Source organism: Paraburkholderia polaris, from assembly GCF_012927345.1.
Taxonomy (GTDB): domain Bacteria; phylum Pseudomonadota; class Gammaproteobacteria; order Burkholderiales; family Burkholderiaceae; genus Paraburkholderia; species Paraburkholderia polaris.
Genome location: NZ_JABBGJ010000007.1, coordinates 115343 through 230371 on the forward strand (window position 1 = coordinate 115343; position 115029 = coordinate 230371).

The 115029-nt window shown below is 62.4% G+C and carries 105 protein-coding genes and 4 pseudogenes (2 of these 109 only partly in view); 79 read left to right on the forward strand and 30 right to left on the reverse strand.

What is annotated here, in order from left to right; genetic code table 11:
* The 6 genes in view from HHL24_RS08275 to HHL24_RS08300 are tightly spaced (at most 53 nt apart) and all read left to right on the forward strand, a layout consistent with a single transcriptional unit that may run on beyond the window.
* On the forward strand, positions 1–51 hold the 3' portion of the coding sequence (locus HHL24_RS08275) for an AAA family ATPase (RefSeq protein ID WP_169485012.1). 909 nt of this gene lie to the left of the window's left edge; 51 of the gene's 960 nt are visible here — the last part of the coding sequence; the start codon falls outside the window, past its left edge; the stop codon is at positions 49–51.
* 53 nt (positions 52–104) lie between these two features.
* Positions 105–1076, forward strand: a complete 972-nt coding sequence (locus HHL24_RS08280) for a DUF58 domain-containing protein (protein WP_169485013.1) — start codon at positions 105–107, stop codon at positions 1074–1076.
* The gene (locus HHL24_RS08285; protein WP_169485014.1) at positions 1073–1603 is read left to right on the forward strand and encodes a DUF4381 domain-containing protein; all 531 of its coding nucleotides are present in this window, start codon (positions 1073–1075) and stop codon (positions 1601–1603) included. The genes HHL24_RS08280 and HHL24_RS08285 overlap by 4 nt, the downstream gene beginning before the upstream one ends.
* Entirely contained in the window at positions 1590–2627 is a 1038-nt protein-coding gene (locus HHL24_RS08290) for a vWA domain-containing protein (protein ID WP_169485015.1), read from the forward strand. Before HHL24_RS08285 ends, HHL24_RS08290 begins: the two co-directional genes overlap by 14 nt.
* Positions 2617–4209 (forward strand): vWA domain-containing protein, encoded by a 1593-nt coding sequence (locus HHL24_RS08295; RefSeq protein WP_169485016.1) that lies wholly within the window; start codon positions 2617–2619, stop codon positions 4207–4209. Before HHL24_RS08290 ends, HHL24_RS08295 begins: the two co-directional genes overlap by 11 nt.
* A complete protein-coding gene (locus tag HHL24_RS08300; protein WP_169485017.1) occupies positions 4206–5555 on the forward strand; it encodes a BatD family protein in 1350 nt (449 codons plus the stop codon). Before HHL24_RS08295 ends, HHL24_RS08300 begins: the two co-directional genes overlap by 4 nt.
* Before the next feature lie 26 nt (positions 5556–5581).
* Here HHL24_RS08300 and HHL24_RS08305 read toward each other — a convergent pair whose 3' ends face one another.
* A complete protein-coding gene (locus HHL24_RS08305; RefSeq protein ID WP_169485018.1) occupies positions 5582–6547 on the reverse strand; it encodes a LysR family transcriptional regulator in 966 nt (321 codons plus the stop codon).
* Positions 6548–6657: 110 nt separating this feature from the next.
* Here HHL24_RS08305 and HHL24_RS08310 point away from each other — a divergent pair, with 110 nt between their 5' ends.
* Positions 6658–7392, forward strand: a complete 735-nt coding sequence (locus HHL24_RS08310; protein ID WP_169485019.1) for an SDR family oxidoreductase — start codon at positions 6658–6660, stop codon at positions 7390–7392.
* Positions 7393–7527: 135 nt separating this feature from the next.
* Here the strand turns inward: HHL24_RS08310 and HHL24_RS08315 are convergent, their stop codons facing one another.
* Positions 7528–7725, reverse strand: coding sequence for a hypothetical protein (locus HHL24_RS08315; protein ID WP_169485020.1), 198 nt, complete (start codon positions 7723–7725; stop codon positions 7528–7530).
* A 237-nt stretch (positions 7726–7962) separates the two neighbouring features.
* Between HHL24_RS08315 and HHL24_RS08320 the strand changes: the two genes are divergently transcribed.
* Positions 7963–9759: an ABC transporter transmembrane domain-containing protein gene (locus HHL24_RS08320; protein WP_169485021.1), complete on the forward strand. Its 1797-nt coding sequence runs from the start codon at positions 7963–7965 to the stop codon at positions 9757–9759.
* Between the two features lie 4 nt (positions 9760–9763).
* Here HHL24_RS08320 and HHL24_RS08325 read toward each other — a convergent pair whose 3' ends face one another.
* The gene (locus HHL24_RS08325) at positions 9764–10816 is read right to left on the reverse strand and encodes a TraB/GumN family protein (RefSeq protein WP_169485022.1); all 1053 of its coding nucleotides are present in this window, start codon (positions 10814–10816) and stop codon (positions 9764–9766) included.
* 846 nt (positions 10817–11662) lie between these two features.
* On the opposite strand from HHL24_RS08325, the gene HHL24_RS08330 reads away from it, so the two are divergent.
* Positions 11663–14428 (forward strand): MGH1-like glycoside hydrolase domain-containing protein, encoded by a 2766-nt coding sequence (locus tag HHL24_RS08330; protein ID WP_329606603.1) that lies wholly within the window; start codon positions 11663–11665, stop codon positions 14426–14428.
* Between the two features lie 230 nt (positions 14429–14658).
* Here HHL24_RS08330 and HHL24_RS08335 read toward each other — a convergent pair whose 3' ends face one another.
* From HHL24_RS08335 to HHL24_RS08365, 7 genes are all read right to left on the reverse strand, one after another.
* Positions 14659–14955: a hypothetical protein gene (locus tag HHL24_RS08335; RefSeq protein WP_169485024.1), complete on the reverse strand. Its 297-nt coding sequence runs from the start codon at positions 14953–14955 to the stop codon at positions 14659–14661.
* A 279-nt stretch (positions 14956–15234) separates the two neighbouring features.
* Positions 15235–16371 (reverse strand): porin, encoded by a 1137-nt coding sequence (locus HHL24_RS08340; protein ID WP_169485025.1) that lies wholly within the window; start codon positions 16369–16371, stop codon positions 15235–15237.
* A gap of 478 nt (positions 16372–16849) precedes the next feature.
* A complete protein-coding gene (clcA, locus tag HHL24_RS08345; protein ID WP_169485026.1) occupies positions 16850–18160 on the reverse strand; it encodes a H(+)/Cl(-) exchange transporter ClcA in 1311 nt (436 codons plus the stop codon).
* A 17-nt stretch (positions 18161–18177) separates the two neighbouring features.
* Positions 18178–18576 carry a hypothetical protein gene (locus HHL24_RS08350; protein ID WP_169485027.1) on the reverse strand — a complete coding sequence of 133 codons (399 nt, stop codon included), beginning with the start codon at positions 18574–18576 and terminating at the stop codon, positions 18178–18180.
* Positions 18577–18650: 74 nt separating this feature from the next.
* On the reverse strand, positions 18651–19130 hold the full coding sequence (locus HHL24_RS08355) for a glycine zipper domain-containing protein (protein ID WP_169485028.1): 480 nt from the start codon (positions 19128–19130) through the stop codon (positions 18651–18653).
* A gap of 208 nt (positions 19131–19338) precedes the next feature.
* Positions 19339–19665: an HdeA/HdeB family chaperone gene (locus tag HHL24_RS08360; RefSeq protein ID WP_169485029.1), complete on the reverse strand. Its 327-nt coding sequence runs from the start codon at positions 19663–19665 to the stop codon at positions 19339–19341.
* A 263-nt stretch (positions 19666–19928) separates the two neighbouring features.
* On the reverse strand, positions 19929–20438 hold the full coding sequence (locus HHL24_RS08365; RefSeq protein ID WP_230417381.1) for a lipid-binding SYLF domain-containing protein: 510 nt from the start codon (positions 20436–20438) through the stop codon (positions 19929–19931).
* Between the two features lie 449 nt (positions 20439–20887).
* Between HHL24_RS08365 and HHL24_RS08370 the strand changes: the two genes are divergently transcribed.
* The 5 genes from HHL24_RS08370 to HHL24_RS08390 all read left to right on the forward strand — a co-directional run bounded on the left by HHL24_RS08370 (position 20888) and on the right by HHL24_RS08390 (position 26438).
* Positions 20888–21907 (forward strand): ABC transporter substrate-binding protein, encoded by a 1020-nt coding sequence (locus tag HHL24_RS08370; RefSeq protein WP_169485031.1) that lies wholly within the window; start codon positions 20888–20890, stop codon positions 21905–21907.
* A 76-nt stretch (positions 21908–21983) separates the two neighbouring features.
* Positions 21984–22973: a quinone oxidoreductase family protein gene (locus HHL24_RS08375; RefSeq protein WP_169485032.1), complete on the forward strand. Its 990-nt coding sequence runs from the start codon at positions 21984–21986 to the stop codon at positions 22971–22973.
* Positions 22974–23060: 87 nt separating this feature from the next.
* The gene (gene tcuC, locus HHL24_RS08380) at positions 23061–24386 is read left to right on the forward strand and encodes an MFS transporter (RefSeq protein ID WP_169485033.1); all 1326 of its coding nucleotides are present in this window, start codon (positions 23061–23063) and stop codon (positions 24384–24386) included.
* Positions 24387–24406: 20 nt separating this feature from the next.
* Positions 24407–25084 carry a response regulator transcription factor gene (locus HHL24_RS08385; RefSeq protein ID WP_169485034.1) on the forward strand — a complete coding sequence of 226 codons (678 nt, stop codon included), beginning with the start codon at positions 24407–24409 and terminating at the stop codon, positions 25082–25084.
* Positions 25074–26438, forward strand: coding sequence for a sensor histidine kinase (locus HHL24_RS08390; protein WP_169485035.1), 1365 nt, complete (start codon positions 25074–25076; stop codon positions 26436–26438). Before HHL24_RS08385 ends, HHL24_RS08390 begins: the two co-directional genes overlap by 11 nt.
* 35 nt (positions 26439–26473) lie before the next feature.
* Here HHL24_RS08390 and HHL24_RS08395 read toward each other — a convergent pair whose 3' ends face one another.
* The 5 genes and pseudogenes from HHL24_RS08395 to HHL24_RS08415 all read right to left on the reverse strand — a co-directional run bounded on the left by HHL24_RS08395 (position 26474) and on the right by HHL24_RS08415 (position 31205).
* Positions 26474–27550: a LacI family DNA-binding transcriptional regulator gene (locus tag HHL24_RS08395; protein WP_206002767.1), complete on the reverse strand. Its 1077-nt coding sequence runs from the start codon at positions 27548–27550 to the stop codon at positions 26474–26476.
* A gap of 137 nt (positions 27551–27687) precedes the next feature.
* Positions 27688–28647: a dihydrodipicolinate synthase family protein gene (locus HHL24_RS08400; protein WP_169485036.1), complete on the reverse strand. Its 960-nt coding sequence runs from the start codon at positions 28645–28647 to the stop codon at positions 27688–27690.
* A gap of 61 nt (positions 28648–28708) precedes the next feature.
* Positions 28709–30026: pseudogene (locus HHL24_RS08405) on the reverse strand (MFS transporter).
* Between the two features lie 478 nt (positions 30027–30504).
* A complete protein-coding gene (gene copM / locus HHL24_RS08410; RefSeq protein WP_169485037.1) occupies positions 30505–30903 on the reverse strand; it encodes a CopM family metallochaperone in 399 nt (132 codons plus the stop codon).
* A 104-nt stretch (positions 30904–31007) separates the two neighbouring features.
* Positions 31008–31205, reverse strand: coding sequence for a heavy-metal-associated domain-containing protein (locus tag HHL24_RS08415; protein WP_169485038.1), 198 nt, complete (start codon positions 31203–31205; stop codon positions 31008–31010).
* Positions 31206–31512: 307 nt separating this feature from the next.
* Here HHL24_RS08415 and HHL24_RS08420 point away from each other — a divergent pair, with 307 nt between their 5' ends.
* The 9 genes from HHL24_RS08420 to HHL24_RS08455 all read left to right on the forward strand — a co-directional run bounded on the left by HHL24_RS08420 (position 31513) and on the right by HHL24_RS08455 (position 39335).
* Positions 31513–32481 (forward strand): O-fucosyltransferase family protein, encoded by a 969-nt coding sequence (locus tag HHL24_RS08420; protein WP_169485039.1) that lies wholly within the window; start codon positions 31513–31515, stop codon positions 32479–32481.
* 184 nt (positions 32482–32665) lie between these two features.
* Positions 32666–32785, forward strand: a complete 120-nt coding sequence (locus HHL24_RS43595) for a potassium ABC transporter ATPase (protein WP_201073569.1) — start codon at positions 32666–32668, stop codon at positions 32783–32785.
* Positions 32782–32877: a K(+)-transporting ATPase subunit F gene (gene kdpF / locus HHL24_RS08425; RefSeq protein WP_169485040.1), complete on the forward strand. Its 96-nt coding sequence runs from the start codon at positions 32782–32784 to the stop codon at positions 32875–32877. The genes HHL24_RS43595 and kdpF overlap by 4 nt, the downstream gene beginning before the upstream one ends.
* A complete protein-coding gene (kdpA, locus tag HHL24_RS08430; RefSeq protein WP_169485041.1) occupies positions 32874–34682 on the forward strand; it encodes a potassium-transporting ATPase subunit KdpA in 1809 nt (602 codons plus the stop codon). Before kdpF ends, kdpA begins: the two co-directional genes overlap by 4 nt.
* An 85-nt stretch (positions 34683–34767) precedes the next feature.
* Complete coding sequence (gene kdpB / locus HHL24_RS08435) at positions 34768–36831, forward strand: potassium-transporting ATPase subunit KdpB (RefSeq protein WP_169485127.1); 2064 nt, start codon at positions 34768–34770, stop codon at positions 36829–36831.
* 18 nt (positions 36832–36849) lie between these two features.
* On the forward strand, positions 36850–37431 hold the full coding sequence (gene kdpC, locus HHL24_RS08440) for a potassium-transporting ATPase subunit KdpC (RefSeq protein WP_169485042.1): 582 nt from the start codon (positions 36850–36852) through the stop codon (positions 37429–37431).
* A gap of 123 nt (positions 37432–37554) precedes the next feature.
* A complete protein-coding gene (locus tag HHL24_RS08445; RefSeq protein ID WP_169485043.1) occupies positions 37555–38253 on the forward strand; it encodes a response regulator in 699 nt (232 codons plus the stop codon).
* 192 nt (positions 38254–38445) lie between these two features.
* Complete coding sequence (locus tag HHL24_RS08450) at positions 38446–38793, forward strand: hypothetical protein (RefSeq protein WP_169485044.1); 348 nt, start codon at positions 38446–38448, stop codon at positions 38791–38793.
* Between the two features lie 125 nt (positions 38794–38918).
* On the forward strand, positions 38919–39335 hold the full coding sequence (locus tag HHL24_RS08455; RefSeq protein WP_169485045.1) for a universal stress protein: 417 nt from the start codon (positions 38919–38921) through the stop codon (positions 39333–39335).
* Position 39336: 1 nt separating this feature from the next.
* On the opposite strand, the gene HHL24_RS08460 is transcribed toward HHL24_RS08455, so the two are convergent.
* Positions 39337–41310: an APC family permease gene (locus HHL24_RS08460; protein ID WP_169485046.1), complete on the reverse strand. Its 1974-nt coding sequence runs from the start codon at positions 41308–41310 to the stop codon at positions 39337–39339.
* A gap of 347 nt (positions 41311–41657) precedes the next feature.
* Positions 41658–43259: a hypothetical protein gene (locus HHL24_RS08465; protein ID WP_169485128.1), complete on the reverse strand. Its 1602-nt coding sequence runs from the start codon at positions 43257–43259 to the stop codon at positions 41658–41660.
* Positions 43260–43438: 179 nt separating this feature from the next.
* Here HHL24_RS08465 and HHL24_RS44545 point away from each other — a divergent pair, with 179 nt between their 5' ends.
* The 5 genes from HHL24_RS44545 (at position 43439) to HHL24_RS08485 (ending at position 49424) form a co-directional block, all read left to right on the forward strand.
* Positions 43439–43573 (forward strand): hypothetical protein, encoded by a 135-nt coding sequence (locus HHL24_RS44545; protein WP_268966696.1) that lies wholly within the window; start codon positions 43439–43441, stop codon positions 43571–43573.
* Between the two features lie 730 nt (positions 43574–44303).
* Positions 44304–44849: a fimbrial protein gene (locus tag HHL24_RS08470; protein ID WP_169485047.1), complete on the forward strand. Its 546-nt coding sequence runs from the start codon at positions 44304–44306 to the stop codon at positions 44847–44849.
* Positions 44850–44956: 107 nt separating this feature from the next.
* Positions 44957–45715 (forward strand): fimbrial biogenesis chaperone, encoded by a 759-nt coding sequence (locus HHL24_RS08475; RefSeq protein ID WP_230417382.1) that lies wholly within the window; start codon positions 44957–44959, stop codon positions 45713–45715.
* 2 nt (positions 45716–45717) lie between these two features.
* Positions 45718–48387, forward strand: coding sequence for a fimbria/pilus outer membrane usher protein (locus HHL24_RS08480; RefSeq protein WP_169485049.1), 2670 nt, complete (start codon positions 45718–45720; stop codon positions 48385–48387).
* Entirely contained in the window at positions 48384–49424 is a 1041-nt protein-coding gene (locus HHL24_RS08485; RefSeq protein WP_169485050.1) for a fimbrial protein, read from the forward strand. The genes HHL24_RS08480 and HHL24_RS08485 overlap by 4 nt, the downstream gene beginning before the upstream one ends.
* A 45-nt stretch (positions 49425–49469) precedes the next feature.
* On the opposite strand, the gene HHL24_RS08490 is transcribed toward HHL24_RS08485, so the two are convergent.
* Positions 49470–50093: an ATP-binding cassette domain-containing protein gene (locus HHL24_RS08490; RefSeq protein ID WP_169485051.1), complete on the reverse strand. Its 624-nt coding sequence runs from the start codon at positions 50091–50093 to the stop codon at positions 49470–49472.
* A 291-nt stretch (positions 50094–50384) separates the two neighbouring features.
* Between HHL24_RS08490 and HHL24_RS08495 the strand changes: the two genes are divergently transcribed.
* Positions 50385–51695 carry an MFS transporter gene (locus HHL24_RS08495; RefSeq protein ID WP_169485052.1) on the forward strand — a complete coding sequence of 437 codons (1311 nt, stop codon included), beginning with the start codon at positions 50385–50387 and terminating at the stop codon, positions 51693–51695.
* On the opposite strand, the gene HHL24_RS08500 is transcribed toward HHL24_RS08495, so the two are convergent.
* Positions 51613–52734, reverse strand: a complete 1122-nt coding sequence (locus HHL24_RS08500) for a helix-turn-helix transcriptional regulator (protein WP_169485053.1) — start codon at positions 52732–52734, stop codon at positions 51613–51615. The genes HHL24_RS08495 and HHL24_RS08500 overlap by 83 nt on opposite strands.
* Positions 52735–53027: 293 nt before the next feature.
* Between HHL24_RS08500 and HHL24_RS08505 the strand changes: the two genes are divergently transcribed.
* Together HHL24_RS08505 and HHL24_RS08510 are read left to right on the forward strand one after the other, a co-directional pair.
* Positions 53028–53312: a hypothetical protein gene (locus HHL24_RS08505; RefSeq protein ID WP_169485054.1), complete on the forward strand. Its 285-nt coding sequence runs from the start codon at positions 53028–53030 to the stop codon at positions 53310–53312.
* A gap of 736 nt (positions 53313–54048) precedes the next feature.
* Positions 54049–55953 (forward strand): AAA family ATPase, encoded by a 1905-nt coding sequence (locus tag HHL24_RS08510; protein ID WP_169485055.1) that lies wholly within the window; start codon positions 54049–54051, stop codon positions 55951–55953.
* A gap of 96 nt (positions 55954–56049) precedes the next feature.
* Here HHL24_RS08510 and HHL24_RS08515 read toward each other — a convergent pair whose 3' ends face one another.
* From HHL24_RS08515 to HHL24_RS08525, 3 genes are all read right to left on the reverse strand, one after another.
* A complete protein-coding gene (locus tag HHL24_RS08515; RefSeq protein WP_329606604.1) occupies positions 56050–56298 on the reverse strand; it encodes a hypothetical protein in 249 nt (82 codons plus the stop codon).
* Positions 56299–56386: 88 nt separating this feature from the next.
* Positions 56387–57181, reverse strand: a complete 795-nt coding sequence (locus tag HHL24_RS08520) for a sulfite exporter TauE/SafE family protein (RefSeq protein WP_169485056.1) — start codon at positions 57179–57181, stop codon at positions 56387–56389.
* 191 nt (positions 57182–57372) lie between these two features.
* Positions 57373–58557, reverse strand: a complete 1185-nt coding sequence (locus HHL24_RS08525) for an acyltransferase family protein (protein WP_169485057.1) — start codon at positions 58555–58557, stop codon at positions 57373–57375.
* Between the two features lie 390 nt (positions 58558–58947).
* Between HHL24_RS08525 and HHL24_RS08530 the strand changes: the two genes are divergently transcribed.
* The gene (locus HHL24_RS08530; RefSeq protein WP_169485058.1) at positions 58948–60054 is read left to right on the forward strand and encodes an OpgC domain-containing protein; all 1107 of its coding nucleotides are present in this window, start codon (positions 58948–58950) and stop codon (positions 60052–60054) included.
* A 50-nt stretch (positions 60055–60104) separates the two neighbouring features.
* A complete protein-coding gene (locus tag HHL24_RS08535) occupies positions 60105–61721 on the forward strand; it encodes a tannase/feruloyl esterase family alpha/beta hydrolase (RefSeq protein ID WP_230417393.1) in 1617 nt (538 codons plus the stop codon).
* A 167-nt stretch (positions 61722–61888) separates the two neighbouring features.
* Here HHL24_RS08535 and HHL24_RS08540 read toward each other — a convergent pair whose 3' ends face one another.
* Positions 61889–62317, reverse strand: coding sequence for a hypothetical protein (locus HHL24_RS08540; RefSeq protein ID WP_169485060.1), 429 nt, complete (start codon positions 62315–62317; stop codon positions 61889–61891).
* 19 nt (positions 62318–62336) lie between these two features.
* Positions 62337–62510, reverse strand: coding sequence for a hypothetical protein (locus HHL24_RS08545; RefSeq protein ID WP_169485061.1), 174 nt, complete (start codon positions 62508–62510; stop codon positions 62337–62339).
* 433 nt (positions 62511–62943) lie between these two features.
* Here HHL24_RS08545 and HHL24_RS08550 point away from each other — a divergent pair, with 433 nt between their 5' ends.
* From HHL24_RS08550 to HHL24_RS45020, 12 genes and pseudogenes are all read left to right on the forward strand, one after another.
* A complete protein-coding gene (locus tag HHL24_RS08550) occupies positions 62944–63870 on the forward strand; it encodes an STAS domain-containing protein (protein ID WP_169485062.1) in 927 nt (308 codons plus the stop codon).
* Between the two features lie 34 nt (positions 63871–63904).
* Positions 63905–64264, forward strand: a complete 360-nt coding sequence (locus HHL24_RS08555) for an STAS domain-containing protein (RefSeq protein ID WP_169485063.1) — start codon at positions 63905–63907, stop codon at positions 64262–64264.
* A gap of 44 nt (positions 64265–64308) precedes the next feature.
* Positions 64309–64767: an anti-sigma regulatory factor gene (locus HHL24_RS08560; protein ID WP_169485130.1), complete on the forward strand. Its 459-nt coding sequence runs from the start codon at positions 64309–64311 to the stop codon at positions 64765–64767.
* 5 nt (positions 64768–64772) lie between these two features.
* Entirely contained in the window at positions 64773–65840 is a 1068-nt protein-coding gene (locus HHL24_RS08565; RefSeq protein WP_230417383.1) for an ATP-binding protein, read from the forward strand.
* Positions 65840–67219, forward strand: a complete 1380-nt coding sequence (locus HHL24_RS08570) for a sensor histidine kinase (protein ID WP_169485065.1) — start codon at positions 65840–65842, stop codon at positions 67217–67219. Before HHL24_RS08565 ends, HHL24_RS08570 begins: the two co-directional genes overlap by 1 nt.
* On the forward strand, positions 67216–69135 hold the full coding sequence (locus tag HHL24_RS08575; protein WP_169485066.1) for a hybrid sensor histidine kinase/response regulator: 1920 nt from the start codon (positions 67216–67218) through the stop codon (positions 69133–69135). Before HHL24_RS08570 ends, HHL24_RS08575 begins: the two co-directional genes overlap by 4 nt.
* A 284-nt stretch (positions 69136–69419) precedes the next feature.
* Positions 69420–70346, forward strand: coding sequence for an ABC transporter ATP-binding protein (locus HHL24_RS08580; RefSeq protein WP_169485131.1), 927 nt, complete (start codon positions 69420–69422; stop codon positions 70344–70346).
* Positions 70343–71104 (forward strand): ABC transporter permease, encoded by a 762-nt coding sequence (locus HHL24_RS08585; protein WP_169485067.1) that lies wholly within the window; start codon positions 70343–70345, stop codon positions 71102–71104. The genes HHL24_RS08580 and HHL24_RS08585 overlap by 4 nt, the downstream gene beginning before the upstream one ends.
* A gap of 383 nt (positions 71105–71487) precedes the next feature.
* Positions 71488–72507, forward strand: coding sequence for an ABC transporter substrate-binding protein (locus tag HHL24_RS08590; protein ID WP_169485068.1), 1020 nt, complete (start codon positions 71488–71490; stop codon positions 72505–72507).
* A complete protein-coding gene (locus tag HHL24_RS08595) occupies positions 72504–73352 on the forward strand; it encodes an ABC transporter permease (RefSeq protein WP_169485069.1) in 849 nt (282 codons plus the stop codon). The genes HHL24_RS08590 and HHL24_RS08595 overlap by 4 nt, the downstream gene beginning before the upstream one ends.
* Positions 73340–74209: an ABC transporter ATP-binding protein gene (locus tag HHL24_RS08600; RefSeq protein ID WP_169485070.1), complete on the forward strand. Its 870-nt coding sequence runs from the start codon at positions 73340–73342 to the stop codon at positions 74207–74209. The genes HHL24_RS08595 and HHL24_RS08600 overlap by 13 nt, the downstream gene beginning before the upstream one ends.
* A 44-nt stretch (positions 74210–74253) precedes the next feature.
* Positions 74254–74360, forward strand: a pseudogene (locus HHL24_RS45020) (IS6 family transposase); the annotation flags it as partial.
* 165 nt (positions 74361–74525) lie between these two features.
* On the opposite strand, the pseudogene HHL24_RS45310 reads toward HHL24_RS45020, so the two are convergent.
* Positions 74526–74681, reverse strand: a pseudogene (locus HHL24_RS45310) (DDE-type integrase/transposase/recombinase); the annotation flags it as partial.
* 328 nt (positions 74682–75009) lie between these two features.
* Here HHL24_RS45310 and HHL24_RS08605 point away from each other — a divergent pair.
* The 8 genes from HHL24_RS08605 (at position 75010) to HHL24_RS08640 (ending at position 81859) form a co-directional block, all read left to right on the forward strand.
* Complete coding sequence (locus HHL24_RS08605; protein ID WP_169485071.1) at positions 75010–76035, forward strand: 2-keto-3-deoxygluconate permease; 1026 nt, start codon at positions 75010–75012, stop codon at positions 76033–76035.
* 26 nt (positions 76036–76061) lie between these two features.
* Entirely contained in the window at positions 76062–76478 is a 417-nt protein-coding gene (locus tag HHL24_RS08610) for a GlcG/HbpS family heme-binding protein (protein WP_169485072.1), read from the forward strand.
* A gap of 36 nt (positions 76479–76514) precedes the next feature.
* Complete coding sequence (locus HHL24_RS08615) at positions 76515–77492, forward strand: 2-hydroxyacid dehydrogenase (RefSeq protein WP_169485073.1); 978 nt, start codon at positions 76515–76517, stop codon at positions 77490–77492.
* A gap of 64 nt (positions 77493–77556) precedes the next feature.
* Positions 77557–78444, forward strand: a complete 888-nt coding sequence (gene glxR, locus HHL24_RS08620; protein ID WP_169485074.1) for a 2-hydroxy-3-oxopropionate reductase — start codon at positions 77557–77559, stop codon at positions 78442–78444.
* A 256-nt stretch (positions 78445–78700) separates the two neighbouring features.
* Positions 78701–80113 (forward strand): pyruvate kinase, encoded by a 1413-nt coding sequence (pyk, locus tag HHL24_RS08625; protein WP_169485075.1) that lies wholly within the window; start codon positions 78701–78703, stop codon positions 80111–80113.
* A 512-nt stretch (positions 80114–80625) separates the two neighbouring features.
* Entirely contained in the window at positions 80626–80910 is a 285-nt protein-coding gene (locus HHL24_RS08630; protein ID WP_169485076.1) for a hypothetical protein, read from the forward strand.
* A 110-nt stretch (positions 80911–81020) separates the two neighbouring features.
* Positions 81021–81308 carry a hypothetical protein gene (locus HHL24_RS08635; RefSeq protein ID WP_169485077.1) on the forward strand — a complete coding sequence of 96 codons (288 nt, stop codon included), beginning with the start codon at positions 81021–81023 and terminating at the stop codon, positions 81306–81308.
* 260 nt (positions 81309–81568) lie between these two features.
* Positions 81569–81859 carry a hypothetical protein gene (locus HHL24_RS08640; RefSeq protein WP_169485078.1) on the forward strand — a complete coding sequence of 97 codons (291 nt, stop codon included), beginning with the start codon at positions 81569–81571 and terminating at the stop codon, positions 81857–81859.
* 21 nt (positions 81860–81880) lie between these two features.
* Here the strand turns inward: HHL24_RS08640 and HHL24_RS08645 are convergent, their stop codons facing one another.
* The 4 genes and pseudogenes from HHL24_RS08645 to HHL24_RS08660 all read right to left on the reverse strand — a co-directional run bounded on the left by HHL24_RS08645 (position 81881) and on the right by HHL24_RS08660 (position 85807).
* A complete protein-coding gene (locus HHL24_RS08645; RefSeq protein WP_169485079.1) occupies positions 81881–82747 on the reverse strand; it encodes an SDR family NAD(P)-dependent oxidoreductase in 867 nt (288 codons plus the stop codon).
* A gap of 163 nt (positions 82748–82910) precedes the next feature.
* Positions 82911–83978, reverse strand: a pseudogene (gene ribBA, locus HHL24_RS08650) (bifunctional 3,4-dihydroxy-2-butanone-4-phosphate synthase/GTP cyclohydrolase II); the annotation flags it as partial.
* A 54-nt stretch (positions 83979–84032) separates the two neighbouring features.
* A complete protein-coding gene (locus HHL24_RS08655) occupies positions 84033–84836 on the reverse strand; it encodes an enoyl-CoA hydratase/isomerase family protein (RefSeq protein WP_169485081.1) in 804 nt (267 codons plus the stop codon).
* Between the two features lie 20 nt (positions 84837–84856).
* Positions 84857–85807: an alpha/beta hydrolase gene (locus HHL24_RS08660; protein ID WP_169485082.1), complete on the reverse strand. Its 951-nt coding sequence runs from the start codon at positions 85805–85807 to the stop codon at positions 84857–84859.
* 286 nt (positions 85808–86093) lie between these two features.
* On the opposite strand from HHL24_RS08660, the gene HHL24_RS08665 reads away from it, so the two are divergent.
* On the forward strand, positions 86094–87275 hold the full coding sequence (locus HHL24_RS08665; RefSeq protein WP_169485083.1) for a helix-turn-helix transcriptional regulator: 1182 nt from the start codon (positions 86094–86096) through the stop codon (positions 87273–87275).
* A gap of 92 nt (positions 87276–87367) precedes the next feature.
* On the opposite strand, the gene HHL24_RS08670 is transcribed toward HHL24_RS08665, so the two are convergent.
* Entirely contained in the window at positions 87368–87718 is a 351-nt protein-coding gene (locus HHL24_RS08670) for a VOC family protein (protein WP_169485084.1), read from the reverse strand.
* Between the two features lie 306 nt (positions 87719–88024).
* Here HHL24_RS08670 and HHL24_RS08675 point away from each other — a divergent pair, with 306 nt between their 5' ends.
* The 25 genes from HHL24_RS08675 to HHL24_RS08795 all read left to right on the forward strand — a co-directional run.
* Complete coding sequence (locus tag HHL24_RS08675) at positions 88025–89179, forward strand: LLM class flavin-dependent oxidoreductase (protein ID WP_169485085.1); 1155 nt, start codon at positions 88025–88027, stop codon at positions 89177–89179.
* Between the two features lie 133 nt (positions 89180–89312).
* Entirely contained in the window at positions 89313–90506 is a 1194-nt protein-coding gene (locus HHL24_RS08680; protein WP_169485086.1) for a flavin-dependent monooxygenase, read from the forward strand.
* Positions 90507–90517: 11 nt separating this feature from the next.
* On the forward strand, positions 90518–92293 hold the full coding sequence (locus tag HHL24_RS08685; protein ID WP_169485087.1) for an FAD-dependent oxidoreductase: 1776 nt from the start codon (positions 90518–90520) through the stop codon (positions 92291–92293).
* Complete coding sequence (locus HHL24_RS08690; protein WP_169485088.1) at positions 92290–92808, forward strand: flavin reductase family protein; 519 nt, start codon at positions 92290–92292, stop codon at positions 92806–92808. The genes HHL24_RS08685 and HHL24_RS08690 overlap by 4 nt, the downstream gene beginning before the upstream one ends.
* A gap of 16 nt (positions 92809–92824) precedes the next feature.
* Positions 92825–94522 (forward strand): FAD-binding protein, encoded by a 1698-nt coding sequence (locus HHL24_RS08695; RefSeq protein WP_169485089.1) that lies wholly within the window; start codon positions 92825–92827, stop codon positions 94520–94522.
* A gap of 19 nt (positions 94523–94541) precedes the next feature.
* Complete coding sequence (locus HHL24_RS08700) at positions 94542–95306, forward strand: glucose 1-dehydrogenase (protein ID WP_206002769.1); 765 nt, start codon at positions 94542–94544, stop codon at positions 95304–95306.
* A gap of 11 nt (positions 95307–95317) precedes the next feature.
* Entirely contained in the window at positions 95318–96460 is a 1143-nt protein-coding gene (locus HHL24_RS08705; RefSeq protein ID WP_169485091.1) for a ferredoxin--NADP reductase, read from the forward strand.
* 67 nt (positions 96461–96527) lie between these two features.
* On the forward strand, positions 96528–98180 hold the full coding sequence (locus HHL24_RS08710) for a FadD3 family acyl-CoA ligase (protein ID WP_169485092.1): 1653 nt from the start codon (positions 96528–96530) through the stop codon (positions 98178–98180).
* 76 nt (positions 98181–98256) lie between these two features.
* On the forward strand, positions 98257–99153 hold the full coding sequence (locus HHL24_RS08715; RefSeq protein WP_169485093.1) for a VOC family protein: 897 nt from the start codon (positions 98257–98259) through the stop codon (positions 99151–99153).
* A gap of 96 nt (positions 99154–99249) precedes the next feature.
* Positions 99250–100134 carry a CoA transferase subunit A gene (locus tag HHL24_RS08720; protein WP_169485094.1) on the forward strand — a complete coding sequence of 295 codons (885 nt, stop codon included), beginning with the start codon at positions 99250–99252 and terminating at the stop codon, positions 100132–100134.
* 10 nt (positions 100135–100144) lie between these two features.
* Positions 100145–100942 carry a CoA-transferase subunit beta gene (locus HHL24_RS08725; protein WP_169485095.1) on the forward strand — a complete coding sequence of 266 codons (798 nt, stop codon included), beginning with the start codon at positions 100145–100147 and terminating at the stop codon, positions 100940–100942.
* An 8-nt stretch (positions 100943–100950) separates the two neighbouring features.
* Complete coding sequence (locus HHL24_RS08730) at positions 100951–101868, forward strand: enoyl-CoA hydratase (protein ID WP_169485096.1); 918 nt, start codon at positions 100951–100953, stop codon at positions 101866–101868.
* Entirely contained in the window at positions 101865–102947 is a 1083-nt protein-coding gene (locus tag HHL24_RS08735; RefSeq protein WP_169485097.1) for an NAD(P)H-dependent flavin oxidoreductase, read from the forward strand. Before HHL24_RS08730 ends, HHL24_RS08735 begins: the two co-directional genes overlap by 4 nt.
* Before the next feature lie 125 nt (positions 102948–103072).
* Complete coding sequence (locus HHL24_RS08740) at positions 103073–103882, forward strand: enoyl-CoA hydratase family protein (protein ID WP_169485098.1); 810 nt, start codon at positions 103073–103075, stop codon at positions 103880–103882.
* The gene (locus tag HHL24_RS08745; RefSeq protein WP_169485099.1) at positions 103879–105060 is read left to right on the forward strand and encodes an acyl-CoA dehydrogenase family protein; all 1182 of its coding nucleotides are present in this window, start codon (positions 103879–103881) and stop codon (positions 105058–105060) included. The genes HHL24_RS08740 and HHL24_RS08745 overlap by 4 nt, the downstream gene beginning before the upstream one ends.
* A 72-nt stretch (positions 105061–105132) precedes the next feature.
* On the forward strand, positions 105133–106194 hold the full coding sequence (locus tag HHL24_RS08750; RefSeq protein ID WP_169485100.1) for an acyl-CoA dehydrogenase: 1062 nt from the start codon (positions 105133–105135) through the stop codon (positions 106192–106194).
* Complete coding sequence (locus HHL24_RS08755; RefSeq protein WP_169485101.1) at positions 106194–107345, forward strand: acetyl-CoA C-acetyltransferase; 1152 nt, start codon at positions 106194–106196, stop codon at positions 107343–107345. Before HHL24_RS08750 ends, HHL24_RS08755 begins: the two co-directional genes overlap by 1 nt.
* Before the next feature lie 57 nt (positions 107346–107402).
* Entirely contained in the window at positions 107403–108278 is an 876-nt protein-coding gene (locus HHL24_RS08760) for an SDR family oxidoreductase (RefSeq protein ID WP_169485102.1), read from the forward strand.
* A 4-nt stretch (positions 108279–108282) separates the two neighbouring features.
* Positions 108283–109680, forward strand: a complete 1398-nt coding sequence (locus HHL24_RS08765) for an acyl-CoA dehydrogenase family protein (protein WP_169485103.1) — start codon at positions 108283–108285, stop codon at positions 109678–109680.
* On the forward strand, positions 109680–110876 hold the full coding sequence (locus HHL24_RS08770; RefSeq protein WP_169485104.1) for an acyl-CoA dehydrogenase family protein: 1197 nt from the start codon (positions 109680–109682) through the stop codon (positions 110874–110876). Before HHL24_RS08765 ends, HHL24_RS08770 begins: the two co-directional genes overlap by 1 nt.
* The gene (locus HHL24_RS08775; protein ID WP_169485105.1) at positions 110873–111676 is read left to right on the forward strand and encodes an SDR family oxidoreductase; all 804 of its coding nucleotides are present in this window, start codon (positions 110873–110875) and stop codon (positions 111674–111676) included. Before HHL24_RS08770 ends, HHL24_RS08775 begins: the two co-directional genes overlap by 4 nt.
* 11 nt (positions 111677–111687) lie before the next feature.
* Positions 111688–112194 (forward strand): MaoC family dehydratase, encoded by a 507-nt coding sequence (locus HHL24_RS08780; protein WP_230417384.1) that lies wholly within the window; start codon positions 111688–111690, stop codon positions 112192–112194.
* Positions 112195–112234: 40 nt separating this feature from the next.
* Positions 112235–113440, forward strand: a complete 1206-nt coding sequence (locus HHL24_RS08785) for an acetyl-CoA C-acyltransferase (protein ID WP_169485106.1) — start codon at positions 112235–112237, stop codon at positions 113438–113440.
* 72 nt (positions 113441–113512) lie between these two features.
* Positions 113513–114547 carry a YCF48-related protein gene (locus HHL24_RS08790; protein WP_169485107.1) on the forward strand — a complete coding sequence of 345 codons (1035 nt, stop codon included), beginning with the start codon at positions 113513–113515 and terminating at the stop codon, positions 114545–114547.
* Between the two features lie 97 nt (positions 114548–114644).
* Positions 114645–115029, forward strand: the start of a protein-coding gene (locus HHL24_RS08795) for an efflux RND transporter permease subunit (RefSeq protein WP_169485108.1). It continues 2138 nt past the right edge of the window; 385 of the gene's 2523 nt are visible here — the first part of the coding sequence; it begins with the start codon at positions 114645–114647; its stop codon lies beyond the right edge, outside the window.

Sequence of the window (115029 nt, forward strand, 5' to 3'; positions counted from 1 at the left end):
GCCGACGCCGTAGTCGACCGGCTGATCGAAAAGGTTGCCGTGCCGGCCTGACACATAATGCAACAAGCATTGTTGCATCGACGCGGGGGATTGCCGTGGTCCTGATGTCCGAATCTGCGAACTCTGCACCGTCAGCAGAGGGCCGAGTGTATGTCGACGCCGCGCATCTGGCGAAGCTCGAGTTTCATGCACGCGGGCTGAGCTTTATCGCGCCGCCACCGGTATCGAGTGTGCTGTCGGGCAGTCACGCGTCGCGATTGCGTGGACGTGGGCTCAATTTCGAAGAGATTCGCGCCTACCTGCCTGGTGACGATGTTCGTCACATCGACTGGAAGGTCTCGCTGCGTCTCGGCAAGCCGCAGATTCGCGCCTATACCGAAGAGCGTGACCGGCCGCTGCTGGTGGTTGTCGATCAGCGCATGAATATGTTTTTTGGGTCGCGCCGCGCGTTCAAGTCGGTGGTGGCCGCCGAAGTAGCGGCGCTTGCCGTGTGGATGGGCTTCACCGCCGGCGACCGGGTCGGTGGCGTGCTGTTCAACGACAGCCGGATCGTGCGGGTGAGGCCGCTGCGCAGCCGCAGCCGGATCAAAGTCCTGTTCGGCGCGCTGGCAGGCATGAACAACGCGCTGCATGCCGACAGCGAAGCGCGCACCGACTACGCTCAACTGAACGCCGCGCTCGAAGGGGTGCTTCAGTTAGCCGGTCACGACTACCTGATCTGCATCATCAGCGATTTCGCCGGCGCCAACGAACGCACGCAGCGCCTGTTGCGGCAGTTGTCGGCGCACAACGACGTCGTCGCGGCAATGATCTTCGATCCCTTGTGGCAGCACATGCCTGAACACCGTGCGCTGGTGGTCAGCGAAGGGCGTCTGCAGGTGGAATTGCGTATCGAGCAGGAGCGGGTGCGTGCGCCGCTATCGAGTCTGTTCAGTGGGCGCACCGCCGAGGTCGCGGAATTGCTGCGCACAAGCGGCGTTCCGCTGATGGCCCTCTCGACGGCGGAACCGACTGTCGGCCAGGTGCGGCGGCTCCTCGGCCAGCGCGCGCGACCGGCCGCGGGGAGTGGCCTATGAGCGCTGCGTTGCCCGTTCCGCCTGATTCATCGGGACAACTCAAGCCATTGCAGGAGTTGCCGTTGCCTGAAACGGTGTCGTATGTGCCGCAGACCATCGGCTGGGTGTTTGTTGCCGTGGTGCTGCTGGCTGCACTAGGCGTGGCAATCTGGTTTGGTCGGCGCCGCCGCGAGAAACAGCGCTACCGGCGGGTGGCGCTCACTGAGCTGGCGAGCATCGAAACCCGTCTCGCGTCCAACCGCGCGGACCGTGAACAGCGCGCGAACGCGCTCGCCGCGATACCGAGCCTGATCAAGCGCACCGCGCTCGCGGTCGCACCGCGCGAGCAGATCGCGGCACTGACTGGCGGTGAATGGCTCGCGTTTTTGCAACGCACGCGCGGCCGCTTCGACGCCAGAAGCGGAGCACTCCTCGAACTCGCGAGCTATGCGCCGCCCGAGGTGGTTGCCGGGATTTCCGACGGTGACGCGGCAGTGCTTGTCGGCCATACACGCGACTGGATCGAGCGTCATCATGTGGAAGTTTGATTTTCCGTGGCTGTTCGCGCTGCTGCCGCTGCCTCTTTTAGTGTGGTGGCTGGTGCCGGCCTATCGCACCCGGGCCTCCGCGGTGCGTGTACCGTTCTTTCACGAAATGGCGCAGGCCGCCGGCGAAAAGCCGGCACCCGGTGGCGTGCGGTTGCGCCGCAACTGGCTGCAACGTCTGCTGCTGCCGTTGCTGTGGGTGTTGCTGGTGATCGCTGCCGCCAAACCGGTTTATGTCGAAGCGCCGATCGTGCGCGAAGAACCCGCGCGCGATCTGATGCTCGCCATCGACCTGTCGGGCTCGATGGCGACGCGCGATTTCGTTGATGCCGCCGGCGTTCGGATGGACCGGTTGAGTGCGGTCAAGCGCGTAGTGGCCGATTTCATCGCGAAGCGCAAGGGCGATCGCCTCGGCCTTGTTGTGTTCGGCGACGCCGCCTATCCGCAGGCGCCGCTCACACTCGATCACGACGCCGTGCAGGTTCTGCTCGACCAGATGCAGATTGGCATGGCGGGGCCGCGTACCGCCATCGGCGATGCGATCGGCCTGACCGTCAAGCTGATGGCGAACTCGCCGGCGCCGGAGAAGGTGTTGATCCTGCTGACCGACGGCAACGACACCAGCAGCGCCATCCCGCCCGAGCGCGCCGCCGAAATCGCCAAAGATCACAAGTTAGTGATCCATACCATTGGCATCGGCGATCCAGATACGACGGGCGAGGACCGGGTCGATCTCGATGCGCTTGCCCGCATTTCAAGCATTACCGGAGGCCGTGCGTTTCGCGCACTCGGCCGGCAGCAGGACCTGGCCGACGTCTACGCCACGCTCGACAAACTCACGCCCGTGAAAGTGAAGCGCGAAATCTACCGGCCGCAGCGCGATTTCTACTGGGTGCCAGCCGGGCTGGCGGTGGCGATTTTCGCGCTGTACCACGTGCTGGCGCTGCTGATTGCGGTGCTGCGCGCGCCACGTCGCGAGCGGCCGCCGGCGCGCGTGACGGTTGCGGAGGCACGTCGTGGAAATTGATCTGACGGCTTTCCATTTTCTGCGCCCGGAATGGTTGCTGCTGCTGATTCCCGCAGCGCTGTTGCCGCTCGTCTGGTTCCGCCGCAATAGCGTGCGCGCGCGCTGGCGCAACGTCATCGATCCGGTGCTGCTGGAACATCTGATCGTCGGCGACACGAAGCGCCGCGTGATTCAACCGGTTCACACGCTGGCTCTGCTGCTGGGCATCGGCGCGCTCGCTGCCGCGGGCCCGACCTGGCAACAGGAGCGCCCGCCGTTCAATCAGGACAAGGCGCCGCTCGTCGTCGTACTTGAACTGGCTCATTCGATGGACGCAACCGATGTCGCGCCCACGCGGCTGGAACGTGCCAAACAGAAAGTGCTCGACCTGGCGAGGGCGCGTAAAGGCGCGCGCACCGGTCTGGTGGTGTTCGCTTCGACGGGCCATCTCGTTGTGCCGCCCACCGAAGACCCAGCCATGCTCGATCTCTACGTGCCGGCGCTGTCGCCCTCGCTGATGCCGCATGACGGGAAGAACGCCACCGCCGGACTCGATGCGGCCGAGCGGCTTCTGGCGAACGATCCCACCGCGGGCACGATCGTCTTCATGAGCGACGGCTTCGATACGAATCAGACCGACGCTTTCGTGCAAAGGGCCAAGACGCTCCGGCATCAATTGCTATGGCTGGCGGTCGGTACGGAAAACGGTGGCCCGATACGCGGCCCTGACGGCACGATCGCCATGGACCCCGAAGGCCACCCGCTGATGGGGACCTTCGATGCCGACGCGATCCGCAAGGTCGCGAATGAAGCCGACATTCCGCTGGCCAGCATGCGCGTGGATGACGACGACGTGGTGTGGGTCCAGCATCGCGCGCAGGCCTATCTCGCGCAAGAGGAGGAGTCGAAGATCGTGCCGCGCTGGAAAGAAACCGGCTACTGGCTCGTCCTTCCGTTGCTGCTGCTCGCGCTGTGGAGTTTCCGGCGGGGCTGGACCGTCAAGTGGCTTCCTGTGGTGTTGATCTCGCTGGCCTTCAGCGCCATTCCCCGTCATGCGCAGGCTGCCGAGTGGCGCTGGGTCGACCTGTTCGCCACGCACGATCAGCAGGGCCGCTGGAATTTCGAGCACGGCAACTACAAAGCGGCCGCACAACGCTTCGACGATCCGATGTGGAAGGGCCGCGCGCAATATCTCGCAGGCGACTATGCCGGCGCCCTCGAAAGTTTTTCGCGTCTGAAGACAGCGCGGGCGTATTTCTACATGGGCAATACCCTCGCGCATCTCGACGACTACCCCGCCGCCATCAAGGCGTACGACAACGCGCTCCAGCTTCAGCCTGCGCTGCGCGAGGCATCGACCAATCGGGCGTTCCTGCAGCGCCTGCTCGCAAAAGACGAGCAGGATGAAATGGACCCGGAGGAGGATCCACCCGATCAGGTGGAGACCGACAAGAAGAAAGGGCGGGGCACGTCGACCGTGATCGAGGGCGCGCCGCGTCCGAGCGAAGAGGTCTGGATGCGCAATCTGAATACCTCGCCCGCGGTTTTTCTGCAGCAGCGCTTTGAAGCTGAATCCGATGCAAAGGGAGCGGGCACGCCATGACAGCGGTTTTTCTGCGGCTTCTGCTCGTCATCGCATGGCTCGGCGCGGCTTGCGCTTCAGCGTCGGCCTTCGCCGACCCCGCGCCGCGGACCATGGTTCGCGCGCATCTCGAACCCGCTGGTCCGGTCGTCGCGGGCAGCGAGGTCAAGCTCGTCGTCGACCTGCTGACGACCGCCTGGTTTACCGAGGCACCGGACTGGCCGCTCTTCACCGTCGCCGATGCGATCGTCAGCCTGCCGGACGAGCAGGCCGACAACCTTTCTGAGGACATCGACGGCGTGCGCTGGTTCGGCGTGAGCCGGGCCTATCGCATCGCGCCTCAGGCAGGCAAGACCTATGACATCCCGCCTTTTGCGATCACCGTCCACCCGGGGGGCATAGACACCCCGGTGCAGGTCATGACCCCCGCGCTTAAACTCGTGGCGACCTTGCCACCGGGTGCGCAGGACATGGCCGTCTTCTTTCCGACAACGAGGCTCACGGCCACGCAGAAAATCGAACCGTCGACGCAGCAGCTTCGGGTAGGCGATTCGATCACGCGCACCATCACGCAAAGCGCGGCCGGCACCGAGTCGATGCTGATTCCGCCGGTGAGCCTGGGCGAGGTCGCCGGATTGAAGCGCTACGCCAAACCGTCCACGACGCGCAACATCGTGCAGGACCGGGTGGGGCTGGTCGCGGGCGAGCGAACCGACAGCGTGACCTACATTGCCGATCACAACGGCCGGTTCAAGCTGCCGCCCGTGACGATCGAATGGTGGAACACGAAGACGCAAAAGAAAGAGACGATCGAATTGCCGGGCGTGACGTTTTCCGCGTCCACCGCGCACGAGAAGCCTCTCTTTGAGATCCCTGCCGATGTGATGAATCAGGGCTTGGCGCACAGAATCATTGTGATTCACAGCGGGCAGTTGATCGCCTTCTGTGCGATCGTGCTGGGTCTTTTCGTAGCGGTGTGGGCACGTGGGCGCATCGCAATGTTCCTGCAGCGCGCAAAACATCGGGTGAGCGACGCGCGAAAGCGATGGCTCGAGAGCGACACGGTAGCGTGGCGTAAACTGTGTGCGGTTGCGCGGCAGGGCGAATGGCGGCGGACCATTCCGGCCTTGTATCGCTGGATGGACCGGAGCGGGGACTTCGGACATCCGGCGCGGCTGGAAAACCTCCCTCGCGCAGACGATCCGAAAGTAGCGGAACTGGCCGACGCCGTGACTGTGCATTTTGCCAACGGTGTCGCGCGCGAGTTTCGCTGGACGGATACGGAATCGGCATTGCGACGCGTTTGGAAAATGAAGAAGTTGCAGCAGCAGGAAAGGGCGCCACTTCCGCCACTCAATGAGTATTAGAAAAACAAAACCACCTGCACCTGTGCCTACGACGACTTTGCGTGCTGCCGGGTAGAGACGCGCTGCTTTGCCTTAACAAGGCGTTTCTGTGGCTCACTGCCGTGCCCCAACGTTTCCTGGAGAAACGCGATGAAGCTCACCAGCTTCGGTGGCATGCGGGCGTCGGGCAGATGCACCACATGGATGGGCCAGGTCGGCGCGGGCCAGTCGGGAAAAAGACGAACCAGCCGCCCCGCATCCAGATCTTCCTGCAGCATCAACTGCGGCTGAAGAATCACTCCCAGTCCTGCGAGCGCGGCCTCGCGCAGCGCCAGGCCGCCATTGACGTCAAGGCGGCCGCGCACTGAGACGTGTTCCACACCATCGCCGTCCGGGCGCGGAAAGCGCCATTCGCGTTCAGGGCCAGTCGCGACCATAAAAGCCAGGCAGTTGTGCTGCACGAGATCGGCGGGCGTCTGCGGATGCCCATGGCGTGCGAGGTAGGCCGGCGACGCGCAGGCAATCCGCGGCGAACGGGCTAACGGCCGCGCAATCAGGCCCGAGTCCGGTAGCACGCCGGCGCGAATGGCGGCATCAAAACCGTCTTCCGCCAGATCGACGAAGCGGTCGTTGAGGGACAACTCCACCTGAACGTCGGGATAGCGGTCGAGGTACGCGGCAAGCGCCGGTACGAGCACACGTGTGCCGTAAATAACCGGGCAACTCACCCGCAATCGGCCACGCGGGCTCCTCAGCATTTCGAGCGCGTCCAGGTCTGCGGCATCTACCAGCGCCAGAATCTCGAGGCATCGCGCGTGATAGCGCCTGCCGAGTTCGGTCAGGCTTTGACGTCGCGTGGTCCGATTCAACAGCCGGCCTTTGAGGCGTCGCTCCAACTCACGAATATGGTTGCCGACCATTGTGGGCGTCATGCCACTGCCTTCCGCCGCAGCGGTGAAGCTGCCGCGGTCGACCACGCGTGCAAATATCTCCATGCTGCTGAATCGATCCATTCGTAAGTCCCATTAATGAGTGTTCGAAGAGATGACGCGTTTATCAAATTTGGTTAAAGAATAATACTCGTGTCCAGGCTTCAATTCATAACCCGCTGCAAGGACTCCCAATGACTATTGCAAACACGACTCTCCAGCATCAACGCGTCGTCCTGCTGGGCGGCACTTCGGGCATCGGCCTTGCCACGGCTCATGCCGCGCTGGCCGCCGGCGCCTCGGTGACGGTGGTTTCATCGCGCAGTCAGCGTGTTGCCGAGGCTGTCGCGAGGCTCGGCGACCGGGCCGAGGGATACACGGTCGATCTGAGCAACGAACCCGCTGTGCGCAAACTGTTTGAACAGCTAGGGCCCTTCGACCATCTGGTCTACAGCGCGGGCGATTCATTGCAAACCGGAGCGCTCGTCGACATGGACCTCGATACGGTCCGTCAGGTTTTTGGTGTGCGCGTCTTCGGCGCCATCGCCGCCGTCAAAAATGCAGTGCCCTATCTGCGTCCCGGTGGCTCCGTGGTGCTGACCAGCGGTATCGCCAGCTTGCGACCACAAAAGGGTTGGGTGGCGCTTGCCAGCGTCTGCAGCGCGATGGAAGGCCTCACGCGTGCGCTGGCGGTGGAGTTGGCGCCCATTCGCGTCAACCTGGTGAGTCCCGGTTTAGTGCGTACGCCGCTGTGGGCCAACTTGCCCGAAGCTGACCGTGAGGCGCTCTATGCTGTGAGGGGGGCGGCCCTGCCTGTGGGGTATGTCGGCGAGGCCGAGGATCTCGCGCAAACTTACCTCCATCTGATGACGAACCGCTATGTCACGGGACAGACCGTCGTTGTGGACGGCGGCGGCGTCCTGGTCTGATCGCCATACCGCTCGCCTCATCCATATAACGACGAGAATCTCTGGGGGCGTGTTTGCCGACGCCTCCGGACCGTGCTGAGGCCTGCCACTACGCCCAGGAGCGGGCGGCGGTAAGCTCGCCGCCTAGCGACGCCCCTAGCGACGCCCGCTGCGGCCCCACACGTAGCGCACCCAACGTTGCCACCTGCTGCGCTGCGGAGCGATAGCGTTGCGCGATGCCTGCTCCTCGCGGTCGCGCTCGACGCTCTTCTGTACCTGCTCGTGGATCTGGCGCAACGTCAAGCCGCCGGGGCCTTTCAGTTTGTCGGGATCGGAGTCGGAGTCGTCTGTCATGGAAACAGCCTAATCCGGGTGAGTCGACTCGATCTTGATACAGATGGTGAGTCGCGGCAAGCACGTGAAAGCAGTCTGCCGACCGGCGTGTCGCCGCATAGGCGGGCAGTTCTTCAGGGCGACGCGCGGCGGACACGGAAGCACGCATGGATCATGCGCCGGGCTTTTACATGAGCCGCCTTCGAATCCACAGGACTGGCACAATCTGGGTGACCTCCGATTCGCTTGGGAATCTTCATGCCAGACGCTGTCCCGTCTTCGTCGCCTGCATCACCTTCGCCACGTATTGGCCCCCTGTTTGCCCTGTTTCCCTTTCTGCGCCCCTATGCCGGCCGCTGGGCGCTCGCGTTCCTCGCGCTGGTGACCTCGGCGGGCGCCACACTGGTGCTGCCGGTGGCGTTCAAATACCTGATCGATCGTGGCTTCGCGGGGGGCGACCGGGCACACATCGATCGTTATTTCTTCGCGCTATTCGTCGTTTCGCTGGTACTGGCCGGCGCCACGGCGCTGCGCTTCTACCTCGTGTCATGGCTGGGCGAGCGGGTCACGGCCGACTTGCGGCGTGCGGTCTACGACCACGTGCTCGGGATGAGTCCGCAGTTCTTCGAGACCACGCAGACCGGCGAGGTGCTGTCACGACTCACCGCCGACACCACATTGATCCAGACGGTGGTGGGTACCAGCCTGTCGCTGGGATTGCGCAACTTCTTCCTGTTGACCGGTGGCGTAGCGATGCTGGCGGTGACGAGCCCGGTGCTGTCCGGCTATATCATCGCGACGCTGGTCGTGGTGGTTGCGCCTATCGTGATCTTCGGCCGGCGCGTGCGGCGGCTCTCGCGCGCGAGCCAGGACAAGATCGCGAACACGAGCGCGCTGGCGGGCGAGGTGCTCAACGCCATGCCGACCGTGCAATCGTATACGCAGGAGCCCTTTGAGACGCGGCGCTTTGCCGGCGCGGTGGAGGCAGCCTTTGAGACGGCGCTCACGCGCATTCGCGCGCGCGCCTGGTTGACCGCCGTGGTGATCGTGCTGGTGTTCAGCGCCATTGTGTTCGTGCTGTGGCTCGGGGCGCAGGCGGTGCTGGCCGGGCGCATGACGGCGGGCCAGTTGTCCCAGTTCATCCTTTACGCGGTGTTCACGGCCGGCGCCGTGGGAGCCGTCGCCGAGGTATGGGGCGATCTGCAGCGTGCTGCCGGTGCCACCGAACGTTTGCTGCAATTGCTGGCGGCGCGCTCGCCGGTGCAGGAAGCCGGGACAACGGTCGCGCTGCCTGCGCGAGGCGAGGGCATCCGCTTCGACAATGTCAGCTTCTCGTATCCATCGCGCCCTGGCATTGCCGCGCTCTCCGCACTTTCACTTGAAGTCCGGCCGGGCGAACATGTCGCATTGGTCGGACCGTCCGGCGCGGGCAAGACGACGCTGTTCCAACTGCTGCTGCGCTTTTACGATCCACAGTCCGGCCGAATTCTGATCAACGGCGTCCCCACGCGCGACGTGCCGCTCGTCGAATTGCGCAAAGAAATCGGCGTAGTGCTGCAGGAATCGGTGATCTTTTCAGGGAGCGTGCTGGACAACATCCGCTACGGCGCGCCGGAAGCCACGCTGGCACAAGTACAACGGGCTGCCGACATGGCCGCAGCGGCTGGCTTCGTCGAAGAACTGCCGCAAGGCTACGATACCTTTCTCGGCGAGCGTGGTGTGCGACTGTCTGGCGGACAGCGCCAGCGCATTGCGATCGCTCGCGCGATCCTGAAGAATCCGCCCATTCTGCTGCTCGACGAAGCGACTAGCGCGCTCGATGCAGCCAGCGAACGGCTGGTACAAAAGGCACTGGACAATGCCGCGCAGAACCGCACCACCCTGGTTATCGCGCACCGCCTTGCGACCGTACAACAGGCCGACCGCATTGTGGTGCTGGAACAAGGCCGCATTGTCGCGCAGGGCCGTCATACCGAGCTCCTTCTGAGCTCGCCGCTCTATGCCCAGCTTGCTGCCCTGCAGTTCGGCGAACAGATGGGGCAGGCGGTGCAGTGAAGCCTCAACCTGCCCGCATCGGCCGCGCCGGGCAGACTGCGCTGACCGCGCGCGTAACCGACGGCTGCGACGCCGGGTCTGCATCCCCGGCTTTCTGCACGCACGCAGTATTGATGATGCCAGGCGGCGGCGCGATCGTATAGCCGTCCGCCTTGAGTCGGTCCAACAGCGAGTCGTCACCGAAGAAGTGACCCGCGCCGACTGCAATCAGGATCGGACCTTTACCGTGAAAATAGCCGTAGCCTTCTATTGCAGCGGCAAAATTCTTCGTTCCGGCATGGAAGACGTACTGGTCTGCGTCGTAAAGCGATTGGCTCTCGAGCGGATCATGGTTTGTCACCAGCCGCTCGATTCGCGCCATGTCCGAATTCAGCCATGCCTGTTCGAGCTCACCCAGGTCTATTTCGCCCGGCGCACCGCCAGTCAAATTGGCGCAGCTAGTCTTCAGGTAGGCCTCCTGCTCATCGGGCGACATGTCGTCGAATAGCTTCATTGCCTGGTCGAGCGTTTCCAGATAGATCACCGGCATCATCTTCTTCTGGGCGATTTTGAGCAGCCGTTCGTCGATGCCGGCACGAAACGGAGACGGCTTGCTATCCGCTGTTTGCCCTGTCGTCCGGGCTGCGTCCACCGTCAGTGAAGCGAGCCACGGCTTCAACTGAAAAAACGGAACAATTTTTAGATTGCTCTGCCGTGCGCATCGTGCAAGCGCTTCAGCGGTCAGGGTCGTGACGTGATTCGTGATGTTGTCCTGCGGGCCGTATTGCCCGTGGCGAAGCACCGTCGGCAATTCCTTTTTGCTCACGGAAAGAGGCGCTTCCAGCACGACGGCCTCAGCACGGCCCGCGACTTGTGACAGCCAGTCTTCGATGCGCGGATCGTCGACCGTCAGCTTGTGAATGGTGGGAAGCAGCAACAAGGTCGGCCGTCCGGGTGCAGTCGCAGTCCATATGGGCGCAGAGCTTGCAACGGGCGGCGTGGGTGTCTGCGCAAACGCGATGCCGGCGAATAGTGCGCTGCCTGTCAGTGCGATCGCTATGCCAATGATGGGCCGCATCCTTGTCTCCCCATTCTTTGTTTTCGATGTATTGATCGGGCGCGGGAATTGATTTGAATCTGGATTTTCAATCCATGCATCCGGTCATCATGGAAATCGACGGCTCGGCGGCTGTCTTCGTATTACCCGGTGCGCTCGAATCATCATAGCCATGCAAAACGCCCATGATGTAGGGGGAAACGCTCGACTTGGCAAAGTAATGCGCGGTGCATGGGTCTTTTCTGGCATCGGCAGGCGTCGATGCCACGGTTGTCGAGAATTGAGCCCGGGCCTTGCAAAATCGGAGGACCGTTCTGGAGCGCGTCCTGCCGACCGCATTGGACTGTGTCCATCCAGGGCCGCTGGCCCGCGCGCTTTCACCAGGACGTTCGAACTTCGGGTACGCCCCGAAAACGGACCTTCTCGCGCGCATCGTGTCGGCGCTTCGAACCGCGAACGGCAGTTACCCGAATCGGTGCATCCGTCGGCACCGTCTCGGTGGCCCACTTTATGCGCTGCAGTTCGCTGGACTTCTGGCTAGCGGCGCGACTATTCCTCGCCTTCCGCACTGCGCGGTAGCAGTTCCGCGCAGAAGCAGCCGGGGTGAACAGTCGAATAACGGTGGGCTGTGCAATTTTCCAGACGACCCGTAGCGATGCACTACCATTCAAATGGCGCACGAGCCAATCTAACGGTCTTGTGCCGATCATGTCCGGCAAGACATACGTCAAAACTGCCAGCAATCAGGGGGTATTTAATACATATCGTACTGTTCGACCACCGCGATTCGTATTGGCCATGGGACTCGAATCGGGCCATGACGCAAAGCGGCTTCACTCAATACGCCAGAAACATGGGGAGTGTCAGGTGAGCGCAGAGCATAAGCGTCTTCTGGAAGAGCGCGAGCAGGACGTGGCCTGGAAGAAGTGGGGACCCTATCTATCTGAGCGACAGTGGGGAACAGTGCGCGAGGACTACAGCGAGTCGGGCGACGCATGGAACTATTTCACCCACGACCAGGCACGCTCGCGGGCCTATCGTTGGGGAGAAGATGGCCTCGCCGGTATCTCCGATGACCGCCAGCGCCTTTGCTTCGCGCTGGCCCTGTGGAACGGCAAGGACGCCATACTCAAGGAGCGTCTGTTCGGCTTGACCAACGGTGAGGGAAATCACGGCGAAGACGTCAAGGAGTACTATTTCTATCTCGACTCCACACCGACCCACTCGTACATGAAGTATCTGTACAAGTACCCGCAGGCGGCCTATCCGTACGAAGACCTCGTGGCGACAAACCGGCGCCGGAGTCGACAGGATTTCGAATACGAATTGCTCGATACGGGCGTGTTCAACGACGATCGATATTTTGATGTGTTCGTCGAATACGCGAAGGCATCGCCAGAAGACGTTCTTATCGAGATCACCGTCTGCAATCGCGGCTCTGATGCGGCTGCGCTGCACGTGCTGCCGACGATATGGTTTCGCAACGTGTGGTCGTGGGATGCCGACGTTTCCAAACCGATACTGCGGCAGTCAGCCGGGCACGACGCCTTCGGTACTGTCGTCGCTTCAGACGCGGATCTCGGAGAGCGGTTCCTCTTTTGCGAAGGTGAATGCTCGCTGCTGTTCACAGGGAACGAGACCAACACAGAGCGCATCGCGGGCATTCCCAACCGGACGCCATACGTCAAGGACGGCATCAACGACTACATCGTTCACGGCCGCGAGAGCGCAGTCAACCCAGAGAATGAAGGCACGAAAGCCGCAGTTCACTATTCGCTCACTGTGGGCGCACACGAATCCCGAACGCTTCGCCTGCGTCTGAACGATCAAGCACCCACTCCGTCCGCGGCGCCTGGAAACGCGGACGGCGGACCGTTCGGAGCTGGGTTCGTTGCGACAATGAACGCTCGACGGCGCGAAGCCGACGAGTTCTACGCTGAAGTGATCCCGTCATCGCTGGCCGAGGATGCCGCCAACGTGATGCGCCAGGCGCTCGCGGGCGTGCTGTGGTCGAAGCAGTTCTACTTTTACGATGTCGACAAGTGGCTTTCAGAGGCCGGCACCGACCCGTCCAGGCCGAAACGACTTGCCCCTCGCAATAACCGCTGGCACCACATGTACAACGCGGACATCCTCTCGATGCCGGACAAGTGGGAATACCCGTGGTACGCAGCCTGGGACCTGGCGTTTCATGTCCTCGCGCTGACCCTCGTCGATGAGGACTTCGGCAAGCAACAGTTGGATCTGATGTTTCGGGACCGCTATCTTCACCCGAGCGGACAGATTCCCGCGTACGAGTGGAACTTCGGCGATGTGAACCCGCCGGTGCATGCATGGGCCACAATCTTCACATATCGACTCGATCAGGGGCGGCATGGAAAGGGTGACGTCGAATGGCTCGAACGCTCCTTTCAGAAGCTGCTGCTCAATTTCACCTGGTGGGTGAACCGCAAGGATCGCGCTGGGGACAACGTCTTCGAGGGTGGATTTTTGGGGCTGGACAATATCGGGGTTTTCGACCGCAGCGCGCCGCTGCCGACGGGCGGCTATCTGGAGCAGGCCGACGGCACCGCGTGGATGGCGCTGTTCTGCCAGAACATGCTTGAAATCGCGCTCGAACTGGCGCACGAGCGGCCTGCCTACGTCGAAATGTGTGTCAAGTTCACCTCTCATTTTCTGTGGATCGCGTCGTCCATGCTCCATGCCGGCGAAAATACCGGAATGTGGGACGAAGAAGACGGGTTCTTCTACGATGTGCTTCGACTGCCGAATGGGGGCTCACAGCGCCTCAAGGTTCGCTCCATGGTGGGACTCCTTCCTCTGTGCGCGGTCACCTCCTTTACCGGGGACCTTATGGACACAGTTCCCGAGGCGAAACGGGGATTGCGCAAATTCATGGAGGCGCGCCCGGAACTCACCGCATTCATTCACAACCCGAACACGCCTGGCCATGCCGGTCGCAAGCTGGCGGCCGTCCTCGATGAGAGCAAGCTGCGCCGCGTATTGGCGACGATGCTCGACGAAAACGAGTTCCTGAGTCCCTACGGCATACGCTCGCTCTCCCGCTACCATGCGGAACATCCCTACGTGCACCGCGTGGGCGACCACGAGTACCGGGTGTCATATCTGCCGGCCGAGTCCGATACGGGGATGTTCGGGGGTAACTCCAACTGGCGCGGCCCGATCTGGATGCCGGTCAATGCGTTGATTATTCGCGCCTTGCTGCAGTATTACAGCTACTACGGGAATGATTTCACAGTCGAATGTCCGACGGGCTCCGGTCGACAAATGACTCTGTATCAGATCGCGGAGGAAATTGCGCGTCGGTTGGCCAACATTTTTTTGCGCGCCGCGGATGGCCGGCGGCCAGTCTATGGGGGTAGCCGGTTGCTTCAGGAGGACCCGCTATGGCGCGACCATGTTCTCTTCTACGAGTACTTTCACGGCGATAACGGAGCAGGTCTCGGTGCGAGCCACCAGACCGGCTGGACCGCGATTATCGCGCGCGCCATGCATCTTTTTTCTGCTACGACGGCAGAGCAATTTCTCGATTTGGGCAAGGGCGCCATCTTTGCTGCAGGCGAGAGGCCGGCGGCCAACACAGCAACACGAATGGACAGGGAGCGCTCGTAAAGTTGCAGCCCGTGGGGAGGGTGACCTCGACCGTTTGACCGTCTCTTAAGGAGACCTTCGAACGCGGAAGCGACGGACGCCAGCCGCCCCTTGGGAACAAGCAGATGCGCAATTCGCAAGAGAATGGCAAACAATATCTATCGAGGCGGCCGAATGGAGCGGGTCCGAGAAACGGAGGACAGCCAGTTGGCCTCGGTGCGTAAGTCGGGTTAGCAGCACCCTATCGACGTTCACGGGACCATGCCGCACTCAAACATCTTGTTGACAATCGGAGCTGCCACTCTGTCGATGAACGCGGCGCGCATTTGCGGATCGTCGCGCAGCATCTGCACGGCCTCCTGCTCTCTCTCGGGCTTGGGTCGGCCTTGTTTCTCGGCTTTCTCACGCCACAGTTGCTCACAGGATGACTGCTGGTACTTTTGGACGAGGTTGTCGGCGATCATGTCCATGATCGGGTATTGAGCCATGGCGACACCTGCGAACAGGAGTGTCGATACCATCGCAAGCCACAGCAGGCGCCTGGTCATGAGTTTGCCCTCAAGTCGTCATCAAACGGTTACCCGTAGGGAAAAGCGCCCAGATCATCGCTTTCGCAACGATGGCCCGGTTCTGGATTTCCTCCGCGTGCCCCTGGGAACGCACGATTAAGCGTATTGCCCCAAGAGATAGATTACGTAACCAATGGGATTGACGACATTGGGCCTTGGTCCAATATCGATTCGATGAAACCCGTCCACAAACGCAGGTGTGGGAGGCACCGCCGCACCACGCGAATCAGGAATGCCTCGTCGGTACACGCGCTTGCACTAGAAACGGTGACGCAGGCCCGCCGTCACTTCGACCTGGTTATTCGTTGATGAAGGGGCGCTCAACCCATTGATGAACGCTACCCCGAGCACACTGTTCCGGCTCGTACTGACCGTCTGGTAGACGCTCTGCAAATATACGTCCGTGCGTTTGGACAGGGTGTAGTCCGTCTGCACGCCAATCTGGTTCCAGTGCGGGCTGCCGCTTCCGGCGTTACCGCCCGCGCGTGAGTAGGTATACGCTCCGGCCACATTCAGCGCCGGCGTCAGGTTGTAGCGGAAATTGCCCTCGAAGTTCTGAAAATGCGTGCTGAAGCCCGTCAGGGCTATCTGCGTCAGGTTGGTTTGCGTGTACACGAAACCAGCGGTCGCCGGGCCGAACGAATAGTTCACCCCCGCTCCCCATGTCTGCTGGCGTGAGGCAACGAGGGCGAGGCCATCCGTCACGGCACCGCTGGAATTGAAGTTGGCCGCCAACTGCGAAGTCGCGTTGTTGTTCAGATGGAGGTAGCCGGCGGCAAAATTCAGAGGACCCGTGGTGTAAGACGCACCCACGCTGTACGCGCGGTTATTCGCGAATGCGCCTGCATCATTGGAAAAACCGTACAGCCCGCCGAACCGGAATCCCGCGTAATCCGCACTCTGGTACTTGATTGCGTTGTTGATCGAGAAGGAATTGTTGTTCAGGTTATCGTTGTCGAACGGGTGCGCGAAGTGCGTGCCACCATACTGCGTGCCAGTCAGCGCTAGCGGTCCTACATAGTCCACCATGCTGGAGTACTGGCGGCCTAATGTGACAGAACCATAGTCCGTGCTCGACAGGCCGACGAAGGCCTGACGGCCAAACTCCCGACCACCTTGTCCCAAGGTCCCGTTGTTCACGTTAAAGCCGCTTTCCAACGTGAAGATTGCCTTCAGGCCACCACCCAGGTCTTCCGCTCCGCGCAGGCCCCAGCGGCTGCCCTCATCCGAGCCGCTCGTTTCCTGCACGTTGCTGTGGCCTCCCTGACTCGTGACCTGGCTGTTCGTGTAGGTGATGCCGACATCGATCAGGCCATACAGCGTGACGCTGCTTTGTGCGTGCGCGGCACTCGCCAGTGCGCCCAGGAGCGCTAGGGCCATAACGTTCTGTTTCATTGCTCACTCCAGTAAATAGCGGCGAAATTCATTCGCAAAACACATAATCCGGAGGCGCCGCAGCACAGAATGTGAAGATCTCGATCTGTCAATCTCGCCGCGTCTTCGAGTCGTGACGGAAAAAATCAGTAATCCTTTACATCAATGCAATTGTGAGTCAGTGGATTTATTATTCACCGTTGTGCAACCGGGTGAAAGCGCGATGAACGCCATGTTGCAGTGGGCCAACAGATCGCCCTTTAACAAACGTAAAGGGGTCACGCAAACCTATTATCGGAAATTCAAGATACCGGGTCCGTCACTCATTTTTCAGGCTGGGATCGAATCACGTGCCTGACTTGATAACACCGAAAGCGACCTGAACCCGCTTGCGCATCACCGCACCGATGATACGTTTAGTGGGCTTTCCGGAAGCGGCCAGACGCGCGCGAAAGCGCACTTGAGTTTTGAAAAGCAACGAATGCGCGACGGTCCTGTGTCAATGCGCTGGGTCGCCTTTCCTTTTCGGCATGCGATCGCGCAGCGAATCGTAAATCGGTGGACAGTGCAGCATGGAGGGAACAATCATTGCGGCGAAGCACGATGTAAGCATCGGCAGGAGCAGGGTGAAACTTCCAGTCATCTCTGTTGCCAGGATGATGCCGGTTATTGGCGCGCGCACGATGGCCGTAAAAAAGGCAGCCATGGCGACAACCGCGAATGCCGTGGGATCGGCGGCTACGCCAGGAAACCAGTGAACGCAAATTTTGCCGAAAGCGAGGCCTGCTTGCGCGCCGAGAACGAGCATCGGTGCAAACAGGCCGCCGGGGGCGCCGGTCGAGTATGACAGAGCGCCAAGGGCAAAACGGACCGTAAAAACGAGCGCAATGGTGGTGAGTGAGCCTGTTCCTTCGAGCGCACGTTGCGTAATGGCGTCACCGCCACCCACCAGGTCTGGTGCGATCCACGCCAGTAAGCCGACCCCCGCGCCCACCAGCACTGCTCGCGCTTCGACGGGCCAGCGCGACAACCGATCGGCGACGGTAAGAGCGCCCAGTATGGCGTGGTTGTAGGCGACCCCAAGCATACCGACGACTACCCCGAGCGCAAGGTGCGCGGGCACCGTCCCGAAGCCAGGAAAAGGTTGCGCTGCCAACTGGAAGTCTGGCAGATCGCCATGAATCAGGCGTGCCACCGCAATCGCTCCGGCGGAGGCGCCGAGCGCCGAGATTGCCGTACGCGTCTCGAACCTTCGAACCAGTTCTTCCAGTACGAACACCGCACCGGCGATGGGTGAGTTGAATGCGGCGGCCAATCCAGCCCCGGCGCCAGCGGCCAGCAAAACCCGGCAATCGTCTGCGTCCCGGCGAAATAGCGTCCCGATAGTATGAGCGATCGAGGCGCCCATTTGGACAGTGGGTCCTTCACGGCCAAGGGCTAGACCACAACCGATCGCCAGCACACCGCCGACGAACTTCACCGGAATGAGGATTAATGTGGCGGGTGGTTGCTCTGCGCGCAGGACAGCTTCAACGTGAGGAATCCCGCTGCCACTTGCCTGCGGTGCGAACCGACGGACGAGCCAAACCGCGAGGGCTGTCAAAGCCGCTGTGGCAACGACCACAATGCAAAAGCCAGTAACGCTCTCCGCGTGTGCCCACACAAGGAACAAGGTGCGGGATCTGTCTGCCTGTTCCAGCGAGCGACGAAACATCACCCCTATCAATCCCGATACTACTCCCACAATGAGTGACAGAAGGCCCAATGCGATTAGCCCGTTGTGGTTCTCTTCGACAGCGGCGGTCTTCACGATCGGCACGTGTCGAATTACGACGGCGTGCAGGCACCGAAGAGCACGAACACGTCTTCGCGGTTGACGAGCGTTGTGGACATGGTGCCCGTTTTTGTATCGAGCGCAACGCTCCAGGCGTACCCCAGTTCCGTCCCTTGAAGAAGCAATTGTCCATCGCTCGGTTCCATATGCTGGATCTCCGTGGTGCGTTGGGGGCCGACAATGGTTTTCTTCGCGAAGTTGATGCGGATGAACTGCGGTGCGCCGAGAATTGCCGGTAGCGTCCGATAGCAAACCTCGCCCACGTCGCAGAAGTGCGCATCGATGGTCGCGCACAACAACGGCTTGCTGCCGTCGAAGTCTGCGCTGAGCACCCTTGAAGGCGTGGCGCAAACAAAGACCGCCAGGGCGGTCGCCGACACAATCTTCAGCATGATTGCTCCTTCTGTCTGGCGAGAGCCAGTGAGCGAAAGTGCGGACCCCGGATCGGGTGAGTGAGGCGGTGTGGCTACTCGACCGTGTAGCCACGTCCGGTCATGCATGCTGCTACTGCGCGGTTGTAGGTAGCAAGCTGACTTGATGCCTGCTGCTGCATGCCTTGCTGCTGGGCGGCCATTTGTTGCTGCTCGCGCCGCATTCGCATGCCGCTGCCCATCGTGCCCACCAGCGCACCGATTCCTGCTCCCTCTCCCCAATGACCGCCGGCCGCACCGCCGATCAGTGTGCCGAACAGCGCGCCGCCTGCAGCACCGCGGAGCATCTGGCCTTGCTGTTGCGGCGGGGGCGGACTGTTCGCCATCTGCTCGGCGAGCGCGACAGGATTGACCCCGGTGGTCTGTTGCGCCCACGAGTGGCATTCCGCCGTATCGGTTTGCTGGCGCTCCCAGCTCTGGCCGCGAGCGGGATAGATGATGGGCTGTTGCGCCTGTGCTGCGAAACTGAGCGCGAGCATCGCCAGCCCGATCCAGTACCGAACAATTCGTTGCATGGCTCAAATTCCCATAAGTCTTAGCGATCGGACGCCCACCTGAATGACCGGTGCTTCTGCTCGGGCGCCGATGGGCGCAGCCCCAAAAAAAGCCACCCTCTCCACCATCCGGTGACGCACTTCTACGCAATCAACTCAGTGGTCGATCCTCACGCGATATGCCGGATCGCTCATAGATCATGTCTGCACGCCGCAGCCAGTGCCACTCTCAATGATGGTCGAAGAGGGTGATCTGGCCGCTTTTATAGAGCGCTCGGACCTTGGCCTTGAACGAAGCCTTCGGTGTCTTCTTGCACTCGCTGACAACGAGGGCGACGGGCGTTGCGGTGTCGACCACCATCGTGTCGGTCTCGCGTATTCCAAGATGATCGACACCCGCCACCCAGTAGACGAGGGCCGGCTGGTACACCTCGTCTACAGCGACAAAGTCCTCGCATTTCATTTTCGCGGGGCTCATTTCCTTGCCCGTTTGGGCCAGGGTGGGTAACGCAAAGCCAAAGCCCAATACAAGCGCAGCAATAATGGTGTATTTCATGGTGCTTTCCTTAGGAAGGTGGTTCGGCGAGTCTGCCGGTTAATAGGGAGTGGTCTGCTTGTGACCGTCGGATCTCATCGCGGGACTTGCGGCGCTGCACTGCTATGCGGTCTGGGATCGGCCTGGAAAATTCACGGAGGCGGGTAAGTGGCCGGTTCGCGCGGGAACGAGGGGATGCGATGGCCGCGAAGATCGTCGTTTTCGTAGAGGCGAGGCGAATTGCCCTGTGGCCCCTAGGTGTAGACGCGACGGCCACGCTGCTGCTAGCCCCTAAGTCGTGTGATCTTCTGGCCTTGCAACCCGAGGCCGGCCATCAACCCCTGCTGCCCAAAAATGAATGCGTAAACGTCGGACTGGAGCGTGGTCGTCGTCAGTGATCTCGCCTTGCCTGCATCGATCACGACGACGCTCGGGCCCATGCCGATCGACCATCCGTCGCTGCTATGGAGGTAGTTCACGGCGGCATCGGTCGTCAGGAACATGGCTTCAGCGAACGTCTGGACACCGGCTTGCAGGCCATACGAAACCGCAGTGTTGTTATAGACACCAGTGATCTTCCCGTTCTCGATCAGCACGCCGTCCCCCCCTTGCACGCCGGCGATAAAGCCTGCCTTCACCAGGTTTGGAAAGACGAGAATCGCCTTGGATTTATCGCCGATTTCTTTTGCCTTGGGTTCCTTCGCGTACAAGGTTTGCAGCGCTGCGAGACTGTCCTGCTTGAGGACGGCGTCCTCCGCCACTGGCGTGGCCGTCGTCGACTGGGGCGCTGACATGGAACTATCGCCGGTCGAACAGGCCGCGGCGACCGTCAGGAGTGGAACAATTGCGATATAGCGAACGCATTTGAGCATGATGCGAGCTCCCTTCGGGGACTGCTACGTGTGAGCGAGCCGCAATCCAGCCCGCAATCCTTTAGTGCAAGTCAATATAGATACCCACGCCATTGAAAGGCAATTGGCCTTTAGTCCCATACAGGTCGATACGTTACAGATCGTCCCCCCTTGTCAGGCGAAGTTCAGTCGGCGCGATCTTTTCGAATGGCTGCAGACTCACACTCTCCGTCTCCCGGCCCGTCAGCACCCTCGTCGAGGGTAAACACCCAGAACATTTCGTTCCGACGGAAAGCAGGCAGAAGGCGTTGGTTTTTTATACTCCACCCAAGCGTTGCATCAGACGATCCGTAGATATCGGGCGGGTGCTTCGCAACAGGAGACACCCCGATATGCCACCGTTCGCCCGTTTCATGGCGCTCGCCTCGACCGCCTGTGCGATCCTGTTCTGGACGTCCCATGCCGAAGCGGAAAAGCTGACGCTGATGACGGGTGGCGTGTCGAAGATCATCTATCTGCCGGTCACGCTGGCATCGCGGCTGGGCTATTTCCGCGATGAAGGGCTGGATGTCGACATCCTCTCAGAACCCGCCGGCGTCGATACCGCGACCGAACTGATCGCCGGCGCGGTTCAAGGCGGGGTGGGCTTCTACGACCACACGATCGATCTTCAGAGCCGGGGTCTGGAAGTCGAAGCCGTCGTTGTTCTGGGACAGTCAGCGGGGCTTGCCGAACTCGCGTCGACGCGGGTTGCGAACCCGATGCGGACGATGGCCGATGCACGCGGCCGAAAACTCGGGGTGACGGGGTTCGGCGCTTCGACGTATTTCCTGAGCCGCTATCTTGCGCAGCACGCCCGCGTGGCGGCGAGCGCCTACACGGTGGTGCCGCTGGGTCCCGGCGACGGCTTTGTCGACGCGCTCATGAAAGGATCGATCGCCGCAGGCATGGTCGAAGAACCCACCGCGTCGAGGCTGCTGGACGCAGGCGCCGCGCAGGTGCTGGTGGACATGCGCAGTATCGAGGGCACACGCACGGCGCTAGGCGGTCCGTACGCCGGCGCGTGTCTGTACGCGCAACGCAAGTGGGTAGCCACCCACCAGGACGCAACGAGGCGCCTTGTCCGGGCACTTGTGCGCGCACTCGCTTTCATGTCCTCGCACAGTGCCGCCGACATCGTGGCCGTGTTGCCGCGGAATTTCGTCGAGAAGAACGAGCCGCTGTACCTGCAGGCGCTCGCTGCATCGATTCCCTCGTTTTCGCGCGACGGCAGGATGCCCGACGGCGCACCGCAAACCGTATTGCGCGTGCTTGCCGCGGTCAACCCCGCCATCGAGCCGCGTCATGTCGATCTGGCGCGGACCTATACGAACACGTTTGCCGATGAGGCCGAAGCCGTTGCAGGCCGCTGACGAGCCCAATATGCATCACGCAACGGGCACTGCACCGGCAGTAGATAACATTCATTCGAGGCACGGAAGACGAACTATGAAGGCCATACGCATCGAGCAATACGGCGGCCCGGAAGTGCTGCAGCGAGTCGAAATCGGCATTCCATCGCCGGGTCCCGACGACGTGCTGATCCGGGTCGGTTGCGCCGGCATCAACTTCATGGACGTCCATACGCGCCAGGGCAAATACGAAAACTCGCGTACCTATCCGGTACGGCTGCCGTGCACGCTCGGAATGGAGGGCGCGGGCGAGATCGTCGAAGCGGGCTCGAACGTCACCTCGTTGAAGCGCGGCGACCGTGTCGCCTGGTGCATTTCGTGGGGCGCGTATGCCGAATACGCAGTGGTGCCGGCGGCGCGCGTCGCGCATATTCCGGCAGCGATTCCGTTCGATCTCGCGGCGGCGGCGATTTTCCAGGGATCGACGGCGCACTATCTGCTTGAAGACGTCGCGCATCTCGGCGCAGGCAGCACGTGTCTCGTGCATGCCGCGTCGGGCGGCATCGGGCAGTTGCTGGTCCAACTTGCAAAACGACGTGGCGTAACGGTCTACGCCACGACGAGCAGCGAAGCGAAGGCCGAGGTCGCGCGCGAGCATGGCGCCGACCACGTGATGCTGTATGAAGACGGGCGCTTTGCCGACCGCGTGCGTGAGGCGACGAATGGACGAGGCGTCGACGTCGTGTTCGACGCAGTCGGACGCGCCACTTTGCGCGACAGCTTCCGCGCCACCCGGACACGTGGCCTGGTCGTGAACTACGGCTCGGTATCCGGATCGCTGAACGATCTCGATCCGATCGAGCTTGGCGAAGCCGGTTCGCTGTTCCTCACACGCCCGCGTCTCGCGGATCATCTCGCGGACGCCACGACCGTGCAGCGCCGCGCTGATGAAATTTTTGCAGCATTGCTGGACGGTACGCTGAAGGTCGAAATCAGTGGCCGCTATACGCTCGACAACGTCGAAGACGCGCACGAAGCGCTCGAGGCGCGCCGTCAATTGGGCAAGTCCGTGATGATGATCGGCTGACCCTTCCTTTTCCCTAGTCAACGAAGCCGGATCCGGTGGCCTCAACGGCCGCCGAGGACGTGTTCGTCCCTCACATTCGAGGTCACCATGACATTTTCAACTTCGGCTAACGAAACAGCGACTGCGGACACGCCGCACGCTTCGAAGGAGTCGCGTGTGCGCGCGGTTTTTCGCGTCACCAGCGGCAACTTTCTCGAGATGTACGACTTCACCGTGTATGGGTATTACGCGGCCGCGATCGCCGCGACCTTCTTTCCGGCCGGAAACGAATTCGCGTCGCTGATGCTCGCGCTTTCGGTATTCGGCGCGGGCTTTCTGATGCGCCCGATCGGTGCGCTCGTGCTGGGGGCGTATATCGATCGTCACGGCCGTCGCAAGGGCTTGATTCTGTCGTTGATGCTGATGGCAGTCGGCACCGCATGCGTCGCGTTCGTACCGAGCTACGCGTCGATCGGTCTGATCGCGCCTGCCGTCGTGCTGTTTGGGCGGCTTCTGCAAGGCTTTTCCGCCGGAGTCGAACTGGGTGGCGTGTCCGTGTATCTCTCGGAGATCGCGACCAAAGGCAATCGCGGCTTCTATTGCTCCTGGCAGTCTGCGAGTCAGCAGGTGGCGGTGGTGTTTGCGGCGTCGCTCGGTGTGGGGTTGAACCGCCTCATCCCTGCGTCGGAAATGAACGCATGGGGCTGGCGTATCCCGTTCGTGATCGGCTGTCTGATCGTGCCGTTCCTCTTTTACGTGCGACGTTCGCTGCGTGAGACCGACGAGTTTGTCGCGCGCCGCCATCATCCGGGAATGGCTGAAATCGCCCGGTCGATGGTGCAGCACTCGCGGCTCATCGTCGCCGGCATGGGGCTCGTGATCATGACGACTGCGTCGTTTTATCTGATCACGGCATACACGCCGACCTTCGGCAAGGCCGTGCTGAAGCTGTCGTCACTGGATTCGCTGCTGGTCACGGTTTGCGTTGGCGTGTCGAATTTCGTGTGGCTGCCGATTGCGGGCGCCGTGTCTGATCGCGTCGGCCGCCGTCCCGTGCTGCTCGCCTGTACCGTTCTCGCGATCCTCACCGCCTATCCGGCGATGCAATGGATGGTGGCACAACCGTCGTTCGGGCGTCTGCTGCTGGTCGAACTCTGGCTCTCGTTGCTCTATGCGTGGTACAACGGCGCGATGGTCGTCGCGCTAACGGAATTGATGCCGGCACATGTGCGGACTACCGGGTTTTCGATGGCGTACAGTCTCGCCACGGTGATTGGCGGCTTTACGCCTGCGATCTCGACCTGGCTGATTCATACTACGGGCGACAAGGCTTCGCCGGGCGCATGGTTGACATTTGCAGCGCTGTGCGGAGCGACCGCGACGCTGGCCCTGTACCGTTCGACCCAGGCGCGGGAGCAGTACAGAACGGCATGAACGCTTTGGGGATAGATGCGATGAGGCTATTGCTCGTCGAAGACAATGACCAGCTTGCGCACTGGCTCGCGAAAATTCTGCGGGATGACGGCTTCATGCTCGATCGTGTCAGCGACGGCGAAGCGGCCGAAAGCGCGCTGCGCGCGGTGCCGTACGACGTCGTGCTGCTCGATCTGAATCTGCCGCAATTGTCGGGTAAGAGCGTATTGCGCCGCATGCGCGAGCGCGAGGACGCAACGCCGGTGTTGATCCTGACGGCGACTGGCGCCGTCGACGAGAAAGTGGTGTGTCTCGGCGCCGGTGCGGACGACTACATCGTGAAGCCGTTCGACGCGCGCGAACTGGTCGCGCGCGTGAAGGTGCTGGCGCGGCGGCAGGCACCGTCGCGCTCGAACCGGCTCAAATGCGGCAATCTCACGTACGACATGGACCGTTGCCAGTTCGCCGTCGAGGGCGAGCCGCTGACGCTCACGCCGCGTGAGCACGCGGTACTCGAGGCGTTGATCCTGCGCGCAAAAAAGACGGTCGCCAAGACCATGCTCGCGGATTCGCTCAGCAACGCCGACGCGCCGACCAGCGAAGACGCTATCGAAATCTATGTGTCGCGGCTGCGCAAGAAGCTCGAAAAGAGTACGGCAACCATCATCACGCTGCGCGGCCTCGGCTATCTGCTTGAAGACGGCGCCGATGACGAATAGCCTGCGATTAAGGCTGCTGTTGTGGCTGCTGTTGCCGATGACCGTGTACGTCGTCGCGGCGGGACTGATCGCACGCGACAACGCGCAGCGCACGGCGTGGCTGTTGCAGGACGAGGCATTGCTATCCTCGGCGCGCGTGATGGCGGGCGATATCCAATGGGAGAACGGCTATCTGCACGCGGAGATATCCCCCAGTGCGATTGAGATACTCAGCTCGCCATACGGCGACCTGGTCTATTTCAGCATTCGCGAAGTGGGCGGCGCGACCATCGCGGGGACGTCGGATTTCCCGCTGCGTGTGCCCGGTGAATCGCCCCTGTGGTACGACGCGACCGTGAGCGGACACCCGATCCGCGCGGTGTCGTTGATTCGCCCGATGTACGACTCGGGCGCGATCAGGCAGGTCGTCGTGTCGGTCGGACGTACCCTGCGTCAACGCGATGCCACCGCCGCCGCGCTGTGGCGGCCGCAGATGCTGCATTTCGCAGGCATCGTGGCGATCGCGGTGGTGCTGGTTTGCGTCGGGCTCACATTCGAACTACGTCCCTTGATGAGGCTCGCGAAAGACATGCTTGGGCGCGCACCGAACGTGTCGTTGCGGGTGCGGGCCGATCCGCTGCGCAATGAATTGCGTCCGATCGTCACCGCGTTCAACCAGTGCCTCGATATCATCGAGCGGAAAACAGCGATGCAACGGCGCTTCATTGCCGATGCGGCCCATCAATTGAGGACGCCGCTCACCTTGCTAGGCACGCAATTGCAATATGCGCGACGCCAGGACGATCTCGCCCAGGTGAAGGAGACGCTGGCGGCCATGCACCGCAGCAACCTCTCACTGGTTGCGCTGACCAATCAGTTGTTGCTGCTCGCCCAGGCGGAAGCCGCGGACTATGCCGAGTTCGAAGGTGCGCCTGTCGATCTGCGTGCGGTTGCGACCGGGACCATTGAACAGCTTGCGTTGCTCGCGCAGCGTCGGCAGGTTGAACTGTCGGCTGAACTCCATGAGCCTGCCGAGGTGATGGGAAACGAGCCGTTGCTGTCCGTGCTGCTGTTCAACCTGCTCGACAATGCCATTCGCTATACGCCAGCCGGCGGACATGTCGCGCTCGGGATCGATTCGACGGGCGAGCGGGTGGCCCTGACCATCACGGACGAAGGACCCGGTATTGGCGCCGAGCTTCGTGAGCGCGTTTTCGAGCCGTTCTTTCGTGCCTCCAGCGAAGAGGGGAGCGGGCTTGGGTTGTCGATCGTCCGAGAGATTGCACGTGCGCATCGGGCTGAGGTTACGTTGGGCGATGGAACGGGCGGACGAGGGTTGGTGGTTTCGGTGCTTTTCCCGGCCGGTCGAGGGTGAGAGCGGGCTAACCTTCAGAGAAAAGCACCACGAAGCTATCTCGCGCTCGGCCCGGTCGATTGCCTGAGCTGGAATAGGGCATGCACTTCGTGTCCGTGCTGCGGGCGCTTACCGTCGAGCACATCGAGCAGATACTGCGCGGTAAGCCGCCCGATCTCGTACGTGTCGACTCGCATCGTCGTCAGCGCGGGGCGTATCTCTTTCGCGATCTCAAGATCGTCGAAGCCCGTCACGGACAATTCGCCGGGAATCGCAATACCCAGTTCCTCCGCTTCGCGCAGCACGCCCAGTGCGATGTGATCGTTGCCGCAGATGATTGCGGTTGGGCGTTCGCACGGTGATTGCCAGATTGAGCGCAGGCTGCGCCGCCCGAATCCGATCGTCGATTCGCCTTCGAACATGTGCTCTGGCCGCACCGCGAGGCCGTGGCGTTCGAGCGTCGAGCGGATGCCCGCCACGCGCGCCTGCGCGCGATCGTTGTCGCGCGTCGGCTGGATGCAGAGCGCGAACGAGCGATGCCCGAGGCCGATCAGATGTTCGGTGATCTCCGCATAGGCCGCGTGATTATCGAAGCCGATGCAGACGTGCGGGCTGTCCTTGCGATACGCGTACGTGACCGCATAAGGCACGCGATAGCGCCGCAACGCCTCGAATAGTTCGGCCGGATGGGCCTCGCCCACGACGGCCATCGCCTCGACGCCGCGTGCGAGCATGGCGCGCACCTGCACGAGCGCCTGCGCCGGATCGTAGTTCGAGCAACCGAGCACGAGTGTGATGCCGCGTGCCGCGAACGCAGCCTGCATGGCGCTCACCTGCGAAGCGAACACCTGGTCATCCAGCGTTGGAATGATGATGCCGGCAATGTGACTGCGCGTGGACGCGAGCGCGCGGCCCGCTGCGTTGGGAAACCAGTTGAGCGTGCGCGCGGCGTGTTCGACACGCTCGCGCACGTTGGCCGAGACCTTGTCCGGCTCGTTGTAGACCCGCGAGACGGTCGCCGTCGACACGCCCGCAAGCTTGGCGACATCGGCAAGCACGGTACGGCCCGTGTTGCGGCGAACACGGTTCGGCTGGGTTCGGACGGTGGCCGGAGCGTCGGGGGAGTCGGGCATCGGATCAGAAAGCAAAGGGTGAATCGGAAAACGCCCGACATCTTACCGCCGCATGCGCGCGCGAAGCGCGGGCGTGCATGGCCGCGGGTGCAGGCGTGCCGGTCATCGGGCGTCCCTGATGGCTGATGCCCGCGAGCCTAGCGGCGCTGACCGAGCGTGGCGATGCGCGAGCGGAAATGCTCGGTGCCGGCGACGATCTTGTCGAGCACCGCGTCGAGCGCCCAGAAACGTTCGCGCACGTCGTAGTCGATCGCGCGGCAGCGAATCGAGTCGAACGTGCCGATGCGCTGGTGATAGATCTTCGCAAGCGCGGGGTAACCGAGCGCTTCGGATACGGCGGCGAGCACGAGAAACGTTGCGAGTTCCTCCGCGAGAGCCGGGTCTTGCGTCGCATCGTTGCGCAGCCAGTTGTACAGATCCGGGTGGAAGTTCGTGAATACCCCGTTGAAGCCTGCGGAGCCGGCTTTCATGGCGTCCCACGCGATTGCCGCGTTGGCGTTCAGGATTTTCAGCGGCGAACCTTGTGCGAGCGCGACGCGCCGTTTGACCGTAGCAAGGTCGCAGCTCACGTCCTTCAGCATGATGAAGCGGCCGGTGTCGATGCATAGCTTCAATTCGTCATCGGACAGAAGCCGCCGGTATGGAGCAGGGCATTCGTACAGGCCGAGCGGCATGTCGGATGGAATACGCGCGAGGAGCCGCTTGAGATTCGCCGTGAAGGCCGCCGTTCCCTGGCGATTCGGATCGAGCCGGTTCGTCACGAGCACGACACCTTGCGCGCCCGTGGCCGCGGCGACGTTCAGCTCTTCGGCCTGGGCATCGGCGTCGTCGCTGATGTGGCCGGAGACCACGACGGGAATGCGGCCGGCGACCTTCTCGACAACGAAGCGTCCCAGCGCGCCACGCTCGGCGAGCGTCAGGAACTGCATTTCACTCGACTGAGCGACGGCGAACAGCGCGTTAGAGCCGTGCGCGATGTACCACTCGATCAGACGTTCGAGTCCGGCGTAGTCGATTGCGCCGGACTCGTCGAATGGCGTCAGCATCACGGGGACGATGCCTTCGACTGAGGTCGTGGCGGGCTTGGTGGTGGTCATGTTTGTGATCTCCCGAAAGGATTCGATGAGTTGATTCGATGAGTTGGTGCGGCAGCCGCCGTCAGGCAGGCGCTCGCAGGGCTTCAGTGGGGGCGTGCCGGTCGTCGATCGGTTTGCGCACCAGCAGGAGGTAGCTCATTGCGCCGACAAACGCGATGCCTGCGGCCGTCAGCAAAGCGGGAACGAACGACCAGGTCTGCGCGATGTAGCCGGTGAGGATCGGTGCGAGGGCGCCGCCCAGAAAGCCGCCGAAGTTCTGGATCGCGCCGAGCGAGCCGACCCGGTTCGGCGGCGCGGCGGCGGTGGCGAGTGCCCATGAACTGGCGGATGCGGCGTTCGCCAGAAAGATCACCACTGAGATGCACACGATCGCGATCGTATTGCTCTCGACGAGCGCTGCCGGAATGGTGCGCCACCATGCCGAGCATCGCGATCACCACCGCATTGCGGCGGCTGGTGACCGGGTTCGTGCTGCCGCTCGTGATGAGATCGGAAAACCAGCCGGCCGTGAGCGAGCCCAGAAAGCCGCAGAAGAATGGCACCGATGCTGCGACGCCCGTATGCATCAGGCTCATGTGCCGCTCCATCGTCAGGTAGCCGGGTAGCCATGTGAGGTACACCCAATTCAGGTAGACCGAGCCGAAGAAGCCGATCAGCATGCCCCACGTGGTTCCGTGCGAAAACAGCGAACGCCAGTCGGCGAACGTGAGCGTGGGCGCCGGCTTGCGGTCCGCTTCGTCGCCTTCGAGATAGTGCCGCTCCGCTTCGGTCATCGTGGCCTTGGCGGGATCGCGATATATCGCAAGCCATACGATGGCCACGATCAGGCCCAGCACGCCCGTCACGATGAATGCCCAGCGCCAGTGAAACTGCACGACAAGGATAGATAGGCATAGTGGCGCCAGCGCCGTGCCGAGCGGGGACGCCGAATTGAAGATACCCGTTGGCTTGCCGCGTGCACGCAACGGAAACCAGTTGCTGACGACACGTGCTGCAGATGGAAACTGCGGCGCCTCGCCGATGCCGAGTACGATCCGCGCGAGGATGAACCAGCCGAAAGTCGAGACGAAGCCGCCGGCGGCCTGCGCGACAGACCAGACAATCAGGCCGATGCCGAGCAGCTTGCGCGGTCCGATCCGGTCGACGAGGCCGCCCACCGGCAACTGGAACAGCGCGTAGCTCCAGGAGAACGCGGAAAGCAGGAGGCCCATCTGACCGAGCGATAGGCCAAGGTCATGACGGATCAGCGGATTGGCGACCGCGAGCGTTCCGCGGTCCAGATAGTTGACGATGCCGCTCACCATCAGCAGCGTGAGCGCCACGATCTGGGCTCGGCGGATTTTCGGTGGTGCCTGCTCGAGGCTCGGGGTTGCGCTCATGATCGGTGTCTCCGTTTTATCTCTTTGTTCGGGGCGGGCGGGGCTGATGCGATGTCAGGCCGCCGGAAGGTTAGCGTTCTCCAACGGCGATTTCTCACGCTATGTTAGCGCTTACATTTTGAGGCGCTGACCGGGTGCCAAGCGGTCATTTCATCCATTTAAAGGAGATTGATCAAAATGATAGCGCTTACATTTTGAGCCGCATGTAAGCGAAGTGGCAAGCGCCAGAGGGGGTTTGGCGGGTAAACACCGATCATTCGCGGTCGGATATCGGTGTTCATGGCGACGCCCCCGCCACCGCAAAGTCGTCGCCGATGACATCGAGATGGCCCCCACGGCGCGTCACCAACCGCGCCGCATCATGGCATTGCGGTTGCGCGATCTCTAGCGTGTCGCGGATGTTGGCGAACCTGACGTTGCGTGAGGGTCAAGGGCGGCGTCACAACGTCAACGCATTGAAGCGACGATGGTGTCGTAGTCACTTCACTCCGTGCTTCGCCTGCCAGCGTTGCATGAACGCGATCTCATCGTGTTGCGCTTTGATGATGTTTCGGGCCAACCGTTTCAACTCGGGATCTTTACCGTATTTCAGTTCCACCTGCGCTGTTTCGACCGCGCCTTGATGATGCGGAATCATGTGGGCCACGAAATCCTTGTCGGCGTCGCCTGTGTAGGCAGGCGCATCCATGGCCTGCATCATTTTCTCGTCGGCGTCCTTGAATGCCTGTGTCGATGCGCTCGACCCGGCGTCCGCTGAACCGGACATGTCCATGCCGGGCATCGACGCACCTTGTTGGGCGTAGACGGGTGTTGCCGCGAGAGCAAATGCAACGCCGCTGGAAAGGCAAAAGGCACGGAAGGCGCGAAGGTTTTTCATGTTGTGTTTACGTTGGGAAAAAGTGATATCAGGCGACCATGAGATGCTACGAACAGGGCATCAGGCTTGATCGACGGAGACGGACATAGCCTGATGCGATCTGCTTAGCCCTTAAGCGAAGGATGGAAGCCCGCCGCCTCGATTGCCTCAATGATGCGTTCCGGCGGCAACGTCGATGCGACCTTCACGATTTTAACGGGGACATTGGCGTCCAGTTTCGCCGCGGGGTCAAGGCCGGTCACTGCACGAGCAATGGCATTGGCGCATCCGCCGCATGACATATCCGGGATTTCGAATTCCATTTCTTGCCTCCGATGAGAAATCAGAACTCGATCCTGGACCTTCCTACGGTGGGAAGGTCAAGCCAAGGTGGTTCAGGCATCCCAGGGGGACGGTGGCCTATGGGTACACGGGGAGATGCCCGGTTGAGCACGCAGTGCGGTCCGCCCATCCAGGGAATACCTTACCGATGTTTTGTGCGTTAGCTCACGAAGATGAGCCAAACTTACGTGGCCAAGCTATTTGAGATGTTATGCTGGGCCGTGCCTTCCTTCGCAGCAAACAGGTGCGTGCCATTTCAAAGAATACCTAATTAATTAGGAGTCGGGCATGTTGAGAAAGGTGGTCGATCGGGCGAAACAAATCCGACGCAGCGAAGGGTTCAAGCATTCCGTGGCCATGCCGCGCCGGATTTCACTTCATGCTACCCAGCGTTTGAACAGAGGCATTTTTTCCATCGAGATCCAGGAGAACTCCGGGTTTTTCTCCGTGATGCAGATGGTCCTCTTTATTCTGATGTATTGCGAAGAGAAATGCCTGACGCCCTGCATCAGCGCACGCGGTGGGCTGTATGGCGACGCCGAAGGAAAACTGGACTGGTTCTCGGCTTTCTTCGAACCCGTGCACGCGACCTCGGGCGCCGCGATCACCCATAAGGTGAGGACGTCGACAGTTCGCGACCTGGTCCAACTGGGCTTTCGCCAGCGCTATGAATCCCGGCTTCGACTCGGAAGCGCAAGCGAACTCTTCTTCGCGCACTATCGGCCCGCCACGCATATCTACGAAGAAGTCGACGCGATCTGCCAGAAGCTCGGGCTCGGCACGTCGACTCTTGGCGCGCATTTCAGAGGTACGGACAAGACGCTGGAAGCCGTCCCGGTTTCATGGGGAAGCTTTTGCCGGCAGGTGGAATCCACGCTCGCGGAAAACCCGCAGCTCACCAATATTTTTATCTCGAGCGACGAACAGGCGTTTATCAATTTTTTTGTCGCCTGGCCATTCCGCAAGCCGGTTAGGGTAGCGCCGGCAAAGCACCTCGCATGCGGCAGCACGCCCGTTCACTTCAGCGGCTATCCGGGATTCGAAATCGGCCGCGAGGCGCTGATCTCCAGCTTGCTCCTGGCCAATTGCGGGTTCCTCGTGAAGACGCCGTCCTATCTGTCCGCATGGTCGAAGATATTCAATCCGTCTCTTCCGGTGAAGCTCGTTTCGCCTCCGCGCCCGGACGCATTCTGGTTTCCCGATAGCCGGCTCTGGCTTGAACAGGCCGCGCACGATAAGGCGGCTCAAGCGGCATAACGCTTTAAGCGCCGGCCATTTTCAAACGGCAGTACGAACTGCCTGACAGTCTCCCAGCAAGACCGCGCTGCTGCGCCAGCGCGGCGGTCTCTCACACCACGCCCATCGTTTTTACGAAACTCCGCGAAGTATTAACGCTGCGTTTACGCGGATTTTCCTAAATTTCACGGTGCAGGAGTCCCTCGTGGGAGACCAGACCATGGATCTGCTTTACCTCATCGCAATCATTGCGTTCAGCGGCCTCGTCGCGGCCTTTGTGATTGGCTGCGACAAGCTTCGCCGCGCGCCCGGAGGCCGTCCATGACAACCTGGATGACCTGGCTCGCGGCGACCTCGACGCTGATTCTGTTCGCTTACCTCGTGTATGCGTTGCTACGCGCGGAGGCTCTCGAATGAACTTCAACAACCTGTTTCAGCCCGGCCTGTACGTTGTCGTGCTGATCGCGCTCGCCATACCCCTCGGCCGTTACATGACCGGCGTGGTGGACGGTTCCTCGGTCGTCGTGCGCCGGATAGGGCGGCCGATCGAAACCGCGCTCTACAAGCTCGCCGGGGTCGACCCCAGCGCCGAAATGTCATGGAAGCACTATGCGCTGGCCGTGCTGGCGTTCAATACGCTCGGTGTGCTCGCGGTGTATGGATTTCTGCGTTTGCAGCAATGGCTGCCGGCGAACCCGCAGGGCTTCGGACCGATGACGCCCGACGCCGCCTTCAACACGGCAATCAGCTTCGTGACCAACACGAACTGGCAGGACTACACGCCGGAATCGACCGTCAGCTATCTGACGCAGATGGCCGCGCTGACGGTGCAAAACTTCTTTTCGGCCGCCACCGGCATTGCTGTCGTGGTCGCGCTGATTCGCGGTTTCGCACGCCATACGACGGCGACGATCGGCAATTTCTGGGTCGATCTGACACGTATCACGCTATATATCCTCGCGCCGCTCGCGACGGTTATCGCGCTCGTCTTCATCAGTCAGGGTGTGATTCAGAACTTCAAGTCGTACGAAGACGTGCCGACGCTGCAGGTGACGACGTATCAAACGCCGAAGACCGATGCCCAGGGCAATCCCGTCAAGGATGCCAAGGGCAACCCGGTGATGGTGGACAACAAGGCCGACAAGCAGACCATCGCCATGGGGCCGGTCGCGTCGCAGGAAGCAATCAAGATGCTCGGTACCAACGGCGGCGGCTTTTTCAACGCCAATTCCGCGCATCCGTATGAGAACCCGACGCCGTTCGCCAACTTCGTTCAGATGATAGCGATGCTCGTTATCCCGGCTGCGTTGTGCCTGGTGTTCGGCCGGATGGTGGGCGACCAGCGCCAGGGCTATGCGGTGCTTGCCGCGATGACGATCGCTTTCGCGGTTGCCTGCTGGGGTGAGATTTCGGCAGAGCAGAACGGTAATCCGCTGTATACGTCGCTGCATGTCGATCAAACGGCATCGGCCACGCAACCCGGCGGCAACATGGAAGGCAAGGAAACCCGCTTCGGCATCGCGCAGTCCGGCATCTTCACGGTGGCGACCACGGCGGCGTCGTGTGGCGCCGTCCTCAACACGCACGATTCGTTGACGCCGATGGGCGGATTCGTTCCGCTCCTGCTGATCGAACTCGGCGAGGTGATCTTTGGCGGCGTCGGCTCGGGCCTATACGGCATGCTCGTGTTCGCCTTGCTCGCAGTGTTCGTGGCCGGCCTGATGATCGGGCGAACGCCGGAATACATCGGCAAGAAGATCGAGTCGTACGAGATGAAGATGGTGTCGATTGCCGTGTTGCTCACGCCGCTGCTCGTGCTGGTCGGGGCTTCGATCGGTGTATTGACGGCGGCCGGCGTGGCGGGCGTCGCTAATCCCGGACCGCACGGATTCTCCGAGATCCTCTACGCCTACAGTTCGGCCGCCAATAACAACGGCAGCGCTTTCGCGGGTCTGTCGGTCAATACGCCGTTCTACAACGGCACGCTGGCCGTCGCCATGTGGTTCGGCCGCTTCGGTTCGATTGTGCCGGTGCTGGCGATCGCCGGATCGCTTGCCGCAAAGAAACGCATCTCCGCTACCGCCGGCACGCTGCCGACGCACGGCCCGCTGTTCGTCGTGCTGCTGCTCGGCACCGTGGTGCTGGTCGGTGCACTGACGTACGTGCCGGCGCTGGCGCTCGGCCCCGTCGTTGAACATCTGATCATGGTCGCGGGACATTGACTGAGAGGACAGCATGACTAACGGACTCCAACCGCCGGTTCATCAGCCGGGCAACATCGGTCAGGCACGCAATGCCGCGCGCTCGATGTTCGACCCGGCGATTGCCCGGCCGGCGCTCGTCGATTCGTTCAGGAAGCTCGCGCCACGCCATCAGTTGCGCAACCCGGTGATGTTCTGCGTGTACATCGGCAGCATTCTGACGACCATTCTGTGGGGCGCCGCGCTCGCCGGCCAGGCCGAAGCGCCTGCTGGTTTCATTCTCGCGATCGCGCTCTGGCTGTGGTTTACCGTGCTGTTCGCCAACTTCGCGGAGGCGCTTGCCGAGGGCCGCTCAAAGGCGCAAGCGGCTTCGCTGCGCGGCGCGAAGCACAACGTGATGGCGAAGAAACTGCAGGAGGCACATCCCAAGTCGCCGATCCGTATCACGACCGCGACCGATCTGCGCAAAGGCGATGTCGTGCTGGTCGAAACCGGCGATGTGATCCCGGCTGATGGCGAGGTGATCGAAGGTGTCGCCTCGGTCGACGAGTCGGCGATCACGGGGGAATCCGCGCCGGTGATCCGCGAGTCGGGCGGCGATTTTTCGTCGGTGACGGGTGGCACGCGGGTGCTGTCGGACTGGATCGTCGTGCGCGTCAGTGTGAATCCGGGCGAGGCTTTCCTCGACCGGATGATCGCGATGGTGGAAGGCGCGAAGCGTCAGAAGACGCCGAATGAGATCGCCTTGACGATCCTGCTGGTCGCGCTGACGCTCGTGCTGCTGTTCGCTACCGCGACGCTGCTGCCGTTCTCGATGTTCTCGGTCGAAGCCGCGAAAGCAGGGCACGTCGTCACGATTACCGCACTGGTCGCGCTGCTGGTGTGTCTGATTCCGACCACTATCGGCGGCCTGCTGTCGGCGATCGGCGTAGCAGGCATGAGCCGCATGATGCAGGCGAACGTGATCGCCACCTCGGGCCGCGCGGTGGAAGCGGCCGGCGACGTCGACGTGTTGCTGCTCGACAAGACCGGCACGATCACACTCGGCAATCGCCAGGCTTCGGCTTTCACGCCGGCGCCGGGCGTCACGGAGGAACAGCTCGCCGACGCCGCGCAGTTGTCTTCACTTGCGGACGAAACACCGGAAGGGCGCAGCATCGTCGTGCTCGCGAAGCAGCGCTTCAATATCCGCGAACGCGACATGCACGCGTTGCAGGCAACCTTCCTCGCCTTTAGCGCACAGTCGCGCATGAGCGGTGTCGATATGCCCGACCGCGAGATTCGCAAGGGTGCATCCGATGCGATCAAACACTATGCCGAGGCGCACGGCGGCCGTTTCCCCGCGGAGCTGACGGTTGCGGTGACGGAAATCGCACGGCGCGGCAGCACACCGCTAGTCGTCGCGCAGCAAGTTCGCGGCGAGAGCGGCGCACGCTGCATGGGCGTCATCGAGCTGAAGGACATCGTCAAGGGCGGCATCAAGGAGCGCTTCGGCGAACTGCGCAAGATGGGCATCAAGACCATCATGGTAACGGGCGACAACCGGCTGACCGCGGCAGCGATCGCCGCCGAAGCGGGCGTGGACGATTTCATCGCCGAGGTGACACCTGAGGCGAAGCTCGCCACGATCCGCACGCATCAGGCTGAAGGGCGGCTCGTTGCGATGACCGGCGACGGCACCAACGACGCCCCGGCGCTCGCACAAGCGGACGTGGCGGTGGCGATGAACACCGGCACCCAGGCCGCGAAAGAAGCCGGCAACATGGTCGACCTCGATTCGAATCCGACCAAGCTGATCGAGATCGTCGAGATCGGCAAGCAGATGTTGATGACGCGCGGCTCGCTCACCACGTTCTCAATTGCCAATGACGTCGCCAAGTATTTCGCGATCATTCCGGCGGCTTTTGCGACGACTTATCCGCAACTGCGCGTGCTCGATGTGATGCATCTGAGCTCGCCTTCGTCGGCCATTCTGTCGGCGGTGATTTTCAATGCGCTGATTATTGTTGCGCTGATCCCGCTTGCGCTCAAGGGCGTGAAGTACCGGCCGCTCGGCGCGGCATCGCTGTTGCGGCGCAATCTGCTGGTCTACGGGCTGGGCGGGATATTGCTGCCGTTCCCGTTCATCAAGCTGATCGATATGGTGCTGAACGTGTTCGGCTGGGTCTGACCCAATAGGGTGAACATCATGAAAACGCTGATTCGTCCGGTACTGGTTCTGTTCATCCTGATGACGGTGATCACCGGGGTGCTCTATCCGATCGTTGTGACCGCAATCGGTCAGGCGGCCTTCGGGCGCCAGGCGAACGGCAGTCTGCTCGAGAAGAACGGCAAGGCCGCCGGCTCCGTGCTGATCGGTCAGCAGTTCGACGCGCCGTACTATTTCTGGGGGCGCCTGTCGGCCACCACGCCTCAGCCCTATAACGCGCAGAACTCGGGTGGTTCGAACCTCGGCCCGACCAACCCCGCGCTCGCCGACGAAATCAAAGGCCGGCTCGACGCCTTGAAGGCGGCGGGCAACGACATGTCGCAACCGGTGCCGGTGGATCTGGTGACGTCGTCGGGTAGCGGCCTCGACCCGGAGATCAGTCCGGCGGCTGCGGCCTATCAGGTGGCGCGCGTGGCGAAGGCCCGCGGCTTGCCGCTCGATCAGGTGGCCGATCTTGTTGGGCGTAACACGTCGGGGCGGCAGTTCGGCATCTTCGGCGAGGCGCGCGTGAACGTGCTGAAGCTCAACCTGGCTTTGGACGATCTCAAGCCGATGCATTGAGCCCGTTGCTTTGCTGTCGTCGCTTTGCCGGCGCGCATGAAGCGCGCTTGTCCAATAATCTATGGAGACCCCGCCTTGACGTTGGCCGCAACCTGAACGGGGCGCTGTCGACGTGGCACATTCATGAGCGATCCCACCGTAACGGTCGTTGTGATCGACGCTGACAAAGCCATCCGCCGCTTCATTCGTACAAGCCTCGAAGCGGCCGGCATGAGTGTCTTCGAAGCGCAGACCGGCGCACAAGGCCTGGCGCAGGCTGCAACGCGCCTGGCCGATCTCGTCATTGTCGATCTGAGTCTGCCGGACATGGACGGTATCGAGGTGATCCGTGAGTTGCGCGGCTGGTCCGCGATGCCGGTGATCGTCCTATCGGCGCGCAGCCGCGAGGAAGACAAGGTTGCCGCGCTCGATGCCGGCGCCGACGATTACCTCACCAAACCATTCGGCTTACCCGAGCTTAGCGCGCGGATCCGCGCGCATTTGCGCAGGCAGGCCAACGGCGACAGGGTCGGCGTGCCTCAGGTTCAGTTCGGCCTCGTCACGATCGATCTCGGTGAGCGGAGGGTCGTGCGCGGCAGCCGGATTGTCCATCTCAGCCCAACCGAATATCGCCTTCTCTCCGCGCTGGTCCGCCATCCTGGGCGCGTATTGACGCATGAACAGCTGCTCGGCGAGGTGTGGGGCCCCTTGCAAACCGACAACCACCACTACCTGCGAATTTACATGGGGCACCTGCGCCAGAAGCTCGAACGCGATCCGGCGCATCCAGAACACATCGTCACCGAGGCCGGTGTGGGTTACCGGCTGGTCGGCGTGCGATGAATTTCACAGGATTTTTATATCGCCGGCAGCAATCGTTTCTCAACCTTTATGGCGTCGTCCGTATAGTTTGAGTCTGGCGTTCCGCCGTAAGAAAAGTCTGTGATTTGCTGGAGGGTGTATGGCGTTCAAACAAACAAAGAGCAACGTGACCGTCGAGGCTTGCGTGTTCGCCGCTCCGGGTTTTGACATTCCATGACTCCCTCAAGACCCGCCATGATGTTCAGAGGGATGTGCAAGGTTGTCGCCATCGCCTTCATCACCAATCAGGTTCTCACGACTATTTTTACCTATGTCGCGCAGCAACTCGATGCGAGCTTGTCTCATGAAACGATCTGGCTTTTCAGTTGCGTGACATGCGGGTTGCTCACGTTGTGGGTGCAGTCCGATGCGCGGCGCGCGTTCGGCTTCGCGCGTGAGAAGGGTTTCGTGAAGACGGGCGGCGACAGGAAGCAGGATCTGCAGATTGCTGAGGATTGTCCGAAGCGGTGGCTGGTGATTTTGCATATCGAGTTGAATCCCGCTGCGATACAGGCATCGTGAGACGGCTTTGCGCCGCTGTTTGATCTGCCTCGCTTGCATGCTGCAAAACACAGCCGACATTTTTACGCGACTTTAACGCGGCTTTAGCTAAGCTCAAAGTACCTGATAGCGGTCCGGAGTTCTCGATGATACGAATGTTGATCCCTGTTCTCGACCACGGCGGCGCGATAGAAGCTGCGCGCTATGCGGCGTTCCTGTTTCTGGAACGCGGCGTAACCCAAGTCGAATTGCTGGAAGTACTCGAGCCTGTCGATCAGGGGCGCGCGGCAGCCTTCCACACCCGAAGCGCACTGGTGCGAATGGAAAAACAAGCCATGCTAAAGGCGCTGATCGATGCTCGCACCATTCTCGAAGAAGCCGGCGTGCCGTACCAATGGAAGCGGGTTTTCGGGCATCCCACGAAAGCGATCGCCGCCTACGCGGCGACGACCCAGCCCGACGTCATGGTGATCGACGCGAGCCATATGGGCTTCTTTAGAAGACTGGCCATGCTCGCTGCCCTGTCGAGACGGACCCCCACGCCCGTCACGATGGTTCATTGACTCATCCCACATTCATCGGCAGCAGCACCATCTGTTTGCCATGCTGGTGCAGACGCGTCTGGATTTCCATCGGCGTGTGATTGTGCAGCCATCTGGTCAGGATATTCACCCGTTTGAAAATCAGTTTGCTGGCGAAGCAGACGCTGTTCGGGAATTCCTCCATGGTGATTCCGGTCAGTTTGATGAACTCTTCGACAGGATCGGTGCCGAAAGCGATCCGGTATTCGGCGGCCATTCCGTGCCGGCGGCAGTGCGCCACATAATATTCCAGCGATGCCGAAATCGTTTGCCGCAAGCGCTCAAGGTGCTCCGTACCTTCATAGCTTTGCGCATCCACTTCACCGACCGCGAGAAATATCACATTCCTGAAGTGGTCCGGGAACAATCGGTTCACCCATAGCAGCGCATGCATGCTGGCCCCGCGGTGTTTGCCGACGAGCAGAATAGCGGTCGGCTGGGACGGATCGGGTTTGAGCGACGCAGCCGCGTCGTCGACCGCGGGCGGCGCGCCGGTAAAGAGGGCATCTTCCTTCGCAATCAGCGCGCGGGTTTCGTTGTAATGCCGTTTGATGACGAAGCACAGCGCCACCACCGCACCGGTCACCAGCACCGTCAGCCAGCCTCCCGCCGTGAATTTTTCGATCAGTGTAATCACCAGCACGGTGCTGGTGACCGATAGGCCCAGCGCGGATAGCGCGAAGTGCGTCAGCCAGTTTTCGCCGTCACGGCGATGTTGCCACCAGTAAATGCACAGGCCCAGCAGGGAGAGACTGAACGTCAGGAACACGTTGATGCTGTACAGCACCACCAGGATCGACACGTCGCCGTGCGTCCAGATGAGGATGGCGAGGCTTGCGAGCCCCATCACGACGATGCCGTTCTGTCTGACGAGACGCGCTGACAGATCGCGGAAATGGCGCGGCACCCACGAATCGGACGCCATGTTCGACAGCACGGCCGGCCCGTCCAGAAAGCCGGTCTGTGCGCCGACCAGCAGCAAACCGGCTTCGAAGGCCAGCACCGCTGCAAGCAGCGCATGCCGTGCGAACGCCGAGCCCAGCCCAAGATGATCGATGATGCTGCCGAATACCACCGCATTGAGCGTCTGACCTTCCACCGCCTGGGCATGCCACAACATGTACAGCAGGATGATGCCGCCGGCCGTGAATGCCAGCGACGTGGACATATAGAACATCGTCGTCCTGCCGTTCGGCACGCGCGGCTCGGCCAGCATGTTGACGTTGTTCGACACGGCTTCCAGACCGGTATAGGTGCCCCCGCCTAGCGAGAACGCTCGCATGAGCAATGCGGCCACCACCAGCGGTCCAACAGCGTGCGACATATCGCGTGCGTCGCCGATGGCGCCCGGCACGACGGCCGCCAGATGATCGCCGTGCACTGCCACGCCGTACACGATGAGACCGAGATGCAGCACCACGAAGCCGAGGAAGATCGGCAGCAACACCATGATCGACTCGCGCATGCCGCGAAAGTTGAGGCCTGTCATCAAGACGATGAGCGTGAGTTCGGTGGCGAGTTTGAACGCCTGCGCGCTCACCGGCAGCAAGCTGAAGAATGCATCGACGCCGCTTGCGAGCGACGTGGCGATGGTCAGCACGTAGTCGACCAGCAGCGCCGCGCCTGAAACCAGCCCTGGGTGCGGGCCCAATAGTGCCGTCGCTACGCGATAGCCGCCGCCACCGGTGGGAAACAACTGGATAACCTGGTTATACCCGAGCGCGATGATGAAGACTGTCGCCGCGGTAGCCAGTGCGAGAAACACGGCAAGTGAGGTGTGCTGGCCGAGCGCCAGGAAGGCTTCTTCCGGCCCGTAGCATGACGATGACAACCCGTCGGCTCCGAGGCCTACCCAGGCCAGCAGCGGCGTGACTGCGATCGCGTGGCGAGTCCGGGGGTCGAGCGGATCCAGCGGCTTACCGACAATCAAACGCCAAAAATTAGCGAAGACGGTCATGTCCCCTCCAGGCCTGTTAGCCGTGCCGGCGTGACTGATGTTTCTACGGGTTGAAGGGTTTGCGCCTCAGTGGCCCGGGCGTAAGGAGAATGACAAGTAGCGACCGCTGCTGCGATCGTCGGCAACCGACAACAAAAATGTAGGGCAGTTTTGCGTGATGTGCCAGTGGACTAAACCCGGGAATAAATGTGGTCAGGATATCGAAAGGAAGATCGGAAGACCTATAAGAAAATTTGCGTCGTGGCTTGACGGGCTGCATTGAGGGCGTTGAGCCGCTGTTCAGCATCCCGCTCGCTGTGAACGAGGCGGCATGCTGAATACAGCAGCGTGACCTCACCAAAGCATGACTATTGACCTGTATAGCCCACGGGTGCTGTGTACTTGCCCTGTATCGCATTCGCGTTAGCCAGCACAACGTAAATCGGCGACTCGGTCAGCGTGAGATTCACGACGCCGTTTGTGTAGGCCACCGAGCTGACATTGCCCATCATGTCGATGACGCTTACGTTGCCGCTCGTGCCGGTCGAGTTCACGGTCAATGCGTAGCTGGTGCTATAGGTCGAGCTGTATGTACCCGATGACGTTGGCCAGTACGAATTGTTGTGTGTCCACAGCGCCGCGATCACCGCCCCCGAGTTCAGTTGCTGGAACGCGTAGCCATAGACCATCGACGGAAGCCCGTTGAGGCGCCCGAGCGTTTGTGTGCCGTCTATGACGCGCGTCAGCGCGGCGAACGCAAGCGCTTCCGGTTTGGGGCTCAGATTCGTCGCGCCATATTGCCCCTGCGGATCGCTGAGATCGAAGAACGTACCGATGCCCACGTCCGCTGGATAGTCCGAGCCGTAGAAGAAGTAGGTGACCTGTGCGCCTTCGCCGAGCATGATCAAATGCGCGCGCAATGCGACGGCGGCCTGCCCGTATAGCTGGTTCGCCGGCGGATAGTTCGCCCCATAAGCGGCGCCGGCGTCGTAGGTGATGCCGAGCTCAGTCACCCACAGACGCATGTTCGGCTTGACCGTCTGCATTTCCGAACGCAATGACTTCATCTGCTGATCGAGCGCATTCGCGACATTCGCGGGATTCGGATCGGTGTCGTATTGTTCGGGAGGATGCCCTGCGAACGTGCCGGCGTTGTAATAGCCGTGTGTCGTTACACCGTCGATATATTTGCCGAGACCCAGCGGTGCGTAGGTGGCGAGATATCCTTGCGTACATTGCGCCGAGCAGTTTGCGGGAAAGACATTGGACGTGCCCATCACGACCGCGTTCGAATCAGTCGAATGGAGGCCCGCATAGACGGCCGCGTACATCGCGACGAAATTGGCAGTCGAATCGACCCATTGAGGCTCCCACGTCACCTGGTAGTAGCTGTTTTGCTGATTGGGAAAATACTGCTGCCGGATCGCAGCGCTATCGGTGCCCACGCGCGCCATGTAGTTCTGGTAGTAGGTTTCATTCGTCGGTGCGTTGGTGTCGTCCTGAAACGCGCCCGTCGGACTGGCCCACGCGGGAATGCCGTCCAGCCTGATGAGGCGCATGATCTTGCCGTTCGTGTAGAACGGATCGAGATCTGATAAGGCCGGCGTCCACGTATTCGCTGCATTGGGCTCCATGGCGGACAGCTCCCGATCATCGATCGTTTGGGAGATGCCAAGCGCTGTGAGCATCGGGCCGTTGTCGTTGAAACCCTGCATGCCGAAGCGGTGCTGTTCCTGGTGCGCGTAGCTGACCGCCGGTATCGTGCCGGACAGGTTCGGCAAGATGCCGAAGGTGGCGATACCGCTCGGACGTGTGCCCGATTGGGGCAGCGTGCCACCCGCGTGCGACAGCGTCGCCGTGATGGCGAAGTAACCCGCCGCGGTACTCTGGCACGACAGAGTGCTGGTCCGCGTCCCGCTCGGCACGGCGAATGAGCCGCTGCCCTTGATGTTGCCCAGTTGATCCTGCATCGACCAGACGACTGTGTCCGCTGATTTCGCCGTGGTGACGAACGACACCTGAAAGTTGCTGCCTCGATTGAAGAGGCGTGTGCCGTCGCTGCTCGGCGTGTCGGAGACGATCAGGCCTTGCGCGGCGCCTCCGGATGTTGTGGTCGGGGCTGCGCAGGCGATGGCGGTTGGTGTGGGTGTTGGTGTTGGTGTTGGTGTTGGCGTTGGTGTTGGCGTTGGTGTTGGTGTTGGTGTTGGTGTTGGTGTTGGTGTTGGTGTTGGTGTTGGTGTTGGCGTCGGTGCAGGCGTCGGTGCAGGCGCAGGTGTTGGCGTAGGCGTAGGCGTGGACGTCTTTTGAATCCAGCAGTACTTAGAAGCGCCGCGCGCCGGGTCGGTCCCAAAAGCGGCGTTGCTGCAACTCGTACCGTTTGTGAAAACCTTCGTCACATTCTTTGAGGTCGTGCTTGCGCCATAAAGCACCGACTTCGTCCCGGTGAAAGAGCAGAACGCGTTCTCGACCGCGCATTGCGTCCATGCCGCGTGAGCGCTTCCAACCATGATCCCGCCGACGGGCGCAAGCATTAGAAACGCGCGTTTCATTTCGGACTCCGCGAATCGATGTCGTCAGAGATGCCTGCGCGTCAATTGAATGCGTCAAGGCAGTCTGAGCGTGATCACTGCTGAGGAACGAAGACAACGAGCTTTAGTTAAGTCGATTTGACAGGCCTGTAACGGACAACAAGAAGCTCATTTCAGAAAAATCGGCTTGGTCGATCCTGCGTCGGTAGATATTCCCCGGTTCTTTCGTATTCGTATGAGTAAAAACGCAGCGTAGACGCACTTTTTCCAGCGGGCAGTGTCCGCCTAAGTAGTTTCTGCTTCAAAAAACGTCTGATTTAACAGCGTTTAAAACTTCTCACGTCCCGCCTGACATTGCTTAACTGTCCATTTTTGCTGTCGTCCCGATAATTGCCCCCGGCGCGGTCGGTTTGAGCGCAACGCCATCGCTGAACCCGCCACACACAGTCTTTCAATACGACGCATTACTTACCAATCGGGATAATCATGAAATTCACGCGCTCAGGCGTTCTCGCTACGGCTATTGCTGCTGCCGCCGCCATGCCGGCCGTCTCGCAGGCGGCGGACGGCACCATCACCTTCACCGGTCAGATCACCAGCCAGACCTGCACGATCAGCGGTAACGGCGGCGGCAAGAACTTTACCGTCACGCTGCCGACCGTCTCGACCTCGGCGCTCGCCACTGCCGGCACGACCGCAGGCCGCACACCGTTCAACATCGCACTGTCGAACTGCACGCCGAACTCGGGCAACGTATCGACCTATTTCGAACCGGGCGCCACGGTCGATACGACCACGGGGCAACTGATCAACGCCACGGGCACGGCAACCAACGTCGAAATCGGCCTGCTCAATGGCGATAGCAGCGTCATCACGCTGGGTGCCGCTCAGGCTTCTCAGAACTCGAAGGCCGTCGCGCTGGCGAGCGGTGCGGCCACGCTCAAGTACTTCGCGCAATACGTGGCGACGAACGGCGCGTCGACGGCAGGTACCGTCAATACGACCGTCATGTACTCGATCGTCTACCAGTAAAAATCAGACGCTACGGGGTGGTGGCCGGCGCCCGGCAGAGGCGCCGGCCACCAAGGAGATCAGAGCGAACTGCGAGTTCGCCACGTAATCAGGATAACGAAATGGCAATGCGAAATAAATTATCAAGGGCGATGACGATTTTCGCATTGTCATGGTGGGTGAGCAGCGCGTATGCGGGTGTCGTGATCAGCGGCACGCGCGTGATCTATCAGGCAAAAGAGCGTGAAGTGACCGTCAAGCTCAGTAACGAAGGTGACGCACCGGCACTGGTGCAGGTGTGGCTCGACACGGGCAATCCGAATGCGATGCCGGACGAATCGAAGGTGCCGTTCACCTTGTCGCCGCCGCTTTTTCGCCTCGATCCGAAGAAAGGACAGAGCCTGCGCCTGATCTACACGCAGGAGCCCTTGCCGCAAGACAAGGAGTCGTTGTTCTGGCTCAACGTGCTTGAAGTGCCGCCGCGCGCGGCCGCCAGCGCTGCAGCGGACGATCCGAATTCGCTGCAACTGGCGTTCCGTTCGCGCATCAAGCTGTTCTTTCGCCCGGCGGGGCTGCCGGGTAGTGCGGACGAAGCGGCGGCGAAAGTCAGCTGGAAATTCGTGCGCAAAGACAACGGCGCCTACGCACTCGAGGCGACCAATCCGACGCCTTATCACGTGACGTTCAGCAAGATCGTCGCGACCGAGAGCACAACGAGTTGGACCAGCGACAAGGGCGGCATGGTCGACCCGGGCGCGAGCGCGGACTTCGACGTCGGCAACGTCGCGCCGCTCGCCGCCGTGCCGGCGCAGGTCGACTACACCTTCATTAACGACTACGGCGCCGGCGTCAACGGCAAAACGCTGCGCGACGAGACCCGCAAGTAACCATGCTCATCCGGGAACACTCTTCACGGCCGCGAGCCGGAAACTGGTTCGCGCTCAGGCGCAGCCATGCTCTGATGCTCGGCGCGCTGGCCGCCTGGGGCACGGCCCCGGCGTTCGCCGACTCGACGATGCTTGCCGACGTGCAGTTCAACAGCGAGTTTCTGATGAAACCGAAAGGCCAAAGTGTCGACGTGTCGCGTTTCGAGCGTGGCAATCCGGTGCAGCCCGGCGAGTACACCGTCGATCTCTACGTGAACGGAAACTGGATTGGTCACGACGCACTACGTTTCGTGGCACCGGAAGGCGTTGCGAACGCCGTGCCGTGTTTCAGCAAGGCGCTGATCGAGCGACTCGGTCTGGACTTTTCGGCATTGTCGGACAAGGGCCGCGGCGAACTCGCGAAAGCCCAGGCGGGTGAATGCGCGAACCTCGCCGATCTCGTCGACGGTGCGTCGCAATCCTTCGATCTGTCCGATCTACGGCTCGATCTGAGCATCCCGCAGGCAGCGCTGCTGCGCAATCCGCAGGGCTACGTGAGCCCGGAATTCTGGGACGAAGGTGTGACCTCGGCCACCTTGGGCTACAACCTGAATTCGTTTCGCGTGACCGGCTCGGGGGCGGCGGGGGCGGCGGGGGCGTCGGGGTCGTCGAACACGCAAACCTATCTCGGCCTGAATAGCGGCGTCAATATTGGCAGTTGGCACTTCCGGCAGAATTCCGCGCTGACGTGGCAATCGAACGGACCGCGCACGTATCAGAATATCGCGACCTACGTGCAGCACGATCTGCCGTCGATTCGCAGCCAGTTGACGCTCGGCGATGCCTTTACCGATGGCGCCGTTTTCGACAGCATCGGTATTCGCGGCGTGGAATTGGCGAGCGACGACCGCATGTTGCCCGACTCGCTGCGCGGCTATGCACCGCTGATTCGTGGCGTGGCGATGACCAATGCGCGCGTGAGCGTCACGCAGAACGGCAACAAGCTGTACGAGACGACGGTCGCGCCGGGTGCATTCGAGATCAACGATCTGTACGCCACCGGCTACGGCGGCAATCTGCTCGTCACAGTCACGGAGGCCGACGGCAGTCAGCATAGTTTCTCGGTGCCCTATGCGTCGGTCGCGCAGTTGCTGCGTCCGGGCATTACGCGCTTCAATGTCGCCGCTGGCCAGCTTCGCGATGCGCAGGTCAATCAACACGACAACCTGCTTCAGGGGACCGTGCAGCACGGTTTCAACAACGTCATCACCGGTTACGCGGGGACGATTGTTGCAGAGGGCTATCTCGCAGGGCTGCTCGGCGCGGCGGTCAACACGCCGTTGGGCGCGGTCGGGTTAGACGTGACCGAGGCGCGCGCCAACATTCGCGGCGTGACCAACACCACCGGTCAGAGCGTGCGAATCAGTTACAGCAAGCTGGTGCCGGCCACCAACACGAACTTCACCGTGGCTGCTTATCGTTATTCGTCGAGTGGTTTCTGGGCGTTGCGCGACGCCATGCTGGCGCGCAGCGCGGTTGCCGCGGGACAGGACCCGAGCGCGGTCGACCGTCAGCGCAATCAGGTCCAACTGACGATGAACCAGAGTTTCGGCAATGGCTGGGGCAATGCCTATGTAGTCGGTTCGACGCTCGATTACTGGAACCGCGGCGGCACCACCACGCAATTCCAGATCGGTTACAACAACGTGTTGCGCGCAGTCGGCACCAACTTTAGCTACAACGTGTCGCTGTCGAGGCAGCGCGACGGGCTGACCGGGCAGATGAATAACCAGCTCTTCGCGAGCGTCTCGATTCCCCTCGGCACCGGCCACCATGCGCCGACCCTGTCGACCAGCTTCACGCACAACAGTCAGAGTGGTTCGTCCGAGCAGGCGATGCTGAACGGCTCGGCCGGTGTGGACAACGAATTCACCTATGGCGTGACGGCGAACCATGCGCCGGGCTCGAGTGCCGGCGGCGTGAACGGCCAGTACCGCAGTCCGTACGCAACGCTTGCAGCGAGCGCAAGCGGCGGCTCCGGCTACTCGCAAGTGTCGGCGGGCGTGACCGGCGCGATCGTGGCGCATCCGGGTGGCGTGACCTTTGCCAACGATCTGGGCGACACGATCGGTGTGGTGGAGGCGAAAGACGCGAAGGGTGCCCGCATCACCAATTCGTCCGGCGTGCGCATCGACAACTTCGGCTACGCGGTGATTCCGTATCTGACGCCGTATAGCCTGAACACGGTCGAGATCGATCCGAAGGGGATCCCGCTCGACGTCGAATTCAAGTCGACCAGCCAGCAGGTGGCGCCGCGTGCCAATTCGGTGGTGATGATTCACTTCGGCACGGTGACCGGCAGGGCGGCGGTGATCGCGGCTCGCTTGCCGAACGGCGCAGCGTTGCCATTCGGTGCGACGGTATACGACGCGAAGGGGCAGAGCGTCGGCGCGATCGGCCAGAACAGCCGGATCTTCGTGCGCGGCGTGGCCGATGAGGGCGCGCTCACCGTGAAGTGGGGCGATGCCGCGGATGAACAGTGTGCCTTCGGCTACCACTTGCCGCCCAAGGGCGAAGACCGCGGCGCGTATGCGCACGGCGCGTATGCGCATATCGATGCCGTGTGCGGCGCGATAGCCGGCGTGGCGAACCAGGCAGCGGCGGGTTCGTCCGCTGGAGGAAATGCGCAATGAAGATGTCTCTCTCGTTCAGAGCCGTACGAAAATGCTTCGGCATCCTGATGCTATACGCTGCAGGTTGCGCCGGACTGGTCGCCAGCGCGCCCGCTCACGCGGCGCTGCAATGCACGATTACCGGTTCGGCGGCGATCAGTTTCGGCACGCTCACCGTACCGCGCGACACGCCAGTTGGCACGGCAATCGGGCCGGTGCAGTCTTCGACCGTTTCTGTTAATTGCCCGTCAAATCCCGGTACGGTGCCGCCATACAACAATGGTTGGTATATCCAGTACTATCCGCAACTGACGAGCAGCGCGGTAGCGGGCGTGTGGAATACCGGCATCGCGGGCATCGGCATCAAGGTCGTGGACGTGACCTACGGCAACACGACTTTGTCCACGCTGCCAGTTGGCAAGTGGGGCGATTTCGGCACACCGATCACGACCACGGCTGCGTTCCAAGGCAGCTTCACGTTCAGCTACCAACTGGTCAAAACGGCCGCACAAGTGACGACGGGTGGCGCGGTGAACATTCCGCAGCTACTCACGCTGGTCAGCCACAACGTTCCGGCGAACATAACGTCGCCGGCTCTCGTGACGATCTCGGTCAACAACACCTCGATCGTGGCGACCACATGCACGGTGACGACGCCGTCGGTTAGCGTCGCGCTGCCTACCGTCAACGCCAGCGCATTGAGCCCCGTCGGCACGACAGTCGGCAACACGAACCTCAGCATCGGACTATCGTGCCAGGCCGGCGCGAATGTGTACGTGACGCTGACCGACGCGACCACGCCTGGCAACACGACCGGCAATTTGACGCTTGCGAGCGGATCGACCGCAACGGGTGTCGCATTACGCCTGCTCAATAGCGGTGGCACGGTGGTGAGCTACGGGCCGGATTCGGCGGTAGCCGGCAATCCGAATCAGTGGCTGGTCGGTGCATCGGCGAGCACAACCCGCATCCCGTTGACCGCGCAGTACATTTCAACCGGCACGGTAGGCCCGGGTACGGTGAAGGGGCTCGCCACCTTCACGATGAGCTATCAGTGAGGCCTGGAGACACGGCGTGTTGACTCGCCGGCGCGCAGAGACCGCCTAGCCGCGCATACCCAGGTCCGCGAAACCGATGGTTCTCGCCTCGCATGCTTGTGTAAAAGCCGTGTCGTAGCTCGAGAAAAAGACCGTGCGGGTGTCGGCCAGCGTTTTAAACAGATCGACCAGAACCCCGCGTGCCGAGGCGTCGAGGCCGCCGACCGGTTCATCCGCGATCACGACTTTCGTCTCGCCGAGTACGGCCCCGGTCAGGAAGAATTTCTTGCGTGTGCCAAACGACATCTGCTCGAAGCGCTTGTCGAGATGCGGTTCGAGGCCGAAGCGATTGGCAAGATCGCGCGTGTGGCTGTCGACGGCTGTCTTTCTTTCCGACGCCACCCGATCCAGATACTCGCGACCGGTCTGGTCCGGATACGTCATGCAGTCTTCGGGCACATACGTGAGCACGGATTTCGCCTCATGCGGCGCGGTGCGCAGCGAATGGCCGCCGAGCCATACCTCGCCGGCGTCGGGCCCGATCGTGCCGGCGAGGATGCCAAGCAACGTCGACTTGCCACTGCCTGATTCATCGTTGAGCGCCACGCATCCTGTAGCCGTGCCGAAATGCAGTCCTTGAAAGATGATGCGTTCGCTATAGCGCTTGCTGAGGTTCTCGAATCGAAGCATGGAGTGCGGAGGGTGTCAGCCGAAGAATGTGCCGCGCGACGCCCACACAGATGGCGATCAGCACGATGCCAGGCGGCGAGGATTCTTCGGGAAGTTGGCGGTGTGCAAGTGTAGCAGCGCGCTCAGATGCTTTCCCCGCGTCTGACAATTACGCCACCCGTCGGTCACGTACGCGCGAACATCAGCGTGGGCGGTGTAAAATCGCGTCCTTTTGCGCCGTTAAGTAAAGCGCTTCACCGCCGTTCCGCCAATCTCCTGAATACCTCGACGCTGCCCCGTCGATTGCAATCCATGCAAACTGCTGCCCGCAAAGCGGGCCAACCGTCCCGCGCCGAACTCAGGCGTATCGTCACCGCAATTGTTATCGGTAACGGCTTCGTGGCGTACGACTTCACGGTCTACAGCTTTTCCGCGGTCGTCATCGGTAATCTGTTCTTTCCATCGAGCAATCCCGCGTCGTCGTTGCTGCGCTCGCTTGCCACCTTCGGCGCGGGCTTCGTGATGCGCCCGCTCGGCGCGATCATGATCGGCCACATCGCCGACAGCCGTGGCCGCAAAGCCGGCCTCACCGCATCACTGACCCTCATGACCCTTGGCACATGGCTGATCGCGTGCCTGCCGGGTTATGCGTCGATCGGTCCTGCCGCGACGGTGTTGATGGTGCTCGCGCGCCTGATCCAGGGGCTCGCGGCAGGCGGGGAGATCGGGCCGGCGTCGGCTTCGCTGATGGAGTCGGTCGCCTACCGGCACCGGTGTTTCATGGTGAGCTGGCGCGGCGCGAGCCAGGGGGCGGCCGCTTTCGCCGCCGCGCTGGTCGGGGCGAGCACGACGGCGCTGCTGTCGCCCGCTGCAATGCATAGCTGGGGATGGCGCATTCCGTTCGTGCTGGGCGGCCTGATCGGACCGGTCGGCTGGTATTTGCGTCGCCGGATGCCGGCGGCCGCGCCGCTGCAGCGTGCGCGGCTCAGCCCGAGGCGCATGTTCACGGAGTACCCGCGTCCCTTGGTTTGCGGCCTTCTGATGATGGCGGCGCCTTCGGTGGGCATCTACCTCACCGTCTTCTACATGCCGGCCTATCTGGTTCGTACGCTGCATCGGCCGGCAGCAATCAGCCTCCTGACGGCCTGCCTGTCCGGCCTTGTGATTCTCGTGGTGACGCCGCTCGTGGCGCGCGCGGCCGATCGCTGCGCGAGCCGCAAGACGCTGCAATACGCGGCACTCGTGGCCTCGCTGTCGGCCGCGTGGCCGGCATTCTGGGCGCTGACCCACGGCGTGGGCGACGTCGCCGCGCTCGCCATCATCACGGCGTATGTGGCGCTTGCGGTCAACAATGCCGGCCCGAGTTCTGTGCTGATGATGGAAGCGTTTCCGCTGCATCGGCGCGCGGCCGGACTTTCGGTGATCTACAGCTTCGGCGTTGTGCTGGTTGGCGGATTTTCGCCGTTCCTCGTGACGTGGCTGATCAACCGGACCGGCGATCCGATGGTCCCCGCGTGGTATCTGATGGCCGCGACCCTGCTCACGCTGATCGGGCTGAGGGCATTTCCCGAGGCAAAGTCGCCGGATGCGTGCCTTGCCTGCGCGCCGCAGCCGCCGGCGTGAGCTCCTTCGCGTTGCCGTACTGCAGGTCCAGCGCGCGCGCCCGCATATCCTGCGGGCTCATGTCGAAGGCGCGGCGAAATGCGCGGGTGAAATCGGACGCGCTCTGGAAACCGAGTCCGTAGGCGATTTCCGTTACCTGAAGATGCGGGAAACGGACTAGTTCGTCCGCTGCTTCGCGCAACCGGCGATTGCGGATGTAGGCGCCGAGGCCGCCCTCGTGCTCGAACCAGCGATAGATAGTGGCGCGTTTCAGTTGTAACGCCTGAACCACACGGGTTGGCGTGAGGTCGCCCTCGTGCAGGTTGGCTTCGACATAGCGCCGCACCTGTCCCATCACGGCGGCCTGCACCGCCGCCCGGCTTGCGCCGGTCAGACGCGCCTCCTTGCGGAAGGCGGCGACCATCAGTTGGGCGCCTGCATGTAGTGCCTCCGCCGCGGCGGCCGGGTCGAGCGTTGGGATTTCCCGGGCGACCGCCGCCAGGTGGTCCAGCACGAGCCCGGTCAGCGGCGAACCCTGCTGGACAATCCGACCGTGAATCGCCGCACCATCGCGCAGTTCCTCGTCCACGATCGCGGACGGTATGAACAGGCTCAGAAGCCGGCATTCGGGCCGCTCGGCCCGAAACGGCTGGTTCAGGTCGAGCGCGACAATACCCTGCACCGAGGCCGGCGCGCTGCGTTTCTTGCGCATGCCCGTCACATGGCCGATTTCGCCTTCCACGAACAGTTGAAACGCGTAATCGCGCCGCGAATCTGTGGAGACGCGCGCGACCGACCGTTCCAGCAGCATGGAGTCGGTGCTGCAGTCCGTAAACACGATTCCGCCGACTGCATATAGATCAATTTCACCGCGAAATCCCCGGGCGATCTGCTCCTTCGACGGCGGCACGTCGACCACATGGCCCACGCGCTGGCGCCAGGCTAGAAATTGTTCCTCGGCTGCGAGCGCATGCGTGCTGAAGCGGCTCGTGGAAATGGCGGAGCGCGATTCGGCTGCGGCTGCAGCGGCCAGGTGTGGCGGCAAGGTGCGCTGGTTCATGGATCGGTTGCTGCGAACGGGGGATGCGGTTCTGGTGGAGTAGCGATGGTAACCAACTATTTAACACGCCGTCGTCCAGAACTGAGACGTATGGTAAAGCCTATCAAAAAACCTGCGGTATCGTCCGATGATTAGATGCAGATCGCTTTCATCGACGGCGCAATAAATCCGTTTATAACAAGCCCCGCTCCGGAAAGCGCAACTGCGCGCAGAAGGAGCGCCGTTCGGCATTCGCGGCGCAATCGGTGCGAGGCGCAGGCTTCGCCCGCGGCCAATTTACGGGGTAGCGAAAGATGAGCGGCACGAACAAGCAACCGATCGCCCAGCGTGGCGGGCGGCGTCCGGCCAATCTGGTGGATAGCCAGTTGGAGCATCTTGAGAGCATGGTTCAGCACTTGACGCGTGGGGACGCGGTGAGCGTGCTGGTCCCGCTAGACCATGAGTATTGGGAAAAACGCATTCGCGTGCTGGAAGAGACTCACGAGTTGATTGCCAGCCAACGCAAACGCGTTATCAAGCTTCTCGACCAACTCGGGAGTGAAGCGCAGATGAAGCCGGCGCGGCGTACCGCTGCCTGAGTCTGAATCTGTCGAAGGGAAGGGTTGCGAGGGACGGGGGTAGTGGCGGGAGAGCAGACCGGTGCCACAAGGTACCGGCAATAAAAAGAAGAACCTGAGAGTGCGGCATTGATGCGGACGGGCCCACAGAGGCCCGCCGCTCAGCTGCAAAACCGTTGGGCGCCTTGCCCATCGGACGTTTGGGGTGTTGCTGTATCACTTCTGGACTTGGCCGAGCGACCGGCAGGGATTGCCACGAAAGTGTCGTTCTCGCCGGGCGCTCGCTCGGCTGACCACCTGCGTCACGCATTATGTCCGCTTCCGCCCGCTTATAACCGCCAGCCTGTCTGGATGGGCGTCTCCAATATTCCACGATTATTCGCGCGATTTGCGGCAATTCTGACCGCTTTTTAATAGGGCGCGGGCACTTTCACGTATTCAGAATACGCAGTGAATACAGCGCTGATAAACTGTGCGCCGGAGCAGCGGAGCATCGCTTTCAAGGCGCCGATCGCTCCCCCAAATTCGACGATATAAATCGCCGGATAGACGGTAGAACTAGGCCTGTTCTGCAAGATGGAAAGAGTGGCCACCCGGCATACTGGCCGGTGTGAGCTGCTAAAAGGGACGAATGGTTGGGTGTCCTTCTTTCCGCACATGCATGGTGTCGCGTCAGCCGATTCCCTCCCGCCAGCCTCTACCACCTGATTTTGACCAGTATTTAGGGCCTGCCTTGGCCTGTTTTTGGAAGTGACTCATGAAGCCGGGAAAGAACTTGCTTGGAAAAAAACGCGTACGCAAGATCGCCATTGGAGCCGGTGCTGTGCTCATCGCGGTGTTGCTCGCGTTGAGCGCCTGGTTTTACCAGCAGCGCGAGGGCCAGGCAAACCTGGCGCTTACCGGCATCGCGAGCCAGATGCGTCACGATCCCTCGGCGTGGACGCGCGAAGAGAAAGACGCGTCGCAAATGTTGCGTGACATTCAGGACACCAACGTGGCCGCGATCGGCGTGAGCCCCAACGCGATTCTGGTGTCGACGCGAGACGGCGCGAAATACTTCGTCACCGACCATAACGCGACCTTTTCGCACGCGCTGCTGCTAGGCGAACCCAAAGCCGATCAGGCCGCGTCCTATCAGCTCGTATGGCTGCCCGACGCCGACATCCGGACAGGCGCGTCGCGCTGGGTTCCGCTAGTCGGCCAGATGCGCGACGCGATCAGCCTGCTGTTGCCGCTGTTGTTGATCGGCGGCATGGTGTGGTTCATGCGCCGCGAGATGAGAGGCGGCGCGTCGCTTCTCGGCAAGGCGCCCACGCTGCGTTTCGACGACGTGATCGGCGCGGGTGAAGCGAAGGCGGCGCTTGCGGACATCCGCGGCTATCTGTCCGATCCGAAGCAATTCACGTCGATGGGCGTGCGCGCACCCTGCGGCATTCTGATGGTCGGCGGCCCAGGCGTCGGCAAGACGCGGCTTGCCCAGGCGCTTGCCGGCGAATGTGGCGCGAGCTTCATTTCGATCACGGGCAGCTATTTCAGTGCGAAGTACTACGGCGTCGGCATCCAGAAAGTCAAACACCTGTTCGAACTCGCGCGCAAGAATGCCCCCACAGTCATTTTCATCGACGAAGCCGACGGCCTCGCCAAGCGTACGGATACCGGCGGCGGTCCTGTCGAAGCCGAGAGCAACCGCATCATCAACCAGTTGCTGGCGGAAATGGATGGCTTTGCTTCCAACGAAGGCGTCATCATCGTCGCGGCGACCAATCATCCCGACAATCTGGACGAGGCGTTGCGCCGGCCGGGCCGGTTCGATCGCACGGTGCAGGTCCGTTTGCCCGACCGCGAAGACCGCGCGAAAATTTTCCGCTTCTATGCGGACAAGCTGAAGTCGAAGGCTGCCGACATTGACTACGACCAGCTCGCTCGCCTGACCACGGGCCTTTCTCCGGCAACGGTTGCGATGGTCGTGAATCAGGCGGGACTGGTCGCGCGCAAAGCCGGCGAGACGGAGATCGCGTCGAAGCATTTCATGGAGGCGATCAAGATTGCGCGCATCGGCGACGTGAGCGGCGCCGAACGGGCACTGAGCGAGGACGAACGCACGCGTATCGCGGTGCACGAAGCGGGGCACGGTCTCGTTGCCGCGCTGCTCGGCACCGGCGTGCTGGAAGAGGTCACGATCTTGCCGCGTGGCGGTGCATTGGGTGTCGCGCTCATCACGAAGGCGCAAGACAAACACCTGTACCGCGAAACTGAAATCCGCAACGAAATTCAGGTCTTGCTCGGCGGGCGCAACGCGGAAATTCTCTCGTTCTCCGAAGCGTCGAGCGGCGCTGCATCGGATTTGCAGGAAGCATCGCGTATCAGCCTCGACATGGTGTCGAAGTTCGGCTTCAACCGTGACGGCGATCTGTTCAGCCTCGCGGCGCTGCCGTCGCAGTACGCGGGCCTGCAAATGAAGAGCGCCATCGAACACGCCAACGTGCTGCTCAAGGAGTTGAACGAGTTGTGCTATGGGCTGCTGCACGCCTATGAGCCCGTGCTGCGCGCCATTGCCGACGAACTGCTCGAGCGGGAGACCGTCCCTGGCGAAACCGTCTACCGGCTGATCAAGGAGCACAAGAGCGCGCTGAAGATCGTTCACGAGCAGGCTGCCGCTTGATCCGCTTTGCGCCACGAGGGCGCGAAAACGCGCGGCTGCCGCAATTCTGACACCGCCATGACAGCGGCGGTGGTCGCTATGCAAAGGCGGTGGTCGCTATGCAAAGTCTGACGGCCCGGGCGGTGGTACGCCTGGCGGCGTATCGGTTTCGCCCAGCGGTTCATCGTCGGCTTTGCGTTCGGGTGGTAGCGTTTCGCCCTTTTTCGGCAGGGGCTGATCGAGACCCGGTTCGACCGGCGTGGGAACGGCATCGCCGATGGGCTTGGACACCTCGGTGGGCGGGCTGCCCGGATCTTCATCCGGCTTGTTTTCGTGCTCGTTCGGCAGATTTGCCATGTTTGCCACGGTGGCTCTCCAGTTGATTGCTGTAAGCAATAACCAGCAATGCGCGTTCCACGGCAAGGATCCTGACTGGCACACGCAGCCCAAACCCTTATAAAACCCCGGATTTCCAAACCATCTGCGCAGCGGCTGCCAGAACGAACACCAGAACCAGAACTCGAAACGCCGCCGGCGGCAACCTGTCCCTAAGCGGCCGCACTAATAGCATTCCCACGATCACCGGCACACTCGCACAGGCCGAAATGGCCAGATCGCTCCAGCTGGCATGCGCACCGCCACTAAACGTGGCGACCAGTGTGATGATCGAAACCACCAGGATAATCGCGATCTGCTTCGTAAAGACTTTCCCCGTGGCGCCCGTGGCGATCAAATACATCGCCAGCAAAGGCCCCGGCACCGAAGCGATGCTTTCCATCACCGCCGCACCGAATCCCAACACGAAGCCCGCCGGCTTCGCCCACGCCGGTGACAACGTAAGCCGCGGCGAAAGCAGCAGGAGCAGCGCCGCGACGATCAGCAATGCGCCTGCGGCAGCCTGCGCGCGATGCGGCGCCAACGAGATCAATACGCTCACGCCGACGATGTTGCCGATCACCGTACCGATCAACGGTGCGGCAATGCGCCGGATCGTCGGTAGCATGTCGCCGCCTTCCAGCGCCTGTGGAATATTGCCGAGAATGATCGGCATCGACAGCAATAAAACGGCCTCTTTGATCGGCATGAACTGGCTGAGAATCGGCATCGCCACCAGCGGCACGCCGATACTGACCACGCCTTTGACCATCCCGCCCAACAGCAGCGCCGCAATGATGCCAAGCAGCGCGTAAAGGCTGAGCGTCTGCAGGCTCGCGCCAAGCACGCCGTTGGCGAAACTGAAATGAAACATTGTTGAAGTCCGCGAGCCAACCGCGCGGACCAGATGGACCGGAGATCGCGCGGGCAATGGCTTGTTTTTATCGTTCGGCCTGTTCAATGCCCGCGTGTCGCGCAAGGTTCGAAGCAGCCGGCTAAGTGAGGCCGCATGATACCGTGCCCTCGCTCAAGCTGTCTGAAGGTATAACGTAAGGTGCGCTTCCTTCAAACGGCATCTGAAGCGGCGCCTTCATCCCTCAATGCGCGCTCGTTGCGAGCGGCAAACGGGGGCGGTGTTTGCGCGACAACCCGATTCGTCGTGTCAGTCTGCGCGCGCCGCGTCTTCAGGCGAAGAATCGGCGCTTCGATCAGCCGCCAGGACAGCACGGCCATCGTCAGCGAAATCAGGAACGACGCGACAACTCCGGCGACATGCGCCCACATCGGTACGGTGCCGCCGAAGAACGCCGTGGCGTGGCGGTTGCGCGTCAGGTCCGGAATCAGATTGTGATAGAGATAAAAGCCGTAGCTGATGCGCCCGAAGTTCACCAGCCAGCTGGTTTCAAGCAAACCGATCACGACTGCGTTGCGGCAGCACGCAATCGAACACACAAGCGCCGCGATGCACACGCCGTACAAGGCGCTGACCGTCGTGAAGGCAAGCGAACTGCTCAACTGACTCCACCTTGGCTCAGTCGCACAAAACCCCACAAGGCAAACACTCAGCACCAACAGCGTCATGCCATGTCCGAGCATGACGCGTAAGCGGCTCGCTTTCCCGGCGATCATCAAGCCGCCAATCCCGCCCAACGCCAGCAACCAGAAGTTGGTCAGCGGATGCGTATAGATCGTGATTTCCTGCCACTGTGCCGCACGCATTGCCAGCAGCGAAACCAGTCCAACCACGACGATCGCGAGGCACACCGCGCGATGCCGTCGCGCCGCAACCAGCAGCAATAATGGCGCAAACACGAGATAAAACTGCTCCTCGATCGCGAGGCTCCAGAGATGCGAGTAACGCCCCGGCCAGTAATGCAGTACGGAGCCGATCCAGACGTTCGACAGATAAGCGAAATGAAACGGCATGCCGCCAGCCAGTTCGGGACTCGCCATGCCGAGCGCCATCAGCACGCACATCACCACCAGCATCAGGTAGTAAACCGGAAAGATGCGCAATGTGCGGCGAAACAGGAAGCGCTTCAGTTCAGCGCCGAACCGGCTGCCGTTTCTTTCGATGCGCGTGCGTTGCGCGGACAGAATGCCGATGATCAGAAAGCCGCTTAGCGCGAAGAAGATCCACACACCGAGGTGGCCGATCTCGCCAATGTCACCGAAAAGACGGTGCTGAAAAAAGACCATCAGGACTGCAATCGCGCGCAATCCGTCGAAGCCGGCAATCCTGTTGTTCATATGGTTGTCTTCCAACGGGCGTGCACGAATCCATCCTACGATGAAAAAAAGCGAAAAAAATCGCACGTCGAAATGGGTGATTTTTTTCAGTGGCCTTTACCGATCGTGTTCGCGCTAGACGCATTAAAAGCTGCAAAACTTGCCGCAAGACTTTCCACCAACCCAAAGCGCGACGACTCAGTATTACCGCACGCCGACACCTGAATTTCAGATTGCTGCCACTTCGCGTGCATTTAAAGGGCGGTTGTCAGCGCGCGTCGACGTGGTGCACGGTATCGGTGGGAACGTTTTATTGTCATGGAGTTCCTAGTGTGAACAACGGTATACGACTGCTTTCACGACTGCTTTTCAAGGCGCGTTGCAGGCACACGCCATCTTGCGAGAACCTCAATGGACACCCGCCGCGGACGCTCGATCGAAGTGGATTTCTTCCGCGGCGTCGTGCTGATCGTCATCGTGTTGGACCACATTCCTGGCAGCACGCTGTCGCATCTGATGTTGCACGCGTATGCCTTGTGCGACTCGGCGGAAGTGTTCGTGTTTCTCGGCGGCTATGCGTCGGCGGCAGCGTATATGGCGGTACTCGCGGGCCGCGGCGAGAGTGCGGCGGCGATGCGCTTCGTGAGGCGCTGCTGGGAGATATATCGCGCCTATCTATTGACGGCCGTATTGACGCTACTGTCGGGTGCCGTTCTCGCGCTATTGCATTTAAACCAGCCGATGGTCGACCTCACCGGCTGGCAGCCGTTCGCGGTTCAGCCGCTGCGCGAGGCGTTCGATATTGCCGTGCTGCGGCGCCAGCCGTATCTGTCGAGCGTGCTGCCCATGTACGTGATCTTTGCGCTGTGCGTACCGTTCGTGGTGCCGCTGGCGCGCCGTTCGTCGCTCGCGGCACTGGGCTTGAGCGTGCTGGTCTGGTCGCTCGCCCGGCCGCTGGCCGCACTCTTCAGCATTGACGACGTGGCCGACTGGGCTTTTAATCCGTTTGCATGGCAACTGATGTTCGTGCTCGGCATTCTTTGCCGGGTGCAACCCATCAGCGAGCGCTTTCATGCCACCCGCACGGCGCACTGGTTCACGCGCGCTGCGGTGGTCGCGGTGCTGGCGTTCGCCATCGTCAAACTCTTTGTGCTGACTCAGCCGCTGCCCGGCGTGCTTAAACAGAATCTTTCCGTGGAACGCGTGATCAACTTTATCGTCATCGCCTGGCTTGCTGCGCAGTTCGTGCGCGTGGGCAGCATCGCGTGGCTCGCACAGCGGTTGCCGGCCGTGGTGACGGTCGGCCGTACCGGGCTTGTGTGTTTCGTCGGCGGCACGCTGGTGTCGTTGATCGTCGATACGGCGACGCCGCATACTTTCCATGGTTTTCTCGGCACATTGGTCGGACTCGGCGGCGATCTGGTCGCCATCGGCGCGGTACTGATGATCGCGCGCGGCTGGAACGACTGGAAAGGGCAGCAGTCGCGCACGGCGGCCAACGGCGCGGGTTTTGGATGACGGCGCGGGTGCGCCCTATGCGGTTTTCCCGAGATTCGCACACGGTCATCATGGTCGTCGGTGCGATGCTGTGGCTGAACACTTCAGCAATATTCGCCGCACCCAAGGAAGCACCGCTCGCCATGCATTGCGCGGAATTCGCGGGCGCGGTGTTACCCCCTGAACTGATCGCGTTGCCCACAGCCGGCGTGCAGATCGAAAGCGCGTCGATGGTGGCGGCCACCGCGCCCGGCAATCAGCAAGGCGGTGAATATTGCCGTATCACCGGCCGCATCAAGGCGCTCAAGGCCAGCACGCCCGATATCCGCTTCGACCTGAATCTGCCGCGCCGCTGGAACGGCCGCGCGCTGCAGATCGGCGGTGGGGGCTACAACGGCGTGGTGGTGAGCGGTACGGGCGTGATGCCATTCTCTCCGGATCGCGCACCGCTCGCACAAGGCTATGCGACCTTCGGCGACGACTCGGGGCATGTGGGCAATTCGGCGCTCGCGGTCTTCGGCCTCGTCGATGAAGCGGTGATGAATTTCGGCTACGCGCATCTGAAGAAAACGCACGACGCCGCGCTCGCACTCATTGCCCGCGCTTACGGCCGGCCGCCGCAACGGATGTATTTCGCCGGTGGCTCGACGGGCGGCCGCGAAGGTTACACGGTGATGCAGCGCTATCCCGAAGACTACGACGGCGTGATCGCCAATTTGCCAGCGCTCAATTTTTCCGGCGTGCGTTTGATGGGCGTGAAGCTCGGTCAGGCAGAATACGCGACGCCCGGCGGTTTCATTCCGCCGCTGTTGCTCGAGCACGTGTATCAACGCACGCTCGCGGTCTGCGACCGGCTCGATGGCGCGGCCGACGGCATCGTCAGTGACGTGGCCGGCTGCCGGGAACACGAAGCGGAAATCATCGCCTCGTTGCGCTGCGCCGGACGTGAGCCCTCGCACGACGAGTGCCTCACCGACGCGCAACTCTCCACCTTGCTGGTGATGCGCGACGGCCTGTCATTGCCCTACAAGCTGGCGTGGAACGTCACTGGCTATCGCGGCTACAACGTCTTTCAGGGCACGCATCTAACCGGCCTGCTCGGACTTGCGCATCAACCCGAGCGTTTGCCGGTGCCGACCTTCTTCGCCAACGGCTACCTGTTCGCGCAGGGCGACGGCTACATCCGCTATTTCGTGACACAGGACGCGGAGTTCGACTCGCTCAGGTTCGACCCGCTCCATCCCGGCAAATATCTCGGACAACTCATCGCGCTGTCACAGACGATCGGCGCGATGAACCCCGACCTCGCACGCTACATCGCACGCGGCGGCAAGCTGATCACGCTGCAAGGCCTCGCCGACGAAGTCATCAGCCCAAACCAGACGATCGCCTACTACGAAGCGCTGATCGATCGCTTCGGCATTGATCAGGTCAATGGGTTCATGCGGCTTTATATGGTGCCGGGTTTTCAACATGGCAGCGGGGTGTTCATCCCATCCGTAGATCTGTTGGGTGCGCTCGATAATTGGGTGACGCGTGGTGTATCGCCCGAAACGTTGACCGCGACGGATATCGCGGCCGCGACCAACGGACGCTCGCGTCCGTTGTGCCGTTACCCGCTGTTTCCTCGCTATAGCGGTAAGGGCAATGTGAATCTCGCCAGCAGTTTCGCATGCGCTGAACCGTGACAAAATCCGGCAGATATTGCAAAAACCATAGCCGGTGTTGAAGGGCAGACACCTCTCCTCAACAGGGCCTAGCCTGGCCTCTTCCAAAAGAAAAGGGGCAAGCGGCGCATCGTCCGGGCGCCGCCGCCCCACTGAGGCGATCAACTTAGTACGCTTGTGGCAGGCTTCTACTGGCCGTTTTGCATCGAGCCGCCAGTGCCGCCGTTGATGTTGTTGCCCGTGCCGCTACGCGTACCGTTGTTCGTGCCGTTGTTCGTGCCGTTACTCATACCGCTATTCGACCGATTCATTGAAGGGCTGTTCGGCGCCGCGCCAGTACCCGTGCCCATGCCCCCGCCCGTGCTGGTCACACCCGGCGAGCCGTAGCCCGAATCGCTCGGGCTCTTCATCGTGCCGGGGCCGACGCCCGGTGCCGCGGTGCCGCCTGCGCCACCCGCGGTGCCGCCACCCGCGCCCATGCCGTTACCCGCGCTACCACCACCCGCGCCGCCGCCAGCTCCGCCGCCACCCGCACCGCCGCCGGCCTGTGCGTAAACCCCGCCCGAGAGCGCCATCACAAGTGCCGAAGCAAAAATCGTCCTGGTAATGTGTTTCATGATCTACCTCCATAGAGAGTCAATTGATGTCACGCAAGCGCATGCCGCTCACATGAATGAACTGCCGCAAGCGGTGTGCCTCGCGCTTGCCGGAGCGTCCATCTGGAATGCGGCGACGCGGCCCGGGATGCCCCGCCTCTACGGGTTCAGATCGAGCGCTCGCCTCCGCAGCAGTATGTTGGAGATCGAGCATGAGGCGTTCCCGGCATCGCGCTGCAAGAGAGGATGTAACTGTAGGTATCCGAATTAATTCGGACCGGCCGGCTGGCAATGGATCGGCCGCAAATCAGATTGCGTGAAGTTTGGCTGCAGTGCAGCAACCGGGCCGCGTGACATCGCGGACGGCGGCGGGACGCGTGCGAGGTGCTTCCTGGCAAGCAATTGTTACCTGGCCCTGTGCCGCGCGATCGCCGATCCGTGTAAAAGCAGCCGATTCAAAACGCTCGCCAAACGCCCCGGCGATGCGACTGATAGTGCTTGCATACGAATCGGGGCCGTAGCATTGTGAAGGCGTTCCGCGCCATGCTACAGTCCAATGCGCTCAATCGGCAGCATGCTTGAACACGAGTAAAAGTACACGGCCCGGCGACTGCGCCGCCCGCTGACAAACGACTGGGGAAACATGTATGGAAACACTCGGCGGAACGCGTCTCGCCCAACTATTCAACGAACGGCAAAGCGAGTTGCTAGGCGAGTGGGTGGCCCAGCAATATGCGATCGCGGCACGCCGCGGCGGTGTCACCGAAGCGCAATTGCGCAACCAGTTCGCGCAGTTCGTCGCGTTGACCGGCGCTGCGCTCGGCGCGTCCGACCGCGTGGACTTCAGGGCGCCGGCGTGGGACGACGTGCGCAGCCTGCTCGCGGAGGTGTCGACGCAACGCGCGCGGCAGGGTTTTACCCCGGTCGAAACCGCAATGTTCGTGTTCTCGCTGAAGGAACCGCTCTTTGCACGTTTGCGTGGCGAGTTGGCGGAGGATTCCGCCAAACTGGCCGAACTGACCTGGACCATCAGCACGCTGTTCGACGCGCTCGGCCTCTACACCACAGAAGTTTTCCAGACGAGCCGTGAGCAGATCATCGTGCGTCAGCAGCAGGAGCTGCTGGAACTGTCCACGCCGGTCGTGCAACTATGGGACGGCATTCTCGCGTTGCCGCTGATCGGCACGCTCGACTCGGCACGCACCCAGGTTGTGATGGAAAGCCTGCTGCAGAAGATCGTCGACACCGGCGCCGCGATCGCGATCATCGACATCACCGGCGTGCCGACCGTCGATACCCTCGTCGCACAACATCTGCTCAAGACCGTGGCGGCCGCGCGGCTGATGGGCGCCGATTGCATCATCAGCGGGATTCGGCCGCAAATCGCGCAGACCATCGTCCATCTGGGTGTGAATCTGTCGAACGTGATCACCAAGGCCACGCTCGCCGATGCGTTCACAATTGCGCTGCAACGTACTGGCAAGTCAGTCTCGAACGCCGGTCGTCATGCCGAAGCCCAAGGTGCGCCCGCCACGCCTCACGCATTGCGCGGCAACCAGTTCGTCGGCGACTGACGCCGGCTCACGCGACCACCAACCGGACCCGGCGATGGAACGCATTCCGATTTTGCGGATGGGCAAGCTGCTGCTTGTCACCATCCAGGTAGACATGCACGACCGTCTTGCGATGACCTTGCAGGACGATCTGACTAGCCGCATCGTCAAAGACAGTGCCAAAGGCGTGCTGATCGATATTTCATCGCTCGACGTGGTGGATTCGTTCATCGGCCGGATGATCGGCGACACGGCGGCGATGGCGCGCGTGCTCGACGCGGAAACCGTGGTGGTCGGCATGCAGCCGTCCGTCGCGATTACGCTGGTCGAACTCGGTCTGGCGCTGCCCGGTGTGCGCACCGCGCTGAATGTCGAGAAGGGCATGGCGTTGCTAACGGGTACGGAACCGCTTTGAGCGCCATTCTCGGGCAGCCGCGCGACAGCGTGCCTCTATCCTCCATGACGAGCAACGACAATGCGGCCACCCCGAGTGGTCCGACTGGGCCTGACGGCCAGCCTCCCGAGGAGATCATGGCGATCCGCTCGGACGAGCAGATTGTGCGGTTACGTCGTTTCGTGCGCGAGAAAGCCGTGGCGTTAGGAATGTCGCTAATCGATCAGACGAAACTGGTTACCGCGGCAAGCGAACTCGCCCGCAACACGCTCACGTACGGCGGGGGCGGTGACCTACACTTTTATACCGTTCAGCGTAATGGCCGTGCCGGCTTGCGCCTCGAGTTCGTCGACAACGGACCGGGCATCGCCGACATTCAAAAAGCGCTGACCGACGGCTATACCAGCGGCAACGGGCTGGGCCTGGGGCTCGGCGGCGCGAAACGGCTGTGCGACGAGTTCGAGATCCGCTCGGCACCGGGCGAAGGTACTCATATTTCTGTGACCAAATGGAAGCCGTTCTGAACGGAATGAGCGCGAACCAACAGCGCTTCGAAATCGGCGATCCGAGCCAGGTTTCGTATGCGCGGCGCGGTATTGGTGAGTTGGCGCATAGCATCGGCTGCAGCGAAACGGTGATCGGCAAGCTGGCGATCATCGTGACCGAGTGCGCGACCAATCAGCTCAAACACGCGCAGCATGGCGAATTGCTCGTGCGGCCGATCAGCGAGGTGGCGCTGCCGGGCGCGGCGCTGCCGTCGCGTTACGGCATCGAACTGCTCGCGATCGACAGTGGTCCAGGTATTCACGATCTGCACGCCTGTTTCGTCGACGGCTATACGACCGCCGGCAGTCCCGGCAATGGCATGGGCGCGATTCAACGCCTCGCCGACGACCTCGACATCTGGAGCGCTGCGGGTCTGGGCGCGGTGCTGCGCATCGTGGTCTGGGCCGATTCCGGCTCGGTAGCCGCGGACCATTGCGGGCCGATTGAATACGGCGCGATCAATCTGCCGCTCCAGGGCGAGACGCTATGCGGCGACGCATGGACGTGCGGCTACACGGAGGGCGAATTCACGGTGATGGTCGCCGACGGACTCGGCCACGGCGCGCTGGCCAACAGCGCAGCCGTGGCCGCGACCGATACATTTGCCCGGCTCGGGCCTTCGAGCGTCGAGGAAATCGTCGCGGCCTCGCACGAAGCGCTGCGGCCCACCCGCGGTGCCGCGCTCGGCGTCGCGCGCATCCCGGCGCAGGCCGCCACGGACGGCACGCCCAGCGTCGCGCGCTTTTGCGGCGTAGGCAACATCGCCGCGAGCGTCTGGACACCCTACGGTCATCGCCATCTGGTGTCGCACGCAGGCATCGTCGGCCATCAGATGCGCAAGGTGCAGGAATTTCAGGTCGACTGGCCGCAAGACGGTTTGTTGATCGTGCACTCCGACGGCCTCGCCACGCGCTGGGATCTGAGCCGCTATCCGGGTCTCGCGCTGCGCCACCCGACCTTGGTCGCCGCTACGCTGTATCGCGACTTTACGCGCGGCCGCGACGATGTCACGGTGTTTGTCGCGCGTGCCCATCACGCGGAGCATCTGTGATGGCCGAAACGCTCTATGCGATGCCGATCGACAGCGAGTTCGCCGTGGTTGCCGCGCGTCGGCGCGCGCGCGAACTTGGCGAAGCGCTTGCCTTCACCGCGCAGGATCAAACGCGCATTGCCACCTCGGTGCTCGAAGTCGCGCGCACTGTGCTGAACGCGACGCCGCACGGGCGCGCCGAATTTCTGCTCGACGAAGCGAGCCGTCCGCAAGGCTTGCTGATTCGTTTCGTTGCGCCCGCAACCACGCTCGATCATCTTTCCGGGCGGCCCGCCGGCGCTGTTCGTGCCACCGGTGCCGACGAGCCTGCCGGTGCCCTGGGCGTGCTCGCCGCTCAGCGTCTGATGGATGCGTGCCTGTTCGAAGACGCTGCGGGCGACGCCGTCGTCACGTTGACCAAGCGCTTGCCGGAGCAGGCGCCGCCTACCTCCGCCACCGCCGTTGCCAACCACGCCTTGCTTGCCGAAGGCGCGGCTGCCTCAGGCGCGCAAGGTTCGTTCGACGAAGTACAGCGGCAAAACCGCGAGCTGGTCAACGTGCTAAGCGATTTGCGGGAACGCCAGGAAGAGCTGATCCGGCTCACGCGCGAACTTGAAGACACCAATCGCGGCGTGGTCGCGCTCTACGCCGAACTGGACGAGCGCGCTGACCACCTGCGCCGCGCCGACGAAGCGAAGTCGCGCTTCCTGTCGAACATGAGCCACGAATTCCGCTCGCCGCTATATTCGATCCGCGCGCTGTCCAAGCTGCTGATGGATCGCGCGGACGGCGAGTTGACCGACGAGCAGGCCAAACAGGTGCGCTTCATTCGCAAGGCGGCCGAGGAACTCTCGGAAACCGTCGACGACCTGCTCGATATCGCGAAGATCGAGGCGGGCAAGATCGAACTGCGGCCGGCCGAATTCGAAGTCGCCAATCTGTTTTCGGCCTTGCGCGGCATGTTGCGTCCGCTATTACCGGCGAGCGGTGTCGATTTGCTATTCGATCCGTGCGACGACATCCCGCCGGTTTTCGCCGACGAAGGCAAGGTCTCGCAGATTCTCCGCAATTTCATATCCAATGCACTAAAGTTCACCGAACGGGGCGAGGTACGGGTGCGGGCGCAATATGACGCCGCTCAACAGCTTCTGACCTTTTCCGTGAGCGATACCGGCATCGGCATTGCGCCCGAGCATCAGCAAAGCGTATTCGAAGAATTCGAGCAGGTGGAAAACCGCCTGCAGACCTATGTGAAGGGCACCGGGCTGGGTCTGCCGCTGTGCAGCAAGCTGTGCAAGCTGCTGGGCGGCACGGTCGGGCTCGAAAGCGAATTGGGCAAGGGCTCGACCTTTACCGCGACCATTCAGACGTATACGCCGGCGGAAAACAATCTCCCATGAGCGACGCGACCAACAGTCTGATATTGAACGTCGACGACAACGACGGCGCACGGTACGCCAAGAGTCGCATTCTCTCGCGCGCGGGCTTCGTGGTGATCGAAGCCGCCAACGGCGCCGAAGCGATCGAACGCGCACGCCTTTCGCTGCCCGACCTCGTGCTGCTCGACGTCAAGCTGCCGGACATCAACGGCTTCGAAGTGTGCCGTCGGATCAAGTCAGCGCCGGAGACCGCCGGCATTCTCGTGCTGCAGACCTCCGCGGCGGCCGTGCAGAGCATCGACAAGATTCGCGGTCTCGACGGCGGTGCCGATAGCTACCTGATCGAGCCGATCGAACCGGCGGAGCTGATCGCGCATGTGCGAGCCTTGTTGCGGGTGCGTCGCGCGGAAGGCGCATTGCGTGAAAGCGAAGAGCGCTTTCGTCAGATGGCCGAAAATATCGACGACGTATTCTGGATGCTCGACCCTTCAACCTGTCAGTTGCTGTACGTGAGCCCCGCATATCGCCGGCTATGGGGTGACGAGGCGTTCGCGCCGCATCCGGCCGCAGGGCACTGGGCGGGCCGTATTCATCCGCAAGACGAAGCTGCGGTCGAGACCGCATATCGCGCGCTGGCAACCGGCGTACCGTATGAGATTGAATACCGCATCGCGCGGCCCGATGGCGAAATCCGTTGGGTGGCCGAGCGCGGCTTTCCGGTGCGCGATGCGCGCGACCGTATCTACCGGTTGGCCGGTATCGTCAACGACATCTCGGAGCGCAAGGCCAATGAAATGGCGCTGCGCGAGGCCGATCGCCGAAAGGACGAATTCCTTGCGATGCTCGCGCATGAGTTGCGCAACCCGTTGGCGCCGATCCGCAACGCAATCGAATTGCTCGATCCGAGCCGCTCGCCTTCGCCGCAGAACGTCGATGCGATGCGCGCGGTGATCGGGCGCCAGGTCAAGCATTTGAGCCGCCTTGTCGATGATCTGCTCGACGTGGCGCGGATCACGCAAGGCAAGATCACGCTGCGCCAGGAAATCGTCGGCCTCGCCGCCGCCGTCGAAGCGGCGATTGAAACGGCCGCACCCACTCTCACCAGAAAAGGCCACACGCTCAGGACAGAGATGCCTGACGAGCCGCTTTTCATCGTCGGCGACGGCGTGCGGATCGCGCAGGTGCTCGGCAATATCCTCTCGAACGCGGCGAAGTACACGCCGCAAGGCGGCGAAATTCTGATCGAGGTTCGCGAGTTGCACGACAACGTGCAGATTAGTGTGCGCGATAACGGCGTCGGCCTTGCTGCCGAAACCATTCCGCATATCTTCGACCTGTTCGTGCAGTCCGAGAGTTCGCTCGAACGCTCCGAGGGTGGGCTCGGCATCGGCTTGCCGCTGGCGCGTACGCTGGTCGAACTGCACGGCGGGCGGATCGAGGCATTTTCGGCGGGCCCGGGGCAGGGCAGCGAATTCATCGTGTGCCTGCCGCTAACGCGCCTGTCGCAAACTGACCGGCCAGTCGTCACCGCGCCTGTTACCGTGCCGCAAGGCGCGGGACCCGCGCTGCGCCTGCTGCTGGTGGACGATAGCGTCGATGGGGCGGCGGCGATGTCGCTCCTGCTCGAATCGGACGGCTATGACGTGCGCGTCGCGCACGAAGCCGGGCACGCGCTCGAGATCGCCGCGCAATTCAAACCTGAGATCGTTTTGCTCGATCTCGGCTTGCCGGGCATGGACGGCTTTCAACTCGCGCAGGAGATGCGCAAGCGCGCGGCTACGACGAATGCGCTCCTGATTGCGGTGACCGGCTATGGACAGGCGGCCGACCGTCAGCGTACGCATGAAGCGGGCTTTGATCATCATCTGGTGAAGCCAGTGTCGTCCGAGGAAATTCAGCGCGTGATTGCCAGCCGCTTTCCAGACGGGCACAGTTAGGCGGAAATTTTCCGCCTGCCGTTATGAACATGGTCGCGCCGCGCGTCGACCTTCACTACATCGATATGGAAGCCGAACTATTTTGCATTGCAGCGAAATAGTCGGCTTTCCGTTTTTCTGCGTCATGGCGGCGGCACTCATCTGAGACCTTGACAGGCCGCTATGTTCGTCGTAATTCGACGGTGCGCTGCACGCTTTCTCACTTTCAATTACATTGCGGGTGCGGCCGCGCATTCGCACCGCCTCCTTCCAATCAAATATCGGTGTCTGCCATCGTCGAATCCATGCAGCCAATCGTCTCGGTCACGAATCTTTCGAAAACCTACGCCACCGGTTTTCACGCCCTTAAAAACATCAATCTGGCGATCAACCGCGGAGAAATCTTCGCCTTGCTTGGGCCCAACGGCGCGGGCAAAACCACCCTCATCAGCATCATCTGCGGCATCGTCAATGCGAGCGTTGGCAGCGTGACGGTGGACGGCCGCAACATCGCGACGGACTATCGCGGCGCGCGCTCGCTGATCGGCCTCGTGCCGCAGGAGCTCACCACCGACTCGTTCGAAACCGTCTGGGCGACCGTCTCGTTCAGCCGCGGGCTATTCGGCAAGCCGAAAAATCCCGCTTACGTCGAAAAGGTCTTGCGCGATCTGTCGCTGTGGGAAAAGCGCGATAGCAAGATCATTACGCTGTCGGGCGGCATGAAGCGCCGGGTGCTGATTGCGAAGGCGCTCTCGCACGAACCGCGCGTGCTGTTTCTCGACGAACCCACCGCGGGTGTGGACGTCGAGTTGCGCCGCGATATGTGGAAACTGGTGCGCTCGCTTGCCGCTAGCGGCGTGACGATCATTCTCACCACGCACTACATCGACGAAGCCGAGGAAATGGCCGACCGCATCGGCGTGATCAATGCGGGCGAGATCATGCTGGTGGAAGAGAAGACAGAGTTGATGCGCAAACTCGGCAAGAAGCAGTTGACGCTGCAACTGGAGAGTCCGCTCGCCCAGGTGCCGCCGGCGCTGGCCGGATATGGGCTGGATGTCGCCAAGGGCGGCAACGAGTTGATCTACACGTATGAAGGCGAGGGCGGACGCACCGACATCATCGCGCTGCTCAAAGCGCTCGACGACGCCAGCATCCGCTTCAAGGATCTGCATACGACGCAAAGCTCGCTCGAAGACATCTTCGTCAGTCTCCTCCGAGGTAACCAATGAATATCTATGCAATTCGCGCGATCTATAAGTTCGAGATGGCGCGCACCTGGCGCACTCTGATGCAGAGCATCATCGCGCCGGTGATTTCGACGTCGCTTTACTTCGTCGTATTCGGCGCGGCGATCGGTTCACGTATCAAGGAAGTGGACGGCATCAGTTATGGCGCATTCATCGTGCCGGGTCTGATTATGCTGTCGCTGCTGTCGCAAAGCATTTCGAATGCGTCGTTCGGGATTTACTTTCCGCGCTTTACCGGCACGATCTATGAGTTGCTGTCGGCGCCGGTATCGTATCTGGAGATCGTCGTGAGCTATGTGGGCGCGGCGGCTACCAAATCGATCCTGCTCGGGCTGATCATTCTGGCTACCGCTGGGCTGTTCGTGCCGCTGCAAGTGCAGCATCCGTTCTGGATGATTCTGTTTCTGGTGCTCACCGCGGTGACGTTCAGTCTGCTCGGTTTCATTATCGGCATCTGGGCGGATAGCTTCGAGAAATTGCAACTCGTGCCGCTCCTGATCATCACGCCGCTCACGTTTCTCGGCGGAAGTTTCTATGCGGTCAATATGCTGCCGCCGTTCTGGAAGGTCGTGACGCTGTTCAATCCGATCGTCTATCTGGTTAGCGGATTTCGCTGGAGCTTTTATGGTCTCGCCGATGTGGATGTCGGTGTCAGCCTCGGGATGACCGCGTTGTTTCTGGCGGTGTTTCTCGCGATCGTCGCGTGGATCTTCAAGACCGGGTATCGGCTCAAGAGCTAACAGCGTCGATGCGAACCGGTTTGGAGCAGATTGCCGGCCGGTTCGCCACCCTATGCCGCAATTTCGCGGCAGCGGTGAACGACCGGGTCTCCGCGGTGACGACGAACTACTTCAACTGACGCGGTGAGCAACACAACGGCACCGATTTCATTACGTTTTCCTCTGCATAATTAAAAGCTATGTTTAGGCAAGGAAAACAATTTTTGACCAATGATGGCGCGGCGCTACGCTTGGTGCGTCACTCATCGTTCACGCCGTGTATTACTCAGGATTCGCTGACGAAGGAATTTTGAGCGATTCACAATTCAGGTGCATGGCTGGTGCTGAGTGGTGCATCCGCACGCGGTACGTGCGGTTTTCGATCTCCATTCAAGGAACCGCCCATGTTCAACGCACTGACACGCCGCGTCGCGGCAACGGCTGCCGGCACACTGCTTTCAACGACGCTCGCGGCCTTCGCCGCGTTCGCGTCACCGGCCGCCAACGCGGGAACGCTTACGATTGCCCACACGACCTGGGTCGGCTACGGCACGCTATATCTTGCGCGTGATCTCGGCTACTTCAAGCAGGAAGGTCTCGACGTCGACCTGAAGACGATCGACGACGCCTCGATCTATATGGCGGCGCAGGCGTCGGGCAAGATCGACGGTTCCGCCTCGACCGTGGATGAAGTCATGAAATTCCGCTCGCCGAATTTCTGCTTCAAAAGCGTGATTGCGCTTGACGAAAGCTTCGGCGGCGACGGCGTGCTGGTGGGCGACGGCGTGAACAGTTTCGCGGACCTGAAGAAGCAGCCAATTGCAATGAGCGAAGGCTCCGTCTCGCAATTCTGGCTTGCGTATCTGCTCAAGCAGCGCGGCATGTCGATCAAGGATATGACGATCGAGAACATGAGCGCCGACGATGCCGCGAGCGCCTTTATCGCCAAACGCGTGCCCGCCGCCGTGACGTGGGAACCGCACCTGACCTTCGTGCGTGAACACAAGCAGGGCAAAGTGCTGATCGACAGTTCGGCGACGCCTGGCGTGATCGTCGATGTGGTGACCTTGAATTGCGACATCATCAAGAACCGCCCGAAGGACGTGCAGGCGCTGGTGGATGGCATCTACAAGGCCGTTGCTTACACCCGGGCCAACCCTGAGAAGGCCTACGCGATCATGGCGAAGGGAGTGGGCGGCTATCTGGCTGATCCGAAGGCGTTCGCCGAAGCCGCCAAAGGCGTGCGCTTCTACGATCAACCGATGAACGTCGGCCTGCTCGGCACCTCGGCCAAGCCGGGTTCAGTCGAAAAGGTCATTACGCTCGGCAGCAGCATCTGGAGCGATCTGGGCAAACAGAAAGTCGCCGTCGACTACAGCATGCTCGTCGATCCGACGTTCGCCAGCGCGAAGGTGCCGCAATGAGCACGACGCTGCCCAACCATGCGAAAGCGCCACCCGCGGCTCGGCGGCGTGGACCTTCGTTGCTCAACATTTGCCTGACGCCTAAGGCCGACGTGCCGCGTCCCGTGCTGATCGCGGTCGGCATCGCGGTGTGGCTGGTGGTGTTGGCCGGCTGGTCGCTGCTGACCTACGGGAACCTGATTCCTTCGATGTTCCTGCCGTCGCCGGGGGCGGTGCTCGATGCCGCACGACGGCTGTACGAGGACGGCACGCTGGGCGAGCACGTGTTCGCCAGTGTCCGCGTTGTCCTGATCGGCTTTGCGATTTCATCGTTGTTCGCGATTCCGATTGGCATGTTGATGGGCACGTTTCGGATCGTCCAGGGCGCACTCGAGCCGATCGTCAACTTCATGCGCTATCTGCCGGTCACGTCGTTCGTGCCACTGTTCATTCTGTGGATTGGAATTGGGCTTGAACAGCGTGTGACGGTGATCATCTTCGGCACGTTTTTTCAGCAACTGGTGATGGTGGCCGATGTGTCGCGAGGCGTATCGAAGGAACTGCTCAACGCGTCGTACACGCTGGGTTCGTCGCGCCGTGATGTGCTGCTCAATGTGTTGACGCCGGCCAGCGTGCCGGGGATTTTCGATACGTTGCGCGTGACGATGGGCTGGGCATGGACCTATCTCGTGGTCGCCGAACTGGTGGCGGCGTCGAGCGGGCTTGGCTATCTGAGCATGAAAGCGATGCGCGGCTTTCAGGTCGACGTGATTTTCATGGCAATCGGTATCATCGGGCTGCTCGGCCTCATTACCGATCAGGCGTTTCGCATCCTCAAACTGAAGGTGGCTCCATGGGCGCAATAAGTGCATTGGCGAGGCGCCCGGACGCTGTCGGGCAGGTGGAACCGTTGCATAAGCCTTTACCCGAAGCGAAGTTGCGGGCGATCGATGTCGACCTGCACTACCCGAACGGACACGGCGGCACGACGATCGCGCTCGACAAGGTATCGCTCGATGTGCCGGAGAAAGAGTTCGCGGTGATCGTCGGGCCTTCCGGTTGCGGCAAGTCCAGCTTGCTGTATCTGGCAGCGGGACTGGCACAGCCGACAGCGGGCGAAATCGTGGTGGGTGGGCGCACAGTCACGCAGCCGGGCGCGGATCGCGGCATGGTGTTTCAGTCGTACACGCTTTTTCCGTGGCTCACAGTGCGGCAGAACGTCGAATTCGGTTTGCGGCGACGACGTATGCCTGCAAAAGAGCGCGCGGAAATCGTCGCGCATTACATCGACGAGATCGGCTTGACCCATTTTGTGGATGCTTATCCGAAGCAGTTGTCGGGCGGCATGATGCAGCGGGTGGCGATTGCTCGCGCGCTCGCCAACGATCCCGACGTGCTGCTGATGGACGAGCCGTTCGGCGCGCTCGACAGTCAGACCCGCGCGCAGATGCAAAAGCTGTTGCTGCGTGTCTGGGAGCGTACGCACAAAACCGTGCTGTTCGTCACGCACGATATCGACGAGGCGATCCTGCTCGGCGACCGCGTGTACGTGATGTCGGCGCGCCCCGGGCGTATCAAGGAGCGGCTGGAAATCCCGATTGAGCGGCCGCGCTCGCTCGAGATGGTGATGGACCCCGGTTTCATCGCGATCAAGCGGCGCGTGCTGAGCCTGCTGCACGACAGCGACGCTGACGACTCAAATGCACGCGACATGCAAAACTGACGGGGCGCTGTCAGGTTGCTGGTCGTCTCGCGTAAGACGAGGCGATCAAGAAATCGAAATCGCTGTATCGCGGTCACCGTTTTCCGGCCGGCGCATCAGTTGCGCCGTGCGCCGGTACTACCGGTATCAATTGAGCTTGCGTGACAGCGAACCTGGCGCGAATTCACCGACCTCGCCCAAGATCCGTCGGCTGATTTCTACATCATCGTCACACCTCCAGCGTTTTGTCTCACGCACGGCAAGTTGGCAACGCCGAAATAAGCATTCCTCTTCTTTCCCTTCCGACTTTTCCTGATTTCCTCACGGCGACAGACCCGCGCTTGAGGCAGCGTTTCGCTGCAGCCTTGTCGCGCAGCTTGAGCAGCAGGATGTCAAGTTCGGCGCCATGTTGATCTGCCGCCGGCCACAGCTGACAGGGTTCTCCACGCTGGGTAACGAACACCTTACCAAGATGCCTGGTCGAATCAACCTTAACCTCATATTGAATGCAAAACACAACATACCGTTGTGCTTTTTGAACTGAGTGCGGTAGATAGTCGATATTCAGGGTAAACGCTGAAATATCTCGAAAAATTGCCCCTTGGATAAAGGTAAGTCCTCTGCTACATTATTTTGAATGCAAAATGCAACTACCGATCTGTGCGAATGCCGCACCGAGCCGGTATGCATGACGGCCTTTCGCTGCCAGCTCCCAGGCGGCGGCCCCGCCCGCGCGGAGGACACGACGGAGCAACACCAGGAGAGGCGGCATCGACGATGTCGTCTGGGACTCACGCAGTACCCAAGGAGACAAACGCATCATGCGCATTTATCAAGCTATCAACAAAGTGCCGGGCGGCCTGATGGTCGTGCCGCTGTTCATCGGGATGGCAATAAACACTTTCATTCCGAACGCGCTGAAGATCGGCGGGTTCACGCAGGCGCTGACCAATGTCGGTTACCCCACCGTGCTCGCTATGTATCTGTTCACAGTCGGAACCAAGATGACGCTGCGCGCCGCGCCGACCATGCTCAAGCGCGGCTTCGGTATCTTGTTCGCTAAGGTCGGCATTGCGGTCCTGATCGCACTCGCAGTCGCTCACCTGTTCCACGGCAATCTCATTGGCGTGTCGACACTGGCGATTCTCGCTGCGATGAACGACACCAACGGCGGGATGTTCCTCGCGCTGACGAGCACTTTCGGCAATAAGGAAGACTCTGGCACGTACGTGGCACAAAGTATCGAGACCGGCCCCTTCGTGACGATGCTGGTGCTGGTCGGCGCGGGCCTCGCGAATATTCCGTGGCTGACGATGCTGTCGGTAATTGCACCAATCTTCGCCGGCGCGATACTGGGCAACCTCGACGCTGAACTGCGCGAGTTCTTCTCCAGGCACGAGCCGCTGATCGTGCCATTCATGGCTTTTACGCTGGGGCAGGGGATCAACCTCAAATCGGTCTTCACGGCCGGCACGCCTGGCATCCTCCTCGGAGTCGCCGTGTTCGTGGTCACCGGCTTCGTATGCATTCTCGCTGACCGCCTGCTCGGAGGCAGCGGCATCGCGGGTGCCGCTGCGTCGAGCACGGCCGGCAACGCAGCCGGTACGCCTCAGGCCATCGCGCTTGCCGACCACAGCTATGCGGCGATCGCGCCGGCAGCGACGATCCAGGTCGCCGCCTCGGTGATCGTGACTGCGGTGCTCACTCCGATGCTGACCGCGTGGGCTTACAAGCGTGCGCAGAAGCGCGAGCAGAAGCGCGCGGGCATCGTACCGATTGCTACGTACGTCAGCGAGGAAGGTCGAGTCGAACTCGACAAATCGCAGGGCGCCGTCAACCAGGGCTGATTCTAGAAAGGAAAGGGGAAGAGAGGATGCAGAGTTTATCGCTAGAACTCGCAGACAAGCTACTCGCCGCCGCAAGCGCGCTTGCGCGCGACGCGTACGGCAAGCCGGTCTGTGTGTCGGTATGCGACGCGTACGGGTTTCTGATCGCGTTCTCGCGGATGGATGGGGCGCCGGTGCGCAGCATACAGCTCGCGCAGCAGAAGGCTTACACCTGCACACGGATGGGCGTGAGCACCGTCGCGTTTCTTGCGCGGCTACGGTCCGAGGACGTGCCGATAGGTTTTTTCTGCGACCCGTTGCTCACCGCGCTGCCCGGCGGTGCGCTGCTTGCCGATGCGCATGGGCGCCTGCTCGGCGCTGTTGGTGTGAGCGGGCTCGCACCGGCCGACGACCAGGCGCTAGCCGAACAGTTGGCCACCGAACTGCTGCACCTTACTGGCTAACGCGTTTCTTTCAACATCTCAATTAGAGAACGATTTATGGCTCACTCCAATATCTACGTCACCCGAATGATCCCGCAGCAAACCATCGATGCGCTGCGAGCGGTCCACAACGTCGAAGTCAACCCGCACGACCGCGCACTCACGCGTGAGGAGCTGCTCAAGGCCGTGCGTGGCCGCGACGCGGTTATCACGCTGCTCACCGATACCGTCGACGCCGCGGTGCTCGATGCTGCCGGGCCGCAATGCCGGATCTTTGCGAACTACGCGGTCGGGTTCAACAACTTTGATGTAGCGGCGGCCACCGCACGCAAGGTCGTAATGACCAATACGCCAGGCGTGCTCGACGACGCAACGGCGACGCATGCATGGGCGCTACTGCTAGCGACCGCGCGCCGCATTTCCGAATCGGAACGCTATGTGCGTGCGGGCCGCTGGGAAGGCTGGGCACCGATGGCCTTCATCGGCCAGGATATCGAGCACAAGACGCTTGGCGTGGCCGGGCTCGGTCGGATCGGCACGAAATTCGCCCGCAAGGCGAAGGCGTTCGACATGAAGGTCATTTATACGGACGCGCAGCCGAATCGCGCGCTCGAGGATGAACTGGGCGCAACCTTTGTCGATAAGGAAACGCTGCTGCGCGAATCGGATTTCCTGTCGCTTCATCTGCCCCTGCTGCCAGAGACACGGCATTATCTCGGCGCACGAGAATTCGCGCTGATGAAACGTACCGCAGTCCTGATCAATGCCGCGCGCGGTCCGCTCATCGATGAGCACGCGCTCGTCACAGCGCTGCGTGAAAAGGTGATCTGGGGCGCGGGGCTCGATGTGTTCGAGAACGAACCGCAGCTCGAGAAGGGGCTGTCGGCACTCGAGAATGTCGTCATCGTCCCGCATATCGCCTCGGCCACCATCGAAACGCGAATTGCGATGGGCAACATCGCAGTCCGGAATGTGCTCAGCGTTCTCCAGGGAGAACGGCCACAGAACTGCGTCAACTCCGAGGTGCTCGCGTGACTTTGCGGGGAAACTGGCTCGCGCCAATCTGTTGAAAAACCTGATCAATTTAGAAGAGGAAGTTATGGCTAAAGTAGGATTCGTCGGCCTCGGCATCATGGGCGCCCCGATGGCGTCCAACCTGCAAAAAGGCGGTCACCAGCTGTTTCTGCACGACCGCAATCCGGTGCCTGACGCGCTCGTAACGGCTGGCGGCAAGGTCTGCCGCTCCGGTGAGGAGGTCGCGCGCGAGAGTGAGATTGTGATCGTGATGGTGCCCGACACGCCACACGTTGAAGCCGTGTTGTTCTCCGACGATGGTGTGGCGAAGGGGCTCGGCGCGAACAAGATCGTGGTCGACATGAGTTCGATTTCGCCGATTGCGACGAAGGAATTCGCGAGGCGAATCAATGCGCTTGGCAGCCAGTACCTCGATGCACCGGTATCGGGTGGTGAAGTGGGCGCGAAGGCCGCATCGCTGACGATCATGGTCGGCGGCCCGCAGGCGGTGTTCGACAAGGTCAAGCCTCTGTTTGAACTGATGGGCAAGAACATCACGCTCGTCGGCGGTAACGGCGATGGCCAGACCACCAAGGTGGCGAATCAGATCATCGTCGCCCTGAATATTCAGGCGGTATCAGAAGCGTTGCTGTTTGCCTCGAAGGCCGGCGCGGATCCGGTGAAAGTGCGTCAGGCACTGATGGGCGGCTTCGCGGCGTCGCGGATTCTCGAAGTGCATGGCGAGCGGATGATCAAGCGCACGTTTGATCCGGGCTTCCGCATCGAGCTGCACCAGAAGGACCTCAACCTCGCCTTGCAGGGCGCCAAGGCGCTGGGCGTTTCCTTGCCTCATACCTCATCCGCGCAGGAGCTGATGAACGCTTGCGCCGCGAACGGCATGAGCCAGCTCGACCACTCGGCGCTGTGCCGGGCGATCGAATTGCTGTCCAGGCACGAAATCGCCAGCAGCTGATCGCTACCTATTGTTGTGAATGGAGTGGCCTGGGCAGGCTATACGCTGCCCAGGGTTTCGTTCTTCTCGTCGAGACGCCACACATCATGCTTGCGTCCAATCCACGGCAACTGCTACTTCAACTGTCGTTGCCGGCCCGACCCGCACGAACGTCAATGACTTCCACGCCAACCTGATTCTTTGAACCCTGCTCAACGCGAGGGCCATGCCGCGCTCGCAATACGGCTCAAACCGCAGTTCATTCTGACGACCGACCATGCCTCGCCTACGAAAAGCCAAGATTGTTGCAACCCTCGGACCCGCAACCTCCGACCTCAAAACGATTACCGAACTCTTTGACGCCGGTGTCGATGTGTTTCGCCTGAACTTCAGCCATGGCTCGCACGAGGATCATCGACGCCGATATGAAATCGTGCGGGAGGTCGAGCGCTTGTCCGGCCGGCCTATCGCGGTCCTCGCCGACATGCAGGGCCCGAAATTGCGAGTCGGCACTTTTGCGGGGGGCAAAGTCATTCTGATGCCCGGTGCTCAATTCGTACTCGACCGAAACCCTGCTGCCGGCAATGCGGAGCGGGTCTGCCTGCCTCACCCGGAGTTGTTCGAGGTCGTCAAGACGGGGCAATCGTTGCTGCTTGATGATGGCAAGCTTCGACTCGAAGTGCTGGACAGCGACAGTGAGTCGATCCGTACGCGTGTCACGCACGGCGGCGCGTTGTCGGACCGCAAAGGAGTGAACGTACCCGACGCGGTTCTGCCGATCCCGGCACTGACATCCAAGGACCTGGTCGATCTTGAATTTGCCCTGTCCCTGGGAGCGGACTGGATTGCTCTGTCGTTCGTGCAACGCCCGCAAGATATGATCGATGCCCGTGCGCGGATCGGTGAGCGCGCGTGGCTGATGGCGAAGCTCGAGAAGCCCGCGGCGCTCGAACAGTTGGACGAAATCGTCAAGGTTTCCGATGCAATCATGGTGGCGCGTGGCGACCTGGGTGTCGAGCTGCCGCCCGAGCGCGTGCCCGGCGTACAGAAGCGGATCATTCGCTCGTGCCGCGATCACGGCAAGCCCGTGGTCGTCGCAACCCAGATGCTCGAATCGATGATTTCAGCGCCGGTGCCCACGCGCGCCGAGGCATCCGACGTCGCGACCGCGATCTACGATGGGGCGGACGCGGTAATGCTGTCGGCGGAGTCTGCTAGCGGCGACTATCCGGTCGCGGCAGTCGCCATCATGGACCGGATCATCGGCGAAGCCGAGCGCGATCCTCTGTATCGGAGCCTCATCGACGCACATCCTGAACTCCCGCTGCCAACGCGTGGCGACGCGATCTGTGCGGCGCTGCGCAATGTCACGCAGACTATCGGTGCGGCGGCCACGATCACCTATACCACGTCCGGCTTCACCAGCCTGCGGGCGGCACGGCAGCGCCCGTTGGCGCCAATTCTGAGCATCGCGCCGCGGCTTTCTACGGCACGGCGCCTGTCGCTCGTTTGGGGCGTACATTCCACCGTCAGTGCCGACATCGAATCAATCGATGAAATGGTCAGCGCCGCACGCGGGATCGCGATCCGGGAAGGTGTGGTCCGTGAGGGCGATCAGGTCACCATTGCGGCCGGCGTGCCATTTGGCGAGGCCGGCACGACCAACCTATTGCGCATTACCGAAATCTGAGGAGCGCCGGGAGCCAGCCCGCCGTCGTCAACTTCAGCACGCACGGCGTTTCCGTGCAATCGCTGCGGGCCCCCCAGCTGTCTCTCGCGCCCTGACCGGATGGTCCGGAAACCGGTCGCATCGACCGCAAGTCCGCACCAGGCTCACTGCGTCTAGCGCAGAGACTTTCTCACGTGCGAACGTGCCACTCCCGTCTGGTCGAGGTACCCGGATGGCGGGATGGCGTTGCGGCAGTGTGTCTGGCCCCACGGCCTTAGGGTCGTTGGGAGAATGATGCGATACCACTGTTCTTCCAGGAGGAACCCGGCATGAGCGAAACATGGGTGGGGCTGGTGATCGGATGCTCGGCGCTCGCTATCGCGCTGCCACTGGTGATGGGTCACTATCGCCGAGAACGACATCGGGCACGACTGCTTCGACACCTGGATCATCTTGACTGGTGGTATCGAACGCGTGGTCGATAGTGACCTCGCGACTCGAGTATTCAGAAAGCAGATCACATCGGGGACCAAATGTGGACTGATACGTGTCACAAGAATGATCTGGTGCATCTCGAAGCGATGGTGATCCGGCTTGAGCAGCTATTAGCCCTGGGCGATTCGATTGCCGCCACCTCCCTTGTCGGTCAACCGGCGTACTGGCGCGAACGCATCGGCATGTTGCTGGAGAGCGCCGGGGTCTCAACAGCCGACAGGGAACTGGCGCGGGCATTGCTGCGCAGACTGGCCCGGATCCCGGAAAGCCGGGGGCATCCGATGGCGGCAAATGAGCGGGCACACACATGGGAGCGCACGTGATGCAAGGAACGGCCTTAATCCTCGCGCTACAAAAGAATGCGAAATCGCCATGGTCGAGTGCCGGACTGGCTCGAACGAACTGCGGATAGTCGAACACACTGAAAACCGACATGGCTATACACGACCACTTGACGACAACACAAATCCCAGTGAGATTTCCGGACAGCCGCCGCGAGCTCACCGTTCGCGCGAAGATCCATGGCATGAGAGTCGCTGCAGTCTGGCAAGTGCTGATGTCTATCGCCGGGGACATCGAAAACATCAGGTTTGCGACCGATCAAAGTCAGGGATACGAGGAAATTACAATCTCGTTCGCCCCCACGTCTTTCGAGTCACTGGAAGCGATAGTCGATCGCATCAAGAAGATCCCGTGGGTGGCGGACACTGTGCTGTGTTGAACAACCGGTTGCGGGTTTCTCTGTCGGGGATCCCCGGGAAATCGCCCGGCGATCCCCGGCAGGTCCTCAGGCGAGCCGTCGGGCAATCCCCTTAGTCCATCCGGACGATGTCCGCACGCGTCGAATCGCCGTCAATGGCGGTATGAACCGAGAACGGCGCGGCATGGTTTTCCGTCCACCGTATCGAGGCGCACAGCCGCGCGGCAGGCGTTGAGGCCGCGTATAGGGATGGGGGAGAGCGTGATGCGGGGGGGCTGTAAATGAAATCCAGAGTTCAGCGGGATGGACTGATTGCCGGCGTACTGGTGGCCATCGGCGTGGTCGGCGTATCCGTGCGGCAACTCTACGCGTGCGCCTGGAGCGACGAGTTTCCCGGCATGGTGTGCACGGCCGGTTCGTCGCTGTCGTTGTTTCTGGGAATCACCGGGTTGGCTGCGCTGGCTGGAAGAATCTGGGCACGCCGCTCGGGCGCGGACGAGCAGTGCTTCACATTCCTCGGCGCGGTGGGTGGTGCAGCGCTGGTGCTTGCGATGGTGGTGACAGGCTTTTAGTTGCCCGCGCCGCTCCGCGTATCAGGCCACGATCGCTGGATGCGCCTGCACCGGCCCTCCCAACGCCTCGCGGTGCGAGGGCGGCTGGCGGCCGTCGAGCTCGGTGATGCCGTACTCGTGCGCAAGCTCCGCACCGACCAGCACCAGACCGGATTTCTGCTGGCGCTGCGGGTCGCGATACAAGGCATCGATCAGGCGTCCCGTGAATTGCGGCGTCTCCGCGAGTTCGGAAAAACCCGCGTACTGGTCGGGATGTTCGGCGATCACGCGTGCAGTGCGCTCGGTTTGCAGCATGCCCATCCAGATGGAAACCGCCGCAACGCCATGCGGTTTCAGATCGACGGCCATGTCCTTGGCGAACTTGTCGACGCCCACTTTCTGCGCGCCGTACGCCGCGCCATGCATATAGCAGCTCGCACCGAACGAGGACGTGAACGCAATCAGCCCATCGCCTTGCGCGGCCATTAACGGCGCGGCATGCCAGCTCGCGACATACGCGGAGCGCAGGCCGACATCGAGAATATCCACGAGGTCTAGCGGCTTTTCCCAGAACGGTGCCGGGCGAATCAGTTCATCGTGCAACGCGGTGGCATTGTTGACGAGGATGTCGAGGCGCCCGCTGTTGTGCCGGATGTAGTCGAATACTTGCGCTACTTGCTGGTCGTCGGCGTGATCGCAGGTAAGGGCGATGCCCTTGCCGCCGAGCTTATCGATTTCGATCGCCGTCGCGTGCACCGTGCCAGGCAAAGGCGCATCACCTTCGCGTTGCGTGCGTCCGGTCACGTAGACCGTTGCGCCTGTCGCGGCGAGGGCGAGTGCGATACCTTTGCCGGCGCCGCGCGAGGCGCCGGTGACGAGGGCGACATAGGGCTTGTTAGCTTTGGTCATCGAGGATTCACCATGAAGAAGCTTCGAGTTCGTATGACGCGGGCTGAGCGCTTGCCTGTACCGTTGCGGCGGACCGAAGCGGCGCGGACATCAGCGGCGCGCCGACTCTCGGCGCGGCTGGGGCGCGCTCGAACGCGTGCGGGTTGTCCAGATCCGCTTCGCCAAGCGGAATGAACGCCATGATTTCGAGTTCATGACCCGACAGCGCCGGCAGCCTGAACGGACTCGACAGCACATTCAGGCGACGCACGCCGAGGTCGCGCAGAATTTGCGAGCCAATACCGGAGAGTCGGCCGTCCTTGCGCGCGGAGATGCCGGTGCTGCTGTTCATCGCATCGGTCCGCATGTCGCAATCGAGCAGCACCGCTACGCCGCAACCGGCCGCGTCGATCTTTTGCAACGCTGCGTGCAACGGCCACGAATGCGCGGACGGTTCAGCATCGAGCAGATCGAGTAGTGAAAAGCATTCGTGCACGCGCGTGAGGACCGGCACGTTGGGCAGAGGCGTGCCGCGCACCAGCGCGAGATGCGTGGATTGGCGCACCCTGTCGCGATACTGAATGGCGCGAAACGGTCCCCACGGCGTGTGCAGCGGTCTTTCTCCGACACGCTCGACGAGCGACTCGTGCGTGCTGCGATAGTGGATCAGATCGGCAATCGTGCCGATCTTCAACCCGTGCAGTTCCGCGAATTCGATCAGTTGCGGCAGGCGCGACATGGTGCCGTCGTCGTTCATGATTTCGCAGATCACCGCGGCCGGTGTCAGCCCGGCGAGAGCGGTCAGATCGCAGCCGGCCTCAGTATGTCCGGCACGCACCAGCACGCCGCCTTGGCGCGCCGCAATCGGAAACACGTGACCTGGTTGCACCAGATCTTCAGCGCGTACGTTCGCGTGAATCGCGGTGCGGATCGTATGCGCGCGGTCGGCAGCGGAGATGCCTGTGGTGACGCCTTGCGCCGCCTCGATGCTGACCGTGAACGCGGTGCCGTACTGCGTGCCGTTCTGTTCCGCCATTGGCGGGAGCTTGAGGCGTGCACAGTGCTCGGCGCTCAGCGTCAGGCAGACGAGGCCGCGGCCAAAGCGCGCCATGAAGTTGATCGCTTCCGGCGTGACGTGGTCGGCGGCAATCAGCAGATCGCCTTCGTTCTCGCGATCTTCCTCGTCGACCAGAATGATCATGCGGCCGGCTTTCAGTTCGGCGACGATTTCGTCGGTAGTGGCGAGTTTCATGGGTTTTTCCCTGTGCTACTGCTGTTTGCTGTCGCTGCGTATAAAGAAAGGCGCTCAACGTGCGCCAGAACCGAATACGGGCGCGCGCTTGTCGAAGAATGCGTCGATGCCTTCGCGGAAATCGTTGCCTGCCGCGCAGTGCAGAAAGCTGCGCTGCTCCGCGTACAGATGCTCGGCGAAGCTGCGCTCGGGTGCATGCTGGATCAGATTCTTGGTTTGCGCGAAGGCGTCCGGCGAGAGCGCGCCCATCCGCTTTAACAGCGCGTGCGTTTGTGTTACGAGGTCATCGTCCGGTACGACCCAGTTCACGAAGCCCGCTCGCAACGCTTCGTCGGCGGTGTGCCGTTCGTCGAGATACATCCATTGCGCGGCCTGCTTGGTGCCGAGCGCACGTGGCAACGTGTAGGTCGCGCCGCCATCCGGCGAGGTGCCGATGCGGCCATACGCCGAGGTGAACGTCGCGCTCTTTGCGGCAATAGCCAGATCGCAGGCTGCGACGAGGCTCAAACCGAAGCCCGCCACGGCGCCGTTGACGCAGGCGATCACCGGCTTGCGCGAACCCGTTACGGTCTCGGCCACGGTTTGCGCGAGCCGCACGAGTTTGCCGATCGAGCGATCGCGTGCCACGGGCTTCGCGTCGAGTGCGGCGCGCATGGTCTGCAAATCGCCCCCCGCCATGAAGGCGTTGCCGGCGCCGGTCAGCACGATCGCGCGGATCTCGTCGTGGTGAGCGAGGCGTGCGAGCTTGGCGTTCAGTTCGTTTGCCATCGCTTCGTTGAGGGCGTTCAGTGCCTCGGGGCGGTCGAACGTGAGCGTCGCGATGCCGTCTTCGGCCGCGAGGCGGATCAATGCAGTCATGTCTTTTCTAGTCAGCGGAGTCAGGTGTTCTGGACGTGCAGCGCGTGGCGCAAGGCGCGCGCTGCTGTCGTGAGTGCATGGTCGGCCGCATCGAGCGCACCGAGCAAACTGGCGAAGCCGTGCATTTGGCCCGGCCAGCGCAGATGGGTCGTGAGCACGCCCGCTTGCGCGAGACGTGCCGCGTAATGCTCGACTTCGTCGCACAGCGGATCGTATTCAGCGCTGATGATGGTGGCGCTGGCTACATCAGTGAGATCGGTTGCGGCGAGCGGACTGGCGAGTGGATCGGAGCGATTGGCGCCTTCCGCGAAATACTGGTTTTTGAACCAGCGCATCATGTCCGCGGTCAGCAAATAGCCGTCGCTCATCGATTCGTATGAAGGATGCTCGCTCGCGCAATCCACCACCGGATAGAACAGCAACTGATGCGCGATATTCACGGCGCTATGACGCAACTGTTGCGCGGCCACCGCTGCAAGATTGCCCCCTGCGCTGTCGCCCGCGACGGCAAGCGCACCGGGCCGCACGCGCAAATCGCTTGCGTTGGACGCGGCCCAGCGCACGGCGTCGCACGCATCGAGCGCGGCGGCCGGAAAACGCGCCTCCGGTGCGAGCCGGTAATCAACCGATAGCACGACCGTTCGCGCGCGTTGCGCCAGACAACGGCACAGGTTGGCATGCGTATCGAGCCCGCAAGAAACGAAGCCGCCGCCGTGAAAGAAGACAGTAAGGGGCAGCAGGCCGTCGCCATCGCCGCTTTCAGTGACCGGCCGGTAGAGGCGCGCCGCAATCGGGCCGCTTGCCGTGGGAATCATCAGATCCTCTTCCGCCGCGATGGGGTCGCCGGGCGCAAACCCGCCGCCCGCGGCGAGCATCGCGCGGTAAGCGGGCGCGGTGAGTTGCGCGAAATCGAGTGGGGGCATGCCCGCGAAAGCGGCGAGCACGGCCTGCGCCTGGGGATCGAGCGCCATCTGGTCTCCTGAGAAAACTGTCATGAAAGCGGCTATACCGGGTATAAGCGATGCGGCCGCACATGATGCGAATCGAGCCGCAAAACAGGCATCTAGCCCGCACGCCGCAACACTGAATGCATTGAAGCGCGGCGGCTTTAAGGGGGCATCGTCCGATTGGACGAGAGTTCGTTCGCACGCTCAGCGAAACTTCCCCGGGCTAAGTACTTCCCCCGATGCCAGCAAACAGATCGGCCCTTAAGCTTGGCGGCGCGATGCAAGATCGCATGGAGGACGGAGAGTGTTGATGGAGACAAAATGGGCCCCTGAAGAGGGTCAGGCCATGAGTGAACTGGCCGAGGTGAGCGTCGCGCAGTTCAGCGAACTGGCCGCGCGCATTTATCAAGGGGCGCTGGAGAGCACACCGTGGGCTGGCGCGCTCGAGTTGATCCGCACCTCGCTTGGCGCGAGCTATGCCACCCTGATTCTGCGTTCGCCTTCGAGCGACCGGCGCGGCCTGATGGTGCACGCATCCGAAATGGGGTCGGGCGTGCCGGGCGAAGCGTCGTACAACAACTACTATTATTCGCTCGACCCATTCGTCGGTTTGCCGGCGGATCGCGTGGTGACGGTCGACGAAGTATTCGGCGACACGGGCTGGCTCACCAGCGAACTCTACAAGCAGTTTCTGAAGCCGGCCGACATTCGCTACATCATGGGCGCCGATCTGCGCACGGAGTCCGGTGTCGAATGCCGGTTTCGCGTGTGTCGCAGTCACGCTTCGAAGCATTTTTCCGCACGCGACAAGGCGTTTTGCGCGCTGTTGCTGCCGCATTTGCGGCGCGCGGTCGAACTGCATTCGCGGCTCGATATCGTGGAATCGGAGCGCACGCTCTATGCGAGCGCGATCGACCGGATGCTGGTGGGCACCGTGACGCTCGACGAGAGCGGCGCGATCATGCGCACCAACAGCGTGGCCGACGAGATTCTCGCGCAGAGCAACGGCCTGCGTGTCGTGCACGGCAACGTCGAGGCTACCGACGCGCAGGAGAACCGCAATCTGCAACGTCTGGTGCGCCACGCGCTGATGGGGCACTTCGGCACCGCCGCGCCGATTGTCGAAGCCATGCCGATCACGCGCGGTTGCGACAAGCCGAAACTCGGTGTGTTGGTGCGCACGATTCCGCTATCGGACTGGTCCGAGGACAACAAGCGCCGCCCGGCCACCGTGCTGTTTCTGCGCGATCCCGATCGCAAATCGCAGGGCTCGCAGGAGATCGTACGCAAGCTGTTCGACCTCACGCCTGCGGAGACCTCGCTCGCGTTGCTGTTGACCAATGGGTTGACACTGGAAGAGGCGGCCGACGAATTGGGCATTAGCAAGAACACCGCGCGGGCTCATCTGCGGGCAATCTTTTCGAAGACGGGCGTGACTCGTCAGGCCACGCTCGTGCGCATTCTGCTGGGTAGTGTGGTGCCACTTGGCTGACATCCGGCTGAAGTGGGGCTGAACGCACCTGATTTGAACCAGGCCACCGTGTGTGCCGCTCTTGCATCAAGCGCGGCACACCATCCAATGCCCTAAGCCGCGCGCTTTTGCGACAACACCAGCAACGCCCCGTTCTTGTCCTCCAGCACCGCGCGCAATTCGTGCGGCCCTTGCTGTACCGGCACGCGCACTGACGCACCCGCCGCTACCACACGCGCCATCGCTGCATACAGGTCGTCGTTTTCGTCCACGCGAAACACCAGCGCCGCGCGTTCGACGATCCGTTCTTCGCCCGCCACCAGCGCGATGCTCAACGCACCGCCGTCGAGCGCGCAATAGCGTTCGCCGTCACGGAACTTCACCGTCAAACCCAGTCCGTCGACAAAGAGCGGCAGCGCCGCATCGATCGTGTCGACCGGGTACAGCATCATCGAAGCCTTCATTGCATTGCACTCCCATCGGTTGAGCCGCGTTGTATAGCGGCTCGATCGTAGCGTCGCGGACAGGCGCCGCACGAGGTCCAATCGGACTAGCCGAAGTACATAAATGCGGCGAAGCAGAAGGCAAAAAGCGCCTTCGATCAAAGCTTCTACGCCAAAGCGCGCACCGTTAATCCAAATAGACGATGCCGGCCCGCACGCGCGAACTGAAACTTCATTCCGTGGACCGTCACGATCATCGGATGAATCGGTGGGTCGGGAGCGGACCGCCCGTTTCAGCACAGTCCAAAATTCATGGAGACGCACGCAATGAAGTTTTCTCTGATTTACGAAGCCCAGACCACGGACGCTTCGCGGGAAGGCGATCACCGGGTATTCAAGGAGACCGTCGAGCAGGCGTTGCTCGCCGAACAGATGGGTTTCGATACCGTCTGGTGCGTCGAACACACGTCGCTGACGAACTACGCGCATATGAGCGCCCCGGAAACCTTCCTCGCGTATCTGGCCGGCCGCACGACTCGCATCGGCCTCGGCCACGGCGTGATCTGCCTGCCGCCCGCGATGAATCATCCGATCAAGGTGGCCGAACGCGTGGCCATGCTCGACATTCTGTCGGGTGGCCGCGTGCATTTCGGCGTCGGCAAAGGCGGCAGCCAGCAGGAAGCGGGTGCGTTCGGCTACGACCTCGCCGAGCTGCAGCCGATGATCGACGAATCGATGTACCTGGTGCCGAAGATGTTCGTGCAGGACGAGATCGAGCACGACGGCAAATACATCAAGATTCCTAAACGGCCGATTCACCCGAAGCCGTTCCAGGATCCGCATCCGCCGATGTACATGGCGTGCACCAACAACGACGGCTTGCTGCGCGCCGGTCAGCGTGGTCTGGGCGCATTGGTGCTCGGTTTCGGCGGCCCCGACGAAGTCGCCAAGAAAAACGCGCTGTATCGCGAAGCATGGGCGACCCGCAAAGCCGAGGACCAGGTCGGTTTCCGTCCGACGCAGCATCTGGCCGCCCTGTGCCCGACCGTGGTGTTGAACGACGGCCAGCAGGCCCGCAAGATCGGCATCCGCGGTCAGCGCTATTTCATGGAATCGCTGGCTTACTGGTACACCGGCGGCGAGCGCCCGAATCCGGATAGCTGGGGCGATGACCTAGTGAAGGGCAATACCGGCGAAATGGTGATCCGTTCGCGCTTCGCATCGGAGGAGGTGGTGGTCGATTTCAGCGACCCGGCGCTCTCGATGATGAACCCGAATCACGCTTACGGCACCGTCGACGATTGCATCGGCTATGTGGGTCGCCTGATGGAAGCGGGTGTGGATGAAGTGCTGTTTCTTTGCCAGATGGGCACGGTGTCCCAGGAAGCGCAGCTCGAAACGATCCGCAATATCGGCGAGCACGTGATTCCGTACTTCAATCGTCTGAAGGCGGAGAAGCAAAAGGCGCAGGTTGCCGCGTAAGGTCGTTGCATAAGAGCGGGTGAGGCAGGCGTCGCTAGTCCCTTCAGACGATGCGACGCCGCAGCCGCGGCTCGAAGATGAACCCAACAAAACAGGCGCGACACCCATCTCGCGCGCCATCATGGAGACAGCCGTGCATCGCGACAACAATTCGAAAGCCCTTGCAGCCGAACTGATCGCCCGCGCCGAAGCGCTCGCGCCGGTCCTCGCCGGGCGTGCCGCACAGGCCGAGGCGAATGGCCGGATTCCCGCTGAAACACTGGCCGATTTTCAGGCCGCCGGTTTTTTCAAAGTGCTACAGCCGAAGCGTTACGGCGGCTACGAACTCGATCCGCAGACCTTCTTCGAGATTCAGATGGCCGTGGCGCGCGGCTGTATGTCGACCGCGTGGGTGTACGGCGTGGTCGGCGTGCACAACTGGCAACTCGCGCTGTTCGACGAACGCGCGCAGCAGGACGTGTGGGGCAAGGATCAAAGCACGCTGATTGCGTCGACCTATATGCCGGTGGGCCGGGTGACGCCAGTTGACGGCGGCTTCCGGCTGTCCGGGCACTGGAAATTCTCCAGCGGCAGCGAACTGTGCGAATGGATCTTTCTCGGCGCGCTGGTGCCGCCCGCGAAAGAAGGCGAACCGCCGGAATACCGCACCTTCCTGCTGCCGAAAAGCGATTACACGATCGAACAGGATTGGGACGTGCTGGGCCTGCGCGCGACCGGCAGCCACGACATCGTGGTGAACGATGCGTTCGTGCCGGACTACCGCACGCATAAAGCCATCGACGGCATGATGGGCACGAGCCCCGGCCTCGTGCTCAACGATGCGCCGTTGTTCCATTTGCCGTTTGCGCAGATCTTCGTACGCGCGGTGTGCACCGCGTGCATCGGCGCGTTGCAAGGCGCGCTGGATGACTTCACGTCCTACGCCGCCACGCGCGTGAGCGCCAACAGCGGCGCGAAGACCACCGACGACACCGGCGCGCAAACCGCCTGCGCCAACGCGGCGGTCGCGCTCGATGAAATGAAGCTGCTGCTCAAGCGCAATTTCGCCGAACTGCTGGCGGCGGCCAACGGCGGCCCTGCGGTATCGATTGAGCGGCGCGTGCACTTCCGTTATCAATCCGCGCAAGTGGCCGAGCGCTGCGCGCAGGCAGCCAACGCGCTGCTGCGCTACGCGGGCGGCAACGGCATTTACAACCGTAATCCGCTGGTGCGGCGCTTTCTCGATCTGCATGCTGCACGCGCGCACTACGCAAACAACCTCGACCGTTTCGGCCAGAATCTCGGCGCCGTGATGCTCGGACGTCCGAATACCGATTTCTTCGTCTGATGGATGCCGCCATGAGCGAACAGCAAACGCAGACGTACGTGTTCGACGTGGTGGTGGTCGGCTCCGGCGCGGGCGGCATGCTGGCCGCCTGCCGCGCGGCCGACCGCGGCCTGTCCGTCGCTGTGCTCGAAAAGAGCGACGTGTACGGCGGGACCTCGGCGGTGTCGGGCGGTGGCATCTGGATTCCGTGCAACCACCATATCGCCGAACTGGGCACCACGGATACGCGCGAGGCCGCACGAACCTACCTCGACGCCTGCACGAAAGGCGTGACCGCGAGCGAGCGGATCGACGCTTATCTCGACACCGCGCCGGAGATGCTGCGCTATGTCGAAGCGAATACACCGGTGCGTTATGAAGCGTTGCCGAAGTACGCGGACTACTTTCAAGACCTGCCTGGATCGATGCCGGGTTACCGCGCGCTCGATCCCTTGCCGGTGGACGGTGCGTCGCTCGGTGAAGAATTCGCGCGCTTGCGACTTCCCTCACCGGGGACGCTGATCGGTGGGCGCGTGGCGGTGACTTCGAAAGAGGCGCACATGCTGCTGTCGAAAGCGCCAGGTTATATCGGACTGGCGCTGAAGCAATTCGGCCGCTACTGGTTCGATCTACGCGCGCGCAGCCGCTCGCGGCGCGATCGCCGCCTGACGCTCGGCAACGCGCTGGCAGGGGGCCTACGTCGCGCATTGCTCGATCGCGACATTCCGCTGTGGCTCAACGCGCCGATGACCGAGTTGCTCGAAGCAGACGGACGCGTAACGGGTGTGGTGGTGGAGCACGGCGGAGAGAATGTGCGTGTGCTCGCAAAGCGCGGCGTGATTCTCGCGGCCGGGGGTTTCGAACGCAATCAGGCGATGCGCGAGCAGTATCTGCCGCGTCCCACGCAAGCGCAGTGGAGCGCGACCCCGCCGAACAATACCGGCGACGCGATTGCCGTCGGTCTGAAGCTAGGCGCGCAAATCGCATTGATGGAACACGTGTGGGGCGCGCCGACCGTCCACGTGGATCGCGAAGAGAAGCAGCGAGCGCTGTTCGTCGAACGCAATCTGCCGGGTTGCGTGGTGGTCAACGGACTCGGCAAGCGCTTTGTCAACGAGGCTGCGCCGTATTCGGAGTTCGTGCCGGCGATGTATCGCGACCATGCACAAACCGGTGCGTGCGTGCCGGCGTGGATGGTGTTCGACGCGCAGTTCCGCCACAAATATCCGTGCGGGCCGATCATGCCCGCGGCGATGATGCCGGACACCCGCATCCCCGCGGCGTTTCGTTCGCTGCTCTACAAGGCCGGTTCGCTCGAGGCGTTGGCCGCAAAAATCGGCGTCGATCCAGAAGGTTTGCGCGACACCGTGGCGAAGATGAATCGCTACGCCGAGACCGGTCTCGACGAAGATTTCGGCAAGGGTGGTAACGCCTTCGACACCTACTACGGTGACCCGAGCGTCAAGCCGAATCCGTGCCTCGCACCGATTGCGACCGGACCGTTCTACGCCGTGCGTATCGACGCGGGCGACATCGGCACCAAAGGCGGTCTCCTGACCGACGCCCGCGCTCGTGTGCTGCACGCCGACGGCACGCCGATTGCCGGGCTCTACGCGATCGGCAACACCAGCGCGTCGATGATGGGGGCGAGCTATCCCGGCGCGGGTTCGACACTCGGCCCTGCGATGACCTTCGGCTACATCGCCGCGAATCATCTCGCCGACGGTGGCGATGATCGGGACGGCGAGGCCAGCGCTTCAGAAACAGCACGCGCTGCAAGCAGCGAACTTCGTGGAGTCACTTCATGACCGAACTCACTTCTCACCCATTGCGCGGCGACATGCTGCTGGCGATGCGCCGCCTCGCGCGCTCGGTCGCGGTCATCAGTTGCAGCGACGGCGAACGGCGCTATTCGATGTCGGCCACCGCGGTCGATTCGCTCTCGACGGAACCACCATCGCTGCTGATCTGCATTAACCGCACGTCGTCGATTTTTCCGCCGCTCGACAAGGGCGCGGCGTTTTGCGTGAACGTGCTCTCGGCGCAGCATCAGCATATTGCGATCGATTGCAGCGGCCGCCTCAAAGGCGAAGAACGCTTCACGACCGGCAACTGGCAGAACTCGGATCACGGTGTGCCATATCTGCACGACGCGCAGGCGAGCCTGATCTGCACGCAGGACGGCCGCTTCGACTACGGCACGCATGCGATCTTTATCGGCCGCGTCGAGCAGGTGCTGATCAGCGGCGAGGTCGATCCGCTGGTGTATGTCGACGGCATCTATACCACCGCTGCGGCGCCCGTGCGCTGCGCAGCGGCATGATCGGGCACGCGGCGTGATGCAAAGCCCTTCGTCTACACAGCAGGAATCGGCCACGCCGGTTGAAGCGCCGCTCGTCGTCGACGATCCCGCATGCGTGCGTTGGGACGACGTGTGCGACGTGCTGGTGGCGGGCTTCGGCGCGGCGGGTGCATGTGCCGCGCTGGAAGCTGCGGCGGCCGGCGCGAAAGTACGGATCGTCGAGCGTTTCGAGGGCGGCGGTGCGAGCGCGAAAAGCGGCGGCGTGGTCTACGCGGGCGGCGGCACGCGCTATCAAGCCGAAGCGGGTTACAGCGACACGCCCGAGGCGATGTTTGCGTATTTGCAGCAGGAAGTGGGCGACGCGGTGTCCGCGGTGACGCTCAAACGCTTTTGTGCAGGCAGCGTCGATATGCTGCGCTGGCTCGAGCGCCTCGGCGTGCGCTTTGCCGCATCGGTGCCGCCGCGTAAGACTTCGTATCCGCAGAATCGCTATTACCTCTACTACTCGGGCAATGAGGCGGTAGGCGACGCCGTGCGCGAACATGCGCCGGCACCGCGTGGGCACCGGGTGGTCGGCGACGGCATGTCGGGGCGCGTGCTCTACGACACGCTGCGGCGCGCGGTGGATGCGCAGCCATTCGTCGACACGATGTGTCATGCAAGCGTGCGCAGGTTGGTCACCGACCGCAGCGGGCGAGTGATCGGCGCTCAAGTCTGGCAGGTGGCGCCGGGCCGTGCCCAGCGCACCCATCGGCGGCTCGCGCGCTGGGCGGAGCGCCTGCACAACGGCATGCCGGCGTGGGCCGACCGGTTACGCGCCGCGCTCCATCGCGTCGAGCAGTGCGAGGGCCGCCTCATCACGATCAAGGCCGATGCAGTGGTGTTGAGCACCGGCGGTTTCATCTTCAACCGGTCGATGGTGGCGCACTACGCGCCGCGTTATCTGCCGAACTGGCGTCTTGGCACCACCGGCTGTGACGGTTCGGGCATCCGGCTCGGTTTGTCTGCGGGTGGCGTGGCGCAGCGGCTCGAACGTGTGTCCGCGTGGCGCTTCATCAATCCGCCGTATGCGTGGGCGCAAGGCTGCGTCGTGGATCGCCGCGGTGAGCGCTTTTGCAACGAGGAAGTCTATGGCGCCGCGCTCGGCCACGCGATGTGCGAAACCCGTGAAGGGCACGCGTGGCTGATTCTCGATGCGCGGCTCGTGAAGCTCGCGCTCGCCGAGTGTTTGCGCGGCAAGCTGTGGGCGTTCCAGAGCGTGCCCGCGATGTTGTTGATGCTGGCAGGCCGCAAGCGCGCCCGCTCGCTGGCCGATCTGGCGGCACGCATCGGCAGCGATCCGGCGGTGCTCGAGCGAACCATCAATGCCTACAACCTGGGCGCGCTTAACGGTATCGACCGTGCGTTCGGCAAATCCGCCGCCATGTTGCAGCCGCTCATGCACGGACCGTACTACGCGATCGACATTTCATCGGACAGCCGCGTTTTCCCGTGCCCGTCGATCACGCTGGGCGGCTTGCGGGTCGACGAGACGAGCAACGCGGTGCTGTCGGCGCAAGGCACGCCGATCGAGGGCCTGTTCGCCGCCGGCCGGGCCGCCTGCGGCCTTGCATCGAATCATTACGTGAGCGGCCTCTCGCTCGCGGACTGTATCTGGTCCGGCCGCCAGGCGGGCCGGGCCGCAGCGGGCGTGGTTCTCGCGAACACCGCCCATTCCCTGACTGAAACTGACTGACACTGAAGAGAGAATGAAGATGGGAGACAGACTCAAAGGCAAGATCGCCGTCGTGACGGGCGCCGCGAGCGGCGTCGGCAAACAGGACGCGTTGCTGTTCGCCCGTGAAGGCGCGCGCGTCGTACTCACCGACGTCAACGAGGAAGCCGGCCGCGAAGTGGCCGCGCAGATCGGCGATGCCGCACTGTTCGTGCGTCACGATATTACGTCTGAAACAGGCTGGAACGACGTGTTCGGCGCGGCGCAAACGGCCTTCGGCACGCCGGACGTACTGGTCAATAACGCCGCGGTTCTGTTGCTCGGCAGCATTGAAGACACCACGCTCGAACAATGGCAGCGCGTGCTGCGCATCAATGCCGAGGGCTATTTTCTCGGCTGCCGCGCGGCGGTCAAGGCGATGAAAGAGAAGGGCGGGTCGATCGTCAACATGTCGTCGGTGGCGGCGTTGGGCGGACTCGGTATGTTCTGCGCCTATTCGGCCAGCAAGGGCGCGGTGACGGCCATGACGCGCGCGATCGCCGCGCACTGCAAGCAGCAGGGCTATAAGGTCCGCTGCAACACGATTCACCCGGACGGCATTCTCACGCCGATGACCGCGCCGTTCTTCGGCACGGCCGAAGAGACGCGCGACGCGCTCACGCAATCGGTCGATCCGCACGGTCGTATGTGTCTGCCGGAAGACATCGCGAATCTGGTGCTGTTCCTGGCGTCCGATGAATCGCGCTTCATCAACGGCAGCGAGTATCGGATCGACAATGCGCAGCTGATCATGGGCATCGCCTGAGTTCGCCCGCCATGGCCGATTCGCGTTTTCACCGGCTCAAAGTGGCGGACGTGATCGCGGAGAGCGCCGACGCGCGCTCTTTCGTGTTCGATCTGCCGCAGGCGCTGCACGATGCCTTCAGCTATCGCCCGGGGCAGTTTCTCACGCTCAAGGTGCCGTGCGCGGATGCCACCGTGCAGCGCTGTTATTCATTGTCGAGCGCGCCGGGCATCGACCGCGCGCCGAAGATCACCGTCAAGCGGGTGCGCGATGGGCGCGTGTCGAACTGGATGTGCGACAGCATTCAGCCCGGCGACGAGCTCGACGTGATGGCGCCCGCTGGCGTGTTCACGCCGCGCTCGCTCGACGGCGACCTGCTTCTGTTCGCGGGCGGTAGCGGCATCACGCCGGTGCTGTCGATTCTCAAGTCCGCGCTGGTGAACGGGCGCGGCATGCTGACTCTGATCTACGCGAATCGGGACGCGCAGTCGGTGATTTTCAGCGAAGAACTGCGGCAGCTCGGGCAGCGGCACGCGGGCAGATTGCGGGTGATTCATTGGCTCGATAGCGTGCAGGGCATTCCGCAGCAGCGTCATCTGGAAGAACTGGCGCGGCCGTGGAGCACGCAGGAATGCTTCATCTGCGGACCGGCGCTGTTCATGGAGAACGCGTTGGCGGCAATGCTTGCGCTAGGGTTGCCGCGAGCGAAGGTGCATGTGGAGCGGTTCGCTTCACTCCCGGATTTGCCGGCTACGCCTGGGGTGTCCATGTCCGGGGTCGCTGGTGTGCCTGGGGTAGCCGGAGTACCCGGCGCGCACGGAGAGCACACCGTGTCCACAGCGCCGAAAGTGCCTGAAGCGCCCGTGGCATCTGAATCGGCCGATACGGCTTCCGTCGCCAACGCGGCAATCGAAACCGTGCTCGACGGCAACACCTTCACCTTCCTCTGCGAAGCCGGTGAAACCCTGCTCGACGCCATGCTGCGCGCCGATGTGCCGGCCCCCAATTCGTGCCGCAGCGGTTTGTGTGGCGCCTGCATGTGCCGGGTCGAGGCCGGCAGCGTGAACCTGAACGCCAACCACGTGCTCGATGCCGCCGATCTGACCGACGGCTGGACGCTTGCCTGTAGTGCGACACCCGCCAGCGCGACGCTGCGCGTGGTTTTCCCCGACTAGGTTCGCGGTTCGCACGCGCGGCTCTCGCGTGTTGCGCTTGCCGCGAACCCCATCCATCGAATTCAACATGACGCTCAACCACATCCTGACGACGCCCGCACTGATCGCGCGCGGCGCCGCGCGCTTCGGCACGCGCATCGCGATCGAAACAGCCCAGGGCAACCTGAGCTATGCGCAACTGGACGCTGCGCGGATCGAAGCGGCGCGCGCGTTGATGACCTGCGGCATCCAGCCGGGCGAGCGTGTCGCGATCTGGGCGCCGAACATCGCTGAATGGATCGTGGCGGCGCTTGCGATTCACAGCGCGGGCGCGGCGCTGGTGCCGATCAATACCCGCATGAAGGGCCTGGAAGCCGCGGCGATTCTCGAAGACAGCGGCGCGCGGCTGCTGTTCTGTTGCGGCACTTTCCTCGGCGATTCGTATCCGGCCATGCTGGCAGCACACCGTCCTGCGACGCTTGAACGGGTGGTGGTGTTCGACGGACTGGCAGCGGAAACCAGCGGCGGCTGTGACGAGACCTGGGACGCGTTCCTGCTGCGTGCGGCAGGCACCCCGATGGACGTGTTCCGTGCCCGCGAGGCGGCGGTGCGCCCCGACACGCTGATGGACATCATGTTCACGTCCGGCACAACGGGTCGCCCGAAGGGTGTGATGACCACGCACGGCCAGAATCTGCGCGCGATTCACGATTGGGCGCAAATTGCGACGCTGCGCGAAAGTGATCGCTATCTGATCGTCAATCCGTTCTTTCATGCGTTCGGCTACAAGGCCGGCTGGCTCGCGGCGTTCGCGAGCGGCGCGACCGTGTTGCCGCATCTGGTGTTCAAGCCGGAGCGGGTGCTTGAGCGCATCGTGCGGGACCGCGTGTCCGTATTGCCGGGGCCGCCGACGCTGTATCACGTGCTGCTGGACATGCCGGATCTGGCCACACGCGATCTGTCGTCATTGCGGGTTGCAGTTACTGGCGCTGCCGCGATCGCGCCGAGTCTGATCGAAAGGATGCGCGCGCAGCTGGGTTTTGAAACCGTGCTGACGGGCTATGGCCTCACTGAGTCGTGCGGTTTCGCCGCGCTGTGCCGCAGCGGCGACGACGCCGAGACCATCGCGAACACGTCGGGCCGCGCGATGCCCGGCGTGGAGATTCGTATCGCCGACAGCAGCGGCGAGGCAGTTGCCAGCGGCGAAACAGGGGAAGTCCTGATTCGCGGCTACAACGTGATGCAGGGCTATTTCGGCCGGCAGGACACCACGTTCGACACGATCGACGGCGACGGCTGGCTGCACACCGGCGACCTCGGCACGCTCGACGAACGCGGCTATCTGCGCATCACCGACCGCATCAAGGACATGTTCATCGTCGGCGGTTTCAACTGCTATCCGGCGGAGATCGAGCGGCTGTTCAGCGCGCATCCGGCGGTGGCGCAGGTGGCGCTGGTCGGTGTGCCCGACGAGCGGCTTGGCGAGGTGGGGCATGCGTATGTCGTGCTGCGTTCGGGCGAGCATGCGAGCGCGGAAGAACTGACCGACTGGGCCCGCAAGAACATGGCGAACTACAAGGTGCCACGGCATCTCACGCTGGTCGATCAGCTGCCTGTCAGCGCGGCCGGCAAGGTGCTCAAATACCGCCTGCGCGAAGCGGTCAAAAGCCACGTAACGAGCGACGTAAAGAGCGGCGTCGAAAACCGCGAAAAAACCGCTGAAAACACCGCTGCAAGCTAGTCCCAACAGACGATGTTAGCCACCTCCGGGACCGCCAGAATAAGCCTGACAACAACAGGTTCTGGAGGAGTCGGAGATGATCGATGTACGGGCTTTAGGCTACGTCGTCGTGCAGTCGGCGAAAGTCGACACATGGCGTGGCTACGCGGAAAACGTGCTGGGCATGCAGGCGCAAGACGCAACGGACGGCGCGCTGTACGTGAAGATGGACGAGCGCGATTTCCGCTACCTGATCGTGCCCGGCGACGCCGATCGCTACTTCGCGTCGGGCTGGGAACTGGCCGACGCGGCCGCATTCGACGACGCGATCCGCGCCCTTGAACTGGCTGGCGTGGAAGCGATCCGCGCCAGCGCGCAGGAGACCGCGCTGCGCCGCGTGCAGGCGATGGCGTGGTGCACCGATCCGTCCGGCAACCGGCATGAGTTCTTCTGGGGCGTGCGCGCCGATTTCCGGCGCTTCGTTTCGCCGCTCGGCGTGCCCGGTTTCGTCACCGGCGCGATGGGCCTGGGTCATGCGGTGCTGCCCGCACCGCAATTCGACGCGACCGATGCATTCCTGCGCGACGTGCTCGGCTTCGAACTCTCCGACATCTTCCGCGTGCGCTTCACCGACGATCCCGCCGAACCCGAGAAACGCATCCATTTTCTGCATTGCAAAAATGCGCGTCATCACAGCCTCGCGATCATGGACCTCGCGGTGCCTTCCGGCTGCATCCACGTGATGGCCGAAGTGGACTCGATGGACGAAGTGGGCCGCGCGCTCGACCGGGTCGCTACGCAGGGCGTGAAGCTCTCCGCCACGCTTGGCCGTCATTGCAACGACCACATGATCTCGTTCTACATGAAAACGCCGGGCGGCTTCGATCTGGAATACGGCTACGGCGGCCTGACGGTCGACTGGGCGCAGCACAACGTCTACGAGGCGACGCGCGTGAGCCTGTGGGGGCACGACTTCAGCGTTGGATTTCGCTAGACCCTGGTCAGAAAACCCGCAGCAAACAAGCAGGAAGCCTGCTGTAGACAAGCAGGAAACCGCAGCAAACACGCAGGAAGCCCGCAGGAATAACGCATGAAACCACTCGATAAAGCACTCAGCGCGCGCGACGCCGTCGCGCAACTCGCCGACGGCATGACGATCGGCATTGGTGGCTGGGGTCCCCGCCGCAAACCGATGGCGCTGGTACGCGAAATCGTCCGCTCGAATCTGAAGGACCTCACCGTGGTCGCGTATGGCGGCCCAGACGTCGGACTGCTGTGCGCGGCAGGCAAAGTCCGCAAGCTGGTGTTCGGCTTCGTGTCGCTCGATGTGATTCCGCTCGAACCGCATTTTCGCCGGGCACGCGAAAGCGGCGCGCTCGACGTGTGGGAACTCGACGAAGGCCTGCTGCAACTCGGCCTGCGCGCAGCGGCGGCGCGTCTGCCGTTTCTGCCGACGCGCGTGGGTCTCGGCACCGATCTGCTGAAACACGCGCCGCATCTGCGCACCGTGCAATCGCCCTACGGCGGTGAGACGCTGCTGGCGATGCCGGCGCTCGAACTCGACGCAGCGTTGCTGCATGTGAACGCCGCGGACAGGATGGGCAATACGCGCATCGACGGTCCGGATCCGTTCTTCGACGCATGGTTTGCACGCGCTGCGGCGAAGTGCTTCGTCAGCAGCGAAACGCTGGTCGAAACGCTGGCGAGCGACGACCTCGATCTCGCGCGCCGCAATACCTTCGAACGATCGCTCGTGACCGGCGTGGTGCACGCACCGTGCGGTGCGCATCCCACCTCCTGTGCGCCGGCTTACGGCTGGGATTTACCGCATCTGAAGGCGTATTGCGCGAGCGCGGAAGATCCGCAACAAACAGCGGCTTACCTGAGTGACGTAGTAGGCGCCGACGAACCGGGCTATCTGCAGCGTGCAGGCGGCCGGTCCCATGTAGCGGCGTTGCCGTTGCCGATTCTGTAATGGAGCGCACATGAGCGACCCTCTCGATTATTCCCTCGCCGAATTGATGATTACCGCGGCGGCGCGCGTCTGGCGTGATGACGGCGAAGTGCTGGCAACCGGCATCGGTACGGGACCCCGTCTGGCTGCAGGTCTTGCGCGCCTCGCGTACAACGCCGGTCTGATGCTCACCGATGGCGAAGCCTACCTAGTCGAAAGCCCGGTGCCGCTCGGACCGCGTGAAGCGGACTATCGCGTGCAGGCGTCTGGCTTGATGACCTATGAACGGGTGTTCGATTGCGTGTGGCATGGCAAGCGTCACGCGTTGGTGATGCCCACCCAGATCGACCGCTTCGGCCAGGCCAACATCTCCTGGCTCGGCGACGACTATGCCCGCCCGAAAACGCAATTGCTCGGCGCGCGCGGTTTTCCGGGCAACAGTATCAATCATGCGAATTCGTTCTTCGTCTCCGGTCACGGCAAGCGTACGTTCGTTGCCGGTGAAGTCGACATGGTGTGCAGCGTGGGCTACAACCCGGCGCGTGAAATCCCCGGCATGCGCGCGTTTACCGATCTGCGCAGTGTGATCACCGATCTGTGCGTGATGGACTTCGGCGGCGCGAATCATGCCGTCCAGGTGCGTTCGCTACATCCTGGCGTGAGCTTCGACGAAGTGCAGGACGCGACCGGTTTCGAACTGCGTGCGCATCCTGAGATGCACGTGACGCCGCCACCGGGCGCCGACGATCTGCGTATCGTGCGCGCGCTCGATCCGCACAACTTGCGTGCGAGCGTCGTGCGCAACAACCCCGCGCCGCGCCGCGTGTGAGGGACATCATGCAAGTCAATCAAGCTGCGGTGGACAGGCAGGCCGGCGAAAGCGTCGTCGACTATCGCGTGAGCGACGGCATCGCCACGCTCACGATGAATCGCCCCGAGTATCACAACGCGCAGAACTCGAAGATGACGTACGCGCTCGACGCGGCGCTCAAGCGTGCGTCGAACGACGATGCGGTGAAGGTCATCGTCCTCGCCGGTGCGGGCAAGCATTTCTCAGCGGGCCACGATATCGGTACGCCGGGCCGTGACATCGACCAGTCGTTCGAGCGGACGTCGCTCTGGTACGACCACGTTGGCAAGGAAGGTGGCGAGTTTCTCTACGCTCGCGAACAGGAAGTCTATCTCGGCATGTGCCGCCGCTGGCGCGATCTGCCCAAGCCGACCATCGCGATGGTGCAGGGTGCGTGCGTGGCGGGCGGCCTGATGCTGGCGTGGGTGTGCGACCTGATCGTCGCTTCGGACGACGCATTCTTTTCCGATCCGGTGGTGCGCATGGGCATTCCTGGTGTCGAGTATTTCGCGCATGCGTATGAACTGAACCCGCGCATCGCCAAGGAGTTTCTGTTTCTCGGCGAACGGATGGACGCGGCGCGCGCGTATCAGATGGGCATGGTCAATCGCGTCGTGCCGCGCGAGCGCCTTCAAGACACCACGACGGAAATCGCCGCGAAGATCGCGCGCATGCCGCGCCTCGGGTTGACGCTGACCAAGCAGGCCGTGAATCACGTCGAGGAATTGCAAGGCAAGCGCGCCGCGATGGATGCGGCGTTTGCCTGGCATCACTTCGCGCATGCGCACAACGAACTGGTGAGCGGCGACAAGCTGGGTGGTTACGACGCCCGCAAGATGGCTGAGTCGCAACGGCCCGTTGGCGCCGCGCATCAGAACGGAACGGCCGACGGAGAAGCCGCATGAGCGCGACGCTGCATACGCCGTTGTGTGATCTGCTCGGTTGCCGCTATCCGATTGTGCAGACGGCGATGGGTTGGGTCGCCGACGCAAAGCTCGTCGCCGCTACCTGCAATGCGGGTGGCTTTGGCTTTCTGGCCGGCGCGACACTCGAGGCCGAACGCGTGGAAGCGGAAATCCTGCGCGTGAAGGAACTGACGGACAAACCGTTCGGCATCAACTTCCATATGTTCCAGCCGAATGCGGCACAGGTGGTCGATCTGGCGATCAAGCACCGGCTGCGTGCAGTGAGCTATGGCCGCGGACCGGACGCAAAGACGATCCGCCGCTTCAAGGATGCCGGCGTGATGTGCATTCCCACCGTGGGCGCGCCGAAGCACGCGGCCAAAGCGGTCGAATTGGGCGCCGATGCGGTCACCGTGCAAGGCGCGGAGGGCGGTGGCCATACCGGCTCGATGCCGACCACGCTGCTGCTGCCTAAAGTGCTGGATGCAGTGACCGTGCCGGTGATCGCTGCAGGCGGTTTCTTCGACGGACGCGGTCTCGCCGCGGCGCTCGGCTACGGCGCGGCAGGCATTGCCATGGGCACGCGCTTTCTGATGGCCGAAGAGTCGCCGGTGCCGCGCTCGACGCTCGCGCGCTACGTGGAGGTCAACGACCCTTCACAAATCCGCGTGTCCGCAGCGCTGGACGGCTTGCCGCAGCGAATGATCGACAACTCTTATCTGCTGCGCCTTGAAGCATTCGGCCGGTTGCGCCGCACGCTCTTCGCGTTGCGCACGGCTGAAGCGTGGCGTCGCCAGAGTGGCATGAGTCTGAGCCAGATGGCCGCGCTCGGCTTCAAGGCACTGCGCGATCACAGCTATACCGCGAGTCAGACGCTGATGGCGGCGAACGCGCCGTTTCTGATCCAGCGCGCCATCGTCGACGGTAAGCCGGACGAGGGCGTGTTGCCGAGCGGCCAGGTCGCCGCGGTGATCGGCGCGATCGAGCCGTGCGAGACCTTGATCGCACGCATCGTCGACGAAGCTGTGGCGCGGCTCGACGCGCTGGCGGCGATGCGCGGTGCGCCGGTTCACGCGTGAGTCAACCCATGACGCTAAGCACGATCCAACGTATGCGCCATTGCACGAGGCCACGCTTGACCCAATGCGTGACCCAACGCCTGATCCCATAAAGCAAACCCACATCATTCACCAGGGACGGAGACATGACAGAACCCATCAATAGCGTCCGCTCGCTGCCGTTCAAAATCGAGCGCGAAGGTGGCATCGGCGAACTGGTGATCGACCAGCCGCCGGTCAATGCGCTCGACGCACGCGGCTGGCAGGCGCTGGCCGACGCAATCAACGCGCTCGGCCGCGACGACAGCGTTCATGTGATCGTGCTACGCGGCGCAGGGCGCGGCTTTTGTGCGGGCGTCGATATCAAGGAACTGGCTGCGCATCCCGAACGGATCGTGGCGGTCAACGCTGGCAACTACGCGACCTTTCGCGCGGTGCACCGCAATCCGAAGCCGGTGATTGTGGCAGTGCATGGTTTCGTGCTGGGCGGCGGCATCGGCATTTGTGGTGCGGCGGACGTGATCGTCGCGTCCGATTGCGCGCGCTTTGGCGTCCCGGAGATCGACCGGGGCGCGATGGGCGGCGGCGCGCATCTGCAGCGTATGTTCGGCGTGCAGAAAGTGCGCGCCATGTATTTCACGGGCGATATGGTCGACGCCGCTGAAGCCTACCGGCTCGGCGCGGTCGAGCGCGTGGTGCCGCGCGAACAACTGCGTGACGCGGCATTCGAGATTGCCCGCAAGATCGCCACGAAGAGCCCCGCGATGTTGCAACTCGCGAAAGAAGCGCTGAACGGTGTCGAAGACGGCGACCTCGAAGACAAATACCGCTGGGAGCAGGGCTTTACGTTGCAGGCGTATATGACGAACGATTCGGCGGAAGCACGCTCGGCTTTCGTCGAAAAACGCGATGCACAATTCAGCGACGCCGAACGTAAAACCGGAGCGCGCGCATGAAGCTCGACTACACGCCGGCGCAACGCGCGTTTCGTGCCGAGATTCGCAGCTGGCTCGCGGTCCACGTGCCGCGCGAGCCGCTGCCGAGCTTCGATACCGAAGCGGGTTTTGCCGCGCACCGGGAATGGGAGCGCACGCTGCATTCGGGCCGCTGGAGCATGGTGACGTGGCCACGCGAATTGGGCGGACGCGGCTGCGATCTGATCGAGTGGCTGATCTTCGAAGAAGAATACTGGCGCGCCGATGCACCGATGCGCGTGAATCAGAACGGCATCTTCCTGCTCGGCCCGACCTTGATGGACTTCGGCACGGACGAACAGAAGGCCCGCTTTCTGCCGGCGATGGCGGCGGGCGAACACGTATGGGCGCAAGGCTGGTCCGAGCCCAACGCAGGCTCCGACATGGCGGCGATCCGCGCGAGCGCAATCCGCACCCATGAAGGGAAGTGCGACGAATACATCCTGAACGGCCAGAAGATCTGGTCGACCCGTGCGGTGTGGGCCGACTGGCTGTTCGGTCTGTTTCGCAGCGATCCGCAATCCACGCGCCACCACGGCCTGACCTTCCTGATGGTGCCACTCTCGACCCCGGGCATCACCGTGCGGCCGATCCGGCAGTTGAACGGCCACACCGGTTTCGCCGAGATTTTCTTCGACGACGTGCGTGTGCCGGTCGAGAACCGTCTCGCCGGTGAAGGCATGGGCTGGCAGGTCGCCATGGCGACCGCCGGGTTCGAACGCGGCCTGATGCTGCGCTCGCCCGCGCGTTTTCAACGCACTGCCGAAGCGTTGCGCGCGCTCTATCTGGCGCACCGCGGGGAGGCTGACCGCGATCCGACCTTGCGCGACCGGGTGATCAGCGCATGGATGGATGCGCAGGCCTACGCGCTCTCCACCTACGCGACCGCGAGCCGTTTGCAGAAGGGCGGCCACATCGGCGCGGAGTCGAGCACCAACAAGGTGTTCTGGTCCGAACTCGATCTGCGCATGCATCAGACCGCGCTCGATATTCTCGGCGCGCGCGCTGAGGTAGTGCCGCAAACGCACGAGCAACACGCGGCGCTCGGCAGCTGGCTCGACGGCTTCCTGTTCGCGCAGGCCGGGCCGATCTATGCGGGTACCAACGAGATCCAACGCAACATCGTCGCGGAACGGATGCTCGGGATGCCGCGCTCGTGATGCCGGTGCTGCAGCCGGCATGCAACCCGCTGCAGCTCGCATTCAGACGCTTAAAGGATTGAGCGAGGAACTATGGATTTCGTATTCAACGAAGATCAGGAAGCATTGGCGAGCAGCGTCAAACGCTTTCTGATGACGGAGATGACGCCGGAGTTGATCCGTGAGTTGTGGAGCACACCCACGGGCCGCTCGGAGCGCATGTGGGACATGTTCGCCTCGCAAGGGTTGACCGCTGTGTCGGTGCCGGAAAGTCACGACGGGTTGGGGCTCGGTGACGTGGAGTGGGCGCTGCTCGCGCAGACCTATGGCTATTTCGCGGGACCCGAGCCGTTACTCGATACGGCGCTCGTGGCCGTTGGCATGCTGGAAGGTTTGCCGGCGAGCGCGCAACGCGACGCGCTGTTGCGCGATATCGCAGCGGGTGCGGCGCGCGTGGCGATTGCGCATCCGGTGAATCCGTATGTCAGCGATGCACACGTCGCGCGGGTTCTGTTATGCGAACGGGACGGCGAGTTGCATTGGCTAACGCCCGACGCTTGCAGGTTGAGTGCGGTGGAGAGCGTCGACCCTTCGCGTCGGCTGTTTGAACTCGATTGGCAGGCGAGCCTGGGCACACGCGTGGCAACGGCAGCTGAAGCGCAACCATTGCTGGCGCGCGCACTCGACCAGGGCGCGTTCGCCGTCGCCGCGCAATTGCTCGGCCTCACGCAACGCGTGCTCGACGTCGCGATCGATTACAGCGCACAGCGCAAGCAGTTCGGCAAGCCGATCGGCTCGTATCAGGCGCTCAAGCATCTGCTCGCCGACGTCGCGATTCGATATGAGTTCGCGCGGCCGGTGGTGTATCGGGCTGCCTGCGCGATCGCCGACAACGACCCGCAGCGCGCGCTCTACGTCTCCCACGCAAAGCTCGCCGCTACCGCCGCCGCGCAGCTCGCCGCGCGCCATGCAATGCAGGTTCACGGCGCGATCGGCTACACGTGGGAGCTCGACCTGCAGATCTTCATGAAACGCATCTGGGCGCTCTCGGGCAGTTGGGGCGACACGACGTTTCACAAAGCCCGCGTGGCCGACGCGCTGATCGAGTCATGTACTCCGATCGGCCCGGCACGCACTTTCGAACTGGAATCGTGATGAAACAGGCTTATATCGTCGATGCGTTGCGCACGCCGACCGGCCGCCGCAAAGGCGGACTTGCGCAGGTGCATGCCGCGGACCTCGGCGGCTTCGTACTGAAGGAACTGGTCGCCCGTAACGGCATTCCCGCCGATGAGTACGACGACGTGGTGTTCGGCTGCGTCGACACGATCGGTCCGCTGGCGGGCAATATCGCGCGCACCTGCTGGCTTGCCGCGGGCTTGCCGTTGACGGTCCCCGGCGTCACAGTGGACCGGCAATGCGGATCGTCGCAGCAGGCCGTGCATTTTGCCGCGCAGGCCGTGATGAGCGGCACGCAGGATGTGGTGGTCGCGGGCGGCGTGCAGACCATGACGCAGATTCCGATTTCGTCGGCAATGACAGCGGCCGAGCCGCTCGGTTTCACCGACCCGTTCTCGGGCAGCATCGGTTGGCGCGCGCGGTTCGGCGATGCGCCGGTCTCGCAGTTCCATGCGGCGCAACGGATCGCGGATCACTGGAACCTGTCGCGCGAAACGATGGAGCAGTACGCGCTGGAAAGCCATCGGCGCGCATTGGCGGCGATCGAAGGCGGCTACTTCAAGCGCGAAATCGTGCCGTTCGCCAGCGTCGTCCACGACGAGACGCCGCGCAAGGACACCACGCTCGCGAAGATGGCTTCGCTCGAACCGCTGATGCCAGGCGGCGCATTGACGGCGGCTGTGTCGAGCCAGACGTGTGACGCTTCGGCCGCGCTGCTGATCGTTTCCGAGGAGGCGCTAAAACGCTACGGCCTTACGCCGCGCGCCCGTATCCACCACCTGAGCGTGCTCGGCGACGATCCGCTGTGGATGCTCACCGCACCGATTCCCGCGACACGTCACGCTCTGAAGAAGGCCGGCCTCGCGCTGGACGACATCGACGTGGTAGAGCTGAACGAAGCGTTTGCCTCAGTGGCGCTCGCGTGGCTGGCCGAGACCCGCTATCCGCACGAGAAGACCAATCCGAACGGCGGCGCGATCGCGCTCGGCCATCCGCTCGGCGCAACCGGCGCGCGGCTGATGACGAGCCTGCTGCACGAACTCGAACGCACGCAAGGCCGCTACGGCTTGCAAACGATGTGCGAGGGCGGCGGTCTCGCCAACGTCACGATCATCGAGCGTCTGTAAGCGTCAATGAGCGTCGATATGCGCAGCTGAGCGCATCACTGTCTACGAGGATCAAGCATGGGAATCTGCAACGACCGCACCGTGATCATCACCGGTGCGGGTGGAGGATTGGGCCGCGAATACGCGCTGGCGTTTGCCGCCGAGGGTGCGGCGGTCGTGGTCAACGATATTCGTCAGGAAGCCGCGCAAGCGGTCTGCGACGAGATCGCGCGAGCCGGCGGCCGGGCTTTGGCGAATGCCGACGACATCACGCGCATCGAAAGCGCGCAACGGATTATCGACGCCGCGCACGAAGCGTTCGGCGAGATTCATGTGTTGGTGAACAACGCGGGCATCTGCCGCGACCGGATGTTCACGAGCATGAGCGAAACCGATTGGGATGACGTGATGCGGGTGCATCTGCGCGGGCATTTCTGTCTTGCACAATTGCTGGCGCGCGAGTGGCGCGATGCGTCGAAGGCGGGGCGCGAGGTGGATGCGCGCATCGTCAACACGAGTTCGGGGGCGGGTCTGCAAGGGTCGATTGGCCAGGCGAACTATGGTGCGGCCAAGGCGGCGATCGCGGCACTTACGTTGATGCAGGCCGCGGAATTGCAACGTTACGGTGTGCGGGTGAATGCATTGGCGCCTGCCGCGCGCACCTCGATGACCGAAGGCGTGTTCGCCGAGATGATGAAAAAGCCTGCGGAAGGCTTCGATTACTTCGACCCGGCCAACGTCGCGCCGCTGGTCGTCTGGCTCGGCAGCGTTGAATCGCGCGACGTGACCGGGCAGGTGTTCGAAGCGGCGGGCGGCATGATCGCCGTGGCCGAAGGCTGGCGCACGGGGCCGCGCATCGACATCGGCGCACGCTGGCAAGTCACGGCACTGGGCGGGGCAGTAGCGGCGCTGGTTGCAGAACGTGAGCCGGCGCAGCAGGTCTACGGAAGCTGACGCGATGAACCTCGCTCTCTCCGAAGAACAGACCATGATTCGCGATTCGGCTGCCGAGGTGCTGGCCGAGCGTAGCGCATCGGCGGCGGTACGGCAGGCGATCGAACACACGGCGGGCCGCGACGATGCGCTGTGGCGCACGCTCGCAGGCGAACTCGGCTGGTGCGCGTTGACCGTGCCGGAAGCGTCGGGCGGCGCGGGGCTAGGTGCGATGGAGCTGGTGTTGCTGATGGAACAGATGGGGCGGCGCCTTGCCTGCGTGCCTTACTTCAGCACCGTGTGCCTCGCGGCGACGGTACTGGCTTACTGTGAATCCGACTCCGCTCGCGAGTGGCTCTCGCGGATCGCAAACGGCGAGATGAGTGCGACGCTCGCGTTGCAGGCGGCGGCTGGCTTCGATGCGAGAACGTCTTCGGTGCGCGCCGCGACCGGCTTTGGTGCGCGCGCGGCTTCGACTTACGCTGCGGCCAGCTTTGACGCGCGCATGGCTTCGGCGTGCGCTGTGTCCGGCTTTGATGCACGAACGGTTGAGGTTTGCGCGGAAGAGACGGCTCACGGTTACCGTCTGTCAGGGACGTTGGCGCAGGTTGTTGACGGCGCTAGTGCCGACCTGTTGCTGGTGCCCGCTTTGATCGCGAACGAAGCGCAAACCATCGCGCTGTTCGAATTGAGCGGCGCTGATCTTGCCGGCGTCACTCGTACGCCGCTCGTCACGCTGGACGCGACACGTCCGTTGGCGCGCGTTGAACTGAACGCGGTCGACGTGTCGCGTGACGCGCTACTGGCGTGTGGCCGCGAGGCGCAACGCGCGCTTTCCGACACCGCTTGGTTTGCAGCATTGGCGCTGGCCGCGGAGCAACTCGGCGGCGCGCAGCAATGCCTCGACCTCACGCTTGCCTACACGGCGGAGCGCGTGCAATTCGGCCGTGCTATCGCGTCGTTTCAAGCGGTGAAACACCGTTGCGCGCAGATGATGGTCGAAATCGAGGCGGCCCGTTCGGCTGTGCTCGGGGCGGCGCAGGCGTGGGATCAGGCGCGCAATCAAACGCGGGTTCAGTTGCTCGCTCAGTTGCCGGACCCAATGCGTAGTCAGGCCGGTGCTTCGTTGCCACCGGACGTGCTTGCCGATATCGCCACAGCAAAAGCCACCGCCAACGACGCCTTCCGCTTCTGCGCTCAGGAAGCCATTCAATTGCACGGCGGCGTCGGCTTCACATGGGAATACGACCCGCAACTGTATTTCAAACGCGCGCAGGCGTGCAGCGCGCAATTCGGCACCACCGCGCAGATGCTGTCGTTTATCGCGGAGCAGGTGATCGACCGCGGCGAGCCTTCTTCGAGAGCAGCGCGGCAGCAGACACCTAACGACAGCGCGCAAGCCGTCCTCGCAGGAGTGCTCTGATGAAAAGCGAAACGCAACAGCAACGCTTGCGTATGGAAGTCGCCGACTGGATGAGTACGCATCTGAGCGGCGAGTTCGCCTGCCTGCAATACCGCGGCGGTCCCGGCGACGAAGAAGCTTATCCAGCGCTGCGCAAGAAATGGGAACGTGAACTGGCGAGCGGCGGCTGGACTGGCCTCGGCTGGCCCGCTGAACAGGGCGGCCGTGCGATGTCCGTCGCCGAACAGGTGGTTTTTCACGAGGAGTATGCACGCGCCGGTGGTCCTGGGCGCATGGGTCATATCGGCGAGGGTTTGCTCGGACCGACCTTGATTGCATGCGGCACCGACGATCAGCGTAAGCGTTTTCTGCCAAGCATCCTGAACGGCACGCAGTTCTGGTGCCAGGGCTATTCGGAACCGGGCGCGGGATCGGATCTCGCGAACGTCCGAACGCGCGCGGTTCGCGACGAAAACGGCAATTGGCGTGTGCATGGCCAGAAAGTGTGGACCTCGCTCGCACACGATTCCGATTGGATCTTTGTAATCGCGCGCACTGATCCGGAGTCGCGCGGCAATCGCGGACTGTCGTTCCTGTTGATGCCGCTCGATCAACCGGGCATCGAGATTCGCCCGATCAAACAATTGAACGGCGGCGCGGAATTCAACGAAGTGTTCTTCGACGGCGCACTGGCCGCCGCGGAAGATCTGGTCGGCACACCCGGTGACGGCTGGCGCATTGCAATGACACTGCTCGGTTTCGAGCGCGGCATGTCAACGCTCGGTCAGCAGATGCAGTTCATCCGCGAACTCGAATGGGTGGTCGACGCGGCGCATGAAGCGGGCGTTGCGAATGATCCGCTGATTCGTCAGCGGATCGCGCGGGCGTGGGCCGGCTTACGCGTGATGCGCTACAACGCGCTGCGCATGCTGGCGAGCGCTGGTGCCGATGAGAGCGGCAGCGCGTTGGGCCGTGAAGCGCTGATCTACAAATACTACTGGTCGAACTGGCATCGCGAGCTCGGCCAACTGGCGATGGATGTGCTTGGCGTCAACGCCAATCTGATCGACAGCGCCGACGCAAAGCGTACCCGCCTGCAAGGCGTGTTCCTTTTCTCGCGCGCCGACACGATCTATGCGGGCACCAACGAAATCCAGCTGAACATCATGGCCGAGCGCGGGCTCGGCATGCCGAGAGAACCCCGAGGAACACTATGAACGAATCCCAAACGGTGCGGACCGCGCCTGCATATGTGCCGGGCCATCAACTGCTGGCCGGCAAATCCGTGCTGATTACGGCGGCTGCCGGCGTGGGCATTGGCTTCGCCGCTGCCAAACGCTGCGCGGAAGAAGGCTGCCGTGCACTCTTCATCTCGGATATCCACGAGAGGCGCCTCGCGCAAGCAGTCGAAACCTTGCGCGCCGAAACGGGTTTGCAGGCGGTCTACGGGCGTTTATGCAACGTCTCAGTGGAAGAGGATGTACGCGCGCTAGTCGCGGACGCCGAAGACAGGATGCAAGGCGTCGACGTGCTGATCAACAACGCCGGCCTTGGCGGCGCGCGTCGCATCGTCGAAATGGACGATGCCGAATGGTCGCGGGTGATCGACATTAGCCTCACTGGCACCTTCCGCATGACGCGGGCGATGTTGCCGCATATGCAAGAGCGTGGCCATGGCGTGATTGTGAATAACGCGTCGGTGCTCGGCTGGCGGGCGCAGGCGGAACAGGCGCACTACGCGGCGGCGAAGGCTGGCGTGATGGCGCTTACGCGCTGCGCCGCGCTCGAAGCCGCGCCGTACGGCGTGCGCATCAACGCGGTGGCGCCGAGTATTGCATTGCACGATTTTCTGAAGAAGTCGGCTTCGGCCGATCTGCTCGATCAACTGGCGTCGCGTGAAGCATTCGGACGCGCCGCCGAAGTGTGGGAGGTGGCAAACGTGATGGTTTTTCTGGCAAGCGACTACGCGTCGTATATGACCGGCGAAGTGCTGTCGGTCAGCAGTCAGCACGCGTGATGGATAACCTCATGACTGAAATGCGGGCTGAAGTGCTGGCTGAAGTGTGCGGCAACCCGCTGCCAGCTCGCGTGTTCGCTCATCCGGACGAGCTGGTCGCCGCGGTCGGCGAACGGCTGGGCGAAAGTGCGTGGATGCAGGTTGACCAATCGCGCATCGCGCTGTTCGCGGACGCCACGCTCGATCATCAATGGGTCCATGTGGATGCTGAACGCGCGCAACAAGGTCCGTTCGGTGGGTGTATCGCCCATGGCTTCCTGACCCTATCGCTGGTCAATTTCTTTCTGCCACAGATCGTACGCATCGACGGCGCGCGGCTCGGCGTCAATTACGGCTGCGACAAGATCCGCTTCCCGGCGCCGGTGCGAGCCGGCGCACGCATTCGCGGTGTCGGCCAGTTGCTGCGCGCCGAAGCGATTGAAGGTGGCGTGCAGGCCTGGATTCGCGTGACCGTCGAAATCGACGGCGAGACTAAACCAGGCTGCGTGGCCGACACCATCAGCCGCTACTACCTGTAGAACCCCGAAGAAACCTGTAGAACCCGTAGAGGAATAGTTCATGAACGAAGCGGTCATCGTCTCGGTTGCGCGCACACCGATCGGCAAAGCATTTCGCGGCGTGTTCAACGACACCGAAGCGCCCGCACTCGGCGGCCACGTGGTGCGCGCCGCGCTCGAGCGCGCGCAACTCGACGCCGCCGATATCGACGACGTGCTGATGGGCTGCGCGGCACAGCAGGGTACCCAGGGCTACAACATTGGCCGGCTCTCGGCCGCTGCAGCAGGTTTACCGGCTTCGGTGCCGGGCATGGCGATGGATCGGATGTGCTCGTCGGGCTTGATGACGATCGCGACTGCGGCGCAAAGCATCCTGTGCGGCGACGCCCGGATCGTGGTGGCGGGCGGCGTCGAGTCGATCACGCTGACGCAGAACAAACACAAGAACGCGTATCGAGCGCGTTCGGACGCGGTGCTCGCGCATCAGCCGGCCGCGTACATGGCGATGATCGAAACCGCGGAAATCGTCTCGCGCCGTTACGGCATCTCGCGTGAGGCGCAGGACGAATATGCGCTGACGAGTCAGCAGCGTACAGCCGCGGCGCAGACGGCGGGCCGTTTCGACGAAGAGATCGTGCCGTTCGATGCGCAGCGCGCGTTGTTCGATAAGGAAGGCAAACCGGCCGGCAGCGAAAGCGTGCGGGCCACACGCGACGAATGCAATCGCGCCGATACGAGCGCGGCAAGTCTGGCGGCGCTGAAACCGGTCTGGAGCGGCGGCGAAGCGGTCGCGCAAGGCGAGTTCATCACGGCCGGCAATGCGTCGCAACTGTCCGACGGCGCAGCGGCGGTCGTCGTAATGAGCGCTGCTGAGGCGAAGCAGCGCGGGTTGAAGCCGCTCGGCATCTACCGCGGCATGGCGGTGGCCGGCTGCGAAGCCGACGAAATGGGCATCGGCCCTGCGCTCGCGGTGCCGAAACTGCTGGCGCGTCATCGGCTGACGGTGAACGACATCGGCCTGTGGGAGATGAATGAGGCGTTCGCGTGTCAGGTCATTTACTGCCGCGATCAGCTTCATATTCCGGCGGATCGTCTGAACGTGAACGGCGGCGCGATCTCGGTCGGCCATCCGTTCGGCATGTCAGGGACCCGCATGACAATGCACGGTCTGCTCGAGGCGCGGCGGCGCGGCGTGCGCTATGTCGTCGTGACGATGTGCATCGGCGGCGGGATGGGTGCTGCGGCACTCTTCGAAACAGCGGCGTAGACCGCGGTCGGAGCTTTGCATGGGGCTAGAGTGAGCGCTAAAGCGCCAACTCTAGTCGACAGGAGACAAAAAATGAAATCGACAATACCTGGCTTGCTGCTCTCGGCGGCCGTACTGGGCGCGGCGCTGTTTGCGTTTTCGCCTCGCCCGGTGCCGGCTTTCGCGGCGACCACCATTCAGGCCGATCGCCTGCAGATCAATGGGCTCGCCAAAGCGGGCACGCGCCTCGTCGCGGTAGGCGAGCGCGGCGTGATCCTCTTGAGCGACGACGCGGGCGCGTCATGGCGGCGAGCCGCGATGGCATCCGACGAAGCGTCCGCACTCACCCAGGTGTTCTTCATCTCGCCGCGTATCGGCATCGCGGTGGGACATGACGGGTGGATCGTACGCACCGTCGATGGCGGCGCGCACTGGAGCGAAGCGCGCTTCGATCGCAAACATTCGGACCCGCTGCTGTCCGTGTGGGGCAACGCGGGCGGACTGGTATTCGCCAGCGGCAGCTTCGGCCAGTTGTTCGTCTCGCACGACTCGGGCGCCACCTGGACCCAACAGAAAACACCCGCCGACGATCACCATCTGAACGCGATTGCCGGCGATTCGAGTGGTCGCTTGATGATCGCCGGCGAAACCGGCACATTGCTGCGCTCGACTGACAACGGCGCGAGCTGGGAGAAGCGGCCCGTGCCCTATCAGGGTTCGCTATTCGGCGTGCTGAAGCTGGCTGACGGCGACTGGCTCGCGTACGGGATGCGCGGCAATGTGCTGCGCAGCACCGACCAGGGCGACACGTGGACACATATCGATAGCCGCATCGGCACCTCGTACTTCGGCGCAGTGCAACTCGCCGACGGCGAGCTGATGCTGGTCGGCCAGGGCGGCGCGATCGTCACCTCGCGCGATAACGGACAGAGTTTTTCGGTGCGCAAAGTGGGCGGCGTGCAGAGCCTCGCGGCCGTGGTCGACGCCGGGCATGGCGAGCTTGCGCTGGGCGGAGAAGCAGGCATCGCGTTGCTGCCGGTATTGCCCGCAGTCCGTGCCCCGCTTGTGTCTCCCTCTGTGTCTCTCCCTGTGTCTGCGCCTGTGCCACCCAGCGCGTCACCCTCCTGAACTCGCGGCTTTATTCGCCGAAACTCCATAGCGCGCTCGCCGGCCACCGATTCGCCACGCCCGCCGCGCTTCCCGTTGCCTTGCCGTGAGACGCATCATGAACGCATCGTCCCGTCCTTCCTCGTCCCGCCTTTCACGTTTTGTCGAGCGTTGCGCCGACGCCATCATGCGGCACCGGCGCATCCTGCTGACGCTGTGCCTCGCGGTAACGGTCGCGCTGGGTTGTTCCGCGACGCGCCTGAGACTCGATCCCGGGTTCAACAAGATGATCCCGATGCAGCACCCGTATATGCAGGTGTTCAACCGCTATGCGAGCGCCTTTCCGGGCGCGAACACGATCCTGGTGAGTCTGCGCTGGAGGGGCCACGGCGACATCTACAACCAGGCGTTCATGGACGATCTGCGTCACGCGACCGATGACGTGTTCTTCATTCCCGGCGTGAACCGCTCGCGTGTGTTCTCGCTGTTCACGCCGAACGTGC

Coding starts and splice junctions, on each gene's coding strand:
- HHL24_RS08420 (WP_169485039.1), top strand. CDS start 31,513: ATGTTGAGAAAGGTGGTCGATCGGGCGAAACAAATCCGACGCAGCGAA.
- HHL24_RS08300 (WP_169485017.1), top strand. CDS start 4,206: ATGACAGCGGTTTTTCTGCGGCTTCTGCTCGTCATCGCATGGCTCGGC.
- HHL24_RS08505 (WP_169485054.1), top strand. CDS start 53,028: ATGAGCGGCACGAACAAGCAACCGATCGCCCAGCGTGGCGGGCGGCGT.
- HHL24_RS08465 (WP_169485128.1), bottom strand. CDS start 43,259: ATGCAGGATCAACTGGGCAACATCAAGGGCAGCGGCTCATTCGCCGTG.
- HHL24_RS08335 (WP_169485024.1), bottom strand. CDS start 14,955: ATGACCAGGCGCCTGCTGTGGCTTGCGATGGTATCGACACTCCTGTTC.
- HHL24_RS08740 (WP_169485098.1), top strand. CDS start 103,073: ATGACAGAACCCATCAATAGCGTCCGCTCGCTGCCGTTCAAAATCGAG.
- HHL24_RS08745 (WP_169485099.1), top strand. CDS start 103,879: ATGAAGCTCGACTACACGCCGGCGCAACGCGCGTTTCGTGCCGAGATT.
- HHL24_RS08475 (WP_230417382.1), top strand. CDS start 44,957: ATGCGAAATAAATTATCAAGGGCGATGACGATTTTCGCATTGTCATGG.
- HHL24_RS08780 (WP_230417384.1), top strand. CDS start 111,688: ATGACTGAAATGCGGGCTGAAGTGCTGGCTGAAGTGTGCGGCAACCCG.
- HHL24_RS08400 (WP_169485036.1), bottom strand. CDS start 28,647: ATGACCACCACCAAGCCCGCCACGACCTCAGTCGAAGGCATCGTCCCC.
- HHL24_RS08480 (WP_169485049.1), top strand. CDS start 45,718: ATGCTCATCCGGGAACACTCTTCACGGCCGCGAGCCGGAAACTGGTTC.
- HHL24_RS08595 (WP_169485069.1), top strand. CDS start 72,504: ATGAGCACGACGCTGCCCAACCATGCGAAAGCGCCACCCGCGGCTCGG.
- HHL24_RS08715 (WP_169485093.1), top strand. CDS start 98,257: ATGATCGATGTACGGGCTTTAGGCTACGTCGTCGTGCAGTCGGCGAAA.
- HHL24_RS08585 (WP_169485067.1), top strand. CDS start 70,343: ATGAATATCTATGCAATTCGCGCGATCTATAAGTTCGAGATGGCGCGC.
- HHL24_RS08575 (WP_169485066.1), top strand. CDS start 67,216: ATGAGCGACGCGACCAACAGTCTGATATTGAACGTCGACGACAACGAC.
- HHL24_RS08530 (WP_169485058.1), top strand. CDS start 58,948: ATGGACACCCGCCGCGGACGCTCGATCGAAGTGGATTTCTTCCGCGGC.
- HHL24_RS08570 (WP_169485065.1), top strand. CDS start 65,840: ATGGCCGAAACGCTCTATGCGATGCCGATCGACAGCGAGTTCGCCGTG.
- HHL24_RS08685 (WP_169485087.1), top strand. CDS start 90,518: ATGAGCGAACAGCAAACGCAGACGTACGTGTTCGACGTGGTGGTGGTC.
- HHL24_RS08690 (WP_169485088.1), top strand. CDS start 92,290: ATGACCGAACTCACTTCTCACCCATTGCGCGGCGACATGCTGCTGGCG.
- HHL24_RS08590 (WP_169485068.1), top strand. CDS start 71,488: ATGTTCAACGCACTGACACGCCGCGTCGCGGCAACGGCTGCCGGCACA.
- HHL24_RS08285 (WP_169485014.1), top strand. CDS start 1,073: ATGAGCGCTGCGTTGCCCGTTCCGCCTGATTCATCGGGACAACTCAAG.
- kdpB (WP_169485127.1), top strand. CDS start 34,768: ATGTTCGACCCGGCGATTGCCCGGCCGGCGCTCGTCGATTCGTTCAGG.
- HHL24_RS08655 (WP_169485081.1), bottom strand. CDS start 84,836: ATGACTGCATTGATCCGCCTCGCGGCCGAAGACGGCATCGCGACGCTC.
- HHL24_RS08605 (WP_169485071.1), top strand. CDS start 75,010: ATGCGCATTTATCAAGCTATCAACAAAGTGCCGGGCGGCCTGATGGTC.
- kdpF (WP_169485040.1), top strand. CDS start 32,782: ATGACAACCTGGATGACCTGGCTCGCGGCGACCTCGACGCTGATTCTG.
- HHL24_RS08525 (WP_169485057.1), bottom strand. CDS start 58,557: ATGAACAACAGGATTGCCGGCTTCGACGGATTGCGCGCGATTGCAGTC.
- HHL24_RS08500 (WP_169485053.1), bottom strand. CDS start 52,734: ATGAACCAGCGCACCTTGCCGCCACACCTGGCCGCTGCAGCCGCAGCC.
- pyk (WP_169485075.1), top strand. CDS start 78,701: ATGCCTCGCCTACGAAAAGCCAAGATTGTTGCAACCCTCGGACCCGCA.
- HHL24_RS08375 (WP_169485032.1), top strand. CDS start 21,984: ATGAAGGCCATACGCATCGAGCAATACGGCGGCCCGGAAGTGCTGCAG.
- HHL24_RS08660 (WP_169485082.1), bottom strand. CDS start 85,807: ATGGCGCTCGATCCCCAGGCGCAGGCCGTGCTCGCCGCTTTCGCGGGC.
- HHL24_RS08390 (WP_169485035.1), top strand. CDS start 25,074: ATGACGAATAGCCTGCGATTAAGGCTGCTGTTGTGGCTGCTGTTGCCG.
- HHL24_RS08720 (WP_169485094.1), top strand. CDS start 99,250: ATGAAACCACTCGATAAAGCACTCAGCGCGCGCGACGCCGTCGCGCAA.
- HHL24_RS08490 (WP_169485051.1), bottom strand. CDS start 50,093: ATGCTTCGATTCGAGAACCTCAGCAAGCGCTATAGCGAACGCATCATC.
- HHL24_RS08765 (WP_169485103.1), top strand. CDS start 108,283: ATGAACCTCGCTCTCTCCGAAGAACAGACCATGATTCGCGATTCGGCT.
- kdpA (WP_169485041.1), top strand. CDS start 32,874: ATGAACTTCAACAACCTGTTTCAGCCCGGCCTGTACGTTGTCGTGCTG.
- HHL24_RS08760 (WP_169485102.1), top strand. CDS start 107,403: ATGGGAATCTGCAACGACCGCACCGTGATCATCACCGGTGCGGGTGGA.
- HHL24_RS08325 (WP_169485022.1), bottom strand. CDS start 10,816: ATGCGGCCCATCATTGGCATAGCGATCGCACTGACAGGCAGCGCACTA.
- HHL24_RS08750 (WP_169485100.1), top strand. CDS start 105,133: ATGGATTTCGTATTCAACGAAGATCAGGAAGCATTGGCGAGCAGCGTC.
- HHL24_RS08630 (WP_169485076.1), top strand. CDS start 80,626: ATGTGGACTGATACGTGTCACAAGAATGATCTGGTGCATCTCGAAGCG.
- HHL24_RS08305 (WP_169485018.1), bottom strand. CDS start 6,547: ATGGATCGATTCAGCAGCATGGAGATATTTGCACGCGTGGTCGACCGC.
- HHL24_RS08755 (WP_169485101.1), top strand. CDS start 106,194: ATGAAACAGGCTTATATCGTCGATGCGTTGCGCACGCCGACCGGCCGC.
- HHL24_RS08635 (WP_169485077.1), top strand. CDS start 81,021: ATGGCTATACACGACCACTTGACGACAACACAAATCCCAGTGAGATTT.
- HHL24_RS08315 (WP_169485020.1), bottom strand. CDS start 7,725: ATGACAGACGACTCCGACTCCGATCCCGACAAACTGAAAGGCCCCGGC.
- HHL24_RS08470 (WP_169485047.1), top strand. CDS start 44,304: ATGAAATTCACGCGCTCAGGCGTTCTCGCTACGGCTATTGCTGCTGCC.
- HHL24_RS08670 (WP_169485084.1), bottom strand. CDS start 87,718: ATGAAGGCTTCGATGATGCTGTACCCGGTCGACACGATCGATGCGGCG.
- HHL24_RS08775 (WP_169485105.1), top strand. CDS start 110,873: ATGAACGAATCCCAAACGGTGCGGACCGCGCCTGCATATGTGCCGGGC.
- HHL24_RS08555 (WP_169485063.1), top strand. CDS start 63,905: ATGGAACGCATTCCGATTTTGCGGATGGGCAAGCTGCTGCTTGTCACC.
- HHL24_RS08645 (WP_169485079.1), bottom strand. CDS start 82,747: ATGACCAAAGCTAACAAGCCCTATGTCGCCCTCGTCACCGGCGCCTCG.
- HHL24_RS08700 (WP_206002769.1), top strand. CDS start 94,542: ATGGGAGACAGACTCAAAGGCAAGATCGCCGTCGTGACGGGCGCCGCG.
- copM (WP_169485037.1), bottom strand. CDS start 30,903: ATGAAAAACCTTCGCGCCTTCCGTGCCTTTTGCCTTTCCAGCGGCGTT.
- HHL24_RS08455 (WP_169485045.1), top strand. CDS start 38,919: ATGATACGAATGTTGATCCCTGTTCTCGACCACGGCGGCGCGATAGAA.
- HHL24_RS08355 (WP_169485028.1), bottom strand. CDS start 19,130: ATGCAACGAATTGTTCGGTACTGGATCGGGCTGGCGATGCTCGCGCTC.
- HHL24_RS08710 (WP_169485092.1), top strand. CDS start 96,528: ATGACGCTCAACCACATCCTGACGACGCCCGCACTGATCGCGCGCGGC.
- HHL24_RS08370 (WP_169485031.1), top strand. CDS start 20,888: ATGCCACCGTTCGCCCGTTTCATGGCGCTCGCCTCGACCGCCTGTGCG.
- HHL24_RS08360 (WP_169485029.1), bottom strand. CDS start 19,665: ATGAAATACACCATTATTGCTGCGCTTGTATTGGGCTTTGGCTTTGCG.
- HHL24_RS08600 (WP_169485070.1), top strand. CDS start 73,340: ATGGGCGCAATAAGTGCATTGGCGAGGCGCCCGGACGCTGTCGGGCAG.
- HHL24_RS08395 (WP_206002767.1), bottom strand. CDS start 27,550: ATGCCCGACTCCCCCGACGCTCCGGCCACCGTCCGAACCCAGCCGAAC.
- HHL24_RS08520 (WP_169485056.1), bottom strand. CDS start 57,181: ATGTTTCATTTCAGTTTCGCCAACGGCGTGCTTGGCGCGAGCCTGCAG.
- HHL24_RS08675 (WP_169485085.1), top strand. CDS start 88,025: ATGAAGTTTTCTCTGATTTACGAAGCCCAGACCACGGACGCTTCGCGG.
- HHL24_RS08560 (WP_169485130.1), top strand. CDS start 64,309: ATGACGAGCAACGACAATGCGGCCACCCCGAGTGGTCCGACTGGGCCT.
- HHL24_RS08385 (WP_169485034.1), top strand. CDS start 24,407: ATGAGGCTATTGCTCGTCGAAGACAATGACCAGCTTGCGCACTGGCTC.
- HHL24_RS08790 (WP_169485107.1), top strand. CDS start 113,513: ATGAAATCGACAATACCTGGCTTGCTGCTCTCGGCGGCCGTACTGGGC.
- HHL24_RS08610 (WP_169485072.1), top strand. CDS start 76,062: ATGCAGAGTTTATCGCTAGAACTCGCAGACAAGCTACTCGCCGCCGCA.
- HHL24_RS08290 (WP_169485015.1), top strand. CDS start 1,590: ATGTGGAAGTTTGATTTTCCGTGGCTGTTCGCGCTGCTGCCGCTGCCT.
- HHL24_RS08450 (WP_169485044.1), top strand. CDS start 38,446: ATGACTCCCTCAAGACCCGCCATGATGTTCAGAGGGATGTGCAAGGTT.
- HHL24_RS08640 (WP_169485078.1), top strand. CDS start 81,569: ATGAAATCCAGAGTTCAGCGGGATGGACTGATTGCCGGCGTACTGGTG.
- HHL24_RS08350 (WP_169485027.1), bottom strand. CDS start 18,576: ATGCTGAAGATTGTGTCGGCGACCGCCCTGGCGGTCTTTGTTTGCGCC.
- HHL24_RS08495 (WP_169485052.1), top strand. CDS start 50,385: ATGCAAACTGCTGCCCGCAAAGCGGGCCAACCGTCCCGCGCCGAACTC.
- HHL24_RS08340 (WP_169485025.1), bottom strand. CDS start 16,371: ATGAAACAGAACGTTATGGCCCTAGCGCTCCTGGGCGCACTGGCGAGT.
- HHL24_RS08545 (WP_169485061.1), bottom strand. CDS start 62,510: ATGCTCGATCTCCAACATACTGCTGCGGAGGCGAGCGCTCGATCTGAA.
- HHL24_RS08550 (WP_169485062.1), top strand. CDS start 62,944: ATGGAAACACTCGGCGGAACGCGTCTCGCCCAACTATTCAACGAACGG.
- HHL24_RS08735 (WP_169485097.1), top strand. CDS start 101,865: ATGAGCGCGACGCTGCATACGCCGTTGTGTGATCTGCTCGGTTGCCGC.
- HHL24_RS08485 (WP_169485050.1), top strand. CDS start 48,384: ATGAAGATGTCTCTCTCGTTCAGAGCCGTACGAAAATGCTTCGGCATC.
- HHL24_RS08615 (WP_169485073.1), top strand. CDS start 76,515: ATGGCTCACTCCAATATCTACGTCACCCGAATGATCCCGCAGCAAACC.
- tcuC (WP_169485033.1), top strand. CDS start 23,061: ATGACATTTTCAACTTCGGCTAACGAAACAGCGACTGCGGACACGCCG.
- HHL24_RS08445 (WP_169485043.1), top strand. CDS start 37,555: ATGAGCGATCCCACCGTAACGGTCGTTGTGATCGACGCTGACAAAGCC.
- HHL24_RS08535 (WP_230417393.1), top strand. CDS start 60,105: ATGGTCGTCGGTGCGATGCTGTGGCTGAACACTTCAGCAATATTCGCC.
- HHL24_RS08580 (WP_169485131.1), top strand. CDS start 69,420: ATGCAGCCAATCGTCTCGGTCACGAATCTTTCGAAAACCTACGCCACC.
- HHL24_RS08695 (WP_169485089.1), top strand. CDS start 92,825: ATGCAAAGCCCTTCGTCTACACAGCAGGAATCGGCCACGCCGGTTGAA.
- HHL24_RS08280 (WP_169485013.1), top strand. CDS start 105: ATGTCCGAATCTGCGAACTCTGCACCGTCAGCAGAGGGCCGAGTGTAT.
- HHL24_RS08320 (WP_169485021.1), top strand. CDS start 7,963: ATGCCAGACGCTGTCCCGTCTTCGTCGCCTGCATCACCTTCGCCACGT.
- HHL24_RS08565 (WP_230417383.1), top strand. CDS start 64,773: ATGAGCGCGAACCAACAGCGCTTCGAAATCGGCGATCCGAGCCAGGTT.
- HHL24_RS08365 (WP_230417381.1), bottom strand. CDS start 20,438: ATGTCAGCGCCCCAGTCGACGACGGCCACGCCAGTGGCGGAGGACGCC.
- HHL24_RS08510 (WP_169485055.1), top strand. CDS start 54,049: ATGAAGCCGGGAAAGAACTTGCTTGGAAAAAAACGCGTACGCAAGATC.
- HHL24_RS08665 (WP_169485083.1), top strand. CDS start 86,094: ATGGAGACAAAATGGGCCCCTGAAGAGGGTCAGGCCATGAGTGAACTG.
- glxR (WP_169485074.1), top strand. CDS start 77,557: ATGGCTAAAGTAGGATTCGTCGGCCTCGGCATCATGGGCGCCCCGATG.
- kdpC (WP_169485042.1), top strand. CDS start 36,850: ATGAAAACGCTGATTCGTCCGGTACTGGTTCTGTTCATCCTGATGACG.
- HHL24_RS08730 (WP_169485096.1), top strand. CDS start 100,951: ATGCAAGTCAATCAAGCTGCGGTGGACAGGCAGGCCGGCGAAAGCGTC.
- HHL24_RS08725 (WP_169485095.1), top strand. CDS start 100,145: ATGAGCGACCCTCTCGATTATTCCCTCGCCGAATTGATGATTACCGCG.
- HHL24_RS08460 (WP_169485046.1), bottom strand. CDS start 41,310: ATGACCGTCTTCGCTAATTTTTGGCGTTTGATTGTCGGTAAGCCGCTG.
- HHL24_RS08310 (WP_169485019.1), top strand. CDS start 6,658: ATGACTATTGCAAACACGACTCTCCAGCATCAACGCGTCGTCCTGCTG.
- HHL24_RS08415 (WP_169485038.1), bottom strand. CDS start 31,205: ATGGAATTCGAAATCCCGGATATGTCATGCGGCGGATGCGCCAATGCC.
- HHL24_RS08705 (WP_169485091.1), top strand. CDS start 95,318: ATGGCCGATTCGCGTTTTCACCGGCTCAAAGTGGCGGACGTGATCGCG.
- HHL24_RS08785 (WP_169485106.1), top strand. CDS start 112,235: ATGAACGAAGCGGTCATCGTCTCGGTTGCGCGCACACCGATCGGCAAA.
- HHL24_RS08770 (WP_169485104.1), top strand. CDS start 109,680: ATGAAAAGCGAAACGCAACAGCAACGCTTGCGTATGGAAGTCGCCGAC.
- HHL24_RS08540 (WP_169485060.1), bottom strand. CDS start 62,317: ATGAAACACATTACCAGGACGATTTTTGCTTCGGCACTTGTGATGGCG.